Here is a 109,433-nt window from a genome sequence, read left to right as displayed (position 1 = left end):
GCTTAGTTTTCAAAGATCGTTTGCTTTTAATCAGCTATCCTTGTAAGGTATCAAGCGGCTTTTTAAAAGCCCTTGCTGAAACAAGGAAATGAAAGTATAGTCATAGAAAGCTTAAGGTTTGCTTAAAACTATAAAAATTTTTGACAGAGCAAGTTAAAATTTTAAAATAATTGGGTTTTGAGAAATCTAAATACCGCCAAAAACACGCACGCATTCCCCATAAAACCACTACTATAAGCGCTAATTTATCTCCGTTTTCAAAAATCACTCCATAGTAGAGCAAAAAATGAAATCATGGATTAGAAAAATCCGCTTAAGCTAACCCTTTTAAATTGGGTGCTTTTTTGTCCCCTTGGTGGGGGAAGCGCATTAGTTCTTCTTAAAGAGTTGGTCTTTAAATGGGTTGTTAAAAGGCTCGTTGGGGGAAAAGTTCTTTTTCTTGGAGGTGTACTGATTTTTTGGCAAGTTATCTACAATGTCAGCGACACTGCGTTCTCTCACATTGCAAGACTTCTTCAAGTCTGAAGGGACAGAATTGGGGCTTTCTTGAATGTTAGCAATGAAGACTTCAAAGCCTTTCTCCCAAGTGGCTTCTAACACAGGCACAAAATCGGTATCCCTGCTGAACAGCAAAATACACCCTCCTTGTTTGGTGCAATACAGCTTGGTAATATCGTGCGCCAACAGCGCATCAACTCGTTTTTGACGCAACTTTAAGTAAGGTATGAAAATCTTGGCTTCTAGACCATTATAGACTTCTTTGTCTTCGAACTTATATACGAATTTGAACTTTACCCGCCCGACTCGTAATTTCACTTGATTTTGTTGGGCGATCGCATGGTTGAAAGATTGGATAATCCCTGATTTATTCACTCTTTCCTCATAATCTTTAGGATTCTTCTCTTTATACTCCTCAAGTTCTTCGTTTTTATTGCCCTTGATTCTAGGTTCAACTTCTGTGAAAGGCTCAGATACATAAAAATAGATCCGCTTCAATTCCTCTTCAGGCTCCAAAAACGAACGGATTAGTGCTAAGAGTTGATCGGGATTGTTGAAATTAAAATTAGGCTCTTTTAAACGCTCATTCGTTTCTTGGATTGCTTTCAAATCGGCGAGAAGATTTTCCCAATCCACAAAAATCGTGGTTTCAGTTTTTTCCATGCTTTCTCCCAAAATATGAATTTTGCCATAAGGGTTGAGTATAGCATGGGGATTTAAACATGCCTTGTTTAAATAGAATAAAGATTCTGTTCTCATCTAATACAGACACTCAAAACCTTTTTAAATTTGACAACCAACGCCCCATTAGAGCCAAAAATTCAGTTTAACAGATAGAAAGTAGAGAAAAAAGTTATTGAAATTCTGCCTTGAAAAAAAACGAACGCTAAAGCAAAGTTTTAAAAAAGTTGGTAATAAAAGCTAAAAAGAAAAACTATTCTTAAAAGAAAGGGTTAAAAACTCACTCTAACCCTTAAAAACCAGAAATGTCTTCCTAATTAGTCTTTTTAAAAAAGAATCTTAACAGAAATTAATGGCGGACTTCTTTAATCCTTGCTGCCTTACCTCTCCTATCGCGCAAATAGTAGAGCTTCGCGCGGCGCACCCTGCCCACACGCAACACCTCAACGCTCGCCAAACTTTCGCTATAAAAAGGGAAAATTTTCTCCACGCCAATATTGTTAGCCCCTATTTTACGCACGCAAAAAGTTTTATCCACGCCATTGCCTCTAATCGCAATGCACACGCCTTCAAAATACTGAGTTCGTGTTTTTTCGCCTTCTTTAATGGTGATACCCAATCTCAAAGTATCGCCAGCTTTAAATGTTGGCATGCTCTTGTCTTTTAATTGAGCGTCTTCAAACTGCTGAATGTAGCGGTTTTTCATGTGTTTTCCTTAATGTCAATTTCATGATTTGTGCTGTTTGAATAAATCAAGGCGGTAAAATTTTGTCCTTAATTTTGACAAATCAAGTTTTAGTTGCTTGATTTTAGCATGATTTCCTTTAGAATATTCTAAAGGTGCAGGGATTTTATTGATTTCTTTGGATTTAAAAACAGCGTTAGCGAAATTAGGGGCCTCCAAATAATCATTTTCAAAACTCTCATTTTCTAAAGATTGGGCGTTACCCAAAACCCCTTGAATGTGGCGAGCGATACTATCTATCAAGCACAACGCCCCAAGCTCGCCCCCTGTTAAAATAAAATCGCCTATACAAAAAACCTCATCAGCACCCAATTCAATAGAGCGTTCATCAAAGCCCTCATAACGCCCGCACACCAAAACGACATGCTTTTTTTGAGCCAAACGCATCGCGTCTATTTGCTTGAAAGGCTTGCCTACCGCGCTTAAAAAAATCGTGTGTTTAGGGTTTTTAACAGAATGGAGCGCGTTTTCTATCATCTCTGGGTCTAAAATCTGCCCCGCACCCCCACCAATGAGCGTGTGATCCGCTTTTTGATATTTATTAGCGCTAAAATCTCTAAGGTTTAACACTTCTAATTCAAAAAGATTTTTTTCTAACGCTCTTTTTAAAATAGAATCTTCAAAATAAGGCAAGATGAGCTGCGGGAAAAGGGTTAAAACGCTGAATTTCACTCAACTATTCTCTAAAAGCGTTTTGGCGTTATGGGTGGTTATTTTTTTGTCTTGCAAAAGGATTTCTTGGATATAAAAATCCCTATAAGGGATTAAAAAAATCTTAGCCAAACCTTTTCCAACCAAGTTAAGAGTGGTTTCAACCATGAAATAATCTATTTGAGAAATCCTTTGGATTTCTATGACTTTTCCTAAAATCTCGTTTTTTTCCACCACGCTAAGCCCTATCAAATCGCAATAAAAAAACTCGCCCTCTTTTAAAACGCAAAGTTTCTTGCTCTCTTCTTCACTCATAAAAAGCCCTAAATTAGTCAGCTCTTTGGCCTTTTCAGGCGTGTGGATAGTTTCTAAAAACAACAAATTTTTGGCATGTTCATAAGAATGGATTGTATATTCTTTAAAAGAAAAAGCACAAGAGAAAGCGTTGGTTGGAGCGACGCTCACCTTAACGCCTTTTTTTAAGCACTCCGGGAAATCGCTCTCTAAATGAAGCTTTAACCCCCCATTAAGCCCCACGCTTTTACCAATCCTACCCACTAAAAGCATGAAAAAAATTCAAGGCGTTTGATCGCCTAAAGCATGGGGATTTTTATCACCATTTTTATCATTACTCGCAAAAACAACGATTTTATAAGAAAACCCATCTTTGGCTTTCACACCAGAAACGAACGCCTTAATCGCGCTCACCATTTTGCCCTCTTTGCCAATCACATGCCCCATGTCTGATGGGTGGGTATAAATAGTGATTTGTTTGACTTTATCTTCTAAAAGCGTGTACTCCACGCTCAAAGCTTGCGGAAAAGAAACAACCTTTTTTAAATATTTTTCTAAAAAAGTTGCCACGCAATACGAATAGTCCTTACATTCAGCTTGAGAAAAAGGCGTGTTCAAAGGATCTGATTCGCGCATTTAGCCTCACAAAACCTTAGGCTTTTTGAGAAAGTTTTTCCACCCTCTCGCTCATTTTAGCCCCCACGCCTTTCCAGTAATTCAAGCGCTCCTTATCAATTTTAATATCTTTAGGCTCGCTTAAAGGGTTGTAATACCCAATGGATTCAATCCAACCTCCATCCCTTCTTTTCCTAGAATCGGTTACCACCACTCTGTAAAAAGGCTTTTTCTTTCTCCCGATGCGAGTGAGTCTAATGACTGTCATTACAAAAATCTCCTAAAATATTCGTATTAAATTTGAGATTATACAACAAAAGCGCCTAAAACATGCTTAAAAATCAGCGTATTTTAGGAGGTGTTTGATTTTTAGCCTGACTCATGAGATTCATCAAATCGCTAATGCCCTTTTTATTCGTTAAGCGTTTCGCCATTTTGCTCGCTTGATCAAAGCGTTTGATGATGCGATTGATTTCAGACACTTCTAAGCCGCTCCCTAAGGCGATCCTTTTTCTTCGGCTGCCGTTTAAAATCTCGGGGTTTTCTTGCTCTTTTTTAGTCATGGAATTGACCATAGCCTTGATTTTTTTCACTTCTAAAGAGCTTTCTAAATCCGTGTCTTTCAATGCGTTTGCCATATTCCCTAAACCTGGAATCATAGAGATTAGAGAACTCATAGAGCCTAATTTTTTCACTTTTTCAATTTGGTTTAAAAAATCGTTGAAAGTGAATTGCCCTTTTTTGAGTTTTTTGCTCAAATCTTTGGCTTCATTAGGGTTTAAAACGCTGGCGGTTTTTTCAGCGAGCGAGACAATATCTCCAGCCCCCATCAAACGCCCCACAATCCTTTCAGGCACAAACACATCTAAATCAGGGATTTTTTCCCCGCTCCCAATAAAACGCAAGGGCAAGCCTAATTGATAAGTGATACCTAAAGCGATGCCCCCTTTAGAATCGCTATCAAATTTGCTTAAAACCACCCCGCTCACGCCTATTTCTTCATTAAAGGTGTTCGCGCTTTTGACCCCATCTTGCCCGCTCAATGCGTCTGCGACATACAGCACCTCATGGGGGTTTAAGACTTCTTTAACTTCTTTTAATTCTTGCATAAGCTCTTTATCAATGGCTAAACGCCCTGCGCTATCCACGAGTAAAACATCAAATTGCGCTTCTTTAGCCCTTTTTAAAGCGTTGTTGGCGATTTCTTTCACGCTTTTATTTTCTTCGTAAAAAACTTCCACGCCCACTTGTTCGCCCAAAACCTTTAATTGCTCCACTGCCGCTAAGCGTTGCAAATCGCATGCGCATAAAAGCACCTTTTTATTTTTGGTTTTTAAATAATGAGCGAGTTTAGCGGTGGTGGTTGTCTTACCGCTCCCTTGCAAACCCGCCATTAAAACCACCGTGGGGGGCGTTTGAGCGAAAGTGAAACCACTGCTCCCTTTAGCGCTTAAGATTTCTAACAAACTCTTTTCTAAAGCGTCTAAAAATTGCTGCTTACCAATGCCGCTAAGTTTAGTTTGACTTTCCACTTTTTTGAGCAATTCTCTAGCGACTTTATGATGCACATCATTTTTTAAAAGCGTTTTTTTCAATTCATCTAACGCTCTGTCTAGCGCTTTTTCATCATCTTGAAAGCGGATTTTATTGAGCGCGTTCTTAAACCCATCGCTTAATGCTTGAAACATTTTCTATCCTTTGATTATGGTTGTTCTAACAAATCCAATTCTTGTTGGATCTTACCCTCTTTTTCTAAAAGCGTTTTTAAACTCTCTTTGGCTTTTTCTAGCACGCTTTTAGGCGCGTTTTTGACAAAATTTTCATTGTGCAAATTGAGTTTTAGCTTTTCTTTTTCCAGTTTTTCTAGCTGCTTTTTTAAACGAGCAACAAGCGGGCTTAAATCAAGATTTTCTAAATCCGCATAAGTTTGGCAAAATTCCCCCACATCGCTCACGCTTTTTAAAGGCTTATAAGTTATCACGCTGACTTTTTCTAACCTCGCTAATTTTTGGGCGTAAGTTTGCAAACGCTCTGTATTTTCTATGGCTTCCCTTAATCCCACGCTCGCTTCTTTTAAAACAATCGGTGGGGTTTCTAGCATGATTTTCAAACGCCTTAAAGACACGATGCAATCTTTGATCACTTCAAATTCATGCTCTAGTTTTTCATCTCGCGCCAAATCTTTAGGGTAAGGCATGACCATAATGGAGCATGTATTTTCTAGTTCCGTGTTACTGAGCTTGTGGTATAAAGACTCGCTGATAAAGGGCATGAAAGGGTGCAAGAGTTTTAAAGCCTCTTTTAACACGCTCCCTAATTCGTCTATCGCTTCATTTTCCACTTTAGAAAATTCAATGAACCAATCGCAAAATTCCCCCCACAAAAAGCGGTATAACAAAGTCGTGGCGTCATTAAAACGATAATTATCTAAAGCGTTACGAACCTCTTTAGTAACAAGATTCAAGCGCGATTTCGCATAACGCCCCAAAGCCGTTTGGTATTCATCCAAACGCTCTTTATCTTTGAAAGATTCTTGTTTGAGCTTCAAATAACTCACCGCATTGAAAATCTTGTTGGCGAAATTCTTATTATTTTCTAAATGCGTAGTGGAAAGCTTAATGTCCCTACCCGTAGCGCACAAATTGGCTAAAGTGAAACGCAGGCTATCCGCGCCGTATTTTTCTATCATTTCTAAAGGATCTATCACATTACCTTTAGATTTGCTCATTTTTTCGCCCTTTTCGTCCCTAACCAAGGCGTGCAAGTAAATGTCTTTAAAGGGCAATTCGCCTAAAAGCGATTCGCTGCAAAAGAGCATCCTAGCCACCCAAAAAAAGAGGATGTCAAACCCGGTAATGAGCGTGGTGTTAGGGTAGAAATCTTTCAAATCGTTTTCATTAAACAAATCGCTTTTTTCTTGCCCCCACCCCAAAGTAGAGAACGCCCATAGCCCTGAACTAAACCATGTGTCTAGCACATCTTTATCCTGCTCTAGTTTTTCACTCTTACAAGTAGGGCAACTTAAAGGGGTATCAAGGCTCACAAACTGGTGGTTATTCTCGCAAGTAAACACCGGTATTTGATGCCCCCAAAACAATTGCCTGCTAATACACCAAGGGCGTAATTCCCTCATCCAAGCGTTATAATTATTGATCCAATTAGAGGGGTAGAATCGCGCTAAACCTTGTTGGATTTTTTCAATGGAACTTTGAGCGATTTCAGGCTTGACAAACCATTGTTTAGACACATAAGGCTCTACCACATTATGACAACGATAGCAATGCCCCACTTGATGCGTGTGCTCTTCTATCTTTTCCAATAAGGCGTTTTCTTTTAATCTTTCTACGACCTTATCTCTAGCTTCTAATCGTTCTAAATTTTCAAACTCCCCGCAATGCGCGTTTAAAATCCCCTTTTCATCAAAGATTTTAATCGTTTCTAAATGGTGGCGTTTGCCCACTTCGTAATCGTTAAAATCATGCCCGGGGGTAACCTTCACACACCCTGTGCCAAACTCCATTTCCACATGTTCATCAGCGATAATAGGGATTGTGCGATTGATTAAAGGCAAGATTACTTGTTGCCCCACTAAATGCTTATACCTCTCATCATTAGGATTGACCATAAGCGCGCTATCGCCAAACAAAGTTTCAGGGCGTGTGGTAGCCACCACTAAATAATCTTTTTGATTTTCTAAATAATATCTAATATAATACAACGCCCCCTTACGCTCTTCATACTCCACTTCAATATCGCTCAATGCCCCATCTTTAGTGCACCAATTCACCATGTAATTATCTTGAACGATGAGGCCCTTTTCATACCATTTCAAAAACGCCAATTTAACCGCTCTTTGCAAGCCCTTATCCATCGTGAAACGAGTCCTAGAAAAGGCCGCGCTCACGCCTAAATGCTTCATTTGCTCTAAAATCGCTCCCCCACTCTTTTCTTTCCACTCCCACACTTTTTTAATGAACTCTTCACGCCCTAAATCTTCTTTTTTAATCCCTTGATTTAAAAGTTGCTTTTCTACAACATTTTGCGTCGCAATGCCGGCGTGATCAAGCCCTGGCTGATACAAAGTCTTATACCCATCCATGCGTTTATAACGCACTAAAATATCTTGCAAGCTTAAAGTTAAAGCATGCCCTATGTGTAAAATACCGGTCACATTAGGAGGGGGCATCATCAAGCAAAATCGCTTGCCTTTTTCTTGGATTTTTTCATTGCCATCAATTTCAAAATACCCCCTATGAGAGCAAATGTCATAAATCTTTTTTTCCATCTCTTGGGGCTGGTAAGTGGTGGGTTCTTGTTTCATTATTATTATTATCCTAAAATAGAGCGTTCTTTCAAAAATGGTTGGATTTGGAACGCCTTTTGCTTTTACGCTCTTAATTGTTGCGTATTTTTTTAAAATTATACAACAAAGCATTTAAATTAAAAAGGATAGTCTAGTGAATTACTTTTTAAAAGCCCCTATTTTAGGATTTGAGCATATCAATGAAGTGCGTTTGGAAAAAATTGATTCCTTATTCAGCCGATTGGTCAGTCAAACGAACTCGCCCATGGCGTTGGATATGGTCTTAGTGAATCCTTATTGTTTGAGGGAATACAGCTTTGTGATACCCAAATACATAGAATTACTGCTAGAATTAGATTCTCATTCCAAAGTTGAGGTGTATTGCGTGGTCGTGTTGCAAAAAAATTTAGAAGATTCTATGGTTAATTTCTTAGCCCCCTTAGTGTTTAATTCCAAAAATGGCTTTGGTGCTCAAGTGGCGCTTTCTATGATGGATTATCCGGATTTTGGCTTTAGGGATCCTTTAAAAAGCTTTGTGGTTAAAGAAAGAGAACGAGCTTAAGGGTTTTTAGCATGAAATTCGCTCTTACAGGGGGAGGCACAGGGGGGCATCTCTCTATCGCTAAAGCCTTAGCCATAGAATTAGAAAAGCAAGGCATAGAGACCATTTATCTAGGCTCCACTTATGGGCAAGATAGAGAATGGTTTGAAAATAGCCCCTTATTTAGCGAACGCTATTTTTTCAACACGCAAGGCGTGGTCAATAAAAGCTTCTTTAAAAAAATAGGCTCTTTATTCTTGCAAATTAAAGCGACTTTCAAAGCCAAAGAGATTCTAAAAAAACACCAGATCACGCACACCATTAGCGTGGGAGGTTTTAGCGCAGGGCCGGCGAGTTTTGCAAGCTTGCTCAATCACATACCCCTTTATATCCATGAGCAAAACGCCATTAAAGGCTCTCTTAATCGCTACCTTTCCCCTAAAGCTAAGGCGGTGTTTTCAAGCTACGCTTTTAAAGATAAGGGAAATCATGTTTTAACCTCCTATCCCGTGCAAAACGCTTTTTTTGATTTTGCTAGGACTCGAACTGAAATCAAGCATATTTTATTTTTAGGCGGTTCGCAAGGGGCAAAAGCGATCAATGAATTCGCTTTATTAAACGCTCCTAAACTCACCAAACAAGGGATTAAAATCACGCACATTTGCGGCCCCAATTCTTATGAACAAGTGCGTTTTTTTTATCAGGAATTAGGGCTGTTGGACAAGATAGAATTGTTCGCTTTCCACAACAATATTATAGAAGTCATGCATAGAGCGGATTTGTGTGTGAGCCGAGCGGGTGCTAGCAGCGTGTGGGAATTGTGCGCTAATGGCTTACCCACGATTTTTATCCCCTACCCTTTTGCGAGCAATAACCACCAGTATTACAATGTCTTAGAATTTGAAAAAGAAAACTTGTGCTATGTTGTGCCTCAAAATGAATTATTGCCTAAAAAACTCTTTGAAGTCATTAGAAAGCTCAACCAAAAAGACGATCAAGGCAATAAAAACCTAACCACTATCAGCAACAAATTGCAGCAAAAAATCGCTAAAGACGGCGCAAAAACCATTATTGAAACGATTTTGAACGCTTAAAATAGCCCATTTTAATCAACAATTAAGCGACTAACCATTAAACTTAAGCGATAAATAAGATAAATTTTAGGATAGCTCAAATCTTTATAAAAAGAAAAGGATAACCCCTTGCAAAACTTTGTTTTTAATAAAAAATGGCTTATCTATTCTAGCCTACTCCCCTTATTTTTTCTCAATCCCTTAGTGGCAGAAGATGACGGGTTTTTTATGGGGGTGAGTTATCAAACTTCTCTAGCCGTTCAAAGGGTAGATAACTCAGGGCTTAACGCTAGTCAAGACGCATCCACTTATATCCGCCAAAACGCTATCGCTCTAGAATCTGCGGCGGTGCCTTTAGCCTATTATTTAGAAGCGATGGGTCAACAAACTAGGGTTTTAATGCAAATGCTCTGCCCTGATCCTTCTAAAAGATGTTTGCTCTATGCGGGGGGTTATCAACAAAACGCCCAAAATGGCGATACAGGCAACAACCCCCCAAGAGGCAATGTCAATGCCACCTTTGATATGCAATCTTTAGTCAATAATTTAAACAAGCTCACCCAACTCATCGGCGAGACTTTAATCCGTAACCCTGAAAATCTTTCTAACGCCAAAGTCTTTAATGTCAAATTTGGCAATCAAAGCACTGTTATTGCATTGCCTGAAGGCCTAGCCAATGTCATGAACGCTTTAAACGATGATATTACCAACGCTTTAACCACGCTCTGGTATAACCAAACCTTAACGAATAAATCCTTTAGCACCCCTAGCGGCAGCTCTGTAAATTTTAGCCCTGAAGTCTTGCAACACCTTTTACAAGACGGCTTAGCCACAGCAAGCAACAATCAAACCATTTGCAGCACTCAAAACCAATGCACCGCTACCAATGAAGCTAAATCTATCGCTCAAAACGCCCAAAACATCTTCCAGGCTTTAATGCAAGCAGGGATTTTAGGAGGCTTAGCCAATGAAAAGCAATTTGGCTTCACTTACAACAAAGCCCCTAATGGCAGCGATTCCCAACAAGGCTACCAAAGCTTTAGCGGTCCGGGTTATTACACCAAAAACGGCACTAATGGCACGCAAGCGCCCTTAAAAAACTTACCCGCTGGAGCGACAATTGGATCAGGCGATGGCCAATACACCTACCACCCTAGCTCAGCAGTCTATTATTTAGCCGATAGCATCATCGCTAATGGCATTACCGCTTCCATGATTTTTTCAGGCATGCAAAATTTCGCCAACAAGGTCGCTAAACTGACAGGCACTTCAAGCTATAGCCAGATGCAAGATGCGATCAACTATGGGGAAAGCTTGCTTAGTAACACCGTAGCGTATGGGGATTTTATCACCAATTGGGTCGCTCCCTATTTGGATTTAAATAACAAAGGTTTGAATTTCTTGCCTAACTATGGGGGGCAATTGAATGGCACTAATAGTCAAACCCCACAAAATACTTTAACCCCACAACAAGCCCAACAAGAACAAAAAGTGATCATCAACCAACTAGAGCAAGCCACAAACGCCCCCACCCCCGCGCAAATAGACAGGATCTTAGCCAACCCCTATTCCCCCACGGCAAAAACTTTAATGGCTTATGGGCTTTATCGCTCTAAAGCAGTGATTGGTGGGGTGATTGATGAAATGCAAACTAAAGTGAATCAAGTCTATCAAATGGGCTTTGCTAGGAATTTTTTAGAGCATAACTCTAATTCTAATAACATGAACGGCTTTGGCGTGAAAATAGGCTATAAGCAATTCTTTGGCAAAAAGCGCATGTTTGGGCTTAGGTATTATGGCTTTTATGATTTTGGTTACGCTCAATTTGGCGCAGAATCTTCTTTAGTGAAAGCCACCCTCTCTAGCTATGGCGCAGGCACAGACTTTCTTTATAATGTTTTCACGAGAAAAAGGGGGACTGAAGCGATAGATATAGGTTTTTTTGCCGGCATCCAACTGGCAGGGCAAACCTGGAAAACGAATTTTTTAGATCAAGTGGATGGCAACCATCTTAAGCCTAAGGACACTTCTTTCCAGTTCCTTTTTGATTTAGGCATAAGGACTAATTTTTCTAAAATCCAAAATCAAAGAAGATCTCGTTTTTCTCAAGGGGTAGAATTTGGCCTTAAAATACCGGTGCTTTATCACACCTATTACCAATCAGAGGGCGTTACAGCGAAGTATAGAAGAGCCTTTAGTTTTTATGTGGGCTACAACATAGGCTTTTGATTAAACAAAATAAGGGAAAAATATGATAAAAAAAGCTAGAAAATTCATACCACTCTTTTTAATTGGCTCTCTCTTAGCCGAAGACAATGGCTGGTATATGTCTGTAGGCTATCAAATCGGTGGCACGCAACAATTCATCAATAACAAACAACTCTTAGCAAATGAAAACATCATCAACAGCGTAACCCAAAGCGCGATCAATATTGCAGGGCCTACTACCGGTTTAATCACTTTAAGCTCTCAAAGCGTTATTGACGCTTTAGGCTATGGCGTGAGTAACACCGTGGACAACCAATTAGAGGGCATTTCTAATATCCTAAATCAAATTGGCAAAAGGAAAGACTTTTATTCTAGCCGTCAAATCTCTAGCATTTCCCAGCAAATCATAGGGCTTAAAGGAAGCTCTGATCCCTTAAAAGCCCATTCTTCACAAATCACAGCCAAACTCCTTTCCAACACCCAAAGCGCATTTGATGAAGGCATCGTGCTAAGCACTAGCATCATTAGCTCTATCAATAGCCTTAATCCCAGCAACAACACCAAAGAAGTCAAAGCCCAACTCCAAAACACCGCGCAATCCATGACAGAATTATTGCAACAAATTGAACACAGCATCACTAAAACCACTAGCACCACTTACGCGCAATCCTTGCTCTCCAATCTAACCGATGCGGTGAACGCTTCTAGCAACAATACCGCTTATGTGAGCGCTCTTGTTAACGCTTTAAACACTTTAGGGGTGGGGGTTTTCCCCACCACAACCTCAACGCATGTGGTGTTAAACCCACCGGGACAAGTCGTATTCTATCCAACTAATTCCCTTTTAGGCTCCACTTCTTCAAACAGCAACAACCAACAACAATACAACAACACCCTTTTAATGAACACCTTACAAGGGGAATTAAGCGCTAATAATCAAAATAACCCCAATGGTTGCACCAATCAAGTCCAGTGTTTGGAGCAATTCATCCAAAATTTAGCCCCTTTAGCCGCAACCCCCACTTCAAATAACCAAGCCAACCAACAAGTCCAAGCCATCGCTCAAAAGCTTCAAAGCGTGGCTATCAACGCTTTAGACAACAATGCGATCAACAACACCACCTATAATTTAAACAACTTGCACAACGCTTTGAATTTCCAAGCCTATGAAAGCACGATAGAACAATACAATAACGCTTTAAAGCAAATTTCTTGGATCAGTTTTAGCGAGCCTAAAAACTTGCTCAAAAACACTTCTAATAACTACCAAATCGGCACTGTAACCAACGCTCAAGGGCAAAATATCAGCGCCTATGATTGCATGACTGCTACCGGAAGCCTTTCTAGCGATGCTTCTAGCGGGATTTCATGCTCAGCCACAAGCTCCACAAGCTCCACAAATGGCTCTACAAACAGCTTTGACAATTCTTTAGTCGCTACCTCCAAAGTCCAAACCATCAACGGCAAAGAGCAGATCGGCGTGAATTCTTTTAACTTGGTTTCTCAAGTGTGGAGCGTTTATAATTCTTTAAAAACTTCAGAAGAAAATTTGCAAAAAAACGCCAAGATCTTATGCGCTAATGGATCATCATCTGGGACAAACTCATGCGGCAACTCTGGGGGTTTGAGCATCAGCGGGAACGCCCAATTGCAAAACATTTTAAGCTCTAATGGGACTACCGCTCAAGCTAAAAGCGACGCTCCCAAACTGAAAGCGATGGTGGTTGTGAATAATGAAGAAGAAGCTAAAACGACTAATTTAGCCCAAAGCAGTGGGGCGAGCAATCAATCTCCTAACAGCACGGTGATGGGAGCTTTAAACACCGTGTTGCAAAATGTCAATAATTTCCAGCAAAGCATTCAAAGCGCTTTTCAAAGCCAAAGCAGTAATATCCAAGCTTGGGCGAATGCGATTTACAACACTAATGGGAGTCAGTCGCAAGAGATGACACCTAACAATAACCAAGATTTACGCATCCAATTGAGAGCGAATTTCTACCAGCTCATCAATACGATTGACCAACAAACGCCCACTTCAATGCAAGCCATGATCAATCAAAGCCAACAAACCCAGCAAACAAGCGGAGCAACCAACAATAATAACGCATGCGCGAGCGGAACGAATGGGAGTGGTGGCAACTGGTGCTATCAGCAGTGGTCCGATTCTAAGGCTTATTACAGCGGGTTACAAAGCGCTTTAGGGTATCAAACACAAGCAACAACTCAAAGCGGGAGCAGTGGTGGGAACAGCATCACCTACAATGTCCAACAAATCACGCTCACTAGCGGTGGTTTGCTCAATCAAATCATCACAAATCTTAAGAGCGTTAATGGTAATGGTGGAAATAATGGGGGAAGCAGTGGAGGCGGGAATGGCACCAGTCAAATCAACACAGCCTACCAGATGCTCACAGACGCCAGCGATGGGAAGTTGGGAACTTATAATAGTAGCGGTAATAGTGGCAGTAACAACGGCTATCAAACATGCACCAATGGAAGCAATGGAGGCAGTGGGAGCAATTGCTACACCCCCAACAAACAAAGCGCCACCACCGCAACCACCGCAACCACCACAACCGACAGCAATTTACAAAAAGTCTATAATGACGCCCAAAAAATAGCCAACATTATCGCTAGTTCAGGGAATAATAAAGGCGTTGAAAACGGCTTAAAACAATTCTTTGAAGCGTTAAAAAATAATAGTAGCAGTCTCAGTAATTTATGTAATGGTAGTAATGGTAGTAGCGGTGCTAGTTCTACTTGCTCCGGTGGGCTTATCAATCTCTTAGGGGCAATCCCTATGAATGGGGTGAGCGATACGAATAATTTAATCCATTTGCTCACTGAATTTATCAAAACCGCCGGGTTTATCCAAAATAATGATAGTAATGTATCTTCTAGTCTTACAAGCGCTTTTCAAGCGATTACGAGCGCTATTTCTCAAGGGTTTCAAGCCTTACAAAACGACATTAGCCCTAACGCGATTTTAACCTTGCTCCAAGAAATCACTTCTAACACCACCACCATTCAGTCGTTCTCGCAAACCTTACGGCAGCTTTTAGGGGATAAAACCTTCTTTATGGTGCAACAAAAACTCATTGATGCGATGATTAACGCCAGAAATCAGGTCCAAAACGCGCAAAACCAAGCCAATAACTACGGCTCCCAACCCGTTTTAAGCCAGTATGCGGCCGCTAAAAGCACCCAACACGGCATGAGCAACGGCTTAGGGGTTGGCATAGGCTATAAATACTTCTTTGGTAAAGCGAGAAAATTAGGCCTTAGGCATTATTTTTTCTTTGATTACGGCTTTAGTGAAATCGGTGTGGCCAATCAAAGCGTGAAAGCGAATATCTTTGCTTATGGGGTAGGCACGGATTTTTTATGGAATTTATTCAGGAGGACTTACAACACTAAAGCGTTGAATTTTGGGCTATTTGCTGGGGTCCAACTAGGCGGCGCAACCTGGCTTAGCTCTTTAAGGCAACAAATCATTGACAATTGGGGGAACGCTAATGACATCCATTCAACGAATTTTCAAGTGGCGCTGAATTTTGGGGTGCGCACCAACTTCGCAGAGTTCAAGCGTTTTGCTAAGAAATTCCACAATCAAGGGGTTATCAGCCAAAAGAGCGTGGAATTTGGGATTAAAGTGCCTCTCATCAATCAAGCGTATTTGAATAGCGCCGGGGCTGATGTGAGCTACAGGAGGCTTTATACTTTCTATATCAATTACATCATGGGGTTTTAAAAAAAGGGTGTGTCATGGAAATCTTACAATTCATCGGCTATGGGAATATGGCTCAAGCGATTTTAGAAGGCTCTCATGAAATTTTATCCAAGCGTTTTATTTTAGAGATCACTGGAAGAAACCCTGAAAAAATCGCCCCCTTTTTACAAGAAAAAAACATTCAAGCCCAAATCGTGCCTTACAAAGACGCTATTGATATACACCAAAAATTCGTGTTTTTATTGTTTAAGCCTTATAACCTTAAGGATTTTAATTATCAAGGGCAAGCCAAAAGCGTTTTGAGCGCTTTAGCCGGCGTAAATTTTGAAGCTTTAAGCAATGCGATTAATTCTTTACATTACTTAAAATGCATGCCCAACATTGCGAGCAAATTCGCCCTTTCTTCTACAGCGGTGTGCGAAAAATCACCCATGCCCTTAATAAGCCAAAAGGCTTTGAATATTATTGAGAGTTTTGGGAATTGCGTGCGAGTGAGCCATGAAGAGTTGGTGGATGCCAGTATAGCGACCAATGGGAGCGCGCTCGCGTTTTTAAGCTTGGTAGCGAGCGGTTTGAAAGATGCCGGTATTAGAGAGGGCTTGAACGCTAGAGATTCTTTAGAATTGGTAAAAATGAGTTTTAAAGGCTTTGCCAAGCTGTTAGAAAAAGAACGCCCTGAGGTGATTATAGAGCAAATTTGCACCCCTAAAGGCGCAACGATTGAAGGCTTGAGCGTTTTAGAAAAAAAGGGGGTTAGGGGAGCGTTCATCAAAGCATGTCATGAAAGCGTGAAAAAAATGCGCCCCCTAAAGAATTGCGCCCCTAAAAACCCCTAAAAATAAGCGCGATGCATTTAGACAGGCAGAGTTTAGAAAAAGCCAAGCATTTGATCCAAAGCGGTCTGATTGACACCATAGAAGTAGGCACGATCAAGGGCTTGCAAGAAATCCATCGGTTTTTGTTTGAAGGGTTGTATGAATTTGCCGGGAAAATCAGGGATAAAAATATTTCGAATTTCAGGTTCGCTAATTGCTTGTATTTGGATTTGATTTTACCCAGAATTGAAAGCATGCCGCAAAGCAATTTCAATCAAATCATAGAAAAATATGTGGAAATGAATATCGCTCACCCTTTTTTAAAAGGGTAATGGCAGAGCGACTAGAATATGGCTTGATTTGTTGCTTAAAAAGGAATTGAAAAAAATCGTGCTTTGGGAAAGGATTGATAAAGCCGCTTATTTGAGTGCAATGGAAAGGAGTCCTGTGAATGATTTGGAAATCAAAACGCTTTTAAAAAAGCATTTGAGTTCTAATATCAACGATCCCTTAACTTTCATTAAAGGCATCACGCAGTCGTATTATTATGAAGGGCTTTGAAAAAATACTAAAATCATTTTTTATAATCCAATACGAAAGAGTTTGACGCTAGTCAAGAGATAGTTTTTTATAATGCGATCTTAAGGGATTAGTGGGATTTAGTTGGGGGGTTTCAGGAGGAAATGTTTTACCTCCTATCCCCCCTTTACTATAAAATAAAATTTAAAATATAAGACAAAATAATTAAAGCCCCATTTTAAAAGAAATTAAAAGCTTTATTTGTCAGTATTAGAGCAGATTTAAAACTAATCTTGCGCCCGTTCAATCAAACCCAAAGGCAAGTCAAAAGCTTTAATGAGTTCGCCCTCTTTTTGGCGTTGTTCGCCCTTATCCTTTTCATGGTCATAGCCCAACAAGTGCAACACCCCATGAATGAATAAAAGAGCGATCTCATTTTCTAAGCTATGCCCTAATTTCAGGGCGTTTTCTTGAGCTAATGGCGCATTAATCACCACGCTCCCTAAAGGGGTGTGAGGGATCGCTTCTAAAGGGAAACTCAAAACATCAGTAGCGTAATCGCAGTTCCTTAAATCCCTATTGATTTCTCGCATGGTTTCATCGCTCACTAAAACAAGTTCAATGATTTGAGTGGGGGCTAAAAAATTTGCGATTTTTTCTAATAACAAAAAGTCCGATTCTAGTAGGGTTTGGTTGTCTATTTCTAGCATTAAAAATATAAAAAGAAGTTTAAAAAAAGCCCTAAAATCTAGGGCTTTAAAGACTAAGCGAAAGAACCTTTAATTTCTGCTACCCATTTTGAAATTCGTCCGTCTGTCAAATCGTCTTGATTGTCTTCATCAATCACTAGACCCACGAATTTACCGCCTTCTACCGCTTTAGAAGCTTCAAAATGATAACCATCAGTGGGAGTTTGCCCTACCACTTTACCGGCTTTCGCTTTTTCATAAATGTGGAAAATGCCTTCTGCGAAAGTTTCGCTGTAAGTGTCTTGATCGCCCAAGCCTACAAGCCCAATGGTTTTATTCGCAAAATCGCTCGCTTCTAGCGTGCCTAAAAAGTCTTCCCAATCTGTTTGCAAATCGCCCGCACCGGCTGTTGGAGCGACTAGAATAACCTTTGTAAAGCTATTGAATTGCTCTTTAGAAGCTTTAGCCACATCAATCACTTCGGCATTACCAATAGCCTTGCTGATTTTTTCGGCAATGGCTTCAGCGTTCCCGCTGTCTGTCCCAAAAAAGATACCAATTTTTCCCATATTCCAATCCTTGTGTTTAAAGATATTAACGCACCCGCTTTATGCGAATGCTTGTGGGCGTAGTTTAGCGCATTTAATTAGAAATCTTGCTTAAAAACCCATTTTGCGCGAATATCGTTTCAATAAAAACCATATTAAAAGCGCGATAAGAACAAAACTTATCACAAAAAACGAAGTGTAATGAGAAAGCCTTTCATACAGCGTTTTCACCCAATCGCTCGCTTGAAAAGAAACGCTCCCCACGATTAACGCCCACAAAAAACTGGATAAAACATTAAGCCATAAAAATCTTTTTAAAGGGTATTTGCTAAAACCAATTGCCAAAGGCACAACGCTTTTAATCCCATACAAATATTTATTGACAAAAATCATTAAAAAAGCGTAGCGTTTCACCCACAAACTCGCTAAAGCAAGCTTTCTTCGGTGCTTATGGAAATACTTTAAAAACTCTCTTTTTTGATAGCGGGCAAAGACTACAAGAACCCCACTCCCTATTAAATTCCCTAAAAAAGCGACAAGAATCGTTATTTTTATATCCAAAGCGTGCGTGGTAGCGCTCAAAACAGAAGCGATGACAATCCCCACATACCCACCCCCTAAAGAATATAAAAACAAAATAAGATAACCCCACTCCTTAAAACCCTCTTGAAAACGCAACAACGCTTCTTGCATAAAAACCCTCTTTTTAATTTTCTCATTTTCATGTTATCCAAATTTATTCAACCAAATGAGCGTTGTTAGTGATTTAAACGCTATCTTTTAGTATAATGGTAGGGTTATCCTAATAACCTAAAAGATAGAGATGAATACAGAAATTTTAACCATCATGTTAGTTGTCTCAGTGCTTATGGGATTGGTAGGCTTGATAGCGTTTTTATGGGGGGTTAAAAGCGGTCAGTTTGACGATGAAAAACGCATGCTTGAAAGCGTGTTGTATGATAGCGCGAGCGATTTGAACGAAGCGATTTTACAAGAAAAACGCCAAAAGAATTAAAAAATAAAAATAAAAAGGATAGAAAATGAGTCAAGAAATTTTAGATGTGTTGATAGTGGGCGCAGGGCCTGGGGGCATTGCCACAGCGATAGAATGCGAAATAGCCGGCGTTAAAAAAGTGCTTTTATGCGAAAAAACCGAAAGCCATTCAGGCATGTTGGAAAAGTTTTATAAAGCCGGTAAAAGGATTGATAAAGATTATAAAAAGCAAGTCGTAGAGCTTAAAGGGCATATCCCTTTTAAAGACAGCTTTAAAGAAGAGACTTTAGAGAATTTCACTAACCTTTTAAAGGAGCATCACATCACGCCAAGCTATAAAACCGATATTGAGAGCGTGAAAAAAGAGGGCGAATACTTTAAAATCACCACCACTTCTAATACAACCTATCATGCTAAATTCGTGGTGGTTGCGATCGGGAAAATGGGCCAGCCAAACCGCCCTACTGCTTATAAAATCCCTGTTGCGCTCTCCAAACAAGTGGTTTTTAGCATCAATGATTGTAAGGAAAATGAAAAAACCCTTGTGATCGGCGGAGGCAACTCAGCGGTGGAATACGCCATTGCTTTGTGTAAAACCACCCCAACCACTCTCAATTACCGCAAGAAAGAATTCAGCCGTATCAATGAAGACAACGCTAAAAACTTGCAAGAAGTCCTAGACAACAACACGCTTAAAAGCAAGCTTGGAGTGGATATTGAAAGCCTAGAAGAAGATGGCACTCAAATCAAAGTTAACTTCACCGATAACACGAACGAGAGTTTTGATCGCTTGCTGTATGCGATCGGCGGCTCTACGCCTTTAGAGTTTTTTAAACGCTGCTCTTTAGAGTTAGATCCTAGCACGAATATCCCTGTGGTGAAGGAGAATTTAGAGAGCAACAATATCCCTAATTTGTTCATCGTGGGCGATATTTTATTCAAATCAGGAGCGAGCATCGCTACCGCGCTAAATCATGGCTATGATGTCGCTTTAGAAATCGCTAAAAGGTTGTGCTCTTAGAGCCGCTCACTCATCAAACGGCTTAGCCTTATACAAAAAGAAAAAGAGGATTAGAAGCGTTAAGGCAAAATGCATGGTGATGATAGTTAGGGGTGAAAAGTAACGCAGTTCCAAACTGCTGAGCGATAAAACTAGCACAGAAACCACACGCACACAGCTTGATAAAAGCGATGAGAGCGATGAAATGTTGTTTTTAGAAACGAATTTGGAGAATTGATACCCCAAGCAATAACTCATGTAAGTGAAAAACGCCACCATGAGTGCATACACCCCTATGAAACAATAAGGGATATTGCTAAGCAATAAGGGGCTAACGCTTAGTAACACCACAAGCAAACTCAAGGCGATTTTTTGGCTGTAATTTTTGGCTTTTAAAAAATGAATGAGGATAGAAATCACTTGAAAAGCGATATAAAACATAAAAAGGTATTGCTCTTTAACGCCTTGTTTTAAAAAATACGCTTGCCACATTTGAAAATGGCTCATAAAAAAGATAGGCGTAATCAAATGCCCCACTAACAAAATTTTAAGCTTGGGGTTATCCTTAAGCTCTTTAAGACTGCCTTTAACTTGCTCTTTAAGGAGTTTCAGGCTTTTTTGGCTTTTAAAATCCGCTTGATTCTCTTTAAAATAAAACATAATCGTTAGCACGCAAAGCATGATTAAAAAAATCCCCACGATATACAACATCGCATGGATTTTGAGATACAAAAACGATCCCAAAGAACTCCCTATAATCATGCCTAAATAAGTGATTTGATTGTTTTTGGCTAAAAACTTGGACAAATCTTTTTTATTTTCTTTAATGTCTGTGATGAGTGAAGCTTCAATCGTGCCGCTAGAGCATGCGCTATACAAACCATACAACCCCCACGCTAAAAGCATGAGGATAAAGCTATCAAAGAAAAGCACAAACGAAAAACTAGCGATTAAAAAGGCATTAGAAACCAAAAATAAATTCTTCCGGCTCATCAAATCCGCTAAAACACCGCTCGGGTATTCAGCCACCAGCACGCAAAAGCTAAAAAAGGTTTGCACGAGCAAGATTTCACTCAAACTAAGCCCTTTAGAAAGCAACAAGGGGGTTAAAATCGCATGGGGCAAGCTTTGAGCGATGATTAAGAGAAAATTCGCCCCATAGTAAGCTAAAATGTTTTTTCTTAACATTTGAAAATTATAATTAAAACTAGCTTATAATACAGCGTTATATCTTTTATTTAAGGGGTATTGATGCTAACCCAATTAAAAACTTATCCAAAATTACTCAAACATTATGAAGAAATCAAAGAAGTGCACATGCACGATTGGTTTTCTAAAGACAAAGAGCGAGCGAGCCGTTATTTCGTGCAATTGGAAAGCTTGAGCTTGGACTATTCCAAAAACCGCTTGAACGATACCACTTTAAAGCTTCTTTTTGAATTAGCGAACGACTGCTCTTTAGAAGAAAAGATTGAAGCGATGTTTAAGGGCGAAAAAATCAACACCACCGAAAAAAGGGCCGTTTTACACACCGCCTTAAGAAGTTTGAATGACGCAGAAATCTTGCTAGACAACATGGAAGTGTTAAAAAGCGTGAGAAGCGTTTTAAAACGCATGCGAGCCTTTAGCGATAGCGTGAGAAGCGGTAAAAGATTGGGCTATACTAATCAAGTGATCACTGATATTGTCAATATCGGTATTGGGGGGTCAGATTTGGGCGCTTTAATGGTTTGCACCGCCTTAAAACGCTACGGTCATCCGAGATTAAAAATGCATTTTGTGTCTAATGTGGATGGCACGCAGATTTTAGACGTTTTGGAAAAAATCAATCCGGCCAGCACGCTTTTTATCGTGGCTTCCAAGACTTTTTCCACTCAAGAAACCTTAACCAACGCCCTAACCGCTAGAAAATGGTTTGTAGAAAGGAGCGGCGATGAAAAGCATATCGCTAAGCACTTTGTAGCGGTATCCACCAACAAAGAAGCCGTGCAACAATTTGGCATTGACGAGCATAACATGTTTGAATTTTGGGATTTTGTAGGGGGGCGTTATAGCTTGTGGTCGGCCATTGGCTTATCCATTATGATCTATTTAGGGAAGAAAAATTTTAACGCTCTTTTGAAAGGGGCGTATTTGATGGATGAGCATTTTAGAAACACCCCTTTTGAAAGCAATTTGCCCGTTTTAATGGGATTAATCGGCGTGTGGTATATCAATTTTTTTCAATCCAAAAGCCACTTGATCGCTCCTTATGATCAGTATTTAAGGCATTTCCCTAAATTCATCCAGCAATTGGATATGGAAAGCAATGGCAAACGCATCAGCAAAAAAGGCGAAATCATCCCCTATGACACCTGCCCTGTTGTTTGGGGCGATATGGGCATTAACGCTCAGCACGCCTTTTTCCAGCTCTTGCATCAAGGCACGCATTTAATCCCCATTGATTTTATCGCCTCTTTGGATAAAAAACCTAACGCTAAAGGCCATCATGAGATTTTATTCAGCAATGTTTTAGCGCAAGCGCAAGCCTTCATGAAAGGCAAAAGCTATGAAGAAGCGCTTGGGGAATTGCTTTCTAAAGGCTTAGACAAAGATGAAGCCAAAGACTTAGCCCACCATAGGGTGTTTTTTGGCAACCGCCCCTCTAATATCCTTTTATTAGAAAAGATTTCACCAAGCAATATTGGGGCATTGGTGGCTCTTTATGAGCATAAGGTCTTTGTGCAAGGGGTTATTTGGGATATTAACAGCTTTGATCAATGGGGCGTGGAGCTTGGGAAAGAATTAGCCGTGCCGATTTTACAAGAATTAGAAGGGCATAAAAGCAACGCTTATTTTGACAGCTCCACTAAACACTTAATAGAATTGTATAAGAATTACAACCAATAGGCTTTATCTTACAACAAGATAAAACCTAAAAACAATAAAGCAAAGCTTAACCCCATTCTCAAGCGCTCCATTCAAAATAATCCGTTAATCATAACGGATTTTATCGCCATATATTAGCCATTTGAATTTAAAGAGAGTAAATTTTCCACAAATTGATCGTTTTTAGCCTTTAAAAGCTTGACTTTCTCATCATACGCATTATTTTACATATTATAATTATTTCAAAGCTAAGAATAATAAAAATCAAAGAATAGATTTATCTTTAAAAGCATTTGCATTTATCAATCTCATTTTAGGAGGCATGCATGAAAAAGGCAAGTCAGGTTTTATTCTTTGGAGCGTTTTTAAGCTCTTCGTTGCAAGGTTTTGAAGCTAAGCTCAACGGCTTTGTGGATCAATCCAGCACTATCGGTTTTAACCAGCATAAAATCAATAAAGAAAGAGGCATCTACCCTATGCAGCAATTCGCAACGATTGCGGGCTATTTAGGGCTTGGTTTTAGCCTGTTACCCAAAAAGGTTTCAGACCATGTTCTAAAAGGCAAAATAGGGGGCATGGTGGGATCTATTTTTTATGACGGCACGAAGAAGTTTGAAGACGGATCTGTGGCTTACAACCTCTTTGGTTATTATGATGGGTTCATGGGGGGCTATACGAATATCTTACAGACCGATAGCCTTGAGACACAGAACATGAAACACAACAAAAATGTCCGCAACTATGTCTTTAGCGATGCGTATTTAGAATACGCCTATAAGAATTATTTTGAAATAAAAGCCGGACGCTATCTCTCCACTATGCCTTATAAAAGCGGTCAAACGCAAGGCTTTCAAGTTTCTGGGCAATACAAGCATGCGCGCTTGACTTGGTTTAGCTCATGGGGTAGGGCGTTCGCTTACGGTTCGTTTTTGATGGATTGGTTTGCCGCACGGACCACTTATAGCGGAGGCTTTACCAAAAACGATAAGGGAGGTTATGATAGCCATGGGCGAAAGGTGCTTTATGGCACGCATGCGGTGCAACTCACCTATAAACCTCATCGTTTTCTCATAGAAGGCTTTTATTACCTTTCGCCTCAAATCTTTAACGCTCCAGGCGTTAAGATTGGTTGGGACTCTAACCCCAATTTTAGCGGCACAGGCTTTCGCTCTGATACGGCTGTCATAGGGTTTTTCCCCATTTACTACCCTTGGATGATCGTTAAATCCAATGGAAGCCCAGTCTATAAATACGACACGCCTGCCACTCAAAACGGGCAAAACCTCATTATCCGCCAACGCTTTGACATCAACAATTACAATGTTTCCATCGCCTTTTATAAAGTCTTTCAAAACGCTAATGGTTGGATAGGCAACATGGGGAATCCAAGCGGTGTGATCATGGGGAGTAACAGCGTCTATGCGGGTTTTACAGGCACAGCCCTTAAAAGAGACGCCGCTACCATTTTCCTTTCTTGTGGCGGCACTCATTTTGCCAAAAAATTCACATGGAAATTCGCCACGCAATACTCCAATTCAGTAGTTTCTTGGGAAGCGAGAGCGATGATCTCTTTAGGCTATAAATTCAATGAATATTTGAGCGGTAGCGTGGATCTTGCATATTATGGCGTGCATACCAACAAAGGCTTTAAACCGGGTGAAAACGGGCCTGTGCCTAAAAACTTCCCAGCCCTTTATTCTGACAGGAGCGCGTTATACACGGCTCTAGTAGCATCTTTTTGATGCTACCCTATGATTATGGTAGGCGTCTTTTTGATACTATGATCACAAAATATAGTAGGCATCATTTTGATGCTGTCTCCTACGATATGATAGGCGTTTTTTAACGCTGTTTTTCTAATCTCTATATGTAAAATTTCTTTTCAAGCAAAGCCCTCTTTTAAATCATACCCATTAAGTAAAATATCCATTATCTTCATCATCTTTAAAATTGAGCTTTTAAAAAAGCAAGCGATAGCTTTTTAAAAACTAAAACAGAAATCCCAAATGCCTTTAGTGTTTGCACACTTCACGAACAGGGTCAAACTTTTTTTATGGATTTAAATTTTATGGATTTAAAGGGGGCTAAAACCCCTTTTTTATTCAAGCGGCTTTGATATAGGGCGTTTCAGCTAGCGGTGGGTAAATTTGATTTTTAAAATAAGCGTTTGAGCAAATCCTAACGCTCACGATCAGCACTAATAACGCTACAAGCATGAAAAACACGCACAAAATCGCATCAATCGCATGGTTAAGAAAGGATTTTTGGAGGGTTTTGAGCGCTTTTTCATCGGTAGTGAGCGCGATTTTTTCTTTGATGATTTGCATTTGCGCCACATGCGAAACGTTATTAAGCACGCTATCATCACTCTTTGGCATCACCTTTAAAATACCGCTATAAAAAGTGATTGCTAAAATCAAAGCTGCCGGCAAGGCGCTTACCATTGCCCCCTTAAAACGCCCCATTTTAAACAACACCACCGTAACCAACAACAACGCCATGCCCGCTAACATCTGGTTACTCACGCCAAATAAAGGCCATAGCGTATAAATCCCCCCTTTAGGATCGATCGTGCCTTGATACAAGAAATACCCCCACCCTACCACGCACAAAAGAGTGGCAAAAATCCCAGCCTTATAGGAACTAAGATTACCCAAAGGTTTATAAACATTACCGAGCAAATCCTGAATCATGAAACGAGCGGTTCGTGTGCCAGCATCCACAGCGGTTAAAATAAACAAAGCTTCAAACAAAATCGCAAAATGGTACCAAAACGCCATCACGCTTGGATCCCCTAAAATGTGATACACGATCATCGCTAAACCGATCGCAAAAGTGGGCGCCCCACCGGTGCGGCTCAAAATGGAGCTTTCGCCGATGTTTTTGGTCATCTCACGGATTTCTTCAGCGCTGATATTAAACCCCCATGAGCTAATCACCGAAGCCGCATCAGCTATATCTTTACCGATGCTCACTTCTGGGGAATTGATAGCGAAATAAAGCCCTGGGTGTAAAATCCCCGCACACACCAACGCCATAAGAGCCACAACGCTCTCCATCACCATAGAGCCATAGCCCACTAGCCTGGCGTCGCTTTCTTTAGCGAGCATTTTAGGGGTCGTGCCTGAAGAAATTAAAGCATGAAAGCCGCTAATCGTCCCACAAGCCACCGTGATAAACAAGAAAGGGAACACGCTTCCTGCAAACACAGGCCCACTGCCATCTACAAAGGGCGTGATTTTAGGGATTTGTAAGGGCGGAGCGACAAAAATAATGGCCACAACCAACACCCCTATAACGCCAATTTTTAAAAAAGTGCTTAAATAATCTCGTGGAGCGAGTAAAAACCATACCGGCAAAATAGAAGCCACAAAACCATAACCCATGATCATCCACGCTAAAGAGCCGGCTTCAAAAGTAAAAATTGACGCTAGTTTGGGATCTAAAGAAATATATTTGCCCGCATAAATCGCTATAATCAACAAAATAAAGCCGATAACAGAAACTTCTAAAATCTTATGTGGCCTGAAAAACCGCATGTAAAGCCCCATAAGGATCGCAATGGGAATAGTCATTGCGATCGTAAAAAAGCCCCAAGGCGAATGCGCTAAAGCCTTCACCACCACCATCGCTAAAATCGCAATGATAATGAGCATGATCCCTAAAATGCCAAGACTTGCGATCATACCTACAAATTTACCCATTTCAAGCTTGATCATTTCGCCTAAAGACTTGCCATCGCGTCTAATGGAAGCAAAAAGCACCACAAAATCATGCACGCAACCCCCTAGAACCGAGCCTATCAAAATCCATAAGATAGAGGGCAAGTAACCCATTTGAGCGGCTAGTATCGGTCCTACTAAAGGGCCAGCCCCAGCAATAGCGGCGAAATGATGCCCAAAGGTGATCGCTTTATCGGTTGGCACAAAATCCTTGCCGTCATTCCTTATACATGCGGGCGTGGCTCTGTTATCGTCTAACTTTAACACTCTATAAGCGATAAAATGGCTATAAAAACGATAGCCTATGCTATAAATGCAAGCGCTCGCTACTACAAGCCATAGCGTGTTAATGCTCTCGCCCTTGTGTAAGGCTAACACCCCTAAACAGATCGCCCCTAAAATAGCTACAAAAACCCAAGCCAAAGAAACTAAACTTTTTTGCATGTCCTCTCCATTTAATGATTATTTAATCATTGTTGTTAATTTCAGCCAGTTTTTTTATTATAATCCAAATTTTCTTTGAATAGTGGCAAAATAGCTCATAAACTTCCCGCATAAAGGCTTGGGTTTTCCAAACTTCTAACAATTAGGGTGAGTAAGAGCTGTTTTTAAACATGGTGCTTTAAAGCGTCATTAATTTTAAGGTATAGCGTTATGGCATTAGATTGGGATTTTATGTTTCACTCCATCCCTGCGTTTTTTAAGGGATTAGAACTCACGCTTTATATTTCTTTCTTTGGGATTTTGCTCTCTCTTTTGGTGGGGTTTTTGTGCGCGATCATTTTGTATTTTAAAACGCGCTTTATCTCTCCTGTTGTCTATATCTATGGCGAAATCGCTAGGAACACGCCCCTACTCATCCAACTTTTCTTTTTGTATTACGGGTTGAATGAAATCGGTTTGAGCGCTTTAGAATGCGCGATTTTAGCGTTAGGGTTTTTGGGTGGGGGGTATATGAGTCAAAGTTTTTTGCTTGGGTTTAAGAGCTTGGCTTCCATTCAAAGAGAAAGCGCTTTGAGTTTAGGGTTTAGCCCTTTGAAGATGATGTATTATATTATTCTGCCTCAAAGCTTAAGCGTTTCTATGCCTTCTATAGGGGCGAATGTGATTTTTTTACTCAAAGAAACTTCGGTGGTGGGCGCGATAGCCCTAACCGATATTATGTTTGTGGCGAAAGATTTTATTGGCATTTATTACAAAACGACTGAAAGCCTTTTGATGTTAAGCCTCACTTATTTGATCGCTTTACTCCCTTTAAGCGTTTTGTTTGTGATCTTAGAGCGTTTTTTTAAAAAGAAAGTGGCTTAAAATGGGAGTTTTGTTAGAATTAGACAACCTCAAGCGTTTGTTAGAAGGGTTTGAAACCACTCTTTTGATCGCTCTTAGCTCTGCGGTTATTTCAATCATTGTTGGAATGCTTTTAGGGAGTTTGATGGCGTTTGGCTCTAAAATAATGGTTTTAGCGTGTCGTGTGTATTTAGAAAGCATTCGCATCATCCCGCTTTTAGCATGGCTTTTTATTGTGTATTTTGGGTTAGCGAGCTTGTTTGATTTGCACATTAGCGCGGTTTTGGCGAGCGTTATTGTTTTTAGCTTGTGGGGGGGCGCTGAAATGATGGATTTGACTAGAGGGGTTTTAACTTCCGTGAGCAAACACCAAGTAGAAAGCGCTCTAGCCTTAGGCTTAGATTCAAAAAAGGTGATTTTTAATATTATTTTCCCTCAAAGCTTTTTGTCTTTATTGCCCTCAAGCCTTAATTTGTTCACGCGCATGATTAAAACCACGGCTTTAGTCTCTCTCATTGGAGCGATTGATTTGCTAAAAGTGGGCCAGCAAATCATAGAGCTTAACCTCTTACGCATGCCTAATGCAAGCTTTGTGGTTTATGGCGTTATCTTAATGTTTTATTTTAGTTTATGCTATAGTTTGAGCCTGTATAGTTCCTATTTAGAAAAAAAATTCCAATACATTAGAGGGTAAAATGAGCGTGATTTTAGAAACCAAAGGGTTAAAAAAAACCTATCAAAACCATTTGGTTTTAGACGGCATCAATTTCACTTTGAATAAGGGTGAAGTGGCAGTGATTTTAGGGCCTAGCGGGTGCGGGAAAAGCACTTTTTTAAAATGTTTAAACGGGCTTGAAAAGATTGATGGAGGTGAAATTCTTTTTGAAAACACTAACCTTAATACGCCAACCACTAACTGGAATCAAATGCGCCAAAAAATAGGCATGGTGTTTCAAAATTATGAATTGTTCCCGCATTTAAATGTGTTAGATAATATCTTACTCGCCCCCTTAAAAGTGCAAAAACGATCCAAAGATGAGGTCATTTCTCAAGCCGTAGAGCTTTTAAAGCGAGTGGGTTTGGAGCATAAACAACAAGCTTACCCTAAAGAATTGAGCGGTGGGCAAAAACAACGAGTAGCGATCGTGCGCTCTTTATGCATGCGACCCAAAATCATGCTTTTTGATGAAGTAACCGCCTCATTAGACCCTGAAATGGTTAAAGAAGTTTTAGAAGTGATTTTAGAACTAGCCACAACGGGCATGAGCATGGTGATTGTAACGCATGAAATGAAATTCGCGCAAAAAATCGCTCATAAAATCGTGTTTTTTGATAGCGGTAAAATCGCTGAAGAAAACAGCGCTAAAGAATTTTTTAACCATCCGAAATCTCAAAGAGCGCAAAAATTTTTAGAAACTTTCCATTTTTTAGGGAGCTGTTAAATAAAGTTTGCTAAAAAGATAGTTTTAATTTTAAAAAAAGGTGGTTTTATGAAAACAAACGGGCTTTTTAAAATGTGGGGGCTATTTTTAGTTTTAATCGCTTTAGTCTTTAGCGCATGCTCTGATAGCCATAAAGAAAAGAAAGACGCTTTAGAAGTCATTAAACAAAGGGGGGTTTTAAAGGTGGGGGTTTTTAGCGATAAGCCTCCTTTTGGCTCTGTGGATTCTAAAGGGAACTATCAAGGCTATGATGTGGTCATCGCTAAACGCATGGCCCTTGATTTATTGGGCGATGAAAATAAGATAGAGTTTATCCCTGTAGAAGCCTCAGCTAGGGTGGAATTTTTAAAAGCCAATAAAGTGGATATTATCATGGCTAATTTCACGCACACCAAAGAAAGAGAAAAAGTCGTGGATTTCGCTAATCCGTATATGAAAGTCGCTTTGGGGGTGATTTCTAAAGATGGGGTCATTAAAGATATAGAAGAGTTGAAAGATAAAGAGTTGATTGTGAATAAAGGCACGACAGCGGATTTTTATTTCACTAAAAATTACCCCAATATCAAACTTTTGAAATTTGAGCAAAACACAGAGACTTTTTTAGCCCTTTTAAACAATAAGGCTACCGCTCTAGCCCATGACAACACTTTGTTGCTCGCTTGGGCGAAACAACACCCTGAATTTAAATTAGGCATTACAAGCCTTGGCGATAAGGATGTGATCGCTCCAGCGATTAAAAAGGGTAACCCTAAGCTTTTAGAATGGTTGAACAACGAAATTGATTCCCTCATTTCTAGCGACTTTTTAAAAGAAGCTTACAAGGAGACTTTAGAGCCTGTTTATGGCGATGGAATCAAACCGGAAGAAATTATTTTTGAATGATTTCTTTAGGCTTTGATTTCTTGACAAGGTGCGTTTTTGTTGTTAAATTAGCAATTTTGTGATCTTTTTGTTTTTCATTTTGGGATATATTTGTTTGATTTTACATTGAAAGGATTTGTTGATGAGTTATTTTTATAAGCGTTGTTTGAAATTTTCGTTGGTTGGGTTGCTAGGGCTTTTGAGCGTTCAGCTTGACGCTAGGAGTTTTGTTGATGGGGATTTAGACATTCAAAAATTCAGTTATGAAGATTCTCTGCTTAAAAAGGGAGATCCTAATGGCGTGCATAAGGTTCAGGTGCGAAATTATAATGGCAAAATGCAAGAAGCTGAGATCCATTCAGAAATACGCATTGCGGTTAAACCGGGGGTTAAAAAAGAAGTTAAAAAAGGCAAAATTTATAGCGCTCAAATCAATGACGGCATGTGCTATGCTTTTAGAATGCTCCAAACCGGCGATAATACCACAGGCCTTGATTCTAAAGAGTTCCCCAAGCAAAGCCGTGAAAAAAAGGGCCAAGTGATCACTTTAATCGGTCAAAATGAAGTGCCTTATCTTATTTTAGAGACGGATTGTCAAGTGGGTGATATTGCAAAGATCTCTTTGGTGGGTAATTTTGATGGCACCGGGTTTCTTACGGAATATAAATTCAAAGGCGCTAAACCCATTTACTAGTCTTTATTCTTCGCTTCATTCTTAAAATCTCTTAATCTTTTGTAATTAGGAGATTTTTCTTATTCGTTGCGGATATTTTTGATCGCATCTTAAAAAATTTTAAAAACCCTGTTTGTGTTTTTACCTCAAGCGTTAAAAAAAGCTCTGTCCTCATCAAATACTGACAAATAAAACCTTATTTAATTTGGAATTTTTTAAATTTTTAAAACAAGCTAAAAAAAAGAAAATAAAAGAGAAACCCCCCCCTTTTTTTTTAGGAGTTTTCTTCTTGCTTATACCCTTTAAGCGCAAAGAAGAGGATATAAAAATAGCACAATAACGGCACACCATAAGCGTAGAGCAAATTTGATTCGGTTGCTGTGAGCATGTCTGTAACCGCACCTTGAATGGGGGGGATTAACGCCCCTCCTACAATCGCCATGCTAATCACCCCAGAAGCCTTAGAAGTGAGATGCCCTAAATTGAGCGTAGCCAAAGAAAAGATGGTAGGGAACATGATAGAGTTGAAAAAGCCCACAAAAGTCAGAGCGAATAAAGCGATCTTGCCTCCAATGAGAATAGCCAAAGCGATAAGCACGATAGAGCTTAAGGCGTTGAAAGCCAGGTATTTATTAGGAGCGATTTTATTCATCAAAACACTGCCTAAGAAACGGCCCACCATCGCACCGCCCCAATAATACACCAAGTAATGCGCACTTGATTGAGGGTCTAAATTCAAAAGCTTTTCAAAGCTTAGCACCAAGAATGAGCCAATCGCCACTTCTCCCCCCACATAGAAAAAGATCCCTAAAGCCCCAAAAACAAAGTGTTTGTGCGAAAACAGGCTTTTTTGCGTCGTTTCTTTAGGCATTTCTTTTTCCACATCAGGCAATTTCAAAAGATACATGATGAGCGCTAAAAGAAGCGAAAACACCGCCAAGCCCAAATAAGGCATTTGAACGCTTTTAGCGTCCGCTAACTTATCTATCAAACTTGCATTATCGCCCATTTTAGTCGTGCTAAAAATCAACAAGCTCCCAAAAATAGGCCCTAAAGTCGTGCCAAGCGAATTGAACGCCTGGACTAAAACCAGGTTTCTGGCTTCTTTACCTTTAGAAAGCAAGGTTACAAAGGGATTACCGGCAGTCTGTAAGCACACAATCCCGCTCGCTAAAATAAACAACGCTCCTAAAAAAAACCCATAGGAACCAAAATGCGCCGCCGGATAAAACAACGCGCACCCGCTCGCTGTGATCACAAAACCAAGCACCACGCCAAAAGGGTAGCCGATTTTACTGATCACATTCCCAAAAACTCCTCCCATGATGAAATACGCCCCAAAAAAGCAAAATTGAATGAGTGAAGCTTCAAAATAGGTCAAGTCAAAAATGGGCTTTAAGTGTGGTATTAAAATGTCGTTTAAAACCGTGATAAAACCCATTAGAAAGAATAGCGCTGTCAAACTCCCCAGCGCCAGAGTGTTAGAAGTTTTTTGCATACCTTCTCCTTTTTTATTGAGTTGATATAATAATAATGATATTACAATTATTTTAAGATAATAATCTGTCTAAATAAAGAAAAAGAGGCATGAAATGGGTAAAAAATGCAAAGCCCCTTAAAAAGAGCTTAACGAAAGATAAATACAGAAACAGAAATGATGCAGAGAATGATGATGCCCGAATTGAGCGCTTTGAAGTCTTTTTGAACTAATTTGATGATACTATAAGACAAAAAGCCAAAGGCTAAGCCATCGGCAATGGAGAAGGTTAAGGGCATCATCACCACGGTTAAAAAAGTGGAAACGCTAATGGCCATGTCTTTAAAATTCACCCCCTCTAACACGCTAAACATCAAAACCCCTACTACCACTAGCACCGGATAAATCGCATTGCTGGGAATGGCTTTTAAAAGAGGCAAGCAAAAGAGCGTTAAAACAAAAAATAATCCGGTAAAAACCGCTGTCAGCCCTGTGCGGCCCCCCTCTTCAACCCCACTCGCGCTCTCTATAAAAGCCGTCGTGGTAGAAACGCCCACCACCGCGCTCCCTAAAGAAGCCACCGCATCCGCTTCCAAAGTCTTTTCCAATTCCTTGTTTTTTTCTTCATCATTGAAAAAATCAGTCTTGTGGCCAATCCCTGCAAGCGTGCCTAAAGAATCAAACAAATCGGTTACAAAAAAAGTGATGATAACCGGCACTAACGCTAAAGTGAAAGCCCCACTCGCATCAAAAAAAATGCCCTTAAAGTCTAATTGAAAGGCGATAGGGCCAATGCTAGCGGGCATGGAAAAAAACTCGCTAGGGTAAGGGGCTAGCTTTAAAACCCATGCGAGAATGGAAGTGATTAAGACCGCTATAATGAAAGAACCCCTGATTTTGAGCGTGTAGAGCGCGAAAGTTAGAATGATTCCCACAACCCCCAATAACACATGCGGATCGCCAAAATCGCCTAAGGTTACAAGCGTAGCCTTATGGGTAACGACGATATGCATTTCTTTAAGGCCAATAAATGCGATAAAAGCCCCTATCCCCGCGCTCACCGCACGCCTTAAATCGCTAGGAATGCTTCGCATGACCCAACTTCTAAATTTAGTGAAAGACAAAATCACAAAAATCGCTCCAGAGAGCGCTACGATGCCTAAAGCGCTCTGCCAAGGGAGTTTTAGCCCTTGAACCAACCCAAAGCTAAAATAAGCTGACAACCCTAAGCCCACGCTCATGGCTATGGGGGTGTTTGCCCACAATCCGTTAAACACGCTTGATAAGATAGTGATAATGGCCGTTGCGCTCAAAAGGGCTTCATAAGGCATGTTGGCTTGAGAAAGGATAAGAGCGTTTAGCGGCACGATGTAAATCATGGTGATAAAAGTCGTTAAACCCGCTCTAAACTCGGTGGCAACGTTCGTGTTGTGTTCTTTAAGCTTGAAAAACCCCATGTTAGATAACTCCTTACTATTTGGTATAGATTAATTTAATAAGGGGCTTTGGGGTTATGCTAGCACTATTTTATTTTAAATTGCCTTAAGATGCTTGATTGTGTTGTTTCAATCAAGAGAAGTGAGTAAAAAACCCTTTTTTTTAAAAACTCCGCTAAAAAATAATCGTTTTAACGAAAATCGCAAAAAAGCTCATCTTGTAAGGTAATTTCACTCTTTAATGGTTTTTGAGGGAGCGTTTTTTTAAATTTGAAAAGATTGTTGCAAAACAAACGCCCCATAAGAGCGATTATGGGGGTAAATTCTAAAAAGGAGTTTGCCATGGAAAATTAAAAATGGCAAAAACATTATACCTTAAAATTTCATTTTTGGGTTTAATGATTGTTTTTTGAAAATTTTTAGCTTTAGAGGTTTTTTTAGAAGTTTAACCCCCCTTTTAAAAAGAGAGTTTTTAATAAGCAAACACATAATTGAGATACACGCTATAGAGTCTTCGGTATTCCAATTTAGTTCCCAAGTAAGAATAGTAATTCGTGTTAATGGTAGGGATTTTCACGCCCAATTCCATGCCATGTTGAGCCGCATGATGGCTATCTTTTTTCTTAGGCCTAGCGAGATTGGTTCTCAAGCCCAAATTGAATAAAAATTGGAAGTTAGCCGTATTCACTTTAGCGCTATAGACATTGCTGATGGTTTTTAAATTCACGAATTGAGAATTAAGCCACGAAGTCCCTGCTAAGGCGATTCCTCCAAAAAGCCCCACTGAAATCTGGTTATTCTTGCCTAAAAAGTTGGTGTTTTTATCATTGATGAAATTAAACAATAAATCGCTGCCCACCCCATAAGTCCACACATCAGAAGCCGAGTTAAAGAAGTTGGATTTGATATAGGCGTGGTTGTAGTCAAAAAAGCCGTAATACCTTAACCCCCATCTTTTCTTTTCTCCAAAAAATTGCTTGTAACCCACTTGCACCCCAAGGCCGTTCATAGCCCCGTTATTGCTTAAAGAAGCGATCATGCCCATATTCCTAAAAGGGTTGTTGCCAAGTTCTTGAATAAGGGTGTTGGCTAGGCTTTGCGCTTGATTGATTTGAGGCGTTTGGTTGTTAAAATCAGCGGCACTTGTTTTTAATGAAGACAGAGTTTCTTCCACGCCAGCACACCCGTTCCCCCAATTGTTCTTTTGATTTTGCATTGTCATATTCGCACTGCTTATAGCGCTCGCATCGCATTTCCCTATGTAGTCTTTAAGATGGCCTGAAGAAAGTTTGTTAAAATCGCTCTCCACTTGATTGGCTAGTTTTAAAATTTCTGTTTGAGATTGCGCGTTTTTGAGCATTTTTTGAGCTAAAGCCGTAAGACTGCTAGGAGAGTTAAGGTTGAAATTATTGGGTTGTGTGATATTTTTTGGTTGGTTGGCGCTGAGTTGTTGGGTTTCTTGAACGATTTTTTGTGCATTATTAATCATGTCTGAAGCGGCACTAAACTCCGCACCAAAAGTCTCGCATGAATTTTTGCCGCCACCGGCTGTTTGCCATAAAGGGGTGTTTGTAGCGGCTCCGTTACTATTTCCACTACTAGATTTCGCTATCAACATGGGGCAATAATCTTTAAGGGTATTGACAATCGTTTGCGCTTGAGTCAAAAGATTTTGCGCATCATTAGTCGTATCAATAACAGAAGTTGTCGTTTTAGTTTGATTATTTTGTTGATACTTTGATGTGGTTACATGCGCTTTTAACTTTTCCCCTTTGCTATTTAAAGGAGCAAGCCCGGCTTGTTTTAAAGCTTTTGAAAGAATCTGATAGGCTTCATGGATATCTTCGTATTGCTTGATGGATAGAGAAACACCCTTATCTGCTTTTAGCGTATTAGTGCCATTTGAACTATGAGTGCCATCACTATTTGTGCTCCCACCGCAATTGATTGTAGTGCCGTTGCCATTCTCATCGGTGTAGTGGAAATTTTTTTGATTGTTTTCGCCTGGACTTTTGGTATAGCCTCCGCATATGACCGCATAACCCATGCTATTCCATAGCCCTAACACCGATCTCAACGCTAAAAGCGTGGCTTGATAGGCAGGGGAATTGGTTGTCCCACCGGCTAAAGTTTTTGCGCGTTCGTTCAAATTATTGACCGCTTGGTTGATTGCTTGCGCGCTTGTCTTTGAGCCAGCGCCACTATTGGCTAAAAGCTTGCTTAATTTTTCATAAGTGTCTGAAAGCTTTTGGATCTTGTCGGCGTTTTTCACTTTTTGAACCGCTTCACCGATTTGATAGCCCACGCTTAAAAAAACGCCGTTGTCTTCAGCGTGCAGTAATGATGCCGCAAGAGTTAGAGAAAGCAGAATCGTTTTTTTCGTTTTTTTCATAAAATGTTCCTTAAAGTAATGTTTTATTGCAAAAAATGTATCAAAATGAGAATTTATTTACAATGCGTTTAATTTTACCACAAATTTATTGGATTTCAAAAAAAGTTTTAGGGTGTTTTGATGTACTCAATCAAGCTTTTAAGAGTGTTTAATTTAATTGGGATTTGGTTTTAGAAAGATTGTTGTAAAATAAACACCCCCATAAGTGCAATTATGGGGATAATTTTTAATGGGAGTTTGCCATGAAAACAGAAAATGGTAAAAACTCTTGGAAAACATTATACCTTGAAATTTCGTTTTTGGGGTGTAAAGTTGTTGTTTTATTGAAGCGGTAGTTTTGTCAAACGAAGTTTCTGTAAAACGATAGCTTTAGTTTTTCCAAAGTTCCCTTAAGGCTTTTAGCTTTAAGGGTTTTCCTTTAAATTTTATCCTTAACTTATGGGGGCAACAAAAAAGGCTAACTCATCATCTCTAAAGCCAGAATTATCATGTTATCAAAGCTTTCTATTCTTTCTTTAGGGCTTAAGGCTTCTTTAATTTATTTTAAAGGTTTTCCTTTAAAGCTTACCCTTAACTTATGGGGTTATAAAAACTCTTTTAAATTAGCCCTAATATTCTTTTTAGCACTCTTTGCTCGGAATACTAGATTTTAAAAAACTCCGCCAAAAAACGATAGATTTTTTTATAAAAGAAAATCAAAAGCTTATTTCTTAAAAAATAGAAAATAAACGCTAATGAAATTATAAAGGTGGATATGATATAATGGATTTAGGAAACGCCAATAAAATTAAAAAGGTTCAAAAATAGTGTTATCTCTCCCTTTGATAGAAAAACGCCCTTTTTTAAATCACGAACGCATCAAATTACATAGTTTTTCGCAAATTAAAGCGTATTTTGACACACTCAATTTTGACACAAGTCATTTTGTTAATTCTAATGATATTTGCACCCCATTAGATTGTGTGAAAGAAATGATAGACACTATCCCAAGCGATTTTTTTAAACAAGAACATTTAAAAATTTTAGATTGCTGTTGTGGGAATGGGAATTTTTTTGCTTATTTAGAGACTAAGACTTCTTTAAGCAATCTGTATTTTAATGAGATTAACCCTAAACGCATTGAGCATGTTAAAAAATATTTTGGGAACAATATCCATTTAAGCTGTAAGGATTTTTTAAAATTTGATAGCGCTACGCTTTATGACTTAATCGTGGCTAATCCGCCTTTTGCTAAATTTAATGCACTAGGTCGCACTTCTAAAAATCATAATCTGGCAAGAGACTTTATTAAAAAAGCCTTAGAGCTTACAAAAAATGGGGGTTATATTTTATTTATTGTGCCTAATCACTGGATGAGTTTTTCAGATAGGAATGTTTTACCCAACTTACTCTCACAATATCAATTTATCCATCTTAATATTGGCGGAGCTAAAAAATACTTTAAAAAAGTCGGATCATCTTTCACTTGGTTTTTATTACAAAAAATCCCTAATCAAAAAAGTTTTAGCGTAGAAAATCATTACACCTTAAAAGACAAACAAAGAGTATCTCTTAAAACTCGTTTGAATTTTATTCCCTTGTATTTGAATGAATTAGTTTGTAACATTTTAGATAAAACGATCAATAATACTCATCTACCTACCTACAAAATAGAAACGACAAGCTTTCTACACAGGACAACCAAGAAAGAATTTTTATCGCCCATTCAAAATAAGGACTACCCTTATAAGATTATCCATACCCCTAGTCAAGTCGTATATAGTAAAATCCCTCACAAATATCAAGAAGGCTATAAAGTCTTTTTATCTTTGACTAATCAATACAGCACATTTATTGATAATTGCGGCATGACACAAAGCATTGCGTTTGTGCGTTGCAAAAACTACGAAGAGGCCTTAAAAATTAAAACCGAATTAGATAATGAAATTTATTTATTTCTTAATAATCTCACTCGTTATGGAAATTTTAATAACATTAGAGTGTTACAGCATTTACCTTTATTGGAAAGTATTGTTCTAAACAAGCAAGAATTAGAATTTATCCAAAAATTTAATGGGGCGTATTATGGCAAAAAGAAAGAGCGATATAATTTTAAAGAGTGTTGATGATTTAAAAGATGAAATTGATTATAAGGACTTTGAATACAAAGAGTATTTTAATTTATTATGCGAATTAGTCCCTAATAATAGTTTGGAAAAATTAGAAATCAACGCCATTGATGAAAAGAATATGAAAAACGAAGGACTTGTATATGTGTTTGTTATTCAAGGTAAAATTTTTAAAATCGGTCATAGCATTACGCCCATCACGAAGCGAGTACAATCTTATAATTGCGGCAAAGTAGAATATCGTAAAAATGGCACTTGCTCCACAACAAATTATTTTGTATTGCAATCGCTCTTAAAGATTAATAAAATCGTACAAGTGTATGCATTTTTTCCAGAACAACCTACCTATACCCTATTTGGTAAAACTTACCAAGATAGTTTTTCAACTTCTAAAAGGGCTGAGAATGTGATTTTAGAAAATTTTATTAAAAATCATAAGAAAAAACCTATCGGATGCACACAGACTTAAAAAGAATATTTTTTATACATTACATATGTTTTTTAAAGTATGGTCAAAAATAATCTCCACACTAAAGCTATAATATAAAGAGCTAAATTTGATGATTTTACTCAGTAGAGCGAATGAGTTTTTGCTCTTTAAACTTATTTTCAATCGTCATTGTGTCATCATCTCCAAAGCCAAAATTATCATGTTATCAAAGCTCTCTATTCTTTCTTTAGGGCTTAAGGCTTCTTTAGTGATTAAGTGATCCGAAACCGAGCATAAGCATAAAGCCTTAGCGTTCAATTCCATCGCCGTGGCGTATAACCCTGCCGCTTCCATTTCAATAGCTAAGTGGTTGTATTGGGCCATTAAATCAAAGGCATGCGTTTCAAAAGAATAGAAAAAATCGCTTGAAAAAACATTGCCCACTTTCAAATCAATGCCCAAACGCTTTGCTGTTTGATACGCTCTTAAACTCAATTCAAAATCAGGCGTTGCGCTCAAATCGTGGTTCAAAAAACGCACCCGATTGGTTTTAGAATCCGTTGAAGCCCCCATCGCCATGACAATGTCTTTCAGACCAACTTTTGGGCTAATCGCCCCGCAAGTGCCAATCCTTAAAAGCTCTTTAACCTGATAGGTTTTAATGAGTTCGGTTACATAAATCGTGCATGACGCAATGCCCATGCCATGCCCCATTAAAGAAATCCCCTTACCCTTATACTTCCCGCTAAAGCCTAGCATGTTGCGCACATTCGTGATCTCTTTGGCGTCTTGTAAAAATTTTTTCGCAATGTAGCTCACCCTTAAGGGATCGCCGCATAAAAGGCATTGAGAATAAAAATCGCCGATTTTAGCGTTGATGTGAGGGGTCATGGTTGTCCTTTAAATTTTAGTAAGTTTTTGCCATAATCTAGGGGGCTTAATCCCAAAAAGTGAGCGATACTTTGCCCAATATCCGCAAACGACTCGCTCTTGCCTAAAAAGGCTGGTTGTAAATCTTTATGATAGAACAAAACAGGAATGTATTCTCGTGTGTGATCGGTGCCTTTAAAGCTGGGATCGCACCCATGATCGGCGCAAAGAATGAGCAAATCGTTTTTCCTTAAATTTTCTAAAACCTCTTTTAAGCGTGCATCAAAATACTCTAAAGCGTTAGCATACCCGCTAATATCGCGCCTATGCCCATAATCGCTATCAAAATGCACAAAATTCGTAAAAATCAAGCTGTTGTTTGGGGCGTTTTTGACTCGCTCTAAAGTAACATCGCATAATTCCATTAAACTACCGGCTTTGAACTTTTGGGTGATCCCCACATGAGCGTAAATATCAGCGATTTTTCCAATGCTAATGACTTCGCCCTGCTTTTCTTCAATGAATGTTTCAAAAAGCAATTTTTTATGGGGCTTTATCGCATAGTCTTTGCGATTAGCGGTGCGCTTGAAATCCTCTCTATTGGCGCCAATAAAGGGGCGTGCGATCACTCTGGCGATCTTTAAAGGCTCTAAAATTTTAAACGCTTCTTCACAAAGGGCGTATAAATTATCCAGCCCAAACCTTTCTTCATGCGCAGCGATTTGAAACACCGAATCCGCTGAAGTGTAAAAAATGGGGTATAAAGTTTCTAAATGCTTTTCGCCTAAATCTTTAATGATTTCTGTCCCTGATGCGTGGCAATTCCCTAAATAGCCCTTAATCTTAGTTTTATGCATGATTTCATCTAAAATTTCTTTAGGAAACGAATGGGTTTTATCTTTAAAATACCCCCATTCAAAAAGAACGGGCGCGCCCATCATCTCCCAATGCCCAGAAATCGTATCCTTAGCGCTAGAAAGTTCTTGCGCGTAAGCGTAAGCCCCTATTAAATTAGGTTGGGATTGAAAGCCTAAGGGCAATTCATTTGCAGCTTTTAAAGTGCTCAACCCTAAACCCAAACTCTCTAAATAAGGCAGTTTCAAAGCCCCATTGCGATCGTTAGAATCAGCTAGGTTATTGAAACAAGCCTTAGCGATATTGCCTAAAGTGTTCGCCCCCAAATCGCCAAAATCTTTAGCGTCTTCACTAGCCCCTATACCAAAAGAATCCAATAATAAGATCACCACTCTTTTTTGCATGTTTTGTCCTTTTAATGAGCGTTTAGTCCTATGAATAGCCCAGCGATAGTCGCGCTCATGAAATTAGAAAGCGTGCCTACAAGCACCGCTTTTAAAGCAAGCCTTATAATGAGATCTTTCTTTTTAGGCACTAAACTGCCAAGCCCCCCAATGAGCATGGCGACTGAACTTAAGTTAGCAAACCCGCACAACGCAAAAGTGATGATCGCTTTAGTTTTCTCGCTCAAGATTAAAGGAGGGTTATCGCCCAAATAAGGCAATAACTGCATATAGCCCACAAATTCATTGAGCGCGATTTTAATGCCTATGATTTCTCCGGCAATCCCAGCCTGGCTCCACGGAATGCCTAACATAAAGGCTAAGGGTTTTAAGAGTGTGCCTAAAATCAACCCTAAAGACAAATGCTCCATGCCTAAAAACCCCCCTACAACCCCTAAAATCCCGTTAATGAGCGCGAGCATTCCCACAAAGGCTAAAAGCATCGCTCCCACATGCAAGGCTAAATTTAGCCCTGTACTTGCCCCATTAGCGATAGCTTCTATGGCATTGACATGCTTTTCTACAGAAACATCTGCATGGCTAGAAATGGTTTCGTTTTGCGGGTAAATGATTTTAGCGAACAACAAACCCCCAGGAGCGGACATAAACGAAGCAGCGATCAAATAAGGCAAAGGAATGCCCATGCTCGCATACCCGGCTAACACAGGCCCCGCAACGCTAGCCATGCCCACGCACATGACCGCAAAAATCTCTGAATCGCTCATGCTTTTCAAATAAGGCTTAATAACTAAGGGCGCTTCGGTGTGCGCTACAAAAATATTAGCCGCTGCGCTCATGCTTTCTGCTTTAGAAGTGCCTAAGCATTTTTGCAACGCCCCGCCGATGAGGTTGATGACTAAAGGCATGATTTTTAAATAATATAGAAGTGAAATCAAGCTAGCAAAAAAGATAATGATCGCTAAAACATTGATCGCAAAGATAAAGCCTCCTATCCCTTGATCGCCCTTAGCGTTTGGAGCGAGATTGCCAAATAAAAAACGCACCCCCTCATAGCCGTAACCAATCACGCTTTGTATGCCGCTAGCTAAACCCTGCAGTATTTCTCTGCCCAAAGGCACATATAAAGCCAACGCCCCTAAAGTCACTTGAATCACAAAGGCGCTGACAATCGTGCGATAATTTATAGCCCTTTTATTGCTAGAAAACACCCAAGCAATAAGAAAAAGCACCGCCATCCCTACAACACTTAAAAGAGAGCTAAAAATCATCGTCAAATCCCTAATGTTAAGAAATTAAAAGATGCAACGCTATTGTAGTTTAGGTTTGCTAAAAAAAAGATTAAACGAAAATTAAATGAAGATTAAATCAAATCATGGTGTCAAGAGGGGGACTTGAACCCCCGACCTCCGGCTTATGAGACCAGCGCTCTAAACCAGCTGAGCTACCTTGACACAAGCAAAATATAAAGCAAAAAAATAAAGAATAAGATTATACAAAAAATTTTCTTAAAAATCCATTAAAATTAAACTTTTATTATCAATCCTACTTTCCTAAATTAATGATAAAAATTAGAGATTTTCTTGTAAAATACCACGCATGTTTAAGAAAATTTTTCCATTAGCGTTAGTGTCGTCGTTGCGGTTTTTAGGGCTTTTTATTGTTTTGCCTGTCATCAGTTTGTATGCGGATAGTTTCCATTCAAGCAGTCCCTTGCTCATAGGTTTGGCTGTGGGTGGGGCGTATCTCACGCAAATCATTTTTCAAACCCCCATGGGTATTCTTAGCGATAAAATCGGCCGTAAAGTGGTCGTTATGGTGTGCTTGTTATTGTTTTTAATTGGCTCGTTAGTGTGCTTTGTGGCGAACGATATTATCACGCTCGTTATCGGGCGCTTCATTCAAGGCATGGGGGCTTTAGGGGGGGTCGTTAGCGCGATGGTGGCGGATGAGGTGAAAGAAGAAGAGCGCACCAAAGCGATGGCGATCATGGGGGCGTTTATTTTCATTAGCTTTACCATAAGCATGGCGATAGGCCCTGGGATTGTGGCGTTTTTTGGGGGGGCAAAATGGCTCTTCTTGCTCACGGCGATCTTAACTTTATTGAGTTTGTTGATGCTTTTAAAAGTTAAAGACGCTCCTAAAATTTCTTACCAAATCAAAAACATCAAAGCTTACCAACCCAACTCTAAAGCCTTGTATCTTTTATACATAAGCTCTTTTTTTGAAAAAGCGTTCATGACGCTTATTTTTGTGCTGATCCCTTTAGCCTTAGTGAATGAATTTCATAAAGATGAAAGTTTTTTAATCTTGGTGTATGTGCCTGGAGCCTTATTAGGGGTTTTAAGCATGGGAGTAGCGAGCGTTATGGCTGAAAAATACAATAAGCCTAAAGGGGTGATGCTTTCTGGCGTGTTGTTGTTTATTATGAGTTATTTGTGCTTGTTTTTAGCGGACTCTAGCTTTTTGGGTAAATATTTATGGCTCTTTATTCTTGGGGTGGCGTTTTTCTTTATTGGTTTTGCCACCTTAGAGCCTATCATGCAATCTTTAGCGTCTAAATTCGCTAGAGCAAACGAAAAAGGCAAGGTTTTAGGGCAATTCACTACTTTTGGCTATTTAGGGAGCTTTGTTGGGGGCGTGAGCGGGGGGTTGAGCTACCATCATTTAGGCGTTTCTAACACAAGCTTAATCGTTGTAGCTTTAGGGCTTATTTGGGGACTATCGCTCTTTTTACTCCATAACCCTTCCAAGCAAAAAAATGTCTATTTCCCCTTAGACGCTTATAATGAGGAACAATTTGAAACTTTAGGGGACAAAATCATTGAATGGTATGTCAATATTAGCGAAGAAATCATTATTGTGAAATATAATTCCGATCACATTAGCGAAGAAGAAATCATTCGCTTAGCGCGAAACTTTAGAAAATAAAATAATCAAGGATCAAAAATGGCCTATGAAATTTCCAAAAAAGTCTTGCACATTGTAGGCAAGACAAACGCCACTTACAAACTCATAGAAGAAGGCGATAAAATCTTATTAGGGTTGAGTGGGGGCAAGGATTCTATCATGCTCGCTTGCATCTTAGCCAGGATGCAAAAACATGCCCCTTTCAAATTTGATTTTAAAGCGGTTACCGTGCATTATGGCTTGGGCGAAAATTTGAAATGGTTGAGCGATTTGTGCCAAGAGCAAGGCATTGAGCATGAGATCATTTACACCCAAATCGCTGCCACGATCAACGAAAAACGCCGTGAAAAAAGCTCGTTTTGTTCGTTTTGCTCTCGTTTGAGGAGGGGGACTTTGTATTCTAAAGCTTTAGAAGAAGGCTATAATAAAGTCGCTATCGCACACCATTTAGACGATGCGGTGGAGAGCTTTTTTATGAATTTCACTTATAACGGGAGTTTGAGGAGCATGCCCCCCATTTATAGGGCTGAAAACGGCTTATTGGTGATCCGCCCTTTGATTAAGGTTCGAGAAGCCAGTAGTATCCATTTTGTCACTTCTCAAAATATCCCGGTTGCTCCTGATTGCAATTGCCCAGCCAAGCAGCCCACCTCTGATAAGCCTCCTATCGCGCGATTAGCCACTAAAAATTTCTTAAAAGAAATGCAAAACTTGCACCCTCGTTTCTTTGACAGCTTAGAAAATGCGTTTAATAACGTTCAAGCGAGCAGCTTTAGCGACGCTAGATATTTAGACGCTTAAGCTTTCATTTAAGCTTTTTTGTTGAGTATTTTGATCGCAATCGTGAATAATACCCCTTCAAAAATAGCCGCCATGAGCAATGCGTAGTAGGTGTTTTGCGAGATCGCTTGCGCTTTTAAACCCACTGCGGCGGTGGTTACTAAAAAAGTTAAAGGCATAGAAGCCCCTAAAGCGAATGAAAATAAATGCTTAGCTTCTTTAAAGTATTTGCGCCACAATAAGGTTGAAGTGATCAAGTGCAAACTCAACATCGCTATGACAATCAGTATCCCTTGAAGGATCAAATGCGGGTTTAAAAACACTAATTTTAAGTCTAAAGTAGAGCCTACATGGATAAAAAACAAAGGCACAAAAAACCCAAAACCCACATCATTGAGCTTGTGGATCAGCTCTGATTTGTGAGGGAAAAAAGTAGAAACGACTAACCCCGCCAAAAACGCCCCCAAAACCATTTCTATTTTGAGCCACACCACGATCGCAACCAAGGAAAAAAAGAGCATGAGCGAAAAACGCACATCTTGGTTAAACTGACTGCTTTTAGGCATCACAAAAAGCTTTAAATGCGGGAACCACCAAAACAAAGTCTTAAAGATTTGAAACGCCACGATAATTAAAATTAAAAAAACAATGAGAATGCCTAAATCTTTAATCAATTCCATGCCCAAACCATGCGAATACACCCCATCCACGACCACCAAACCAAAAATGCTTAACAATTCCCCAATAACGCCCACTTTCAAAACCAGATCAAGCCACAAAATCTCTTTACGATAATCTTTGACTAAAGTCATGATCATGCCCAAACTGATAATAGGGAAAATCACCATAAAAATAGGCTCTAAATTAAGGCTAAAAGTAAGGATGAACGAAAGCGTGTATAAAATCAACAGGTAAGCAAAAATGCGTTTTAAAAGAGAAACCCCTAATTTTTTAAACAAATAAATCTCCACTTCCAAACCGCATAAAAACATTAAAAATAAAAAGCCAATTTCAGACATGATTTCAAAGCCCTTAGTAGGCTCAATAAAACCCACATACGCCCCAACAGACCCAAATAAAATCTCCACGACCGTGATAGGCAAACGAGAGATTCTAGACATATAGGGAGCTATTACGATTAAAAGCATAATGAGCGCGAAAGTGAAAAATTCTGCATGCATGTCTTAATTTTACCTTATTTATTGGTTAAGTTTTCAAAGCGATAGGGTTTTTCTCTTTATAAATGGTAAAAACCCCTTTTTTGATTTCATAATAAGTTACCCCTAACGCTACTAAAAACGCTAAAAATTGCGCGATAGGGTAAGTTACCCAAATGCCATTAATCCCATAGAAATGGCTTAAAATCGGCAATAGGACAATAATAAACCCCAGCGTGTGCGAAAGGGTGATGATAAACGAACTTTTAGTGCGCTGAATGGATTGGAAAAACACTGCGCACAACAAAGTCATGCCTAAAAAAACATAGCCGATGTAGTAAATATTCATCGCTCTTTTAGTCTCTTGCATAAAAAGGGGATCTTGTTCGCTTGGCTGCAAATAAAGCTTGATTAAAAATTCATCTAAGAAATAATAAGTGCCATAGAAAACAACCCCTATACAAAACGCTACTTTCAAACCAAAGACAAACACGGCTCTCACGCGCTCTAAATTTCTAGCCCCATAGCTAAAGCTCGCAATCGGTTGGATGCCTTGAGAAATCGCAAACAAAGTCGTAAAAAAGATAATCGCATTATACATAACGATCCCATACATGCTCACAAACCTTTCCCCAGCCGTGTGCATGATAGCGGTATTAAACAATAAAATCATAATAGAAGCGCTAAATTCCGCCGTGCTTTGAGGCACACCGCTTTTAGCTGAAGAAATGACCGAAGACAAAGAAAATCGTTTGATGAAATACAACTGCCCTTTTTTGCGCCAAAAATGCTGCATTAAGACTAAAACCCCTATCGCATGCCCTATCACGGTGGCTATCGCGCTGCCTTGAACCCCCACTTCCAAAACAAAAATAAACCAATAGTTGAAAAAGATATTCGCTAACGAGCCAATCAGCATCGCCACCATCGCTAAAACGGGCCGTTTGTCATTCACCACAAAGACATCCGCTAAAGGGTGCAAAACCATAAAAACAGAGCCCATTAAAATGATTTCAATATAGCGTTTAGACATGCTCAATAAAGCGTCATTACTCCCAAAAAAACGCGCGATAGTTTCGCTAAAAGGTAGTAGCACCATGCTCAAAATAAAGGCGCTTATAGCGACAAAATAAAACACGCTGCTAAACACAAGCCTAGCCCTATGGGTTTTATTTTGACCCAAAAAATACCCCACAATACTCGCTGCCCCAAAACCAAAAAGCAATTCATACGCAATGAGCCCTGGAAAAATAGGCCATGCGATATTGACCGCAGCGATAGCTTCTTTACCCAGTTTCTTACCCACAAACATGCCATCTATCATAGAGTAAGTGGAAAGTGAGATCATAGAAAAAGCTAAAGGGATAAAATAATAAAAAAAGAGCTTCCTAATAGAATCTTTATGCAAATCAATCTTTTTTTTGAGCATTTAAAACACACCGCTTAAAATTTATGACAAATTCTTTTATTTTAACATAAAAAGAGAGGCAATCTACCCATTCGCACAATTGGATTTAAGCAACACCATTAAAGTTTAAAAAATGGTTTTTAGCGCAAAAAGGATTTTCCTTTATTGGGTTAATCCTTTTAACGCCCTTTAAGTTTTTTTAAACTTTATCGTAATGAATCTAAGCCAAAAGAGCGCCAACAAACCTAAAGCCCCACCCACAAAGCCAATATACCCTAGCCCTAATTGGTGGATCACAATACTGCCAAACAGCGCTCCTGATCCAATCCCCACATTATAGCTCCCCGAAAAAATCGCACTCGCGACATCCGTAGCATCTGGGGCGAGCTGCAACACCCTCATTTGCAACGCAATAGTGAGTGAAGTGATCCCTATTCCCCACAAGAAAATTTGCAAAAAGATCACCCACTCTAAGTTTTTAAACACAAAAAGCAAGAGTTGCGGGCAAATGACTAAAACCATTGCAAAAGCGATAAATTTTCTTGAGTTTTTCGCATACAAACGGCCGAATAAAAAACTCCCTGCCACGCCCGCTAACCCAAACACAAACAGCATTAGCGTCGTAATGTCAGGAGAAAATTGGCTGATTTGAATGATAAAAGGCTCAATATAGCTATAAGTGGTGAAATGCCCAGAGATAACCATGATCACAAGCAAATAAATCCCCATTAACAGCGGGCGTTTCATTAATATAGGGACACTTGCGAGCGTGCCGGCGTTTCTACTCGGCAAAGGCGGGAGCAATTTCCACATAAGCAACGCTATAAGAGTCGCAACGCCCCCAATCACACCAAAAGTGGATCGCCAATCCAGGATTTGCCCAATGATCCTCCCAAGCGGTAACCCCAAAATCATCGCTAACGAACTCCCTAACGCCAATAACCCTAAAGCTTGTTGTTTTTTATTTCTTGGTGCGACACGAATGACTAAAGAAGCCGTGATGGACCAAAAAATAGAGTGGGCAAAAGCGATACCCATACGAGAAATGAGAAGCACCCAAAAATTCCACGCTAGCGCTGAAAGGATATGACTAGCAATAAAAAGGGCAAAAAGAAAGAGCAGTAAGCGTTTCCTTTCAATCTTAGCGCTAAGTAGCATCAAGGGCAATGAGCCAAGAGACACCACCCACGCATAAGCAGTGATCATAAGCCCCACTGTCGCGCTCTCCATTTCAAAACTTTTTGCAATGTCTGTTAAGAGCGCGACAGGGACAAACTCCGTGGTGTTAAAAATAAACGCCGAAAGCGAGAACACAAAAACCCGCATTAAGGCGAATCTTTGATACGATTGTTTGGTTATCATCATTTAAATCTTAAGGGGTTAAATTTTATTCAATTTGAAAACCTAGAGTATAAGACAAAAATTTTAACCGCTTGTAAATTAGGGGCTGATTGAAACAAATATTTCGCTCCATAGGCACATTAATCCAAGGGAGTTGTTACCATATAAAACAGAATTTAAAATCATTTTCAACTTTTAACCAATCTGTTTTTTGTAACTGCGGTCATTGTTTATTAAGCGCTAAAATTAAGCTATTGCCTTTTTAATAATTTTAGAATTTTAGAATAAAGGATAATTAGAATGAAAAAAACTTTTTTGATCGCTTTAGCGTTAGCCGCTTCTCTTATAGGCGCTGAAAACACCAAATGGGATTATAAAAATAAAGAAAACGGCCCGCACCGCTGGGACAAATTGCACAAAGATTTTGAAGTGTGCAAAAGCGGTAAAAGCCAATCGCCCATCAACATTGAGCATTACTACCACACGCAAGATAAAACCGATTTGCAATTCAAATACGCTGCTTCCAAACCTAAAGCGGTCTTTTTCACCCACCACACTTTAAAAGCTTCGTTTGAGCCGACTAACCACATCAATTATAGAGGGCATGATTATGTGCTGGATAATGTGCATTTCCACGCCCCTATGGAGTTTTTAATCAATAATAAAACCAGGCCTTTGAGCGCGCATTTCGTGCATAAAGACGCTAAAGGGCGCTTATTAGTCTTAGCGATAGGTTTTGAAGAAGGGAAAGAAAACCCCAACCTTGATCCTATTTTAGAAGGCATTCAAAAGAAACAAGGTTTTAAGGAGGTGGCTTTAGACACTTTCTTACCCAAAACTATCAATTACTACCATTTTAACGGCTCTCTCACCGCTCCTCCTTGCACAGAAGGGGTGGCATGGTTTGTCATAGAAGAGCCTTTGGAAGTCTCTGCCAAACAATTGGCTGAAATCAAAAAACGCATGAAAAATTCGCCCAACCAACGCCCCGTCCAGCCTGACTACAACACCGTGATCATTAAAAGCTCAGCTGAGACCCGCTAAAGACCCACTAAAATAAAAACCCTCTCTTTTTAAAGAGAGGGATATAAAAATCATTCTTCATGAAACACCGCATAAAAATTGCAACCGCTTGTATTTTGTGAAACGCTCAAACGCTAAAAACGATTTTATGGTGTTTTCTTATGCCTACATCCTTTTACTATAACCATAACCCGCTTTTTCTACTTTCTTTTCAGTATTAGCCGCTACTTCTATTTCTTTATTAATATCGGCAACGATGTTTTGAATGATTGAAAAGCTTTGAGAGGTTGAAAGGTGGGCTTGTGAGTCTGGTTTTAAACTCCTCATTTCAAGCATTTTAGCTTGAGCTTTAGAGCGTATTTTTAAATTTTCTTTTTGCCATTCTTCTGTAGCGTTAAAATCTCTAGGATCTAATTCTAAATAAGCGATAGAACTTGGTTTATAAAAATCCACTTGTTTAGCGATAGCTTTTTGTGAATAGGGCAGAGATTCTAACTCTTTTTGCAAATAAGCTATAAGCTCTTGCGCTTTTGATCCTCTTTGAGAGCGGGGTTGTTTAGAGTTTGGAAGGTGTTTTGGCTGGATAGGGGTTTGATTGGTTTTTGTGGGTTTAGGGGTTTTGCATTCAGCTTCTACTTCTATACCAATACCAGCCTTAATTCCTGCTTTTTTAATAAAGAATTGATTATGTTTTTCTTGGCAATTTTGTTCTGCGTATTTAATAAAATCTTTCTGTTCTTTAACCAAATCTTTCTGTTCTTTAACCAAATCTTTCTGTTCTTTAACCAAATCTTTCTGTTCTTTAACCAAATCTTTTTGCGTATTGCTTGTCTTTTGTTTTTCTTGTTCTACTTTTATTTGGTTATTAGTCTCTATATTGCTTGTCTTTTGTTGTTCTTGTTCCAGTTCTATCCCACTCTTGTTTGCTCTATCCCTAGCATTTTCAGCTTCCTTTTGAGTTTCAGCCACTTCCTTTTTGGATTGATCATCAGCAAAACACACATTCATAAGCATGGCTGTTAAAGCTGTTACACCTATTGCTGAATTAAACCATGAGTTAGGATGCGTTTTTAAATAATCATCCGCAGTCTTAACATTCCCGCATATCCAATTGCTTTTTTTAATTTGTTTTTTTATCGAGTCTTTTATCGCTTCCCAAAAAGCAATCCCCATTATAGACATTCCCACATTCTTAAAAACTTTCTTTTCTTTTGCCGTTTTTCCTAACTTCATCATCATTGTTGCAAGCATTACTAAAACCCTTATAATAGGCATTTAAATCCTTTCAAAAAACAATCTCACCTTTCAAAATCTTATTATTGTAGTGTATATAGCCATATTTAATCGTTATTAAACAATTGGTTTGAAAAATTGTGAGGGTCAATCCAATCAGATTTTTCTAATCCATTCCAACAAAACTTGATACAAGTTTCCCTTATACCTTAAACTCACACCCTTTTAAATGGAATAATAGGCAATAACTCGCTAGCTAAACATTCACTCTCTGCTTGAGTATAAGCCTTTATCATTCCTTTTGACCTACCAAATATTAGCATTTCTCTCAATCAAGCCTTGAGAAATTCAATTACACCCTTGTTTAACATCGCAAGCCTAGTAACTTAAAGCTCTTTTTGAGAGATTGGGCTAGATTGATCCTTATCCTTAATTCAAGTGCATGCGCATTCATCTTTGTTATCTTTGAATAAACTCAAGCGTTCTTAATGTAATGCATGGCGATTTTGAGCGCGTTGGTGGCTGCCCCCACTCTTAATTGATCCGCCACGCAAAAGCCATGCAAAGTTTTTTTGTCAAACAAATCCTTCCTCAAGCGCCCTATAAAAGTGGTATCCGTGTGGCTCGCTTTTAAGGGCGTGGGGTAGAGATTGCGGCTAGGATCATCGCAAACAACCACGCTAGGGGCGTTTCTTAAAACTTCATAGACTTCTTTGAGATCGAATTCTTTTTCAAAAGCGATACTCAAACTCTCGCTATGGCTCCTCAATACCGGCACGCGCACGCAAGTCGCGCTGATAGGGAAATCCACGCCCATGATTTTATGGGTTTCATGCACCATTTTCAGCTCTTCTTTCGTGTAGCCATTCTCCTTAAAAACATCAATATGAGCGATCGCATTGAAAGCGATCGGATAAGCGAAAGCCCCGGCTTGCAAAACCTGGTTTAAATCAATAGCGGGGTCTTTTTCCAAATATTCTAATGCGGTTTTTAGCTCATTTTTCAAACTCTCTATGCCCTTATTCCCTGCCCCACTCACGGCTTGATAAGTGCTAACAATCACGCTTTTTATCTTAAAATGGAGATGCAAGGGGTTTAAGATTTGCGTCATTTGAATGGTGGAGCAATTAGGGTTAGCGATGATATTTAAGGGAGCGTTAAAAATTTCTTTAGCGTTGATTTCAGGAACGACCAAAGGCACATCTTTATGCAATCTAAAAAAGCTCGTGTTATCAACCACTAAGGCCGTTTTTGCAGCGCTTGTGGCAAATTCTTCGCTCACGCTCCCCCCAGCGCTAAAAAAAACGATATCTATTCTTTCTTTTTCAAAAACTTCGTGCGTGGTTTCTAAAATTTCATAGTCTTTATTAAAAGCTTTAATCTTTTTACCAGCACTCCTAGCGCTAGCGAGCGGGACAAATTTTTTAATCGGGAAAGAAGAATTTTCTAAACCTTTAATCAGCTCTTGCCCTACTGCCCCACTAGCCCCAACAATAGCGGCATTATAAGTCTTCATCGTTTTCTCCAATGATTTCAAGGGCTTTTAAAAAACTCAAGCAATTCAACTGCATGCCTAAATGCATGTTTTTTAAGCTTAAGGTTTCGCTTTTAAATTCTTCTTCGCCAATGATAGCCACAAACTCATGCCCCTTGTGGTTAGCGTAAGAAAAGGGTTTTTTGATTTTTTGAGCTTCTGGATAGACTTCGCTAAAAATACCGCTTTGCCTTAAAGACTCCGCTAAGCGGTTGGCGTAAGAAAAATACTCTTCATGCATGCAAGCGATTAAGACTTTAGCTTGGGTGGAGCGCTCGTCTAATAATTGCATTTCACTCAAAGCCACAATCAATCTATCAATCCCAATAGAAGCCCCCACTCCTTGTAAATTCTCTTTAGAAAAATTTTTAGTCAAATGATCATAACGCCCCCCTGAACACACGCTCCCTAAAGACTTCATGTCATTAAGCGTGGTTTCATACACAATCCCTGTATAATACCCTAACCCCCTAGCGATAGAAAAATCAATTTTATACAGGTTTTGAGAAATTTGCAAATCCCCTAGCAACTGGTATAGCCTTTCTAAATCCTGTATACCCTTTTTTAGATTCTCATTATAGTCTTTCAAATAAGCAATTTTTTCAAAAAATTCCGCATGGCTTAAATCGTTCTGTTTGATTTGAACCATTTCTAAAAGCTCTTTAATGGTGTTTGGATCCAAATCGCACTCTTTTTTTAATTCTTCTTCAACCCCATTCAAGCCAATTTTTTCCAATTTATCCACAATGCGCAGCACTTCATTCACTTGAGCAATGCCAAAATATTCGCATATGCCGTTCAAAATTTTCCTGTGGTTGATAGAGACGCAAAAATCTTCTAAATCCAAAGCTTTTAAAGAAGCGATAATCACTTGAATGATCTCAGCATCGCACACCAAACTCTCGCTCCCTATAAAATCAAAATCGCATTGCGTGAATTCCCTGTAACGCCCTTTTTGTGCCCTTTCACCCCTAAAAACATTGCCTATGGCGTAGCGTTTAAAGGGCATGCCTAATATTTGGTGGTGTAAAGAGACAAAACGGGCTAACGGCACGGTCAAATCAAACCTTAAAGCCACATCCCTATCCCCATGGTCTTTAAAGCGATAAATTTCTTTTTGAATATCGCTGCTCGCATCAGGCAATAACGTTTGAGCGTATTCCAAATGAGGGGTTTCAATCGGCACAAAACCAAAACTTTGAAACACGACTGAAACTTTCGCAAGCAACTGGGCTTTTTGTATCGCATCTTTAGGCAAGCGGTCTTTAAACCCGCTCAACACTTTAGGGGTAATCATTCCATTTCCTTGTATTTGTATGCTAAAATTTTAGCTTAAAATCTTTAAAAAAGGGCTATTGATGAGCGTAAATGCACCCAAACGCATGCGTATTTTATTGCGTTTGCCTAATTGGTTAGGCGATGGGGTGATGGCAAGCTCGCTTTTTTACACCCTTAAACACCACTACCCTAACGTGCATTTTATCTTAGTGGGTCCACAAATCACTTGCGAACTTTTCAAAAAAGATGAAAAAATAGAAGCCGTTTTTATAGATGACACCAAAAAATCCTTTTTCAGGCTGCTAGCCACTCACAAACTCGCTCAAAAAATAGGGCGTTGCGATATAGCGATCACTTTAAACAACCATTTTTATTCCGCTTTTTTGCTTTATGCGACAAAAACGCCCGTTCGCATCGGTTTTGCTCAATTTTTTCGTTCTTTGTTTCTCAGCCATGCGGTAACTACTGCCCCTAAAGAGTATCATCAAGTGGAAAAGTATTGCTTTTTATTTTCGCAATTTTTAAAAAAAGAATTGGATCAAAAAAGCGTTTTACCCTTAAAACTAGCCTTTGACCTCCCCATTCACACCCCAAACACCCCTAAAAAAATTGGCTTTAACCCTAGCGCAAGCTATGGGAGCGCTAAAAGATGGCCAGCTTCTTATTACGCTGAAGTTGCGGCTGCTTTGTTGGAAAAAGGGTATGAAATTTATTTTTTTGGGGCTAAAGAAGACGCTATCGTTTCTGAAGAGATTTTAAAATCCGTTAAAAGCTTATTGAAAAACCCCTTATTATCCCGTAACGCTTACAATCTGTGCGGGAAAACAAGCATTGAAGAATTGATACAACGCATCGCAATTTTAGATTTATTCATCACTAACGATAGCGGCCCTATGCATGTGGCTGCTAGCACGAAAACCCCCTTAATCGCTCTTTTTGGCCCCACTGATGAAAAAGAGACTCGCCCCTATAAAGCTCAAAAAACGATTGTGTTGAACCACCATTTAAGCTGTTCGCCTTGCAAGAAACGAGTTTGCCCTTTAAAGGATGAAAAAAACCATTTGTGCATGAAATCTATCACGCCCCTTGAAGTCTTAGAAGCCGCTCACGTTCTTTTAGAAAAGCCTTAAACACCCTCCATGGGCTTTTTTTAAAAACGCAACCACATTGATAAAACTCTGTATATAAAAGATTTAAAAAGCAGAATTGATAAAGCAGTTTAAAGAAAGCGTTTTGAAAACGCTTTCTTTGGAGACAAAGCCATTAGACCACTGAGTTTTTAGGTTTTTTAGCGTCTTTTTTATCTTTGTGAGCCACTAATTGAGAGCTTAACTCAGGTTTTTTAGCGTCTTTTTTATCTTTGTGAGCCACTAATTGAGAGCTTAACTCAGGTTTTTTAGCGTCTTTTTTATCTTTGTGAGCCACTAATTGAGAGCTTAACTCAGGTTTTTTAGCGTCTTTTTTATCTTTGTGAGCCACTAATTGAGAGCTTAACTCAGGTTTTTTAGCGTCTTTTTTATCTTTGTGAGCCACTAATTGAGAGCTTAACTCAGGTTTTTTAGCGTCTTTTTTATCTTTGTGAGCGTATGCAGAACTCACTGCCAAAACTGATAATAAAACACCTGTCAAGATTTGCTTTTTCATACGAAACTCCTTGTGATGATCTTAAAAGCGAGAGAATTATATTTCTCAAAAGTAAACGAATAGAAACCAATCAAATTTTTGATTGGTTTGGTGGTTTTGCTACCTTAAAAAAACTATCAATACAAAAAACTTGATAAATTATCTTTGGTTTTAGAAAGTTGACAAAAATTAAGATCTTCGGTTATACTGAAAAAACAATATGAAATCAAGGAGTTTGTATGCAACAGCGTCATTTAGGCCCTTTAAAAGTGGGTGCGTTAGCTCTAGGGTGCATGGGCATGACTTATGGGTATGGGGAAGTCCATGATAAAAAGCAGATGGTTAAACTTATCCATAAGGCTTTGGAATTGGGTATTAACTTTTTTGACACTGCAGAGGCTTATGGGGAAGATAATGAAAAGCTTTTAGGCGAAGCGATCAAGCCTTTTAAAGACAAGGTTGTGGTAGCGAGCAAGTTTGGGATTTACTACGCAGATCCTAATGACAAATACGCAACCATGTTTTTAGACTCCAGTCCTAACCGCATTAAGAGCGCCATTGAAGGGAGTTTGAAACGCTTAAAAGTAGAATGCATTGATTTATACTACCAACACCGCATGGATACTAACACGCCCATAGAAGAAGTGGCAGAAGTTATGCAAGCTCTTATTAAAGAAGGAAAAATTAAAGCTTGGGGGATGAGTGAGGCAGGGTTATCTAGCATCCAAAAAGCCCATCAAATTTGCCCTTTAAGCGCGTTGCAGAGCGAATATTCCTTGTGGTGGCGCGAACCTGAAAAAGAGATTTTAGGTTTTTTAGAAAAAGAAAAAATTGGCTTTGTCGCTTTTTCGCCTTTGGGTAAGGGGTTTTTAGGCGCGAAATTTGAAAAAAATGCCACCTTCGCTAGTGAGGATTTTAGAAGCGTTTCTCCTAGGTTTAATCAAGAAAATCTAGCCAAAAATTATATCTTGGTGGAATTAATCCAAGATCATGCACACGCTAAAGGCGTTACACCAGCCCAACTGGCTCTCTCATGGATTTTGCACACGCAAAAAATCATTGTCCCTCTCTTTGGCACCACCAAAGAATCCAGGCTCATAGAAAATATAGGGGCTTTGCAGGTTTCTTGGAGTCAAAAAGAATTGGAGATTTTCCAAAAAGAATTGACTGCAATCAAAATAGAAGGGGCCCGCTACCCTGAAAGAATCAATGAAATGGTGAATCGATAAAAGTATTGGGTATTTATAATTGAATTGGCTCTTTTAAAAGAGATTGAGCGTTATTTTCTGTTTGTCAGTGTGTTTTTATCCCCCTGACAAACTTTTTAAGGCGTTTTAACAAGGCTTTGTTTTAATAAAAAATTGATTATAAAAATTTGAAAAATACCAAAAAGCGTTTTTTGAGATTGAATACAAAAGAGCTTGTTGTTAGTCAAGCGGAATTTCTTGTAATGCGGTCTTATAGTGTAAGAGTTATTTCAAAATACCCCCTATCCCTTAAAAAATAAGTCTTAAATAAACTTAAGAAAATGAACTTTACCATAAAATAAAGCAACCAAAACCCCATTTTTAAAAAATTAAAAAATTTTAGTTACCCCTATTTGACAAGAGAGCCAAAAATCAATTTCATAGGCAAACTAAAAATGAAAAAAGATAGCTAAAGAGATAAAAAGGGAGAATAAACCCACTCAAAAAGTCTTTTTAAACCCAAAAGAGAAAAAGTTTAAACAGCGCCTATAACACCCCCTAAAATAAGAGAGCGTTATTACAAAATCAACCTTTGCGTTTTTCTACAATTTCCTTAGCGATATTGCTAGGCACTTCGCCATAATGATCAAACTCCATGGAGTAAGTCCCACGCCCTTGAGTCGCTGATCGCAAATCCGTAGAATAGCCAAACATTTCCACCAACGGCACAAAAGCATTCACGATTTTCAAGCCTAATCTATCGTCCATAGAATTGATTTGCCCTCTTCTTCTGTTTAAATCGCCAATCACATCGCCCATGTATTCTTCAGGGACTTCCACTTCCACTTTCATCATAGGCTCTAATAAAACCGGGTTAGCCGCACGACTCGCTTCTTTAAACGCCATAGATCCAGCGATTTTAAACGCCATTTCCGAAGAATCCACATCATGGTAGCTCCCATCATAAAGGGTAACTTTAAAATCCACCACCGGATAGCCCGCCAAAACGCCATTTTGCATCGCTTCTTGGATACCCTTATCCACCGCAGGGATATATTCTTTAGGGATCACGCCCCCAGAAATTTCATTCACAAATTCATACCCACTGCCAGGCTCTTTAGGTTCAAGCTTGATAAACACATGCCCGTATTGCCCACGACCACCGCTTTGCTTAGCGTATTTATGCTCTTTGCTCACGCTTGAGCGGATAGTCTCTCTAAAGGCGACTTGCGACTGACCGATTTCAGTTTCCACCTTAAATTCTCTCTTCAATCTATCCACGATGATTTCTAGATGCAATTCACCCATGCCACCAATGAGGGTTTGCCCAGTTTCTTCTTGAGTCATCACCCTAAAGCTTGGATCCTCTTCAGCGAGCTTGCCTAACGCTACACCCATTTTTTCCTGGTCTGCTTTCGTTTTAGGCTCCACAGCGATGTGAATGACCGGCTCAGGAAATTCCATCCTTTCTAAAACTACCGCATTCTTTTCATCGCAAAGCGTGTCCCCGGTTAGCGTGTCTTTCAAGCCCACAAACGCGCAAATCTCACCCGCATAAACTTCTTTAATGTCTTCTCTCTTGTTGGAGTGCATTTTAAGGAGTCTTCCCACGCGCTCTTTTTTGTCTTTGGTGGAGTTATACACATAGCTACCGGACTCTAGCTTGCCGCGATACACGCGCACAAAAGTGAGTTGGCCCACAAAAGGATCCGTCATGATTTTAAACGCCAAGCCGGCAAACTCGCCATCATCGCTGGATTTCACAAAAACTTCTTCTTCGCTCTTTGGATCAATCCCCTTAATATCCACAACCTCTGTGGGCGCTGGCAAGTAATCAATGACCGCATCTAATAAAGTCTGCACGCCTTTATTTTTAAAAGAAGAACCACAAAGCATGGGGACAAGGCTCATGTTCAAACAACCTGTTTTAATGCCTTTTTTGATCTCTTCAACGCTTAATTCCTCACCGCCTAAATACTTTTCCATTAAGGCTTCATCTTGCTCAGCTACGGCTTCTACAAGTTTTTCTCGGTATTGTTTAGCCTTTTCTAACAAATCGCTAGGGATTTCTTCCACATCGTATTTGGCTCCCATGGTTTCATTATTCCAAACGATCGCTTTCATTTGGATTAAATCAATCACGCCAATGAAAGTGTCTTCAGCCCCAATAGGGATATTAATAGGCACAGGATTAGCTTTCAAGCGTTGTTTGATCTGGTTTTCCACACTATAGAAATTCGCCCCAATCCTATCCATTTTATTGACAAAAACAATCCTAGGCACGCCGTATTTGTTCGCTTGACGCCACACGGTCTCGCTTTGAGGCTGAACGCCCCCCACCGAGCAAAACACCGAAACCGCACCATCCAGCACGCGCATGGATCGTTCCACTTCAATAGTGAAATCCACATGCCCTGGGGTGTCAATCAAATTGATTTGGTGATCCTTCCAAAAACAAGTCGTTGCCGCAGAAGTGATAGTGATCCCTCTTTCTTTTTCTTGCTCCATCCAATCCATTGTCGCCGCACCGTCATGCACTTCGCCAATCTTATGGCTCACGCCTGTATAGAATAAAATCCTTTCAGAAGTGGTGGTTTTCCCGGCATCAATGTGAGCAGCGATACCAATATTCCTGATCCTATTTAATGGGGTTTTTCTAGCCATTCTAACTCCAATTACCAGCGGTAGTGCGCGAACGCTTTATTCGCTTCTGCCATTTTATGCACATCTTCTTTTTTCTTAAAAGCCGCACCCTTATCGCTAGCCGCATCCATAAGCTCGTTAGCCAGTCTATCCACCATCATTCTTTCATTGCGTTTTCTAGTGGCTTCTAAAATCCAACGGATAGATAGCGACTGCTGGCGGCTTGCCCTCACTTCTACCGGCACTTGATAGGTAGCCCCACCCACTCTTCTGCTGCGCACTTCCACTAAAGGACGCACTCTTTCTAGGGCTTTTTCAAACACTTCAATCCCTTTTTCACCGCTCTTTTCTTCAATCTTATTAAAAGCTTTGTAGATGATTTTTTCCGCTACGCTTTTCTTGCCGTCGAACATCATCTTGTTGATAAACTTGGTAACCACTTTGTTCCCATAAACAGGATCGCCCAAAACCTCCCTAACGGGTGCTTTTCTTCTTCTCATGTTTTTGTTTTCCTCTTATTTTTTCTTGTTGTCTGTTGCTTTCTTGTCGGTTGCTTTAGCTTTTTTAGTCCCATATTTAGAGCGTGAAACCGTTCTTTTATTGACCCCTGCAGTGTCTAAAGCGCCACGAACAATGTGGTATTTCACACCGGGTAAATCCTTAACCCTACCCCCACGCACTAACACAATGGAGTGTTCTTGCAAGTTATGCCCTTCACCAGGGATGTAACTGATCACTTCAAATTTACTGGTCAAACGGACCTTAGCGACCTTTCTTAAAGCCGAGTTAGGCTTTTTAGGGGTAGTCGTATAAACCCTAGTACAAACCCCTCTCCTTTGAGGGCATTCCACTAATGCAGGTGATTTCGTTTTTTTAACCACCTTTTTCCTTTCTTTTCTAATCAACTGATTGATAGTAGGCACTATTTTTCCTTATTCTAAAAATTTAAAACTAAAAGTTCCCCCATTTTACCCTAATTTTTCTTTTAAAAATCTTAACCGATTTTTTATATCAAAATTTAGGGCCATCTTCAAGCGCTCTCAGCACGATTTTTTTATTCTTATACATGCCTGTTCCCACAGGGATCATCCTCCCCAACACCACATTTTCTTTCAAGTCTTCTAAAAAGTCTTTTTTCATAGCGATACTGGCTTCTGTTAAAACTTTAGTCGTTTCTTGGAAAGAGGCCGCTGAAATGATGCTATCGCTCCCAATAGCCGCTCTAGTGATCCCTAAAAGCACCGGTTCAGCAATCGCCGGCTCGCCTTTTAAAGCGATCACACGAGCGTTTTCTTCTTTGAAGAGTTTTTTACTGACTAAATCCCCTTCAATAAACTTGCTATCCCCGCTGTCTAAAATGCGCACTTGCCTTAGCATTTGAGAGACAATGATTTCAATGTGCTTGTCCGCAATGCTTACCCCCTGCCTGCGATACACTTGCTGGACTTCGCTCACAATGTATTTATAAAGCTCTTTTTCGCCGCTGATCCTTAAAATATCATGGCTTGAAACTACTCCATCCGTCATCGCCTCTCCCGCATGCACAAATTCATCAGCATGCACTAGAATTTGCTTGCCTTTATCCACAAAATAATCCATGGAACGGCCATCTTTAGAAGTTACGATGATGTGTTCTTTATTGCGAATGGGTTTGCCAAAACTCACTATCCCATCCACTTCAGAAAGGATCGCCACATCTTTAGGCTTGGGTTTTCTCGCTTCAAACAATTCCGAAACCCTTGGGAGACCCCCAGTAATATCCCTGGATTTAACGGTCGCTTTAGGGATTTTCGCTAACACTTCAGCTTGCTCCACGCTAGAGCCATCGCTAATAGCGATAGAAGTTTTTGGCTCTAGGAAATAATGCATCTCTTCGCCATTAGCCCCTTCTAAAAACAAGCTTGGTTTGTATCCGCTTGGAATGTAATCATTCACCACTAAACTGGTGATACCGGTATTTTCGTCTTCTTTTTCAGCGACTGTAACCCCTGCGATAATATCCACAAAACTCACCTTACCTTTAAAGTCCGCAATGATAGGGGTGTTGTAAGGATCCCATGTGGCAATCGTTTTGAAAGTGTTAGTCGTGGGTTTAGAAATCACGCTATTAGCGCTCACTTCACTATTATCATCAATCAAGATCTCAGAACCCCTAGCGATATAATGGCGAGCGGCTTCCCTATCATTATCATCAGCTATCACCGCAAACAAGCCTTTTTCGCTCACCATATCGCCCTTTTTGATCCCATGGGTGCGCTCTAAATGGTTAGCCTCTAAAACATAGTATTTGATTGCGCCTTTTTCTTTGGCATACACATCTTGCGCAATAGGGTCATTATCCTTGACTAGCAATTCGCTCGCGTAAGGGATGCGATTAGGCACATTCCAGCCCTCTTGGATAATATCAGCGATACTTCCTCCCTTATGCACCTTATGCCCGCTAGCATAAGGCAAATACACTTTCCCCTCAATCTTACCGCCAACGCCGGCTAATTCGCTCGGCTTGACAATATCGCTTCTTCTTAAAACGAACTTAGCTTCTTGCTCGCCATTTTTCACGCTCACAACGACTTCTTCATAGACCGTTTCAATGCGTAATTCCCCATCAAAAGGCGCTTTAATCTTAGGCTCTACCACTAAAATAGAAGCGTTACGGCGGTTAGCGATAATGTTTTTACCCTCTTTGTTCGTGTAAGTCCTAAGATTATAAAAACGCACAAAACCTTCTTTGCTCGCTACAATTTCGCGCTCATCCTGACTCCTGCTCGCTGTCCCGCCCACATGGAAAGTCCTTAAGGTGAGCTGCGTTCCAGGCTCCCCAATAGATTGCGCGGCTACCACGCCCACCGCCTCACCTGGATAACTCATCTTGCCTTCGCCTAAATTCAAGCCATAACATTTCGCGCACACGCCCTTTGGCGCCTTACAAGTTACTGGGGTGCGGATTGTAATGGATTTAATCCCGGCTTCAACCACCTTTTTAGCGCCCTCTTCATCAATCAAAGTGTCCGCATAAAGCAAGATTTCATTCGTAATGGGATCGATCACATCTTCTAATAAAACGCGCCCAAAAATACGCTCTTCTAAAGGCTCAATCAGCTCACTCCCCACCGCAATATCCGTGATTTCAATCCCTTCATGCGTGCCGCAATCATCAGACACCACCTTGACATTTTGCGAAACGTCAATGAGTTTTCTTGTCAAATACCCCGCATTGGCGGTTTTTAATGCTGTATCTGCTAAGCCCTTTCTAGCGCCATGCGTGGAGTTAAAGTATTCTAAGACATTCAACCCCTCTTTAAAGTTAGAAATAATAGGCGTTTCAATGATGCTGCCGTCCGGCTTTGTCATAAGACCCCTCATCGCTGAAAGCTGACGGATTTGCGCCGCGCTCCCCCTTGCGCCGCTATCCGCCATCATATAAATAGAGTTAAAGCCCTCTTTATCTTGTGCGATAGCGGTCATCATTTCTTTACTCATTCTGTCATTGACTTCAGTCCAAGTGTCAATGATTTTATTATAACGCTCTTGGTCAGTGAGCAACCCTTGATCGTATTGTTGCTGGATTTTTTTAACCTCTACTTTGGCTTTTTCCACCATTTTTTGCTTGTCTTTTGGCGTGATAATATCCTCCATAGAGATAGAAATACCAGCCTTAGTCGCATACCTAAAGCCAAGCGTTTTTAAATTATCCAAAAAGGTCGCGGTAATGCCGATACCGCCGACTTTATGCACATAATCCACAAGCACGCCAATATCCTTTTTCTTCATGGGTCTGTTCCATAAATCCGTAGGGATAAAATCAGGCAAAATGGACTTGATGATCATACGCCCTGCGCTCGTAGCGATAATATTCCCTTGATCTAAAACCCTAATCTTTGCGTGGATGTCTAATTCTTTCGTGTCAATGGCGGTGATGATTTCATTCACGCTAGAAAAAAGCTTATGCTCGCCCTTGACCCCACTCTTTTCTAAAGAAAGATAATAAAGCCCTAAAACCATATCCTGGCTAGGAATGGCTACGGCTTTACCGCTAGCGGGTAAAAGGATATTCATAGAGCTTAGCATGAGCACCTTGCATTCAGCGATCGCTTCCTGGCTTAAAGGCACATGCACCGCCATTTGATCCCCGTCAAAATCGGCGTTGAACGCTGAACACACTAACGGGTGCAATTGGATCGCTTTGCCGTCAATCAGCTTTGGATGGAACGCTTGAATGGATTGCTTGTGCAAGGTAGGGGCGCGGTTGAGTAACACCGGATACCCCTCTGTGATTTCTTGCAAGCACTCCCACACTTCATTGCTCTTTTGCTCAATCATGCGTTTAGCTTGTTTGAGCGTGGTGGCATAGCCTCTCTCTTCAAGCTTGGATAACAGATGCGGTTTGAAGAGTTCTAACGCCATGTTTTTAGGCAACCCGCATTCATCCATTTTAAGATTAGGCCCAACCACAATCACGCTTCTGCCTGAAAAATCCACGCGCTTACCTAAAAGGTTTTGCCTGAAACGCCCTTGCTTGCCTTTAATGATCTCGCTGAGCGATTTTAAAGGGCGTTTGTTAGCCCCTTTAACCGCATTGGTGCTGCGGCCGTTATCAAAAAGCACATCCACGGCTTCTTGCAACATCCTTTTTTCATTGCGCACAATGATTTCTGGTGCCCCAAGCTCCATTAGGCGTTTCAAGCGTTGGTTACGATTGATGACACGACGATACAATTCATTCACATCGCTGACTGCAAACTTCCCACCATCTAGCGCGACTAAAGGCCTTAAATCCGGTGGCAATACCGGTAAAACCGTGAGCATCATCCATTCAGGCCTGTTACCGGAATTTAAAAAGCTTTCTACCACTTTCAAACGCTTAATGAGTTTTTTCTTTTTCGCATCCGAATTAGTGTCTTTCACTTCTTCTTTCAAACTCTGCAATAAGGTGATCAAATCAATTTCTTCTAACAAATCCTTGATCGCTTCACCACCCATTTGCGCTACAAAGCCCCTGTCTTCGTATCTTCGTGAGATATTTTGATACTGCTCTTCATTCAAAATATCGTATTTCATCACAAGCTTAGTGCCTTCATTGTCATAAGCGGCTTCGCCTGGTTCTTTAACGATATAAGCTTCATAATACAACACGCGCTCTAAATCTTTCATCTTAACGCCTAAAAGCGTGCCGATACGGCTAGGTAAGGAATTGACATACCAGATGTGCGCTACAGGAGTGGCCAATTCAATATGCCCCATTCTAAAACGCCTGACTTTGGAGTGCGTGATCGCCACGCCGCATTTTTCGCATGTGCCAATGTCTTTGAAGCGAGGCTTTTTGTATTTACCGCACAAGCATTCATAATCTTTAGTAGGACCAAAGATTTTCATGCAAAACAAGCCGTCTCGTTCGGGTTTTAAGGTGCGATAATTGATCGTTTCTGGCTTTTTAACTTCCCCATAGCTCCAAGAATGGATTTTTTCAGGGCTGGCTAGAGTGAGCTGGAAAGAGCTAAAGTCTTTAGGCCTGTCATCTTCTTTGATCATAATGGGTTTAGGCGCTCCATCCTCATCCACATCGTCCCCAAAAATATTAATATCTAAAGCGAGCGATTGCAATTCTTTAGTCAAAACATAGAAAGTCTCAGGGATTTCACTCTCGCCCACTTGCTCACCTTTAGCGATAGCCCTATAAGCGTTCTCTCTGCCTCTAATATCATCGGATTTAATGGTAAGCATTTCTTTTAGAGTGTGCGCTGCGCCATAAGCTTCCAAGGCCCACACTTCCATTTCCCCAAACCTTTGACCCCCAAAGAGCGCTTTACCCCCAACAGGTTGGTGCGTTACTAGGCTATAAGGGCCTGTGCTTCTGGCATGGACTTTTTCATCCACTAAGTGGTGGAGCTTGATCATATACATATAGCCCACATTCACGCGCTCCCTCATTTTTTCGCCTGTGCGCCCATCATACAGATCCATTTTGCCATCCATAGCGATCTTGGCTAATTCAAACAGCTTGTAAAATTTTTCTTGCGAGATGCCTTCAAACACAGGGATAGCCATCTTAACGCCCTTGCTCCAATCTTTGGCGTATTCCAAAAGCTCTTCATCAGAGCAATTCTCAAGAACATGGATTGTCAAGGGGTCTTTTTCATTAATGGCGTTAGCGATTTCTAGCATTTTAGCGCGCAATTCTTTGGCAAAATCTTTGGTTTTATCCTCTAGCATGCTAGCGATTTGTTTCCCAAACTCTTTCCCCACTAAGCCTAAATGCATTTCTAAAATCTGCCCGATGTTCATGCGGCTTGGCACGCCTAAAGGGTTTAAGACAATATCCACAGGCTCGCCATCAGCGGTATAAGGCATATCTGCAACCGGCACGATATTAGACACAATCCCTTTATTCCCATGCCTTCCTGCCATTTTATCGCCCACTTTAAGCTTTCGTTTTGTAGCGATATAGAGCTTGACTTTTTTGATCACGCCATTAGGCAAAATATCATCTTTTTCTAAAATAGAGAGCTTTTCTTCATGCTCTTCGCCTAAAACTTTCTTTTGCTCTAAGAAATTGTTTTTAGTGATTTCATAGTGGTTTTGCACTTCTTTAGAATACTTTTTGACTAAACTGGCCAAAGTGAAGCGGTTGATTGAAGCGATTTCTTCTTTAGGGATTTGATCGCCTTCTTTATAATCCTTACCATTATGGCTAAAAGGCTCTTCTAAAATCGCTTGAGAAAGGAGCAAGCTAACGCGCAACAATTCTTCTCTATTGAGCATGGTCAAGCGGTCAAAATGCTCCATATCAAGCTTGGCTTTTTCTTCTTCATACGCGCTCAAAACCCGCGCATCCTTCTCATAGCCTTTTTTAGTGAAGACTTTTACATCAATCACCGTGCCTTCCAAACTGGGGGGGCAATACAAACTCTTATTGACCACATGCCCGGCTTTATCCCCAAAAATAGCCCTTAAGAGCCGTTCTTCAGGCGTGCTTTTAATCTCGCCTTTAGGAGAAGTCTTGCCCACTAAAATCATGCCAGCGCTCACATAAGTGCCGACTTTAACGATCCCGCTTTCATCAAGATGAGCGAGCGCTTCTTCTTTCACATCAGGAATATCAGCGGTAAATTCTTCCACGCCATGCTTAAGCTCCCTAGCGTCCACTTCTTTTTCATAAATGTGCGTGGAAGTGAAAATATCATCTTTAGTGATGCGCTCACTCACCACGATCGCGTCTTCAAAATTGTAGCCATTCCAAGGCATGAACGCCACGCGCACATTTTTCCCTAACGCTAACTCGCCTCTGTCCATGCTAGGACCATCAGCGATGATTTGCCCGGCTTCCACTTTATCGCCCACTTTAACGATAGGGACTTGATTGAAACTGGTGTTTTGGTTGGTGCGTAAGTTTTTTTGCAAAGAATACGCATCAATATAGGCCTCTTCTTTGCCTTCGCCTAAAATGTAAATGTTTTTAGAATCAATTTTTTCTACAACGCCTGCACGATTGGCTTTGATCGCTCCCCAAGAATCCCTAGCGATAATTTTTTCAATCCCTGTGCCTACAATGGGAGCGTCGCTTCTTAACAAAGGCACGGCTTGGCGCTGCATGTTAGTCCCCATTAAGGCGCGGTTGGCGTCATCATGCTCTAAGAAAGGAATGAGCGATGCGGCGACCCCTACAAGCATGCTAGAGCTTAAATCCATTAAGGTTACTTTGCTTTTTTCGTTTAAAACGATTTCGCCTTCCACGCGCGTTTCAATCAAATCGCCCAAAATATTACCCTCTTCATCAATAAGGGTGCTTGCGGGAGCGATGATGTGGCTGTCTTCTTGAATAGCGGTCAAATAAATCGTCTCACCCACTACCTTGCCATCCACAACCTTTTTATAAGGGGCTTCAATAAAGCCTAAATCATTCACTCTCGTGAAAGTGGAAAGGGTGTTGATCAGACCGATATTTTGACCTTCTGGGGTCTCAATGGGACAAATTCGGCCATAATGCGTTGGGTGCACATCCCTGGCTTCAAACCCTACCCTGTCTTTGACTAACCCCCCTTCACCGAGCGCTGAAAGGCGGCGTTTGTGCGTAACTTCACTCAAGGGGTTGGTTTGATCCATGAATTGCGAGAGCTGGCCACCCATGAAAAATTCCATGATGGTGCTGGTGATCATTTTAGAATTGACCAAGTCATGGGGCATGAGCGAATCAAAAGCCCCGCTCATGGTAGTGAGCTTGTCTTTAATGGTCTTTTGCATTTTCACTAAGCCTGAATGCAATTCATTGGCCAATAATTCCCCAACGGCTCTGATCCTACGATTGCCTAAGTGATCCCTGTCATCAATCTTGCCCTGATTGTTTTTGATTTTCATGAGATATTTAACGGTGGTGATAATATCTTCATGCGTTAAAGTCGTGATGTAATCAGGCACATGCAAGCCTAACTTGTGATTCATTTTCATGCGCCCCACCATAGTCAAATCATAGCGTTCAGGGTCAAAGAAAAGTTTTTTGACAAATTGCTTAGCCACTTCAGTCGTAACAGGATCGCCTGGTTTCATAACCTTATGGATACGAATCGCCGCTAGAGCGTTTTCATCATCAATCTTTTCAGTTTGCTTGAGCAATTTCAAAGACTCATAATCGGCCAAAAAAGAATGGATAATGGAAGCGTCATGCCCTAACGCTAGATCGTTAATGATCACAAATTCTTGCACGCCTAAATCGTGGATTTTTTCCAATCTGTTTTTATCTAGCTGAGTGAGCATGTCCAATATGACTTCTTTCCCCACCATAACAGGCTCAGCTAAATGACGATTGATTAAAATATCCATAGGGTATTCCACCCATTCTAAATGGTTTTCTTTAAGCTCTTTAATCTTTCTTGAAGTGAGCTTTTTTCCTGCTAAAAGAATAATCTTGCCTTGAGGATCTTTCAAGTCAAATTCCATTCTTTGATTGGCGTCTAATGAAGCAAACGGGATCAAATATTTATCACTTTCATAACGCACTTTAACAAGCGGGTAGAACATTTTGATGATGTCTTGTTTTTGATAATCCATTGCCCTGAATAAAATGGTAACAGGCACTTTACGGCGTTTATTGATACGAGCGTATAAAACATCTTTAGAATCGTATTCAAAATACAGCCACGAACCCCTATCAGGGATGATTTGCCCTGTGTAAATGAGCTTGTTTAAAGAAGTGCTAGACTCCTCTTCTTTAAAAATCACACCGGGGCTTCTGTGGAGCTGATTGACGACCACGCGCTCCACCCCATTGATAATAAATGAAGTGCGTTCTGTCATCAAAGGGATCTCACGAATGAAAATGCTTTGTTCTTTAATATCCTTAATGCCGTTCTTTTCGCCACTTTTGGTATCTTTTTCCCACAAGATCAAGCGCACTTTAATTTTGAGAGGGATAGAGTAGGTAATGCCCCTCTCCATCGCTTCTCTAACGGTGTATTTAGACTTGCCAAATTCGCAACCCGCGTATTCTAAAGTGATGCGGTTATGCTCATCTTGGATAGGGAAAATGGATTTAAAAACCTTTTCAATCCCGCTCTCTTTACCCTCTTTAGAATACAAGAAAGAATCATAGCTGTCTCGTTGTAATAATAATAAATTAGGGACTTCTAAATCTGTTGGGGTTTTTGTAAAATCAGCTCTCAAGCGGTTTTTTAGGGGAATTTTTTTTGACATATTTCAAGCCTTTGATCAAAAATTTTGAGTTATTTAATGCATTAATTCAAGTAAGCATTGCAAAAGGATCTTTAAACTTTAGAACCATCCATGATAAAAATACCAAAAACCCACCTGCAATACTAACCACTTTAGGCCACACGCTCACAAACAAAATCATGGAGCAAAATCATCTGCCGCACTAGATCAGAGAAAGGCGCAAAGACCTTTCTGTTTTTAAGTCTTACTTGACTTCAACCTTAGCACCCACTTCTTCAAGTTTCTTCTTGATGGTTTCAGCTTCTTCTTTATTCACGCCCTCTTTAAGCACATGAGGGGTTTTTTCGGTAGCGTCTTTAGCTTCTTTCAAGCCAAGTCCAGTAATTTCACGAACCACTTTAATCACCTTGATTTTTTCAGCGCCACTATCAGCCAAAATCACATTAAATTCGGTTTTTTCTTCGCTCTCAGCCGCTGCACCGCCAGCTACAGCCGCACCCGCTATGACCGTTGGAGTCGCGCTCACGCCAAATTTTTCCTCAAACATTTTAACCAATTCAGCAAGCTCTAAAACGCTCAATGAACCAATATACTCTAACACTTCTTCTTTTGAAATTGCCATAATCCAATCCTTCAAATTTTTTTAATTAAAGCCATCATAGGCTCTTAGTTTTCTTCTTTCGCTTTACGCAAATTGTCTAAACCGGTCACAAAATAACGCGCCGGAGCCGTCCAAACAGAAAGCAACATTCCCATAAGCTCTTCTTTGCTTGGGAGTTTTGAAACCGCTTCCACATGAGCTACGCTAACGCTTTCTTTATCAAACAAGCCCGCTTTCAACACAAAGTGATCTTTATGCTCTTTTTGGAAATCAAACACGAGTTTAGAGAGAGCGATTTGATCACCGCCCCACAAAAACACATTGGTTTCTTTCAAATCCAAATCAGAATAGCCGGCCTCTTTCATGGCAATATGAGCGAGCGTGTTCTTAATCACTTGCACTTTAATGCCTTGAATGCGAGCCTTATTCCTTAAAGCTTCCAACTTTTTCACGCTAAGACCCTTATAATCGCAAATTAAAAGGGCTTTGGCATTTACAAATTGCGACTTTAAGTTAGCGACTAGCCCTACTTTATGCTGCCTTTGATATTGTTTTTGCATCTTTTCCTCCTTTCTAGACTAGACCTCTGCAAGATTATCTTTTTAAAAAAGAAATTTTAAGCTTTTTAGCTCTTACGATCTTCAGCCTAAGATTAAAAACTCCTAACGCTATTTAATATCCATCAATTCTTGTGCGTCCAAACTCACTGAAGGCGACATGGTGAGCGAGAGAGCGGCGTTTCTAATATACTTGCCTTTCGCGCTACTGGGTTTTAGGCGGTTGATCGTTTTAACCAACTCAAGCATGTTTTCTTTGATTTTTTCTTCAGGAAAACTCGCTTTGCCAATAGGGGCATGAACATTGCCCTTTTTATCCACCCTGAAATTCACTTGACCGCTTTTAGCGTTAGTAACCGCTTTAGCAATATCCATCGTAACGGTTCCGGTTTTAGGGTTTGGCATCAAACCCTTAGGGCCTAAAATCCTACCCACTTTACCGACAACCGCCATCATATCAGGCGTTGCGATCACCATGTCAAAATCAATACGACCGTTTTTGATTTCTTCAGCCAAATCGTCTCCGCCAACGACATCAGCCCCAGCGTTCTTGGCTTCATCTTGCTTAATGTCTTTTGCAAAAACGGCCACTCTTACTTTTTTACCCGTCCCATGAGGAAGCACCACCGCACCGCGCACCATTTGATCCGCATGCCTTGGATCAACCCCTAGTCTCAACGCCACTTCCACGGTTTCATCAAATTTCGCTGAAGCGAGAGATTTAACCACCTCTACGCCATGTTCTACGCCATACACTTTATCGTTTTGAATTTTAGAAAAAAGTTTTTCCAATCTTTTAAATACTTTTTTTGCCACGATTCTAATCCTTAAAAATTTCTTTCAATTCCAACAAAACCCAATCAATCCACAACTTCTACGCCCATGCTCCTAGCGCTGCCCATAACGATTTTTTTGGCCGCTTCCATGGTGCTTGTGTTTAAATCTTCCATTTTCAATTGCGCGATCTCTTCCACTTGCTTGTGGGTGAGCTTTGCAATCTTATTCTTAAGCGGGTTGTCAGAACCTTTTTCAACCCCAGAAGCTTTTTTGATCAAATCTGTTACCGGAGGCTTTTTAGTGATAAAGGTGAAACTCTTATCTTGATAAACCGTGATAATGACTGGGATATTAAAACTCCCCATGTCTTTAGTTCTCTCGTTAAAAGCCTTACAAAATTCCATGATATTAACCCCTCTTTGACCCAATGCTGGCCCTACGGGAGGTGAAGGGTTTGCCTTACCGGCAGGGATTTGAAGTTTGATTTCTCCGACTACTTTTTTAGCCATGTTTTCTCCTTAAAAAGTTATATAATTTTTTCCACTTGCGAATGCAAAATCTCTATTGGAGTGTTCCTGCCAAAAATAGAAACATTGAGCTTGAGCTTGCGGTGTTCCACATCATACTCTTCCACCGTAGCGGTAAAGTTCGCAAAAGGGCCTTCCACCACGCGTACCACTTCGCCTTGCTCAAAAAAGATTTTGGGCTTGGGGGCTGCTCGGTTATTCATTTTTTCTAAAATATGCCCAATATCCGCTTCACTCAATGGGGTTGGCTTTTTATTTTCTCCAATAAAACGGCTCACTCTTGGCAAAGATTGTATCTTATGCCACAAAACCGTATCCAAATCCACCTTAATAAAAACATACCCAGGATAAAGGCTTCGTTCCGTTACTTTCGTCTTGCTTTTTTTAGAAACCTCTATAATATCTTCAGTAGGCACAATGATCTCTTGTATCCTATCTCTTATATTATGATCGTTCGCTAGATTCTCAATCGCTTTCTTAACGGACTGCTCGCTCCCTGAATAAGTTTGTATGGCATACCAATCCATCATTATTCTCCTTCTCTAAAGCCACCAACCTATAGAACACTAGAGACAAAAGCCCCCAGAGAAAAATCCAACAAAGCTAAAAACAGCGTGATAGCACTCACCACCACCAAAACAGAAACAAGCGCGTTGCGTATCTGCTCTTTAATAGGAAATATCACCTTAGAAAGCTCTTCTCTAGCTAATTTATATTGCATGAGCCATTTATCCATAGTTTCTTTTCGCCCTCACTTAAACTTAATACATTTATACATTAAAAGAATTTTCAATTTTATCCAAAATAGCTTAAACTAAAATTAAAAAATTCAAAAAACAATCCAATTGAAACAAAAATTTGATAGAATAAATTAGTAGATGGCAGGCCAGGAGGGACTCGAACCCCCAACAACCGGTTTTGGAGACCGACGCTCTACCATTGGAGCTACTGACCTAACCTCCCCTCCTTTTAAATTGCAACACAAAAGAAAGAGCTAGCTCTTCAATTTGATTTCTTTATGAAGAGTGTGCTTGTTTTCCCTTGGGCAGAACTTCTTAAGCTCCAGTTTTTCAGTGTTAGTTTTAGCGTTCTTGGTTGTGCTGTAATTGATGTCTTCACAATCAGAACACTTCAACCCTATTTTAACTTTCATGATAACCCTTTATTAGCGACCTTTATGGTAACTTTTTTACTTCCATATGAGTAAGATTATTCAATAATATTACTCACAACACCAGCACCAACGGTCCTACCGCCTTCACGAATCGCAAATTTAGTTCCCAACTCTAACGCAACAGGGCTAATCAATTCTACAGTGATTTTCACATTATCGCCAGGCATAACCATTTCTACGCCTTCAGGAAGGGTGATAGAGCCAGTCACATCAGTCGTGCGCACATAGAATTGCGGGCGGTAGTTGGTGAAGAATGGAGTGTGTCTTCCGCCTTCTTCTTTAGAAAGGACATAAATTTCTCCCTCAAATTTCTTGTGCGGAGTGATAGAACCTGGTTTGCATAGAACCATACCGCGTTCTACTTCTTCTTTTTTAGTTCCTCTTAAAAGCACGCCCACATTATCGCCGGCTTCACCTTTTTCCAACTCTTTCCTAAACATTTCTACACCGGTTACAGTCGTTTTTTGTGTAGGTCTGATACCAACGATTTCCACTTCATCGCCTACTTTCACCACGCCTCTTTCAATCCTACCTGTAACCACAGTCCCTCTACCCGCAATAGAGAACACATCTTCAACCGGCATCAAGAAAGTTTTTTCAGTGTCTCTTTCTGGAGTAGGGATATAGGCATCCACTTCAGCCATAAGTTTAAGCACTTTTTCACCCCATTCACCCACATTACCAGCCTTTGCTTCTTCTAAAGCTCTCAAAGCTGAACCCGCTATGATAGGAGTGTCATCGCCAGGGAATTCATACGCACTCAACAACTCGCGTACTTCCATTTCTACAAGTTCCAACAATTCTTGGTCATCTACCATGTCTTGTTTATTTAAGAAAACAACAATGTGAGGCACGCCTACTTGACGAGACAATAAGATATGCTCTCTGGTTTGAGGCATAGGGCCATCAGCTGCAGAAACAACCAAAATCGCTCCGTCCATTTGTGCCGCACCGGTGATCATGTTTTTTACATAGTCAGCATGTCCTGGGCAATCCACATGCGCATAGTGTCTGTTTTCAGTTTCATATTCAATGTGAGAAGTAGCGATAGTGATCCCTCTTTCTTTTTCTTCAGGGGCGTTATCAATATTATCATAGTCTTTCATTTCTGCAAGACCTTTCAAAGAAAGCACCGCTGAAATCGCTGCACTCAAAGTCGTTTTACCATGGTCTACATGCCCAATGGTTCCAATATTAACATGCGGCTTAGTTCTATTAAACTTTTCTTTTGCCATTTGTATTTCTCCTTAATTTTATTGAAATGGATTTTAGAATTATACTAAACAAAATCCTAAGTATTCCTAAATGCTACCACAAAATTTAAGACATTTTTGTCTTATCGCCATTCAAGAGATTATAAACTGGAGCCTATAAGCGGAATTGAACCGCCGACCTCTTCCTTACCAAGGAAGTGCTCTGCCTCTGAGCTATATAGGCGTCTCAAAAACTAAAATGTTATCCTAAAAATGGAGCGGGAAACGGGACTCGAACCCGCGACCCTCAGCTTGGAAGGCTGATGCTCTAGCCAACTGAGCTATTCCCGCATTCTATAAAACAAAATGGTGGTGAGACGTGGATTCGAACCACGGAAGACATAGTCAGCAGATTTACAGTCTGCCCTCGTTGGCCACTTGAGTATCTCACCAAAAACTTTACAAAATAACATTTTAACTGGAGCTGGCTAAGGGACTTGAACCCCCGACCTGCTGCTTACAAGGCAGCTGCTCTACCAACTGAGCTAAGCCAGCAACTAAAATAATCAAAGACTTGGGATTATAGCAGTTTTATACTTGACTTGTCAAGAAAGGATGACAGAAAGCTAAATTATTCGTATGGCACAGAGCATGGTTAAAATTTAGCTATAATCTAGCTCAATTTGGCTTAACACAGCTCAAGTTTATTATATATAAAAGAATCTATGGACACTTAAATTATGGCGAAAAAAAAACATAAAATTTCTACTTTAAAATACTTTTTACGCTCTTTAAAGCAAATCTACATGCTCATCACTTTCAAGGAAAAAATGGTTTTTTTCCTGCTTGTGCTGATGGCGGTTTTTTCTTCTTTTGTGGAAGTGATGTCTCTAACTCTCCTAATGCCTTTTATCACTCTCGCTTCCGATCCTAGCAGAGCTTTAGACGATAAAGATTGGAAAATGGTCTATGATTTTTTCCATTTTTCATCTCCCGTTCGCCTGATGTATTTCTTTAGTTTTTGCTTGGTGGGGATTTATTTGTTCAGGATGTTTTATGGGGTGTCTTTCACTTATTTGAAAGGGCGTTTTTCCAATAAAAAAGCTTATCAAATCAAGCAACAACTTTTTTTACAGCACATTAAAAGCAACTACCTCTCCCACCTTAACCACAACTTGGATTCTTTAAGAGACATTATCAATAATAAAGCGGATGGCATGTTTATGAGCTTTAACGCTTTTTTGAATCTGCTCACTGAATTAACCGTGATCGTTTTTTTCTATTCCACGCTACTAATCACTAACTGGAAGATAACGCTTGTATTCACTCTAATCATCTCTATACAAATTTTTATTATCACTAAAAAAATCACCGTTCTTATTCAAAAAAAGGGCGAGATAGCGGCAAAATCTAGGGCGCAAACGCTTAAGGTTTTTTCAAAATTTTTCAGCAATTTCAAAATCACTAAACTCAAAGACAACCACGAAGAAGCCCACAAGCTTTTTGGAGAAAATAGCCGTAAAGCCCATGACACCGAGATTATTTATTCTACTTTGCAAGTGGTCCCCAGGTATTCATTAGAAACGGTGGGCTTTAGCTTGTTGATTTTAGCGGTCGCTTACATTTTATTCAAATACGGCGAAGCTAAAATGGTGCTCCCTACCATTTCTATGTATGCTCTAGCGCTTTATCGCACGCTCCCTTCTGTTACTGGCGTTTTGAATCAATATAATGAAATCGCTTACAACCAGCTTGCGACCAACATTGTGTTTAAAAGCCTTACTAAAACCATCGTTGAAGAGGATTTAGTCCCTTTAGACTTTAATAAAAAAATCACTCTCCAAAACATTTCGTTCGCTTATAAGTCAAAACACCCGGTTTTAAAGAATTTTAACCTCACCATTCAAAAAGGTCAAAAAGTCGCTCTCATAGGCCATAGCGGGTGCGGAAAATCCACGCTGGCGGATATTATTATGGGGCTTACCTACCCTAAAAGTGGGGAAATTTTTATTGATAACACCCTTTTAACCAACGAAAACAGGCGCTCATGGCGTAAAAAAATAGGCTATATCCCCCAAAATATTTACCTTTTTGATGGCACTGTGGGGGATAATATCGCTTTTGGGAGCGCTATAGATGAAAAACGCTTGATTAAGGTGTGCAAAATGGCTCATATTTATGATTTTTTATGCGAGCATGAGAGCCTTAAAACCCAAGTGGGCGAAGGGGGTGCTAAGCTTAGTGGCGGGCAAAAACAACGCATAGGCATCGCAAGAGCCTTATACGATAACCCTGAAATTTTGGTTTTAGATGAAGCCACTTCAGCCCTAGACAATGAAACCGAGAGTAAAATCATGGATGAAATCTATCAAATCGCTAAAAATAAAACCCTAATCGTTATCGCCCACCGCTTAAGCACGATCGAACGCTGTGAAGTCATCATTGACATGAGCCAACACAAAGACAATCTCGGCTAAAGCTGGCTTCACTCTTTTGCGAAGTTTTGTAAATCAAACCCCTTAAAGCTCTCCAAATACTTCCCTTGATAGCCGTTTTGGCCCACTAAATTTTTCAAAACCTTGCTGTTGTAACCCAAAAACGCCACTTTATTAGCCTTAGCGCTTTCATAGTCATTGACGCTATCGCCTATCATTAGCATGCGGCTTGGGTTATAGGCATATTTTTGAATGATATTAGCGATGATTTTAGGTTTATTGGGAGGACTCCCTTCAACGCTCTTAAAATACTTAGTAATCCCTAAAAACTCGCACAACACTTGCAATTCGCTATGCAAGGCCGCTGAAGCGATATGGAAAATATAATTTTGATAATGCTCATCAATAAACGCCATCACTTCGCTATTCAAATGCCCCTTATCAAAAAGCTTCTGCTCTATGATAGCGCCAAATTCTAAGGCTAATTTATCCACTTTTTCTTGAGCGATAGAAGTTTTTAAAATCTCGTTATAAAAATATTGGATTTTTTCATTCCTTGAAATCCCCCCACTTTGATAGTGATAAACTTCAAATTGTTTCAAACCCTCTTTACTATCGTTGCCATGCTTTTGAAACAACGCCTTAAACCCTTCATTTTTTAAATGCATGCTGTCAAAAATCACGCCATCAAAATCCCATAGAACCACTTCAAACGCCATGATTTCCCCTTTTTTATAGGCTTATTTTGGTTTCATTTTACCTTATTTAAGCGGTATTTAAGCGATTATTTTTATCATTATTGGAGTATCTTGGATTGGTTTTAATCAAATACCGCCCACTAAAGCCTCATTTAAAACTCTAACGCTCTTTAGACTTTTAACTTAAAGCTCGTTTTTAAAGGTTGGGTTGTTTTGACTCTTATTTGATAAGAATATGCAAACACTCTTTGGTGTGCGCGGCTTTGTGGGCGCGTTTGTTATCCGCTTTAAAACGCATGTAAGTTTTGGTAATTAGGGAGTAAGCGCCGTATTTTTTTAAGATATTTTTAATCTCTGTCTCACTCATAAGCCCTTCATTGTTATAACTTAAAAAGATATATTTGAATCGCGCTTTTTTGATCAAGTTTTCAAAAGCGTTTAAGATTTTAGCGCGAGAGCAAAAAGAGGATTTCTGGTAACTGGGCAAGCCGGTTTTGCCTTTTGGAGTAAAGGGCATATAAGCAGCAATCGTGTTCAATAAATGGTAATTCGCCCCGTATTGCCTCGCATTATAAGGGGGGTCTAAATACAAAATATCCCCTGAAATCTTTCCAATCAAATCATTAGAATCCTGCTGATACACTTCATTAGCGTTTAAACTCACATCAAAATGAGCGCCTTTTAAGATGAGTTCTTTTTGAGCACTTTTTTTAAGGCGTTTTAAAAAAGCCCCATAAACTGAAGCGGTGTTAGCCACCTTGTCTGCGCTCTCCAATAACGATGCGAGCAAAAAATAATACGCGCAATTATCAATGTTTTGAGAAAGCTTAAGCTCTTCAATTTTTAGACGCACCGCATCAATTTTTTGAGCGTTTGTTTCGCTAAAATACTGCCTTGAACTCCCCCCTAAAGAATAATGCGAATGGATAAAGCCCTTTTTTAAAGCAACGCTATTGAGCCCATTAATAAGCTCTTCTTGATTAGGGATTTCTTGAATGTTGCCAATATAATTTTGATTCAAAACAAAGCTATAATATTCCAAGTCATTAGCGATGATTTTATGGACAGCCTTTTTAAACGCGCGCCCCACAATGCCCGTCCCAGCGAACAGATCACAAAAAATCGCGCCAGAGAGATCATTACCCACAACCGCATGGATATTTTCCTTAATAAAAGGAATGAGCTTGTATTTAGAGCCGATGTAGTTCATTAATCTGTGTTTGTATGCTTCTTTAAATGGTATGGCTATTATTAAAGTTAAATTTTATGTATTGTAACATAACTTGATTATGAATAAGTCCTAACCCCCACGATTAAAATAATCTTAAAACCAACTAATCAATCCTATGTGAAACAATGATCGTTTTTTTAATACCGCACGCTCTACCAATCGCTTCATTAAAACAACGAGACAACCCCTCTATTGCCAATAAAGACTTTTTCTATCGCAACTGCTCATTAAAATACCGCCAGAAAAACAGCGACATCCCCCACTAGCTGAATGCACCAAAGCTTTTGTCGCTATTACCCTATTTTCTAGTAGGTCCTTTTATAAATACCATTCTTATATTCTTCCACTTTACCCTTTGATGTGGTTACAGCCACTACACCACCTGAAACTTGCACATTAATAGCGTTACTACCATAAGTTCTCTTATAGATACCATTCTCAAATTCTTCTACCTTACCATTTGCAGTAACAGCAGCAACAATATGCCTATCAGTATCTGCAGCTACGATATTACTACCATAAGTTCTCTTATAGATACCATTCTCATATTCCTGTATTTTGCCATTAACGACTTTAATTACAATCGCCATTATAAATCTCCTAAAATATAAATTGTGATATACCCAACGTCAAACTATCAGTCTAGTCTATAGTCTAACTAACAAATAAACCTTATTTGAGTATTTGAGTATTTGAGTATTTGAGTATTTGAGTATTTGAGTATTTGAGTATTTGAGTATTTGAGTATTTGAGTATTTGAGTATTTGAGTATTTGAGTATTTGAGTATTTTATCACAAAATCCCTAAAGAATAGCTTAACAATAAACCCGCTTAACTCTCATAAAATCAGTCTCATTAATCAATTTACCTCAAAATAACCCGCATCGTGCAAATTAGCTCAACCGCTTGTCTAGAATTAACGATCTTTTGTGATGGTTTTAGCTTTAGCACCTACAGCCGTAGAACCCGTGGGTAAATCTGAAAGCACCACCGCATTAGCCCCAATCCTCACATCATCGCCCACGCAAATCGCGCCCAAGACCTTAGCCCCTGCCCCCACTACCACTCGGTTGCCTAAGGTAGGGTGGCGCTTGCCCTTGAACTTGCCCGTACCCCCTAGAGTTACACCATGATAAATGGTAACATCATCTCCAATCTCTGTGGTCTCGCCAATCACCACACCCATGCCATGATCAATAAAAAGCCCTCTCCCGATCTTAGCGCCCGGATGGATTTCTATCCCAGTGATAAAACGCGCTAACTGAGAAAGCGCGCGCGCAATGAAGTAAAACCTCCGCTTGTGCAACGCATGCGCTAGGCGGTAACAAAGTAGCGCATGAATGCCCGGATAAAGCAAGAGCACCTCCCACTTATTCCTAGCTGCCGGGTCTTCTTGCAAGACACGCTCCAAGCTATAAGACAGATCTAGCATGACAGAGTCTCCGGTTAAAATATATTTGGATCAACATGACTTGAGCAGATTTTTCTTATCCATTCCAATAAAACTTGATGCAAATTTTTCTTGTCATTATACCTAAACTCACACTCCTTTTAATGGAGTAAAATCAATAGAATAAAACGCTCTCTCTTTTAATTCTTTTAAATTCTCTTAAACAACCCTTTAAAAAAGGCTTAAAAAAACCCGCTAATCCACATTAATTTGGCATTTATTTGGGATAAAACTATTTTAAACGAAAAAATTTTAAACGAAAAAGATAAAAAGCAGATTGAAAAAAATTACTAGTAGTGGTGCCGAAGGTCGGACTCGAACCGACACGGGATTGCTCCCACCAGATTTTGAGTCTAGCGTGTCTACCAATTCCACCACTTCGGCGTTATAGAGCAAAGAGTGAGATTATACCCACTTATTCCTTAAAGAAACTTAATGGTGCACTGGGCGAGACTCGAACTCGCACGAGATTGCTCCCACCACCCCCTCAAGATGGCGTGTCTACCAATTCCACCACCAGTGCTAAAAATTTAAAACAGATATTATAGCTAAATCATGCTTTTTAAGCAATAATTTAGCTTATCAAAAAACCCTTAACTTAAGAATGGGTTACTATAAATAGCGATAATAGCAAACACTAGAGTATAAATCACTTGCGCTTCAATCATCGCCATGGCTACGAACATGGTTGTGAGCAATTTACCGCCCACTCCTGGGTTTCTCGCTGTGCCTGTAATGGTTGCTGCGGCCGCATTCCCCATACCGATCGCCCCACCAAAAGCGGCAATCCCTAAACCAATCATCGCCCCTAAGATAGAATAAGATTTAATCATATCCATCCCACCCATTCCACCATCATGAGCGAAAGCAACGCCCGCTAAAGCCAGAAAAAATAACGCTAAAAATTTCATTTTCGCACTCCGTTTCAAAAATTAGGCTTGATTTTCATTTCGAATCGTTCCTCTACTTTCAAAAATACAAGCAAGGATTTATTTTAATCTAAATTTGCTTAAAATCTCTTTTAAAAATGCTTTTTAAAAATTTTAAGCCAAATCCAAAGCGATTTTACCCTTATTAAAACTAATCACCCTACACCTGATACTATCGCCTTCTTTTAAAACCACTTGACACCTGTCCATGTTTTGTTTTCTTAACAAGCCTTCGCCCCCCTTAGGCAAGCTTAAAAACGCCCCAAAATCCACGATTCGTTTCACTTGAGCTTCTAATATCTCATCAATAGCGTATTGCTCCAATTCTTGATCTAAAGAATGCAAATAGTTTAAAATAAATTCTTTAGTTTTCAAAACGCGCTCTTTATTCCCCATGATTTTCACTTCACCGCTCGGTTTATTCAAATCAATCTTAACCTCAAACCTTTCTACTATCTCTTTAATCACGCGCCCCCCTTGACCGATAATTTCTACAATTTTATCGGGCGCGACATTAAAAATCTCCGTTGTGGGCAAGTTAGAAAAATTGATCACAATCTTTTCTTTCGCTTCATGCATGATTTTTAAAATATGTTTCCGCGCTTCTTTGGCTTGGAGTAAGGCTTGGTATAAAACTTCTAATCTAATACCGCTCATTTTGGTATCCATTTGCATAGCCGTAATGCCTTCTAAATTCCCGGCAATCTTAAAATCCATATCGCCTTCGGCGTCTTCTAAGCCGCTAATATCGCTTAAAATAGCGTGATCTTGCCCTTCGCTCACCATGCCCATAGCTACCCCAGCGACTAAATCATAAATTTCCACACCGCTTGCATAAAGGGCTAAAGACCCTGCGCACACGCTCGCCATTGAGCTTGAACCATTGCTTTCTAAAATCTCAGAAACCAATCGTATCACCTGCTCTTTATTTTTAATGCTCGTTTCTAAGGCTCTTTTAGCCAAATTCCCATGCCCTAATTCGCGCCTTGAAGTCGCGCCAATAGAACTCGCTTCGCCCACGCAAAAAGGAGGGAAATTATAATGGAACATGAAGCGCTCTTTGATAGGGGCTTTATGCTCCAAATTCTCATGGGTTTGAGCGTCATTATCCGTGCCTAAAACCCCTACCACTAAGCTTTGAGTTTGCCCCCTAGTGAATAAAATGGAGCTGTGTGCCATAGGGAGCAAATCGCTCTCTATCAAAATGGGTCGCACTTCTTCTAACGCGCGCTTATCTGGGCGGATTTTATCTTGAATAATCATGCGCCTTATCTCAGTTTTTTTCACTTTTTCTAAAGACAATTCAATTTCTTCTAAACTGAATTCTGAGTGGGCTTCGCTGATTTTTTTAGCAATTTCATGGAAAACATTTTCTCGCTCGCTCAAAGCAGAACTTTCAATGCCTTTAATGATTTCATCAAAATACTGATTTGTTAATAAATCTAACAGCCTTTCATTGAATATTATTCCTTGGCTTTCTTTAAAAAGCAGCTCGTTTTGGTGGGGCGTGAAAACCTCTTCATAAAGCGTGCAAGTTTCTTTCAAACTTTTTTGAGCCAACTCTAAAGCTTTTAACATTAAAGGCTCTTCTAAAGCGTTTAATTTTTGCCCCAAAGAGCGCATTTCTATCATGTTCAAACTCTCTTTTGTGCCGGACACAAACAGATCCAAACTGGATTGATTCAAAAGGCTTGCGCTAGGGTTAATAATAAATTCGTTATCCACCCTAGCGATCCTGCAAGCGCTCACGCTTTTAATAGGAGCGATATGGGCCAAAAAGAGAGCGGCTGAAGCGGCGTTTAAAGCAGAAACTTGCAAATCGTTTTCAATATCATGGCTTAAAACCATTAAAGTGATTTGCGTAGGGTAGCGGTAATCTTTAGGGAATAAAGGGCGTAAGGTCCTATCTATAAGCCTAGAGGTTAAGATTTCAAAATCTTGCGCTCTGCCTTCTCTTTTAACAAAACCGCCAGGAATCTTTCCGGCTGCATACGATTTTTCTAAAAACTGCACCACTAAAGGCAAAAAATCTTCACTCACAGGCTCTCTTTCTACGCACACGCTCGCTAAAATGATGGTTTTTCCTAATCGGTATAAAAGAGAGCTGGTGGCTTGTTTGGCCACTTGTTTGAGAGCGAATTCTTCGGTTTTGTTACTGGAATTGATGGTGATAAAATCCATATTTAATGTTCCTTTTTTAAATTAGGTGCGTTGTTAGCGCCCAAGTATTTTTCAATTTCTTCATTGCTTAATCGCTTGAGTTCTTTATAATGGTGTTCCACAGAGACAAAACATTCAGGGCGGTACACGCTAATCACCCCATCGCACAAACTTTCTAAGCCTTGAGCGACATTTTGCGCGACAATGGGGGTTAAAATATAAATGTCTTGGCATTCTTTTTTCAAGCAAGTTTGCACGCCTAACCCTGCTCTAAACCCGGTTTCAATCCCCCTATCTACGATAAAAATATTTTTATCTTTCAAGCTTTTGATCGCATTGCCTTTGCGATACTGATAGATGTGGGACAAAATGTCTTCTTCATAAGCTCGCTTGGCTTCCCCATAAACATAGTCTAAAGTGATGTCAAAGGAATTAATCAAGCTTTCATGCATCACTATATCCATGCTTTCACTCACTAAAGCGATCTCGCATTTTGAGTTTAAAGGGGCTAGGATAGGCTCTAAAAAAAGTATATCATAAGTCGCCCCAAATTTTTGCGCTAAAGCGTTAGCTAAATACAAGGCGTTAAAACTCAAAGCGAGCATGATGGAATCTTTTAAATCAATGTGGCACGTGTGGATTTCATTAATCAATTTGTTTAAAGCGTCTTCTTCATTAACAAAACGCATGCCCTCAATATCGGTGATATGGCTAAAGTCCGTATTCAAATCTATTCCTTTTTTACTTACGCTGTAAAGAGCGGTAAGTTACATTGGTTTTAGTGATCGGTGAAAAGTCTAATTCTAGCTTAACATAGTTATTTTCAAACACTCTTATAGGTTGGTTGGGATCGCCGGTGAGGATAGGGCGTCGTTGGTTGACGAATTGAAAGCCAATCCCAAAACAACGGATTTTTTTATAAATCCCTACATTCCAATTCAAAACCACATTGTTTCTAATATCATAACCCACATCCGCGCTCATGGAAAAATACCCAAAATCGTTGCTAAAACCCGCCTTTAAATAATCCGCAGGATTTTCTACAATGCTATTAATCCCACTGCTGAAATTGTTTTTTAAAAAATAAGAGAGGTTAAAGCTTAAAAATTTGCGTTGGTAATTGGCGTTCACAGAGATTTCTTCTAAGCGGTTTTGATAAAACGAATAAAAGACATTCCCAAAAATGTTCAATCCCGTTAAGGGCGAAAACCCGATCTTGCTCTCTAATGGCATTTTAAAGGGCGAAACTTTATCGTCAAGATTGATGAGTTGCGATATTTTAAAATACAACAACTCTTGCCCCCCTAAGCCATAAAGGTATTGCGTTAGGGTTAAATTCACCGTTTTATTGCTCGCATCGCTGGGTAAAATGCTGCTAGGATTCCACACGGAGTCATACAAACGCCCTTGATAATCGTAATCTCTCAATAAAGGCGAAGTGTAGCTGTTTAAAGCTTGCGCGCTTAAAGCATACATGTTTTGAGAAAATAAGCCATTCTTAAAGGTGTAATAAGGGATGTTGAAAATCGCTTCCAGTTGGATCGTGTGGAAAAGCTTGTTGTATTCTCTAGCCAAATCCGTATTGACATACATGGAAAAATTTGAAGACACAAAGTTCCCAAATTCTCTTGATTCATTAGGGATCGTAGGCACGAAGGAATTTTTAGATTGCATTAAAGCCACATTAGATAGTTGGAGATCATTCCAAAGCCCTAAAGACAAATACTTTTTAAACAAAGAAAATTGCAAACCCACCGGCACATTCAAAGCGTTTTGCACATAGCCATAGCCGATCTCTCTCGCGGTGTTTCTAAACTGATAATCCACTGAATACAATAAATTCCTAAAATACAAAGAATTTAAATATTTATGGTATTGCAAATTAGGGACAGATTGGAAAGTGCGGTTGTTATTGATTTTATTCAGGTTTAAAAAATACTTGATATTCAAGCCGTAATAATTGTTTTCAGTTTGCAAATAGTAATTCGCCCTAGACATGTGCGTGGCATCTGTGATACGCTTATTGACCTTTTCAAAACGCACATAATCCAAATCGTTCATGTATAAAAAGTCAATGTAATGCCCGTTGTCAATATTAGACTTAAGATGAAAGTATTTTTGTAAAGTGTCCCTACTAGAGCTTAAAAATTCAAACCCGTAGATATTTTGATTCCTCAAATCATAGCGTTTGACGTATTGGGTGTAATTCCTAAAATAGCGCGCGTTGAATAAAAACCTGTCGTCTTTAGAGTTGATGTAGCGTGCTTCAAAATTCAAGCCAAAACCCCTTTTATAGCGGATTTGTGGGGTAAAGGTCATATCCCATGAGTTTTTGGGGGCTAAATAAAAGGGTTGCAAATAAATAAAGCCGTCTAAATTGGAAGTGCCAAACTCAGGGTATAAAAACCCGGTAGTTCTTTTATTGCTCGTGGACATGAAAATGTAGGGCAAATACAATATAGGAATATCACCGACATAGATCTTAGGATTCCACATAGACAAATGCGATTTTTGCATATTAAATGAGCCTGAAGTCGCATTGACATGCCAAATGGGGTTATCAATGCTGCACCCTGAAGCGCTCATGTTTTTAACCTTATATTTTTGATCCTTCCCGCTAGCAATATCCGCGCTCACCCAAATCCCGCTCACGCTGTCTTGGACATAAAAGGGGAAAATGATTTCATATTTTTCATTCAAGCTCAATTTCACGTAATCGGTTTTAACGAGCAAACCCTCGCCCCTATAAACCTTGATATTGCCTTCTAATAACGCTTCTTTAGTTTTGGTGTCATAACGCACCTTGTCCGCTAGAATATACACATCATAATTCAATAAGATCGCATTCCCTGAGGCGGTTATCACATTGTCTTTAGCGCTCACTTTATCCGCAAGGATTTCAAAAATCTTATGGTTTTGTTTGTCAAATCGTTGCATAGCGATTTCTTTAGCGTCTAATGTGCTCAACAAAAAAAAGACCGCCAAATACAACCAATAAATCATGATTAAAACAACACCAAAAGACTTTTGCTTTTTTCTTCATGCCACGCCCTATGATAGGGGTTTTTAAATACTACAAACCATAAAAAGGGGCATAGAAAAACCACGATCTTTAACCCTAAACGCTTCAATAAAATAGCCCTACCGGGGCAATCTGCTAAATAAATATCAATGATTTTAATCCTAAAAACCAGTTTAGCCAAACTCATCTTGCACAAACACACAAAAAAGATTTCATAAACGCCATACAAGATGATAAAACTCACTATAACAAACACGCTGTGATAAATGGGGTTAGCTAGCCAATATAAAGAATGCAAAAAGCGCACGCCCCTAAAAGATCGCTCAATAAAAACGCCACCAATAAACTATCGGTTAAAAACGCTAAGATGCGCCAATACAAGGGGCATAAACGCATTTTTTCACGCATAAGGAGTGTTTCTATGATTTCGGTTTCTTCTTTTTCTAAATTTGGAGAGCGCATTCAAAAACAAACAAGACAAACTCTTTGGTTTGTCTTAAACTTTAACCTTTAAGAATATTCTTTCAAATCTAACACCTTAAAACCAATATCCTTGCGATAAAACATGCCTTCAAAATGCACCTTTTGAGCGATTTCATAAGCATGGTTTCTGGCTTCTAATAAGGATTTTCCTCTGCCAATGGCAAAGATCACCCTCCCCCCACTGCTTTCAAACACGCCATTATCCTGCTCCACCTCCCCTAAAATCAAATGACCCTTTTTTTCATCAACCGGATCAATATAAAGGGTTTGCTTGGGCGAAGAGCTAGTGGGGTAATTCCTAGAAACAAGCGCCACACTCATCACAAATTCTTTAGAAAACACCAACTCAAGAGAATGCAATTCCCCTTTGGCTGTGGCTAAAAACAAATCTAAAAGCGAGCTTTCTAAAAGAGGTAAAATCGTCTGGCATTCAATATCTTTAAAACGCACGCTAAAATCCAATAAATACGGCTCTAAAACACCTTTTTCTTCTATGATTACAATTTCAGCGAGTAAAACCCCTTTAAAAGGCATGTTGTCAGCCTGAAGTTTCTCTAAAGTGGGTTTAAAGATATGATTTTTTATTTTCTCTTCTAATTCATTAGAGAAAAAGTTTGCAGGAGCGATGGCCCCCATACCCCCTGTATTGACCCCATTATCCCCCTCTAATAAGCGTTTGTAGTTTTGGCAAAAGGGCAACAAGATAAAATCATCATTGGCTATGAGCGCTGTAACTGAAAGCTCAAACCCCTCTAAAAAAGGCTCTATGATCACAGGCTCATTGCTTTGTTTTAAAGCGTCTTCAAGGATTTTTAGCGCTTCTTCTTGATGATGGACAATGCTTGTGTTTTTATTCAACGCCTTAATCACTAAGGGGAAAGAAGCGTTTTGAATGTAACTCAAAGCTTCTTTTAAGTCGTTTGTTTCAAAGTAAGACGCGCTTTTGATACCGCATTCTTTAACAAAAGCTTTCATGTAGCTTTTGGAAGCCTCTAATTTCGCCGCTTCTTTAGAAGCCCCAAACACTAAAATCCCCGCTTTTTCTAGCATCTCTGTAAGCCCTAAAATCAAAGGCTCTTCTTCTGAAATGATGGCTAAATGGATCTGTTTTTTCAGGGCTAATTCCACGATATGCTCGTAATGTTCGCATTCCAGATTTTCGCCTAAATCTTGAGTGCCACCATTACCCAAACAAAAATACAAAGCATTCACTCGCTCATCTTGCTGAAGCCTTTGAGCCAAAGCATACTCTCGCCCCTTATTCCCCACAATTAAAACATTATAGTTGTTGTTATCTTTCATGTCTTCCCTAAAATGTGGTTGTTTTTAAACCCAGATGACCGCTACTTTTACATGCGCATAAGTTCAACAAACCTACACTAATAAGGCTAGGAGGATTTTCTTAGGGGCAGATTTAAAAAATGCCATCACACAAAAACCACTACCTTAGCCTAACTTATTTTTTCAACGAACTTGCCATCAATAAGAAACACGAATCATCCAGGCGATTCTTACAATTATACTTAAATTTTAAAGAAATTCCATGCAAAAATATTCCAACAATCTGTGATAGTTTTAATTGGCGTTTAGGCGTTTTAAGAGAAACTGACTGATTTATTTCAACCTTTCTTTATACGCTACCTCCAAACTGCTATACCCTTTTTTCAATTCCCCCACACTCCCAAAAGCCACTACTTTAGCTTCTTTTAAAAAAATCGCGCTGTCTAAATACTTTTCCACATCCACCACCAAATGCGTAGAGACTAATAAGCTTGCGTTTTGGCTAAACTCCTTAGCGATTAATTCAAAAATCTCTTCTCTTGCAATAGGGTCAATCCCAGCCACCGGCTCATCAAAAAGATACAAAGAAGCGTTTCGTGATAGGGTTAAAATCAGCTGCAATTTTTCCCTCATGCCTTTTGAAAGGGCTTTGAACTCTCTTTTTAAAGGCACGCTGAAGCGTTTTAGTAAATTTAGGGCTTTTGATTCATCAAAATCGCTAAAAAAATCCTTGTAAAAAGCGATCGCTTTTAAAGGCGTTAATTTAGGATCTAAAAAATCGCCATCGCTTAAAAACGCCACGCTTTTTTTCGTCTCTATGCCGATCTTTTGGTTTAAAATTTTCACTTCCCCTTGATAGTTCAAATTCAATCCGGCTAAAATTTTTAACAAAGTGGTTTTACCCGCTCCATTAGGCCCTAAAAGCCCTATAAATTGCTGTTTGGGTAGTTTCAAACTGATATTGTCTAGCGCTTTTAAACTCCCATAGGTTTTAGTCAAATTCTCTATTTCTACTAGCATTTTAATTCCCCAAATTTGCGCACCCTTTTGTAAAAATCGCTAATGATGTTTTCTAAATCTTTAGGGGTGAAATCAGGCCATAAAATCGGCGTGAAAAACAATTCCGCATAGCTAGACTGCCACAATAAGAAATTAGACAGGCGCATTTCCCCCCCTGTCCGCAACAACAAATCCACTTCCGGCAAATCATGCGTGTCTAAACGATGAGAAATTTCATTTTCTAGGCTTTCTATACTATTGATATGGCTAGGCGGGCTTTCTAATAAGCTTTTAAACGCCCTTGAAAGTTCGTTTTTAGATCCGTAATTAAGGGCTAAAACTTGCGTAAAATCCTTAAAATGCCTGGTATCGTTTTCAAGCCGTAAGATCGTGCCTCTCAATTCTTTAGAAAAGCCCTCTAAATCCCCTATCGCCCTGAAGCGTATGTTATTATCCAAGTAAGTGGATCGCTCATCTTTAAGGTATTTTTTAAGCATTTTCATCAAAAAATCCACTTCACTTTTGGGGCGTTTCCAATTTTCCGTAGAAAAAGCGTATAAAGTCAAGCATTCTAATTTATGGTTAGCGCACCAGATCGTAATGTCTTTAAGAGTTTTTACGCCTTTTTTATGCCCATAAGCCCTAGCTTTATTCTTTAATTTAGCCCACCTGCCATTACCATCCATAATAATGGCAAGATGTTTGAGAGTGTTAACCAATGCCTTTACCCTTTAAAGAAAGTCCTTAATTATACACCATTAAAGCGTGCAAGCATCCACTAAATAAGCGATATGCTGCCAAGCGAATTGGGTTTTTTCACTCAAACCGATTTCGCAAGTGCTAGAAGTGGAAAAACCCCTTTTAAGATCATAGGATTGGTAAAACGCTTGAAAGCCGTTTAAAGCGCTCTCGTTCAATTCAGGGGTAAAAAAGCCCTTATTCCCCGCAAAACCGCAACAACCCGTCTCTTTATGGATAACAATCTCGCCCAAAGTGCATTTTTTAGCCAAATTGAATAACAACTCTTCTTTATTCTCTAACTTTAAAGCGCACATCGTGTATAACCCTATGTCTTCGTTAATGGGGTTGAATTTTAATTTTGGGCTTAGAACTTCTTCAATATAGACGCTCAAATCATAGACTTTCAAATCCTTATAAGCTTTCATTTGCTTGAAAAAATGCGTCGAACAAGCGCTATGGTCTAAAACAATGGGGATTTTGCCCTCATCGCTTAATTGTAAAAAAATCGCGTGGTTTTTTTCATTGTTTTGCTTGGTTAAGTCGGTGTAATTGATGAAGGCTTTCCCGCAACAAAGCGCGTTTAATTCGTTAGGATACACCACAGAAACTTTGGCTTTTTGGCATAAGGATTCAAACACTTCTTGAATGCATCTTTTATCCGCCATTTTGGTTGATGGAGCGAACGAGCGGTTGATGCAGGTGCTGAAATAAATGACTTTTTCTCCACCCTTAAGCGTTTTATTTTCTAAAGGATAGGCGTTGCTTTTGGGCATGTAATGAAAGGCTTTAGGGAAGGGCTTGATGAATTTTTTAATCCCTTTAGTCAGGCTCACTAAGTTGTGAGGGCCTATGAGATTTTGAACTAAGCGAGCACTTTTTAAAGAAAAACGAGCCATGCTTGTGGTTGTTTGCATGTGATTAAGGATCTTTGAAGCGATCTTCTCGCCTTTAGGGTTCTTTTGATAATGGTTTAAAGCGATGCTCCCGGTATCAATTTCTAAAGGGCATAAGGTGGAGCACATATGGCACACTGCGCAAGTGGCGTGCGCTAAATATTCAGACTCTTTTAAAAGCTCATCTAATAAAACTTGATCTTCATTATGACCATGACTCACCCTTTCTTTTAAGCGTTCTATCTCTCTGTGGATAACGATTCGTTGTCGTGGCGTTAAAGATAAATCTTTACTAGGGCAAATCCTTTCACAAAACCCGCATTCCATGCACATGTCCAAATGCTCTTCAATAGGGTAAATGCTCTTTAAATTTTTAGTGTGGATTTCTTTATCGTTTGTGATGATCACATCAGGGTTTAAAAGGCCGTTAGGATCAAACAATTCTTTGATTTGCTTGTGGATTTTGTAGGCTTTTTCTCCCCACTCCATTTCCACAAAGGGGGCTACCATTCTGCCTGTGCCATGCTCGGCTTTAATAGAGCCAGAGCTTTTGCTCACCATTAAAAACATCTCAAAAACTAAATTTTCAAACGCTTTTCTTTCAGCTTCATTTTCTAAAATCGGCGTAACGACAAAGTGCAGATTCCCGCTTAACGCATGCCCAAAAATAATGCCATTATCCTTAAAGCCATGTTTTTTTAAAAGCCCCTCAATCGCTTTTGCCCCTTCTACAAAATCCTCTTTGCTGAAGCACACGTCTTCAATGATCACAGAGCTTTGGCTTTTTCTTTTTGACGCTGCGATAGGGAAAATGCCTTTTCTGATCTTCCACCACGATTGATAAGTATCAGGATCACTGCTGATTTGAGAATCTAAAACGACCGGTATCGCATTCAAGGCGTTTAAAATCGTTTGCATGTTGTTTTCTAAAATTAAAGGATCATCGCTTTCGCTTTGAATGAGTAAGCATGCGTTAGGCTCTTTGATTTCTAAAATCACGCTAGGCATGCCCTCTAAATTTTTCACGCTTTTTAAGGACGCATAATCCATAAGCTCTGCTGAAGAAATCATTTCAGGTTGTTTGGCTTTTAAGGCGGCTAAAATTTGAGCGGCTTTGGCGCATTGCTCTAAATTTTCATAAAACAATAACGCGCAAGTTTTATAAGCGTAGTCTTTCACACATTCTAATCCCACGCTTGAAATAAAGCCTAAAGTCCCCTCAGAGCCTATGAATAAATGGCTGATGATTTCAATCGGATCTTCAAAATCAATGAGAGCGTTTAAGCTATAGCCGGTGGTGTTTTTGATCTCGTATTTTTTCTTAATTAAAGCATGCAATTCTTCATCTTTTAAGATCTCTTTTCTTAAATTCAAAACCCCTTCAATCAAATCTTTGTGCGCGTTTTTGAAACTCTCAATACTCTTTTGATTGGCTGTGTCTAAAAGCGTGCCATCAGCTAAAATGACTCTTAAGGATTTTAGGGTTTTATAGCTGTTTTGCTCCACCCCGCAACACATCCCGCTAGCGTTATTAGCGACAATCCCCCCTATCATAGCGGTGTTTATCGTAGCGGGATCCGGGCCTATTTTTTTATGGTAAGGTTTTAATAAAGCGTTCGCATGGCTTCCTATGACTCCGCATGAGAGCTGAATGCTTTGAGCGTTGTCTAAAATTTGAGCGTCTTTGAAAAAATGCGCCACCACCACTAGCACCCCATCGCAGCTCGCCTGCCCTGATAAGGAACTCCCAGCCGCTCTAAAAGTCAATGTAACGCCATGCTTTTTGGCTAAAACACAAAGCTTTTGGACTTCTTCTTCATCCTTCACCCAAGCGACTATTTTAGGGATATAACGATAACATGACGCGTCAATGCCATAAGCCAAACGGCGTAAATAATCCTTAAAGATCCGATCGTTTAAAAACCCGCTCGCTTCGGTAAAAAAAGCATGATAATTTTCTTCCATACACACTCCTTAAACATTCCTATTTATCAAATCATTGTAACATAACCTTACTTTAAAAATTAAGGATAAACATGCTTGAAGATTATGCGATCAGTTTGGAAGAAGTCAATTTCAATGATTTTATCGTCGTGGATGTACGCGAATTGGACGAATATGAAGAACTGCATTTGCCTAACGCTACGCTCATTAGCGTCAATGACCAAGAAAAGCTCGCTGATTTTTTATCTAAGCACAAAGATAAAAAAGTGTTGCTCCATTGCAGGGCTGGCCGCAGGGCTTTAGATGCGGCTAAAAGCATGCATGAATTAGGCTATACGCCCTATTATTTAGAGGGCAATGTCTATGATTTTGAAAAATACGGCTTTAGAATGGTCTATGATGACACTTCTTTGAGCGGCAAAAAAAACTAGGCATGAGGGAGATTGTATGGGTGCATTCTCAAAGAATCGCCCCTTATAAGACTCTCATCTTAAATGAATTGCGCTACTATCCTTTAGAATTGGATCTAACCCCTTTTAACGCCCTGATTTTCACTTCTAAAAATGCGGTGTTTTCCTTGCTAGGAACCCTAAACAACAGCCCCAAACTCAAAATTTTACAAAACATTCCTGCTTACGCTTTGAGCGAACCCACCGCAAAAACTCTACAAGATCACCATTTTAAAGTCGCCTTTATAGGGGAAAAAGCCCATGGCAAAGAGTTTGCCAAAGAAATCCTTCCTTTATTGGAAAAAAAAAGCGTTTTGTATCTCAGGGCAAAAGAAATTGCCTCTCCTTTAGACACCATTCTTTTAGAGCATGGCATTAATCTTAAACAAGCCGTTGTTTATGAAAACAAGCTCAAACATTTGACTTTAAGCGAACAAAACGCCCTAAAACCCCAAGAAAAGAGCGTTCTTATTTTCACCGCCATAAGCCATGCAAAAGCTTTTTTACACTATTTTGAATTTTTAAAAAGTTACACCGCCATAAGCATTGGCAACACGACCGCTTCTTATTTAAAAGAGAAAGGCATTCAAAGCTATATAGCTCAAAAGCCCTCCTTAGAAGCGTGTTTAGAACTGGCTTTAAATTTGAGGGTTAAGGAATATTAAAAATATCTTATTATAATGCTCTCTATTGATTTTTAAAGGATGATGCATGAATCTTGTCTTTTTATGGGCCGCTTTAGGAGGGGCTATAGGGAGTTCGTTAAGGTATTTTGTGGGCAAAATAATGCCCAGTAAATTTTTAACGTTTGAAAGTTTCCCTTTAGGGACTTTTAGCGTGAATCTCATAGGGTGTTTTGTCATCGGCTTTATGGGGCATTTGGCCGCCAAAAAAGTTTTTGGCGATGATTTTGGGATTTTCTTTGTAACCGGAGTTTTAGGGGGTTTTACGACCTTTTCTTCTTATGGGCTAGACACTTTAAAACTCTTGCAAAAATCCCAATACCTTGAAGCCATTTCTTATGTTTTAGGCACTAACCTTTTAGGGCTTATTGGGGTGGCCATTGGGTGGTTTTTGGCTAAAAATTTTATAGGCGTTAATTAAAAAACGCTTTCTAGCATTTTTTAATTATTATCATACTCCATTGAAGCAGAGCCTACAATCACAACAGCCACAAAGCCATTTCATCGGCCATGAAAAAATCGCTCGCTATCAATCGGTTATTTTTAATGAAAGCCTTGTTCTCTTCAATCAAAAGCTTTACTTTATTTCCATCTAACAAACCAAGCTCAACCCCCAGCTCACACCTCAAGCCTAAAAGCAGCTTTTCTAAGTGCTTGTCTTGTTTATTAAGCGTCTCAACTTGGCGTTTTAGGGGGTCTTTAATGTAGTTTTCTATGAGTTTTTTCGCATAAAAGCGCTCATTCGCCACGCAGCCCACAGCCCCAGCCCCACACCCTAAATAATCTTTAGCCCCCCAGTAAGCCAAATTATGTTTGACTTGGTAATTTCTAGCGTAATTAGACACTTCGTATTGCTTGAAAGAAAAGCTCTCTAAAACCTCTTTTACCACATTGTCAAAATCCACGCTTGAGGGTTTTTTGGCGTTTTTTTCTAAATTCGTGTTTTTTTCAATGCTCAAAGCGTAAGCGCTCAAATGATTGATGGGGAGTTCTTTAGCGAGTTTCAATTCTTCTTTTAAAGAGTTTTCATTGTCTAATGGAGTGTTATAAATCAAATCAATGCTGATATTTTCAATCCCACTTTTAAAAATAATTTCTATCACAGGAGCGATATTTTTGGAATGCTGGCGCTCTAAAAACAATAATTTATCCTCCCTAAAACTTTGCACCCCTAAACTCAAGCGGTTGATCCCTAAATCTTTTAAGCCTTGACACCAAGCTTTAGAAATCAATTCAGGGTTAGCTTCAGTGGTGATCTCACATTCCATGCTCAAGCTCGCATGTTGGTGAATGCTTTCAAAAATCCTTTCAAAAGCCTTCACGCTTAAAGTATTGGGCGTGCCGCCGCCAATAAAAACGCTTTCAATTGGTTCGTCAGTTTGGCTTAACGCATGCTTTAAATCCAGGCACAACGCTTGAATGTATTCTTCTTTTAACGCATGCTTATTTTCATAGGAATTGAAAGCGCAATAACCGCATTTATTTTCACAAAAGGGGATATGAATGTATAAAATCATATTTATTTCTCCCATTTTCATTTCATTTTTAAGCAAAGCTTAAACTTGTAATTGTATCATTTTAAGATCATTTTGATAAGTAGAGGAGACAAACGATGAAAAAGGTTATTGTGGCTTTAGGCGTTTTAGCGTTCGCAAACACCTTAATGGCAACCGATGTTAAAGCTCTTGTAAAAGGTTGTGCCGCTTGCCATGGGGTTAAGTTTGAAAAGAAGGCTTTAGGCAAAAGCAAAATCGTCAACATGATGAGTGAAGCGGAAATTGAAAAAGATCTTATGGATTTTAAAAGCGGTGCTAATAAGAATCCTGTCATGACCGCGCAGGCTAAAAAATTAAGCGATGAAGACATCAAAGCTTTAGCCAAATACATCCCCACTCTCAAATAAACCCTCTCAGTTTTAATAGCGCTATTTGGGTGCTATTAAAACGAGTTTCAAGCCCTTTTTTCTTAATTTTTGATTTTAATGGCATTCTTAACCCTACTTAAAGCCAGCATACACTATAATATCATCTTAATCAAACAAGAAAGAGCTAAAATAAAGACCTATGCTACATAAAAAATATCGTCCTAATGTTGCGGCCATTATCATGTCGCCAGACTACCCTAACACATGCGAAGTTTTTATCGCTGAGCGCATAGATATTGAAGGGGCGTGGCAGTTCCCTCAAGGGGGCATTGATGAGGGAGAGACCCCATTAGAAGCGCTTTATAGGGAATTATTAGAAGAAATCGGCACGAATGAAATAGAGATTTTGGCGCAATACCCCAGATGGATCGCCTATGATTTCCCAAGCAACATGGAGCATAAATTCTATTCATTTGATGGGCAAAAGCAACGCTATTTTTTAGTGCGCCTAAAGCATGCGAATAACATTGATTTGAACAAACACACGCCAGAATTTAGGGCTTATCAATTCATCCATCTTAAGGATTTGCTTAAAAAAATCGTCCCTTTCAAACGCCAAGTGTACCGCCAAGTCATCGCTTATTTTAGAAAAGAGGGGTATTTGGTGTGTTAATCGTTCAAAAATACGGCGGCACGAGCATGGGTAGCATAGAAAGGATCCACAATGTCGCCCAAAGGGTTTTAGAAAGCGTTAAATTAGGGCATCAAGTCGTGGTGGTGGTTTCGGCGATGAGCGGCGAAACGGATCGGCTTTTAGAATTTGGCAAGAATTTTAGCCATAACCCTAACAAGCGAGAAATGGACAGGATCGTCAGCACGGGGGAATGGATTTCAAGTGCGGCTTTGAGCATGGCGTTAGAGAGGTATGGGCATAGGGCCATTTCATTGAGCGGGAAAGAAGCGGGTATTTTAACCAGCTCGCATTTTCAAAACGCTGTGATCCAATCCATTGACACTAAACGCATCACAGAGCTTTTAGAAAAAAACTACATTGTGGTGATCGCTGGGTTTCAAGGCGCTGATATTCAAGGCGAAACAACGACTTTAGGGCGTGGGGGGAGCGATTTGAGTGCGGTCGCTTTGGCCGGGGCTTTAAAAGCACATTTGTGTGAAATCTATACGGATGTGGATGGCGTTTATACCACCGATCCGCGCATTGAAGAAAAGGCTCAAAAAATCGTGCAAATCAGCTATGATGAAATGCTTGAATTGGCTTCTATGGGGGCTAAAGTGTTATTAAACCGCTCGGTAGAATTAGCCAAAAAACTCAGCGTGAAATTAGTGACTCGCAATTCGTTTAACCATAGCGAAGGCACGCTCATTGTCGCTGAAAAAGACTTTAAAGGAGAACGCATGGAAACCCCTATAGTGAGTGGGATCGCATTGGATAAGAATCAGGCTCGTGTGAGCATGGAGGGCGTGGAAGATCGGCCTGGCATTGCCGCTGAAATCTTTGGCACTTTAGCGGAGTATCGCATTAATGTGGATATGATAGTCCAAACGATTGGCAGAGACGGCAAAACCGATTTGGATTTTACGATCGTTAAAACCCAAATAGAAGAAACCAAGCAGGCCTTAAAGCCTTTTTTAGCGCAAATGGATTCCATTGATTATGATGAAAATATCGCTAAAGTTTCCATAGTGGGCGTGGGCATGAAGTCGCATTCTGGGGTAGCGAGCATCGCTTTTAAAGCCCTAGCCAAAGACAACATTAATATCATGATGATTTCTACAAGCGAGATTAAAATTTCGGTTTTGATTGACATTAAATACGCTGAATTAGCGGTTAGAACTTTGCATGCGGTGTATCAATTAGATCAATGAAAAATTTCTACGACTGGATCAAGGAATTTGTGCGCGATCAAGGGGAGCTTATCGCCCAACAAAGCGGGTGGTTGGAATTAGAGCGATCAAGTTATGCAAAACTCATCGCGCAAACCATTTCGCATGTGCTTAATGGCGGATCGCTGTTAGTGAGTGCGGATTCTTCTAGGAGCTGGTTTTTAAACTACATTCTTTCTAACTTAAACCCTAAAGATTTAAAAGAGCGCCCCTTATTGTCCGTTATTAATTTTAACGCTTCTTCTTTCTACCCCAAAAACGATGCGAATCTCTCTCTAGCCACCATAGAGATGACTTATCAAAACCCCATGTTTTGGCATGTTGGGAAAATTGAAAATGAAGGCTTAAAAACCTTACTATTGAGTAAAATCCCTAGTTTTTTATGGCTTTTTGAAGAGCTTAAAGAAGATTGCTTGCTTTTAAAAGAGCATGATAGTTTGCTAGATTATAAATTATTGCAACTCTTCAAACTCTTTGAAAACGCGCTTTTTAGCGCGCTATACAATAAGGTTACTCTGTGAAAAACTCCAACCGCCTTATTTATACGGACAATCTTGAAGAGAGCCTAGAAGAGGCCGCAAGCCTTTTTAAAAATCATATTAAATTCTACACGGAGATTATTGAAAAAGACAAAAAGGTGATCAAAACTTTTAACAAGGATTTTAAAATTGAGCATGCCAAAGAAGTGATTTCAAAGGCCCATCTCAAACACAGCGAACTGAACGCCTTTTTAATCGCTGCACCCAGCTATGGCGTAGAAGCCCAAAACGCGCTTTTAAAAATCTTAGAAGAACCCCCAAATAACGTTTGTTTTATCATGTTCGCTAAAAGCCCAAACCATGTGTTAGCCACCATTAAATCCCGCCTAATCAAAGAAGACAAACGCCAAAAAATCCCCCTAAAACCTTTGGATTTGGATTTATCTAGGCTGGATCTGAAAGACATTTATGCGTTTTTAAAAAATTTAGACAAAGAAAATTTTGATTCCAGAGAAAATCAGAGGGAAAGGATTGAAAGCTTATTAGAGAGTATTCACAGACACCAAATCTATTTGAGCGAGCAAGAATTGCAAGCCTTTGATTTAGCGATCAAGGCTAACAGCTCTTATTACAAGCTCAGCTATAATCTTTTACCCCTGCTTTTAAGCCTTTTATCCAAAAAGAAAACGCCATGATTGTAAAACGCCTTAACCCTGATGCGCTCAAAAACGCTTTACAAAAAATAGGCCCAGAAAAGATCGCGCAAAACCATATGCGCCAAAAAGGCGTTAGCTTTGTTTTTGAAATCCAACACCTGCCCTTAAGCGCTGCACTCATTTTAAAGCAAGAGGCTATCAGCGTTGGGGGCGATTTTGCCACGCCAAGAGATTGTATTTTAGCTAAAGAGCCTTTTTATGATGGGGTGCTGATTGTGAGCGCTAAGCAATTAGAACGCCTTATTGTTAAGTGCCATTCCCAACCCTTTGGGCTTAAACATTTAGCACAAGAATTAAAAAGCCATCTCAAAGCCCCCAAGCCTAACGCCCCACAGATCATGGCAATCTTGAATCTCACGCCGGATAGCTTCTATGAAAAGAGCCGGTTTAGTAGCAAAAAAGCGCTTGAAGAAATCTATCAATGGCTAGAAAAGGGTATCAAACTCATTGATATAGGCGCAGCCAGTTCAAGACCGCAGAGTGAAATCATTGATCCAAAAGTAGAGCAAGAGCGCTTGAAAGAAGTTTTATTAGAAATCAAATCCCAAAAACTCTACCAGTGTGCCCATTTTAGCATAGACACCTACCATGCCAAAACGGCCCAAATGGCTTTGGAACATTATTTTTCTATCCTTAATGACGTGAGCGGTTTTAATAGCGCTGCAATGCTAGAAGTCGCACGAGATTACAAGCCCACTTGCGTTTTAATGCACGCTCAAAAAACCCCCAAAGACATGCAAGAAAATGTCTTTTACCACAATCTGTTTGATGAAATGGATCGATTCTTTAAGGAAAAACTAGAGGTTTTAGAAAAATACGCGCTTCAAGATATTATTTTAGATATTGGGTTTGGATTCGCTAAATTAAAAGAGCATAATTTGGCCTTAATCAAGCATTTAAGCCATTTTCTTAAGTTCAAAAAACCCTTATTGGTGGGAGCGAGCCGTAAAAACACGATCGGGCTTATCACCGGGCGTGAAGTTCAAAACCGGCTCGCTGGCACTTTGAGTTTGCATTTAATGGCGCTGCAAAATGGAGCGAGTATTTTAAGAGCGCATGATATTGATGAACATATAGATTTAATCAAAGTGTTTAAGAGTTTGGAAGAAACGGATTGAACCCAAATTTTTAGCTTTATCCCACTAGGCGTTGGCTATCATCAAAACGCTCAAAAGCGTTTTTGATGATTAATACCCCACTTAACCCTAACGCTTAAAGAACCACATCCATAGACGAAGGGTTGTTGTAAGCGTTTTGGTAGCGTTGCAAAAAAGCGTTATGGTTGGTAGCGTTAAAGGTTTGTAGGGCTTTTTTGTGCAAGCCATTCACCGGTTGTTTGGGGGCGTTTTCCACTTCTTTAGAGAATTTCCCGTTATAAAAATCCGTCAAACTATAGAGCGACTGAGCGGCAAGGCGTTTTTGGCTCTCATCCATTCCGGCCGTAGCCCTTAAAAAAGCCTCATACTCTCTATCACTCATCAATTCTAACACCAAAAAGCCGTAAGTCTCTCGCTTGTCAGGGTTAAAAGGGAGGTTTTCTGTTGGAGCGTCCTTTTTTTCTCGCTCTATTTTTTCTGCACCTTCAATAGGAGCTAGGTCTTCTTTAGGAGCGCTTTTAGCGTTTAAAAGCCCATAGAGGTTAGAATCAAACTGATTGATAGAAGAAACAGCCATGTGAATTTCCTAAAATTGGATTTTACGCTAATGTTAAGCAAAATTCATTCCCTAATGAGACTAAAAAATTTAAAAAGCTTAAAAGAGTTTTCTAATGGTGGCATTCAAACCCTTTAAAAAGGGTCTAGGAGTTTATTTTCAAAAAGGATTCGTGTTTTTATGTTTTCATATTTCTATAAGGAGTTTGAAATGCTGAAGCTTCTAGAATAATTCTAGACAAAACAAAAGGTAAAACTCCTAGAACATTGTTATAGCATGATTTTACCAATCAATGCAACTTTTATGCTTTTAGAGCTTAAAAACTTTAAGTCTTAATTAGAGATTTTAGGTTAAACTACCCTAAAAATCTTTAATCTAATGAGCAAAAAGCATGCGTAATACCATTTTATTTGGCGTTTCAATGATACTCTTGGCGAATTTATGCTTTGGGATCATGAGCGCGTTTGTTAAAATCACAGCGGATTATTTTTCCCCTATGGAGAATGTGTTTTACCGCTCCATTACCATGACGCTTTTACTCTTACTTATTTACCCTTTCAAACCCTACCGCTTGAAAAGTTACAAACAAGGCGGTTTTAAAAAACTCGCTTTTAGGGTCGTTGTAGGGGGCTTAGCCATGCTAGCGTTTTTTTATAATATTGAAAAAATTTCGCTCGCTACAGCGACGGCTTTCTCGCAATGCGCACCCATTTATACGGTGCTTCTTTCCCCTTTTCTTTTGAAAGAAAAACTCAAAAGAAGCACGTTAATTTCTGCATGCATTGGGCTAGTGGGGGTGGTGCTGATTTCCGATCCTAGCGTGGAAAATGTGGGGCCGGTTGAAATTATTATGGGCATATTGAGCGGGATCTTTGTGTCTTTAGCGTATATCACTTTAAGGGATTTGAGGGAATATTACGACAAGCAAGCCGTGATTTTAGCGTTCGCCTTTGGCATGAGCCTTCTTGGGTTAGTGGGCATGTTCATTGATATTCCTTTTTTATCCACAGGCATTCATATTCCTAGAAAAGAAGACATTTTGTGGATCTCTTTAATAGGGATTAGCGGGACTTTAGGGCAGTATTTCTTAACCTATGCTTACATGAACGCTCCTGCTGGGATCATTGCCCCCATTGAATACACCCGCATTGTTTGGGGGCTGTTGTTTGGGCTGTATTTAGGCGATAAATTCTTGGATCTTAAAAGCTCTTTAGGGGTGGCTTTGATCTTGTGTTCAGGCTTACTCATTGCCTTGCCCGCTCTTTTAAAAGAATTAAAAAATTTTAAGTCATGCAACTAAGCCCCTTACAAAGCGCTCTGTTATATTTCCGCTACTTTATTTATCCAGAGAAAAAAACAAGGAGCTTTGATTTAAGCGATTTAGTCTTTATCATCATGGTTTTTTTAGCCCTAGCTTTGGGGCTGTTGATGAGCGAAGAAATTTCTATCAGCTACAATGAAGCGAAGGACTTTTTTTATGGCGATGCGTGGTTTGTCAAAATCGCTCAAAAAAGCACCGCCATTTTAGGCCAAAACGATTTGGCTTTAAGATTGCCTTTTTTGATCGCTCATCTCATTAACATGTTTTTATTTTATTTGATAGGGCGAAAGATTTTAAAAAAACCTAAAGACGCCCTTTATGTGGTATTGACTTACGCTTTATTGCCTGGGGTGAATCTCTTTGCGATTTTACTGGCTAAAAGCGTGCTGGTGTTAAGCCTTGGGCTTTTGGTCAGCTATTTGCATATCAAAACCCAAAAAATCCCTTATTTGATCCTTAGCGCTTGCGCGTTTTTAGACGGCGCGTTCATCCCGCTTTTACTAGGGGTTTTTGCCTACGCTTTAAGAAAACGCTATTTTAAGAGCGCGATCTTTACTTTGGTGGTTTTAATTGTGAATACCGCTCTTTTTAGCGGGAGTTTCAATAAGGGCTTGCCTAGCGGGTATTTTATAGACACATGCTTAGAGCTCATGCTCTTATACTCGCCCTTATTGTTCCTCTACTACCCTTATACGCTCTATAAAGCCCTTTTGGATAAAAAGCCATCGTTACTAGCCTTTATGAGCGCGAGCGGTTGGCTTTTCCCTTTGCTTTTGAGCATGCGCCAAGAGATAGATTTAAGAACTTTCGCCCCCTTAGCCTTAATCGGTTTGCCCTTGTTTGTTAAAAGCGTTTTAAATAGCCTTAGGGTGCGTTTAAAGGAATTTAGGGGGCAGTATTATTTGCGCGTTTTCAGTTTGTATCTTTTAATGCTCACTGAAACGCTTTTTTTATGGGGGAGTAAAATTTCTGGTGCTAATGAAAAGTTATTAAACCGGCATTTCTTAGCTAAAGAAGTCGCTACAGCCTTGCAATTAAGGGGCATCCATCAAATCCGCACTAACGATAAACAACTCGCTTTAAGGCTCCAATTCTATGGCATTAAAGAAGGGGGGAGGTTAAGACTGATTAACACTAAGATTTCTAAAAAACGCCCTGATATTACAATCATCTACGCTGATAAAATTCTACAATCCTATAGTTTGGTGCACCATTAAATTGATTCTTTAAAAAGCGTTTTATCTAAAAAACGATAAAATACACTCTAAAAATAAATAAAATACGCGAGAAAAATCATGAGACTCAAACTAACCCATATAAACCATATAAGCCATAAGATTGCCAACGACTTTATCCATTCAAAACTATTAGAATTAAAAGCCCCTAGAGAATTATTGTGCGAATTGATAGAAGGGATTTTGGAAAAAAGCGTTAAAAAAGAAAACGCCATTGATGAGCAAGCCAGAGAGCTTTTAGAAGAAAACACCGATGAAATAGAATTCATGCGGATGGATGAAAGGCAGCTTTTTTGGATGATTAAAAGACAGATCGCTCAAAAAGAGGGATTCCATTTGTTTTGGGAAGAAAGGTGCAACGATTTGTCGCACCAGATTTTGAATAAAATCTTAGATGAAGATTTGATCATGTTTAGCGTTTCAGAGAATTTGATAAGAAACTTGATTTACAAATCCATTGACACCTATTCTAAAGCGTATGAAAGCATTGAAAATGAAGTGCATGAAAAAATCAAGCATTACAAACGCAAACTCCCCGTAGGGAGCGATGAATACGAGTTGGTGTTTGAAAGACTCTATGAAGAAGAATTAAGGCGCAAAGGCTTTTTATAATGGTCTCTCTTTATTTAGAAAACGGGCTTTTTTTACAGGCTCAAAGTTTTGGGGCTAGCGGCACGCAAGTGGGCGAGCTTGTTTTTAACACTTCTATGAGTGGCTATCAAGAAGTCATCAGCGACCCTAGCTATAAGGGGCAATTTGTGGTTTTTAGCATGCCTGAAATTGGGGTTGTGGGCGCTAATCCTAAAGATGATGAATCCTTTTTTTCATGCGCAGGGGTTTTAGCGCGCCATTACAACGAATTTTTTTCTAATTCAAGGGCGGATTCTAGCTTGAGCGTTTATTTAAAAAAGCGTGGCGTTTTAGGGATTTGTGGCGTTGATACCAGGAGTTTGATCAAAACCTTACGCCATCATGGGTGCTTGATGATGGTCGCTTCCACGATCGAGCATGACAAAAACAAGCTTGAAAAAATTTTAAAAAACGCCCCTAAAATTTCTCACTCCCCCTTAGTGTCTAGCGTTTCCACGCCAAAAATAATCACGCACCAACGCGCTACTTTTGATTTCAAAACCCTAGATTACAAGCCTTTTGATGAAAAAACCTCTCATAAAATTATCGCTGTGCTAGACTTTGGGGCTAAGGGCAATATTTTAAACGAGATTCAAAATGTGGGGTTAAAAGCCCTTATTTACCCGCACCACACTAAAGCTAGCGAACTGATTAAAGCCTATGAAAAAAAAGAAATTAGCGGGATTTTTCTCTCTAACGGGCCGGGCGATCCTTTGAGCTTGCAGCAAGAAATTGGCGAAATCAAACAACTCATTGACGCTAAAATCCCCATGTTTGGCATTTGCTTAGGGCATCAATTGCTCTCTATCGCGCAAGGCTACCCTACTTACAAGCTCAAATTCGGCCATCATGGGAGCAACCACCCCGTTAAAAACCTAAAAACAAACGCCGTGGAAATCACCGCGCAAAACCACAACTATTGCGTCCCTGAAGAAATTGAAGAAATCGCTGTTATCACGCACCGCAATCTTTTTGACAACACCATTGAGGGCGTGCGTTATAAAAACGCTCCCATTATCTCTGTCCAGCACCACCCAGAAAGCAGTCCCGGCCCCAAAGAGAGCCACTATATTTTTAAGGAATTTGTGGAATTGTTAAAGGGTTTTTAGGGGTTTTTAAAGCAGCACCCATAGAGGTTGAAAAGTGCTTTAAAAATAGATTTAAATCTTTTTATCAAAAAATCTCATATTTACTCTAAATTAGTTCTCTTGCAATAGTATTCTCTCGCAATAACTATTATTGTTATTGCGACAAAACTTTTTAGAAGGAGTTATTATGGGAAGTATCGGTAGTATGGGCAAACCTATTGAAGGGTTTTTAGTGGCAGCCATTCAGTTTCCTGTGCCCATTGTCAACAGCCGTAAGGATATTGATCACAATATTGAAAGCATTATTAGAACCTTGCATGCGACTAAAGCGGGGTATCCAGGAGTGGAGCTTATCATTTTCCCTGAGTATAGCACGCAAGGTTTGAATACCGCTAAGTGGCTTAGTGAAGAGTTTTTATTAGATGTCCCGGGTAAAGAGACGGAAGCTTACGCTCAAGCGTGTAAAGAGGCGAAAGTTTATGGTGTTTTTTCAATCATGGAACGCAATCCTGATTCTAACAAAAACCCCTACAACACCGCTATTATCATTGATCCGCAAGGTAAAATCATTTTAAAATACCGCAAGCTATTCCCATGGAATCCCATTGAACCATGGTATCCTGGGGATTTAGGAATGCCTGTGTGCGAGGGGCCGGGCGGATCAAAGTTAGCCGTGTGCATTTGCCATGACGGCATGATTCCAGAGCTCGCTAGAGAAGCAGCCTATAAAGGGTGCAATGTGTATATCCGCATTTCAGGCTATAGCACTCAAGTCAATGATCAATGGATTTTGACCAACCGCTCCAACGCATGGCACAATTTGATGTATACCGTGAGCGTGAATTTAGCCGGCTATGATAATGTCTTTTACTACTTTGGTGAAGGGCAAATCTGTAACTTTGATGGCACGACTCTCGTTCAAGGGCACCGCAACCCTTGGGAGATTGTAACCGGGGAAATCTATCCTAAAATGGCAGATAACGCCCGCTTAAGCTGGGGCTTAGAAAACAACATTTACAACCTAGGCCATAGAGGGTATGTGGCTAAACCGGGCGGAGAACATGACGCAGGCTTAACCTACATCAAAGACTTAGCCGCCGGTAAATACAAATTGCCTTGGGAAGATCACATGAAAATCAAAGACGGCTCTATTTATGGCTACCCTACCACCGGTGGGCGTTTTGGGAAATAATCCCTAACCTTATATTTTTGCTAGAACCTGTTTTTAAAGGTTCTAGTTTCTCCCCTATTTTAATTTTTTCAATTAATTTTTACGAATAGTCTTCTATCGCAGAGCATGTAAGAAAACCCATAATAAGCGTAAGCCCCCATAAAGCGATATAACCTATGCAAAACCATGTTATTTTTGATAAAGACCACCACCCCATTGCGGCTGATAGAGCGTTAAAATCTGTAATAATGCCATAGCCACAATAGATCATTCCCGCTAAACATGCCAATTTAAGAGCATGGTAGTAAGCGCTAATCCCAAAACCACCATCAAGATTGATAAAAGAATACGAAACCAAGACCCCATGACAACTCCTTAAACATCAAATGCTAGAGTATATCGTTTTTTTTGTTTGTCAAGGGGGCTAGCTAGAAAGTAGTATTATTGAGTGTTTTAAAATAAAAGGATAGCGTTTATAACGATGAAAGTTTAGCCCCTAATTGTAGCACCCCTAACAAGCCTTCCACATTCAGCCCCAACCCCACGCTCAAATTCTTGCTTGAGCTTTTAATATAAGGCTTATGAAAGTCCTCTAAACGCACACAGCCCGCGCTTTCTTGCCACAAACCGCTCTCTAAGTATTTTTCTATTTCGCTGCAATCAAACGCCTTTAAACGCGCTCTAAAAACCGATAGATCCAGCCATTCTAGTTTAGGAAAAATCAATGCCGAGCAGGTTAAAACCTCTATTTCATTGCCATTTTGGCGTTTTAAAAATTCAAGGGCTTCTCGCTTGCTTTGAGCCTTTCGTTGCATGCGATTATTCACGCTCACCACGCTATCAGCAACCACGATAGCGCAATGGTTTGTGAGTAATTTTTTAGCCTTTTCTAATTTCCCCTTGCACGCCAAATAAACAAACTCCCTAGGGTCTGTGGTTTTTAGGCTTTCTTCATCAAAATCTAGTGCTTTTTGTGTGAATTTAATCCCATGCTCTTTTAAAAGATTCGCCCTAGCGCTGGATTGAGAGCCTAAAATAAGCTCCATGCTATCCCTCTAAAGCTTTAAGGGCGGTATTTTTCGCTAAATTGAGCGCGGTTGGTAAATTTTCAATATCCTTGCCCCCAGCGCTCGCAAAATCATCTCTCCCGCCCCCTTTGCCCCCTAAAATTTGCGCCACTTCATTAGCCCATGCGTTCGCTTTTATGGGGGCATTTTTCACCCCGCATGCGAGAGTTATGCGCTCATTTTCTTTTTTAAACACCATAGCGAGCAGTTTTTCATGCTTACTTTTCAACCGGTCAATCATTTCTTTAATGTCGCCATTTTCCACGACGCCCACCACCAAATTCACGCCATGGATTTTTTCAACCGGTAAATCCATAGAAACGGGAGCTTTTTGGCTGTTTTTCACGCTCTCTTTAAGCTTGTTAATGCCGGCGATCACATCGTTATTTTTCAATAAAGTCTTAGCGTTTTTAAGCTCTTTACTTTCTTCTTTAGCCAATTGGTAAAAGGCTTTCCCGCACACCGCTTCAATGCGTCTGACCCCACTACTCACCCCGCTCTCTTTTACAATCCTAAACCCCCCAATAAGCCCGGTATTTTCCACATGAATGCCCCCACACAATTCAATGGACGCTTCTTTAAAGCTCACCACCCGCACATTTTCAGCGTATTTTTCACTAAATAACGCTAACGCTCCCTTATCCTTGGCTTGGTTTAAGTGCATATGCTCCACCTGGCTTTTTAAGTGCTTGAAAATTTGAGCGTTGACTAGATCTTCTACTTTTTCTAACTCTTCATCATTGAGCGCTTTAGCATGCGAGAAATCAAAGCGCAATCGTTTGGATTCCACTAAACTCCCTGCTTGACTCACATGCGAGCCTAAAACTTCTCTTAAAGCGCTTTGCAATAAATGCGTCGCGCTATGGTGTTTGGCGATTTCTAAGCGCTCATCGCTCACTTGCGCGATCACTTGATCGCCTTTTTTTAGTGCTTTTTTGATTTCAAGAAGCGAAAAATTAAGCCCAAAAAAGTTTTTTGTATCTAACACCAAAGCCGCTTCTTCATTGTCTTTTAAAAGCGTGCCCTTATCGCCTATAGCCCCCCCACCTTCTGCGTAAAAAGGGGTTTTTTCTAATAAGACCCAGACTTCTTGGTTAGGATTTGCCTCTGCTATTTCTTTAAAACCGCTATCAAAAAACCCTAAAACTTTAGCAGAACATTCTGTCGTTTCATACCCCACAAATTCATTAGGCGCATAAGCGTTTAAAATAGCGCTAAAATCAGCGTTATTTTGTTTACCTTTCCATGAAGCTTTAGAGCGCTTCACTTGCTCTTGCATGCAATTTTCAAAGCCTTGCATGTCCACGCACGCCCCATGACTTCTTAGCATGTCGTTTGTTAAATCCAAAGGAAAACCAAAAGTGTCATAAAGCTTGAAAGCGATCTTGCCATCAAAGATTTTATTTTCATTCAAATGCGTTAAAGACAAGTTAAACAATTCCATGCCAGATTCCAAAGTCTCTAAAAAGCGCTCTTCTTCTTCAAAACATTCTTTTACCACCATTTCTTTAGATTCTTTCAAATACGCATGCGCGTTAGAAAATTGCTCGCACACCACGCCCACGACTTTGTATAAAAACGCTTCTTTTAAGCCCATTAAATACCCATGCCTTAAGGCTCGCCTTAAAATGCGCCTTAGAACATAGCCACGGCCTTCCTTATTGAAATGCACCCCTTGAGCGAGCAAGAACGCTACCGCTCTTGCATGATCGGCCACTACCCTAAAGCTTGGCTGGAACTCGCTCGCATAATCCAAACCTGTAAGCTCGCTGATTTCTCCCATTAAGGGTGCAAATAATGAAGAATCAAAATTATTGAGCTTATGTTCTAATAGCGCTTGCACCCTTTCTAATCCCATGCCTGTATCAATGCTGGGCTTTGGTAAGGGGGATAAAACGCCATCATTAGAGCGTTCGTATTGCATGAACACCAGATTCCAAATTTCTAAAAACCTATCGCCCTCGCCCCCAAAATAATCCTCGCTCCCCTTAAAGTGTTTTTCGCCCTGATCAATATAAATTTCACTGCAAGGCCCGCAAGGCCCGCTATCGCCCATTTGCCAGAAATTATCTTTATCGCCCATTTTTTTAATCCTGTCAAAAGGCACAAACTTTTCCCATAGTTTAACGGCTTCATCGTCTTTTTCATGCACGCTGATATACAAATCTTTAGGCTTAAACCCTAAATTCTTGGTTACAAATTCCCACGCAAACAAGATCGCTTCTTCTTTGAAATAATCCCCAAAAGAGAAATTCCCTAGCATTTCAAAAAGCGTGTGGTGTCTTGCGGTATAACCGACATTTTCTAAATCGTTATGCTTGCCGCCTGCACGCATGCACAATTGCGAACTTGCCGCTCTAGGAACGCTAGGGCGCGGCACCATCCCGGTAAAAATATCTTTAAATTGCACCATGCCAGCATTGGTAAAAAGCAAGGTGGCATCATTAGGCACTAAAGGCATGCTGGGATAAATGGCATGCCCTTTATTTTGAAAAAATTGTAAAAATTCGTTGCGAATATCCATGGGTATTCCTTTTTGTCGTTTTATCGCGCATTTTAAGGCTATTTTATAGCTCTTTTAAGTTGTTTTTTTAAAAAGATAGTTTATTATACTTTAAACATCCAAAATTAAAGGAGAAAACCATGTTCCATGAATTTAGAGACGAAATCAGCGTGTTAAAAGCGAATAATCCGCATTTTGATAAGATTTTTGAGAAACACAACCAGCTTGATGACGACATCAAAACCGCTGAGCAACAAAACGCTAGCGACGCTGAAATCAGCCACATGAAAAAACAAAAATTAAAATTAAAAGATGAAATCCACGGCATGATCATAGAGTATAGAGAAAAGCAAAAATCCGATCATGTTTAAGATTTAATCATCTTTGTCAAAACACGCTAAAACGCTTTTTAAAAAGGGTATTTTGGCTTGTCGCTTGGTTAGCACTTATTAGTTAGACTTGACACCTTGATTTTAGGTTAAAGCGTTAGGTTGCTTTCAGCTTTATTCCCACTATAAGCTTTATTAATATTTTAATGTTCTTTACATTTTTAAAAAATGGGTTTTTAAAACTTTAGTTTTATCGTTTTAGATCTCATTTTATAATAAAAATCATTTTATTGAGTTTTGTTTTATTTTCTTGAGAATATTAGGAAGTATTTTGGAATAACTATCCCCCTTTTAACCCCACTAAACCCCCCTAAAAAAGCGCTTTTTTAAGAGATTATCGCTTGAATTAGTATCAAGTTTTCCACTAACCAATACAAAAACGCTAAAAAGGATTTTTCATCAAACCCCCCCCAAAAAAAGAGAATTTTAAAAAAGAAAGACTTTAAAAAAGGGAGTTCAAAAAAAGAAAGGGTTCAAAAAAAGAAAGGGTTCAAAAAAAAGAAACCCCCAAACAAAGGCTTCAAAACAAAAACCCCCTAAAAAGAAAGAGGGTTCAAAAAGAGAGTTTCACAAAGGGTTTAACGCAAGCTTTTAATACGCAAACACATAGTTGAGATACACGCTATAGAGTCTGCGGTATTGGAGTTGAGTGCCTAGCAAAGAATAGTAATTCGTGTTGATC

General features: G+C 39.7%; 94 protein-coding genes, 8 tRNA genes and 3 pseudogenes. 39 read left to right on the top strand and 66 right to left on the bottom strand.

Features of this window, described 5'->3' with window-relative positions; translation table 11 throughout:
- Nucleotides 1-369: 369 nt before the first annotated feature.
- From EAL04_RS03590 to valS, 8 genes are all read right to left on the bottom strand, one after another.
- Nucleotides 370-1,161 (bottom strand): NYN domain-containing protein, encoded by a 792-nt coding sequence (locus tag EAL04_RS03590; RefSeq protein WP_120973321.1) that lies wholly within the window; start codon nucleotides 1,159-1,161, stop codon nucleotides 370-372.
- Between the two features lie 367 nt (nucleotides 1,162-1,528).
- Nucleotides 1,529-1,885, bottom strand: a complete 357-nt coding sequence (gene rplS / locus EAL04_RS03580) for a 50S ribosomal protein L19 (protein WP_000797689.1) — start codon at nucleotides 1,883-1,885, stop codon at nucleotides 1,529-1,531.
- 21 nt (nucleotides 1,886-1,906) lie between these two features.
- On the bottom strand, nucleotides 1,907-2,596 hold the full coding sequence (gene trmD / locus EAL04_RS03575; RefSeq protein WP_120973319.1) for a tRNA (guanosine(37)-N1)-methyltransferase TrmD: 690 nt from the start codon (nucleotides 2,594-2,596) through the stop codon (nucleotides 1,907-1,909).
- On the bottom strand, nucleotides 2,597-3,142 hold the full coding sequence (rimM, locus tag EAL04_RS03570) for a ribosome maturation factor RimM (RefSeq protein ID WP_162982477.1): 546 nt from the start codon (nucleotides 3,140-3,142) through the stop codon (nucleotides 2,597-2,599).
- A 9-nt stretch (nucleotides 3,143-3,151) separates the two neighbouring features.
- Nucleotides 3,152-3,505 (bottom strand): KH domain-containing protein, encoded by a 354-nt coding sequence (locus tag EAL04_RS03565; RefSeq protein WP_001209246.1) that lies wholly within the window; start codon nucleotides 3,503-3,505, stop codon nucleotides 3,152-3,154.
- 16 nt (nucleotides 3,506-3,521) lie between these two features.
- On the bottom strand, nucleotides 3,522-3,752 hold the full coding sequence (rpsP, locus tag EAL04_RS03560) for a 30S ribosomal protein S16 (RefSeq protein WP_000216125.1): 231 nt from the start codon (nucleotides 3,750-3,752) through the stop codon (nucleotides 3,522-3,524).
- 73 nt (nucleotides 3,753-3,825) lie between these two features.
- Complete coding sequence (gene ffh, locus EAL04_RS03555; protein ID WP_120973315.1) at nucleotides 3,826-5,172, bottom strand: signal recognition particle protein; 1,347 nt, start codon at nucleotides 5,170-5,172, stop codon at nucleotides 3,826-3,828.
- A gap of 14 nt (nucleotides 5,173-5,186) precedes the next feature.
- Nucleotides 5,187-7,805 carry a valine--tRNA ligase gene (gene valS / locus EAL04_RS03550; protein ID WP_162982476.1) on the bottom strand — a complete coding sequence of 873 codons (2,619 nt, stop codon included), beginning with the start codon at nucleotides 7,803-7,805 and terminating at the stop codon, nucleotides 5,187-5,189.
- Between the two features lie 136 nt (nucleotides 7,806-7,941).
- On the opposite strand from valS, the gene fliW reads away from it, so the two are divergent.
- The 6 genes and pseudogenes from fliW (at nucleotide 7,942) to fic (ending at nucleotide 16,715) form a co-directional block, all read left to right on the top strand.
- On the top strand, nucleotides 7,942-8,349 hold the full coding sequence (fliW, locus tag EAL04_RS03545; RefSeq protein ID WP_001105859.1) for a flagellar assembly protein FliW: 408 nt from the start codon (nucleotides 7,942-7,944) through the stop codon (nucleotides 8,347-8,349).
- A gap of 11 nt (nucleotides 8,350-8,360) precedes the next feature.
- On the top strand, nucleotides 8,361-9,422 hold the full coding sequence (murG, locus tag EAL04_RS03540; RefSeq protein ID WP_120973311.1) for an undecaprenyldiphospho-muramoylpentapeptide beta-N-acetylglucosaminyltransferase: 1,062 nt from the start codon (nucleotides 8,361-8,363) through the stop codon (nucleotides 9,420-9,422).
- Between the two features lie 108 nt (nucleotides 9,423-9,530).
- Nucleotides 9,531-11,630: a Hop family outer membrane protein HopI gene (gene hopI / locus EAL04_RS03535; RefSeq protein ID WP_120973309.1), complete on the top strand. Its 2,100-nt coding sequence runs from the start codon at nucleotides 9,531-9,533 to the stop codon at nucleotides 11,628-11,630.
- A 22-nt stretch (nucleotides 11,631-11,652) separates the two neighbouring features.
- The gene (gene hopL, locus EAL04_RS03530) at nucleotides 11,653-15,360 is read left to right on the top strand and encodes a Hop family outer membrane protein HopL (RefSeq protein WP_120973307.1); all 3,708 of its coding nucleotides are present in this window, start codon (nucleotides 11,653-11,655) and stop codon (nucleotides 15,358-15,360) included.
- A 14-nt stretch (nucleotides 15,361-15,374) separates the two neighbouring features.
- Complete coding sequence (gene proC, locus EAL04_RS03525) at nucleotides 15,375-16,175, top strand: pyrroline-5-carboxylate reductase (RefSeq protein WP_120973306.1); 801 nt, start codon at nucleotides 15,375-15,377, stop codon at nucleotides 16,173-16,175.
- An 11-nt stretch (nucleotides 16,176-16,186) separates the two neighbouring features.
- A pseudogene (gene fic, locus EAL04_RS03520) lies at nucleotides 16,187-16,715 on the top strand (protein adenylyltransferase Fic).
- A gap of 245 nt (nucleotides 16,716-16,960) precedes the next feature.
- On the opposite strand, the gene ybeY reads toward fic, so the two are convergent.
- The 3 genes from ybeY to EAL04_RS03505 form a co-directional block, all read right to left on the bottom strand.
- A complete protein-coding gene (ybeY, locus tag EAL04_RS03515; RefSeq protein ID WP_120973304.1) occupies nucleotides 16,961-17,383 on the bottom strand; it encodes an rRNA maturation RNase YbeY in 423 nt (140 codons plus the stop codon).
- A 53-nt stretch (nucleotides 17,384-17,436) separates the two neighbouring features.
- Nucleotides 17,437-17,931, bottom strand: a complete 495-nt coding sequence (locus tag EAL04_RS03510) for a flavodoxin (RefSeq protein ID WP_001962940.1) — start codon at nucleotides 17,929-17,931, stop codon at nucleotides 17,437-17,439.
- A gap of 90 nt (nucleotides 17,932-18,021) precedes the next feature.
- On the bottom strand, nucleotides 18,022-18,603 hold the full coding sequence (locus tag EAL04_RS03505) for a DedA family protein (RefSeq protein ID WP_120973302.1): 582 nt from the start codon (nucleotides 18,601-18,603) through the stop codon (nucleotides 18,022-18,024).
- A gap of 130 nt (nucleotides 18,604-18,733) precedes the next feature.
- On the opposite strand from EAL04_RS03505, the gene ccoS reads away from it, so the two are divergent.
- Nucleotides 18,734-18,925: a cbb3-type cytochrome oxidase assembly protein CcoS gene (gene ccoS / locus EAL04_RS03500; RefSeq protein ID WP_001090949.1), complete on the top strand. Its 192-nt coding sequence runs from the start codon at nucleotides 18,734-18,736 to the stop codon at nucleotides 18,923-18,925.
- A 25-nt stretch (nucleotides 18,926-18,950) separates the two neighbouring features.
- Nucleotides 18,951-19,925 (top strand): NAD(P)-binding domain-containing protein, encoded by a 975-nt coding sequence (locus tag EAL04_RS03495; protein ID WP_120973300.1) that lies wholly within the window; start codon nucleotides 18,951-18,953, stop codon nucleotides 19,923-19,925.
- 6 nt (nucleotides 19,926-19,931) lie between these two features.
- Here the strand turns inward: EAL04_RS03495 and EAL04_RS03490 are convergent, their stop codons facing one another.
- Nucleotides 19,932-21,092: an HP1165 family MFS efflux transporter gene (locus EAL04_RS03490; RefSeq protein WP_120973298.1), complete on the bottom strand. Its 1,161-nt coding sequence runs from the start codon at nucleotides 21,090-21,092 to the stop codon at nucleotides 19,932-19,934.
- Between the two features lie 63 nt (nucleotides 21,093-21,155).
- On the opposite strand from EAL04_RS03490, the gene pgi reads away from it, so the two are divergent.
- Nucleotides 21,156-22,793 carry a glucose-6-phosphate isomerase gene (gene pgi / locus EAL04_RS03485; RefSeq protein ID WP_120973296.1) on the top strand — a complete coding sequence of 546 codons (1,638 nt, stop codon included), beginning with the start codon at nucleotides 21,156-21,158 and terminating at the stop codon, nucleotides 22,791-22,793.
- Between the two features lie 305 nt (nucleotides 22,794-23,098).
- Nucleotides 23,099-24,514 carry an outer membrane beta-barrel protein HofH gene (gene hofH, locus EAL04_RS03480; protein ID WP_120973294.1) on the top strand — a complete coding sequence of 472 codons (1,416 nt, stop codon included), beginning with the start codon at nucleotides 23,099-23,101 and terminating at the stop codon, nucleotides 24,512-24,514.
- Nucleotides 24,515-24,874: 360 nt separating this feature from the next.
- Here hofH and EAL04_RS03475 read toward each other — a convergent pair whose 3' ends face one another.
- Complete coding sequence (locus EAL04_RS03475) at nucleotides 24,875-26,938, bottom strand: carbon starvation CstA family protein (protein WP_120973292.1); 2,064 nt, start codon at nucleotides 26,936-26,938, stop codon at nucleotides 24,875-24,877.
- Nucleotides 26,939-27,148: 210 nt separating this feature from the next.
- Here EAL04_RS03475 and EAL04_RS03470 point away from each other — a divergent pair, with 210 nt between their 5' ends.
- The 5 genes from EAL04_RS03470 (at nucleotide 27,149) to EAL04_RS03450 (ending at nucleotide 30,778) form a co-directional block, all read left to right on the top strand.
- Complete coding sequence (locus EAL04_RS03470; protein WP_120851710.1) at nucleotides 27,149-27,802, top strand: amino acid ABC transporter permease; 654 nt, start codon at nucleotides 27,149-27,151, stop codon at nucleotides 27,800-27,802.
- A gap of 1 nt (nucleotide 27,803) precedes the next feature.
- Nucleotides 27,804-28,475, top strand: coding sequence for an amino acid ABC transporter permease (locus EAL04_RS03465; protein ID WP_120973290.1), 672 nt, complete (start codon nucleotides 27,804-27,806; stop codon nucleotides 28,473-28,475).
- A gap of 1 nt (nucleotide 28,476) precedes the next feature.
- Nucleotides 28,477-29,223: an amino acid ABC transporter ATP-binding protein gene (locus EAL04_RS03460; RefSeq protein WP_000111347.1), complete on the top strand. Its 747-nt coding sequence runs from the start codon at nucleotides 28,477-28,479 to the stop codon at nucleotides 29,221-29,223.
- 48 nt (nucleotides 29,224-29,271) lie between these two features.
- Nucleotides 29,272-30,105, top strand: a complete 834-nt coding sequence (locus EAL04_RS03455) for a transporter substrate-binding domain-containing protein (RefSeq protein WP_120973288.1) — start codon at nucleotides 29,272-29,274, stop codon at nucleotides 30,103-30,105.
- A gap of 121 nt (nucleotides 30,106-30,226) precedes the next feature.
- A complete protein-coding gene (locus EAL04_RS03450; protein ID WP_120973286.1) occupies nucleotides 30,227-30,778 on the top strand; it encodes a hypothetical protein in 552 nt (183 codons plus the stop codon).
- Between the two features lie 253 nt (nucleotides 30,779-31,031).
- Here the strand turns inward: EAL04_RS03450 and EAL04_RS03445 are convergent, their stop codons facing one another.
- The 4 genes and pseudogenes from EAL04_RS03445 to deoD (EAL04_RS03425) form a co-directional block, all read right to left on the bottom strand.
- The gene (locus tag EAL04_RS03445) at nucleotides 31,032-32,255 is read right to left on the bottom strand and encodes a sugar MFS transporter (protein WP_001174138.1); all 1,224 of its coding nucleotides are present in this window, start codon (nucleotides 32,253-32,255) and stop codon (nucleotides 31,032-31,034) included.
- A 128-nt stretch (nucleotides 32,256-32,383) separates the two neighbouring features.
- Nucleotides 32,384-33,691: an NCS2 family permease gene (locus tag EAL04_RS03440; RefSeq protein WP_000505500.1), complete on the bottom strand. Its 1,308-nt coding sequence runs from the start codon at nucleotides 33,689-33,691 to the stop codon at nucleotides 32,384-32,386.
- A gap of 451 nt (nucleotides 33,692-34,142) precedes the next feature.
- The gene (hopQ, locus tag EAL04_RS03435; RefSeq protein WP_120973284.1) at nucleotides 34,143-36,062 is read right to left on the bottom strand and encodes a Hop family adhesin HopQ; all 1,920 of its coding nucleotides are present in this window, start codon (nucleotides 36,060-36,062) and stop codon (nucleotides 34,143-34,145) included.
- A 457-nt stretch (nucleotides 36,063-36,519) separates the two neighbouring features.
- Nucleotides 36,520-36,597, bottom strand: a pseudogene (gene deoD, locus EAL04_RS03425) (purine-nucleoside phosphorylase); the annotation flags it as partial.
- A 271-nt stretch (nucleotides 36,598-36,868) separates the two neighbouring features.
- Between deoD (EAL04_RS03425) and EAL04_RS03420 the strand changes: the two are divergent.
- A complete protein-coding gene (locus EAL04_RS03420) occupies nucleotides 36,869-38,167 on the top strand; it encodes an Eco57I restriction-modification methylase domain-containing protein (RefSeq protein WP_120973282.1) in 1,299 nt (432 codons plus the stop codon).
- On the top strand, nucleotides 38,127-38,639 hold the full coding sequence (locus EAL04_RS03415; protein WP_108356104.1) for a GIY-YIG nuclease family protein: 513 nt from the start codon (nucleotides 38,127-38,129) through the stop codon (nucleotides 38,637-38,639). The genes EAL04_RS03420 and EAL04_RS03415 overlap by 41 nt, the downstream gene beginning before the upstream one ends.
- Before the next feature lie 147 nt (nucleotides 38,640-38,786).
- Here EAL04_RS03415 and deoD (EAL04_RS03410) read toward each other — a convergent pair whose 3' ends face one another.
- The 4 genes from deoD (EAL04_RS03410) to EAL04_RS03395 form a co-directional block, all read right to left on the bottom strand.
- On the bottom strand, nucleotides 38,787-39,491 hold the full coding sequence (gene deoD / locus EAL04_RS03410; protein ID WP_120973280.1) for a purine-nucleoside phosphorylase: 705 nt from the start codon (nucleotides 39,489-39,491) through the stop codon (nucleotides 38,787-38,789).
- The gene (locus EAL04_RS03405) at nucleotides 39,488-40,729 is read right to left on the bottom strand and encodes a phosphopentomutase (RefSeq protein ID WP_120973278.1); all 1,242 of its coding nucleotides are present in this window, start codon (nucleotides 40,727-40,729) and stop codon (nucleotides 39,488-39,490) included. The genes deoD (EAL04_RS03410) and EAL04_RS03405 overlap by 4 nt, the downstream gene beginning before the upstream one ends.
- Before the next feature lie 11 nt (nucleotides 40,730-40,740).
- Nucleotides 40,741-41,997, bottom strand: a complete 1,257-nt coding sequence (locus EAL04_RS03400; protein WP_120973276.1) for a NupC/NupG family nucleoside CNT transporter — start codon at nucleotides 41,995-41,997, stop codon at nucleotides 40,741-40,743.
- Between the two features lie 105 nt (nucleotides 41,998-42,102).
- Nucleotides 42,103-42,180: transfer RNA gene (locus EAL04_RS03395), tRNA-Met, on the bottom strand.
- Between the two features lie 184 nt (nucleotides 42,181-42,364).
- On the opposite strand from EAL04_RS03395, the gene EAL04_RS03390 reads away from it, so the two are divergent.
- Both EAL04_RS03390 and EAL04_RS03385 read left to right on the top strand, forming a co-directional pair.
- Entirely contained in the window at nucleotides 42,365-43,657 is a 1,293-nt protein-coding gene (locus EAL04_RS03390) for an MFS transporter (RefSeq protein WP_341352199.1), read from the top strand.
- 18 nt (nucleotides 43,658-43,675) lie between these two features.
- The gene (locus EAL04_RS03385; protein WP_078258349.1) at nucleotides 43,676-44,437 is read left to right on the top strand and encodes a tRNA 2-thiocytidine biosynthesis TtcA family protein; all 762 of its coding nucleotides are present in this window, start codon (nucleotides 43,676-43,678) and stop codon (nucleotides 44,435-44,437) included.
- A gap of 8 nt (nucleotides 44,438-44,445) precedes the next feature.
- On the opposite strand, the gene EAL04_RS03380 is transcribed toward EAL04_RS03385, so the two are convergent.
- The 3 genes from EAL04_RS03380 to EAL04_RS03370 all read right to left on the bottom strand — a co-directional run bounded on the left by EAL04_RS03380 (nucleotide 44,446) and on the right by EAL04_RS03370 (nucleotide 48,346).
- Entirely contained in the window at nucleotides 44,446-45,597 is a 1,152-nt protein-coding gene (locus tag EAL04_RS03380; protein ID WP_000542831.1) for a cation:proton antiporter, read from the bottom strand.
- A 25-nt stretch (nucleotides 45,598-45,622) separates the two neighbouring features.
- A complete protein-coding gene (locus tag EAL04_RS03375) occupies nucleotides 45,623-47,002 on the bottom strand; it encodes an HP1184 family multidrug efflux MATE transporter (protein WP_120973271.1) in 1,380 nt (459 codons plus the stop codon).
- Between the two features lie 168 nt (nucleotides 47,003-47,170).
- Nucleotides 47,171-48,346, bottom strand: coding sequence for a sugar transporter (locus tag EAL04_RS03370; protein WP_120973269.1), 1,176 nt, complete (start codon nucleotides 48,344-48,346; stop codon nucleotides 47,171-47,173).
- A 276-nt stretch (nucleotides 48,347-48,622) separates the two neighbouring features.
- Between EAL04_RS03370 and EAL04_RS03365 the strand changes: the two genes are divergently transcribed.
- Complete coding sequence (locus EAL04_RS03365) at nucleotides 48,623-49,366, top strand: carbonic anhydrase (RefSeq protein WP_120973267.1); 744 nt, start codon at nucleotides 48,623-48,625, stop codon at nucleotides 49,364-49,366.
- Nucleotides 49,367-49,510: 144 nt separating this feature from the next.
- Here the strand turns inward: EAL04_RS03365 and EAL04_RS03360 are convergent, their stop codons facing one another.
- From EAL04_RS03360 to hisS, 3 genes are all read right to left on the bottom strand, one after another.
- Nucleotides 49,511-50,620, bottom strand: a complete 1,110-nt coding sequence (locus EAL04_RS03360) for a DUF874 family protein (protein ID WP_120973265.1) — start codon at nucleotides 50,618-50,620, stop codon at nucleotides 49,511-49,513.
- Nucleotides 50,621-51,053: 433 nt separating this feature from the next.
- Entirely contained in the window at nucleotides 51,054-52,094 is a 1,041-nt protein-coding gene (asd, locus tag EAL04_RS03355; RefSeq protein ID WP_120973263.1) for an aspartate-semialdehyde dehydrogenase, read from the bottom strand.
- Nucleotides 52,081-53,409, bottom strand: coding sequence for a histidine--tRNA ligase (gene hisS, locus EAL04_RS03350; protein ID WP_120973261.1), 1,329 nt, complete (start codon nucleotides 53,407-53,409; stop codon nucleotides 52,081-52,083). The genes asd and hisS overlap by 14 nt, the downstream gene beginning before the upstream one ends.
- Nucleotides 53,410-53,470: 61 nt before the next feature.
- On the opposite strand from hisS, the gene waaF reads away from it, so the two are divergent.
- A complete protein-coding gene (gene waaF / locus EAL04_RS03345) occupies nucleotides 53,471-54,520 on the top strand; it encodes a lipopolysaccharide heptosyltransferase II (protein WP_120973259.1) in 1,050 nt (349 codons plus the stop codon).
- Between the two features lie 133 nt (nucleotides 54,521-54,653).
- Here waaF and EAL04_RS03340 read toward each other — a convergent pair whose 3' ends face one another.
- Nucleotides 54,654-55,034: a hypothetical protein gene (locus tag EAL04_RS03340; RefSeq protein ID WP_001920034.1), complete on the bottom strand. Its 381-nt coding sequence runs from the start codon at nucleotides 55,032-55,034 to the stop codon at nucleotides 54,654-54,656.
- Nucleotides 55,035-55,252: 218 nt separating this feature from the next.
- Here EAL04_RS03340 and EAL04_RS03335 point away from each other — a divergent pair, with 218 nt between their 5' ends.
- Nucleotides 55,253-56,242 carry an aldo/keto reductase gene (locus EAL04_RS03335; RefSeq protein ID WP_108253072.1) on the top strand — a complete coding sequence of 330 codons (990 nt, stop codon included), beginning with the start codon at nucleotides 55,253-55,255 and terminating at the stop codon, nucleotides 56,240-56,242.
- A 543-nt stretch (nucleotides 56,243-56,785) separates the two neighbouring features.
- Here EAL04_RS03335 and fusA read toward each other — a convergent pair.
- From fusA to EAL04_RS03245, 17 genes are all read right to left on the bottom strand, one after another.
- Nucleotides 56,786-58,864: an elongation factor G gene (fusA, locus tag EAL04_RS03330; RefSeq protein ID WP_120973257.1), complete on the bottom strand. Its 2,079-nt coding sequence runs from the start codon at nucleotides 58,862-58,864 to the stop codon at nucleotides 56,786-56,788.
- 11 nt (nucleotides 58,865-58,875) lie between these two features.
- Nucleotides 58,876-59,343: a 30S ribosomal protein S7 gene (gene rpsG, locus EAL04_RS03325; RefSeq protein ID WP_001254357.1), complete on the bottom strand. Its 468-nt coding sequence runs from the start codon at nucleotides 59,341-59,343 to the stop codon at nucleotides 58,876-58,878.
- A 15-nt stretch (nucleotides 59,344-59,358) separates the two neighbouring features.
- Entirely contained in the window at nucleotides 59,359-59,766 is a 408-nt protein-coding gene (gene rpsL, locus EAL04_RS03320) for a 30S ribosomal protein S12 (protein WP_001142321.1), read from the bottom strand.
- Between the two features lie 88 nt (nucleotides 59,767-59,854).
- Complete coding sequence (locus tag EAL04_RS03315; RefSeq protein ID WP_120973255.1) at nucleotides 59,855-68,527, bottom strand: DNA-directed RNA polymerase subunit beta/beta'; 8,673 nt, start codon at nucleotides 68,525-68,527, stop codon at nucleotides 59,855-59,857.
- A gap of 223 nt (nucleotides 68,528-68,750) precedes the next feature.
- On the bottom strand, nucleotides 68,751-69,128 hold the full coding sequence (gene rplL, locus EAL04_RS03305) for a 50S ribosomal protein L7/L12 (RefSeq protein WP_033599383.1): 378 nt from the start codon (nucleotides 69,126-69,128) through the stop codon (nucleotides 68,751-68,753).
- A 44-nt stretch (nucleotides 69,129-69,172) separates the two neighbouring features.
- The gene (rplJ, locus tag EAL04_RS03300; protein ID WP_120973253.1) at nucleotides 69,173-69,667 is read right to left on the bottom strand and encodes a 50S ribosomal protein L10; all 495 of its coding nucleotides are present in this window, start codon (nucleotides 69,665-69,667) and stop codon (nucleotides 69,173-69,175) included.
- 108 nt (nucleotides 69,668-69,775) lie between these two features.
- Entirely contained in the window at nucleotides 69,776-70,480 is a 705-nt protein-coding gene (gene rplA, locus EAL04_RS03295; protein WP_001085859.1) for a 50S ribosomal protein L1, read from the bottom strand.
- A 44-nt stretch (nucleotides 70,481-70,524) separates the two neighbouring features.
- Complete coding sequence (gene rplK / locus EAL04_RS03290; protein WP_001085997.1) at nucleotides 70,525-70,950, bottom strand: 50S ribosomal protein L11; 426 nt, start codon at nucleotides 70,948-70,950, stop codon at nucleotides 70,525-70,527.
- A gap of 17 nt (nucleotides 70,951-70,967) precedes the next feature.
- Complete coding sequence (gene nusG / locus EAL04_RS03285) at nucleotides 70,968-71,495, bottom strand: transcription termination/antitermination protein NusG (protein WP_001846772.1); 528 nt, start codon at nucleotides 71,493-71,495, stop codon at nucleotides 70,968-70,970.
- Nucleotides 71,496-71,524: 29 nt separating this feature from the next.
- Entirely contained in the window at nucleotides 71,525-71,704 is a 180-nt protein-coding gene (gene secE / locus EAL04_RS03280; RefSeq protein ID WP_000362125.1) for a preprotein translocase subunit SecE, read from the bottom strand.
- Between the two features lie 143 nt (nucleotides 71,705-71,847).
- Nucleotides 71,848-71,923: transfer RNA gene (locus EAL04_RS03275), tRNA-Trp, on the bottom strand.
- A gap of 39 nt (nucleotides 71,924-71,962) precedes the next feature.
- Entirely contained in the window at nucleotides 71,963-72,121 is a 159-nt protein-coding gene (rpmG, locus tag EAL04_RS03270; protein WP_000865159.1) for a 50S ribosomal protein L33, read from the bottom strand.
- A 56-nt stretch (nucleotides 72,122-72,177) separates the two neighbouring features.
- Entirely contained in the window at nucleotides 72,178-73,377 is a 1,200-nt protein-coding gene (gene tuf, locus EAL04_RS03265) for an elongation factor Tu (RefSeq protein WP_001040574.1), read from the bottom strand.
- 127 nt (nucleotides 73,378-73,504) lie between these two features.
- A tRNA-Thr gene (locus EAL04_RS03260) sits at nucleotides 73,505-73,579 on the bottom strand.
- Between the two features lie 30 nt (nucleotides 73,580-73,609).
- Nucleotides 73,610-73,686: transfer RNA gene (locus EAL04_RS03255), tRNA-Gly, on the bottom strand.
- A 16-nt stretch (nucleotides 73,687-73,702) separates the two neighbouring features.
- Nucleotides 73,703-73,787, bottom strand: a tRNA-Tyr gene (locus EAL04_RS03250).
- A gap of 27 nt (nucleotides 73,788-73,814) precedes the next feature.
- Nucleotides 73,815-73,890 (bottom strand) — tRNA-Thr (locus tag EAL04_RS03245).
- A 185-nt stretch (nucleotides 73,891-74,075) separates the two neighbouring features.
- On the opposite strand from EAL04_RS03245, the gene EAL04_RS03240 reads away from it, so the two are divergent.
- Nucleotides 74,076-75,812, top strand: a complete 1,737-nt coding sequence (locus EAL04_RS03240; RefSeq protein ID WP_120973251.1) for an ABC transporter ATP-binding protein/permease — start codon at nucleotides 74,076-74,078, stop codon at nucleotides 75,810-75,812.
- Between the two features lie 8 nt (nucleotides 75,813-75,820).
- On the opposite strand, the gene EAL04_RS03235 is transcribed toward EAL04_RS03240, so the two are convergent.
- Both EAL04_RS03235 and EAL04_RS03230 read right to left on the bottom strand, forming a co-directional pair.
- Nucleotides 75,821-76,489, bottom strand: a complete 669-nt coding sequence (locus EAL04_RS03235; RefSeq protein ID WP_120973249.1) for an HAD family hydrolase — start codon at nucleotides 76,487-76,489, stop codon at nucleotides 75,821-75,823.
- A 199-nt stretch (nucleotides 76,490-76,688) separates the two neighbouring features.
- Nucleotides 76,689-77,678, bottom strand: a complete 990-nt coding sequence (locus EAL04_RS03230; RefSeq protein WP_120973247.1) for a DNA adenine methylase — start codon at nucleotides 77,676-77,678, stop codon at nucleotides 76,689-76,691.
- 146 nt (nucleotides 77,679-77,824) lie between these two features.
- On the opposite strand from EAL04_RS03230, the gene EAL04_RS07900 reads away from it, so the two are divergent.
- Nucleotides 77,825-77,965: a hypothetical protein gene (locus EAL04_RS07900; protein ID WP_162982475.1), complete on the top strand. Its 141-nt coding sequence runs from the start codon at nucleotides 77,825-77,827 to the stop codon at nucleotides 77,963-77,965.
- Nucleotides 77,966-78,004: 39 nt separating this feature from the next.
- Here EAL04_RS07900 and EAL04_RS03225 read toward each other — a convergent pair whose 3' ends face one another.
- The 13 genes and pseudogenes from EAL04_RS03225 to EAL04_RS03160 form a co-directional block, all read right to left on the bottom strand.
- Nucleotides 78,005-78,289, bottom strand: coding sequence for an IceA2 protein (locus tag EAL04_RS03225; protein WP_120973245.1), 285 nt, complete (start codon nucleotides 78,287-78,289; stop codon nucleotides 78,005-78,007).
- Nucleotides 78,290-78,615: 326 nt separating this feature from the next.
- On the bottom strand, nucleotides 78,616-79,131 hold the full coding sequence (gene cysE / locus EAL04_RS03220) for a serine O-acetyltransferase (RefSeq protein WP_000886349.1): 516 nt from the start codon (nucleotides 79,129-79,131) through the stop codon (nucleotides 78,616-78,618).
- Nucleotides 79,132-79,446: 315 nt separating this feature from the next.
- Nucleotides 79,447-79,533, bottom strand: a tRNA-Leu gene (locus EAL04_RS03215).
- Between the two features lie 52 nt (nucleotides 79,534-79,585).
- Nucleotides 79,586-79,672, bottom strand: a tRNA-Leu gene (locus EAL04_RS03210).
- Nucleotides 79,673-79,742: 70 nt separating this feature from the next.
- Entirely contained in the window at nucleotides 79,743-80,060 is a 318-nt protein-coding gene (locus EAL04_RS03205) for a F0F1 ATP synthase subunit C (protein WP_000669961.1), read from the bottom strand.
- Nucleotides 80,061-80,192: 132 nt separating this feature from the next.
- Nucleotides 80,193-82,259 (bottom strand): polyribonucleotide nucleotidyltransferase, encoded by a 2,067-nt coding sequence (locus EAL04_RS03200; RefSeq protein WP_120973243.1) that lies wholly within the window; start codon nucleotides 82,257-82,259, stop codon nucleotides 80,193-80,195.
- A gap of 2 nt (nucleotides 82,260-82,261) precedes the next feature.
- Entirely contained in the window at nucleotides 82,262-82,966 is a 705-nt protein-coding gene (locus EAL04_RS03195) for a phosphoribosyltransferase (RefSeq protein ID WP_162982474.1), read from the bottom strand.
- A gap of 13 nt (nucleotides 82,967-82,979) precedes the next feature.
- Nucleotides 82,980-85,241 (bottom strand): LPS-assembly protein LptD, encoded by a 2,262-nt coding sequence (locus tag EAL04_RS03190; RefSeq protein ID WP_120973242.1) that lies wholly within the window; start codon nucleotides 85,239-85,241, stop codon nucleotides 82,980-82,982.
- A gap of 2 nt (nucleotides 85,242-85,243) precedes the next feature.
- Nucleotides 85,244-85,722: pseudogene (locus tag EAL04_RS03185) on the bottom strand (RDD family protein).
- A gap of 48 nt (nucleotides 85,723-85,770) precedes the next feature.
- Nucleotides 85,771-87,045 (bottom strand): phosphoribosylamine--glycine ligase, encoded by a 1,275-nt coding sequence (gene purD, locus EAL04_RS03180; RefSeq protein WP_120973240.1) that lies wholly within the window; start codon nucleotides 87,043-87,045, stop codon nucleotides 85,771-85,773.
- A 312-nt stretch (nucleotides 87,046-87,357) separates the two neighbouring features.
- Complete coding sequence (locus EAL04_RS03170) at nucleotides 87,358-88,044, bottom strand: ABC transporter ATP-binding protein (protein WP_120973235.1); 687 nt, start codon at nucleotides 88,042-88,044, stop codon at nucleotides 87,358-87,360.
- Complete coding sequence (locus tag EAL04_RS03165; RefSeq protein ID WP_120973233.1) at nucleotides 88,038-88,742, bottom strand: di-trans,poly-cis-decaprenylcistransferase; 705 nt, start codon at nucleotides 88,740-88,742, stop codon at nucleotides 88,038-88,040. The genes EAL04_RS03170 and EAL04_RS03165 overlap by 7 nt, the downstream gene beginning before the upstream one ends.
- Nucleotides 88,743-88,781: 39 nt before the next feature.
- The gene (locus EAL04_RS03160; RefSeq protein ID WP_162982473.1) at nucleotides 88,782-91,622 is read right to left on the bottom strand and encodes an FAD-binding and (Fe-S)-binding domain-containing protein; all 2,841 of its coding nucleotides are present in this window, start codon (nucleotides 91,620-91,622) and stop codon (nucleotides 88,782-88,784) included.
- A gap of 71 nt (nucleotides 91,623-91,693) precedes the next feature.
- On the opposite strand from EAL04_RS03160, the gene EAL04_RS03155 reads away from it, so the two are divergent.
- The 3 genes from EAL04_RS03155 to crcB are packed head-to-tail and all read left to right on the top strand — an operon-like array spanning nucleotide 91,694 to nucleotide 93,154.
- Entirely contained in the window at nucleotides 91,694-92,032 is a 339-nt protein-coding gene (locus EAL04_RS03155; protein ID WP_000888814.1) for a rhodanese-like domain-containing protein, read from the top strand.
- Between the two features lie 2 nt (nucleotides 92,033-92,034).
- Nucleotides 92,035-92,715 (top strand): uroporphyrinogen-III synthase, encoded by a 681-nt coding sequence (locus EAL04_RS03150; RefSeq protein WP_120973229.1) that lies wholly within the window; start codon nucleotides 92,035-92,037, stop codon nucleotides 92,713-92,715.
- Nucleotides 92,716-92,761: 46 nt separating this feature from the next.
- Nucleotides 92,762-93,154 carry a fluoride efflux transporter CrcB gene (gene crcB / locus EAL04_RS03145; protein WP_108255399.1) on the top strand — a complete coding sequence of 131 codons (393 nt, stop codon included), beginning with the start codon at nucleotides 92,762-92,764 and terminating at the stop codon, nucleotides 93,152-93,154.
- A gap of 58 nt (nucleotides 93,155-93,212) precedes the next feature.
- Here crcB and hemW read toward each other — a convergent pair whose 3' ends face one another.
- Nucleotides 93,213-94,250, bottom strand: coding sequence for a radical SAM family heme chaperone HemW (gene hemW / locus EAL04_RS03140; protein WP_162982478.1), 1,038 nt, complete (start codon nucleotides 94,248-94,250; stop codon nucleotides 93,213-93,215).
- 95 nt (nucleotides 94,251-94,345) lie between these two features.
- Between hemW and EAL04_RS03135 the strand changes: the two genes are divergently transcribed.
- The 6 genes from EAL04_RS03135 to folP all read left to right on the top strand — a co-directional run bounded on the left by EAL04_RS03135 (nucleotide 94,346) and on the right by folP (nucleotide 98,812).
- A complete protein-coding gene (locus tag EAL04_RS03135) occupies nucleotides 94,346-94,636 on the top strand; it encodes a c-type cytochrome (protein ID WP_120973227.1) in 291 nt (96 codons plus the stop codon).
- 160 nt (nucleotides 94,637-94,796) lie between these two features.
- Nucleotides 94,797-95,270 (top strand): RNA pyrophosphohydrolase, encoded by a 474-nt coding sequence (locus tag EAL04_RS03130; protein WP_002208374.1) that lies wholly within the window; start codon nucleotides 94,797-94,799, stop codon nucleotides 95,268-95,270.
- Nucleotides 95,264-96,481 (top strand): aspartate kinase, encoded by a 1,218-nt coding sequence (locus tag EAL04_RS03125; protein WP_120973225.1) that lies wholly within the window; start codon nucleotides 95,264-95,266, stop codon nucleotides 96,479-96,481. Before EAL04_RS03130 ends, EAL04_RS03125 begins: the two co-directional genes overlap by 7 nt.
- Nucleotides 96,478-97,020 (top strand): DNA replication regulator HobA, encoded by a 543-nt coding sequence (gene hobA / locus EAL04_RS03120; RefSeq protein ID WP_120973223.1) that lies wholly within the window; start codon nucleotides 96,478-96,480, stop codon nucleotides 97,018-97,020. The genes EAL04_RS03125 and hobA overlap by 4 nt, the downstream gene beginning before the upstream one ends.
- Nucleotides 97,017-97,673 carry a DNA polymerase III subunit delta' gene (locus EAL04_RS03115; protein ID WP_078215214.1) on the top strand — a complete coding sequence of 219 codons (657 nt, stop codon included), beginning with the start codon at nucleotides 97,017-97,019 and terminating at the stop codon, nucleotides 97,671-97,673. Before hobA ends, EAL04_RS03115 begins: the two co-directional genes overlap by 4 nt.
- Complete coding sequence (folP, locus tag EAL04_RS03110) at nucleotides 97,670-98,812, top strand: dihydropteroate synthase (RefSeq protein WP_120973221.1); 1,143 nt, start codon at nucleotides 97,670-97,672, stop codon at nucleotides 98,810-98,812. Before EAL04_RS03115 ends, folP begins: the two co-directional genes overlap by 4 nt.
- A gap of 94 nt (nucleotides 98,813-98,906) precedes the next feature.
- Here the strand turns inward: folP and EAL04_RS03105 are convergent, their stop codons facing one another.
- Nucleotides 98,907-99,368: an HP1233 family protein gene (locus tag EAL04_RS03105; protein WP_000301267.1), complete on the bottom strand. Its 462-nt coding sequence runs from the start codon at nucleotides 99,366-99,368 to the stop codon at nucleotides 98,907-98,909.
- A gap of 370 nt (nucleotides 99,369-99,738) precedes the next feature.
- On the opposite strand from EAL04_RS03105, the gene EAL04_RS03100 reads away from it, so the two are divergent.
- The 5 genes from EAL04_RS03100 to EAL04_RS03080 all read left to right on the top strand — a co-directional run bounded on the left by EAL04_RS03100 (nucleotide 99,739) and on the right by EAL04_RS03080 (nucleotide 104,813).
- Nucleotides 99,739-100,647, top strand: a complete 909-nt coding sequence (locus EAL04_RS03100; RefSeq protein WP_120973219.1) for a DMT family transporter — start codon at nucleotides 99,739-99,741, stop codon at nucleotides 100,645-100,647.
- Nucleotides 100,638-101,885 carry a glycosyltransferase family protein gene (locus EAL04_RS03095; protein WP_120973217.1) on the top strand — a complete coding sequence of 416 codons (1,248 nt, stop codon included), beginning with the start codon at nucleotides 100,638-100,640 and terminating at the stop codon, nucleotides 101,883-101,885. Before EAL04_RS03100 ends, EAL04_RS03095 begins: the two co-directional genes overlap by 10 nt.
- 78 nt (nucleotides 101,886-101,963) lie before the next feature.
- Nucleotides 101,964-102,515 (top strand): DUF507 family protein, encoded by a 552-nt coding sequence (locus EAL04_RS03090; RefSeq protein WP_001237418.1) that lies wholly within the window; start codon nucleotides 101,964-101,966, stop codon nucleotides 102,513-102,515.
- Nucleotides 102,515-103,642, top strand: a complete 1,128-nt coding sequence (carA, locus tag EAL04_RS03085; RefSeq protein WP_120973215.1) for a glutamine-hydrolyzing carbamoyl-phosphate synthase small subunit — start codon at nucleotides 102,515-102,517, stop codon at nucleotides 103,640-103,642. Before EAL04_RS03090 ends, carA begins: the two co-directional genes overlap by 1 nt.
- A 166-nt stretch (nucleotides 103,643-103,808) precedes the next feature.
- On the top strand, nucleotides 103,809-104,813 hold the full coding sequence (locus EAL04_RS03080; RefSeq protein ID WP_000534759.1) for a formamidase: 1,005 nt from the start codon (nucleotides 103,809-103,811) through the stop codon (nucleotides 104,811-104,813).
- Between the two features lie 79 nt (nucleotides 104,814-104,892).
- Here the strand turns inward: EAL04_RS03080 and EAL04_RS03075 are convergent, their stop codons facing one another.
- From EAL04_RS03075 to alaS, 3 genes are all read right to left on the bottom strand, one after another.
- Nucleotides 104,893-105,150 carry a hypothetical protein gene (locus tag EAL04_RS03075; RefSeq protein ID WP_120973213.1) on the bottom strand — a complete coding sequence of 86 codons (258 nt, stop codon included), beginning with the start codon at nucleotides 105,148-105,150 and terminating at the stop codon, nucleotides 104,893-104,895.
- 115 nt (nucleotides 105,151-105,265) lie between these two features.
- Nucleotides 105,266-105,838 carry a septum formation inhibitor Maf gene (gene maf, locus EAL04_RS03070; protein WP_120973211.1) on the bottom strand — a complete coding sequence of 191 codons (573 nt, stop codon included), beginning with the start codon at nucleotides 105,836-105,838 and terminating at the stop codon, nucleotides 105,266-105,268.
- 1 nt (nucleotide 105,839) lies between these two features.
- A complete protein-coding gene (alaS, locus tag EAL04_RS03065; RefSeq protein WP_120973209.1) occupies nucleotides 105,840-108,383 on the bottom strand; it encodes an alanine--tRNA ligase in 2,544 nt (847 codons plus the stop codon).
- Between the two features lie 119 nt (nucleotides 108,384-108,502).
- Here alaS and EAL04_RS03060 point away from each other — a divergent pair, with 119 nt between their 5' ends.
- Nucleotides 108,503-108,733: an HP1242/YdcH family protein gene (locus tag EAL04_RS03060; protein ID WP_000468320.1), complete on the top strand. Its 231-nt coding sequence runs from the start codon at nucleotides 108,503-108,505 to the stop codon at nucleotides 108,731-108,733.
- A gap of 609 nt (nucleotides 108,734-109,342) precedes the next feature.
- On the opposite strand, the gene EAL04_RS08285 is transcribed toward EAL04_RS03060, so the two are convergent.
- The coding region (locus EAL04_RS08285) for an outer membrane beta-barrel protein (RefSeq protein WP_033705251.1) at nucleotides 109,343-109,433 on the bottom strand (91 nt) is incomplete at its 5' end.

This window comes from Helicobacter pylori, assembly GCF_003638305.1.
GTDB classification, from domain to species: domain Bacteria; phylum Campylobacterota; class Campylobacteria; order Campylobacterales; family Helicobacteraceae; genus Helicobacter; species Helicobacter pylori_DJ.
Note: the sequence above shows the minus strand (reverse complement) of the source record. Positions and strands in the feature narration are given on the sequence as shown.

What these genes read in the sequence shown, in the direction of transcription:
- EAL04_RS03340 (WP_001920034.1), bottom strand. Translation starts at nt 55,034, where the DNA reads ATGAAAAAGCAAATCTTGACAGGTGTTTTATTATCAGTTTTGGCAGTG.
- maf (WP_120973211.1), bottom strand. Translation starts at nt 105,838, where the DNA reads ATGGAGCTTATTTTAGGCTCTCAATCCAGCGCTAGGGCGAATCTTTTA.
- EAL04_RS03465 (WP_120973290.1), top strand. Translation starts at nt 27,804, where the DNA reads ATGGGAGTTTTGTTAGAATTAGACAACCTCAAGCGTTTGTTAGAAGGG.
- EAL04_RS03230 (WP_120973247.1), bottom strand. Translation starts at nt 77,678, where the DNA reads ATGAACTACATCGGCTCTAAATACAAGCTCATTCCTTTTATTAAGGAA.
- ffh (WP_120973315.1), bottom strand. Translation starts at nt 5,172, where the DNA reads ATGTTTCAAGCATTAAGCGATGGGTTTAAGAACGCGCTCAATAAAATC.
- EAL04_RS03505 (WP_120973302.1), bottom strand. Translation starts at nt 18,603, where the DNA reads ATGCAAGAAGCGTTGTTGCGTTTTCAAGAGGGTTTTAAGGAGTGGGGT.
- EAL04_RS03375 (WP_120973271.1), bottom strand. Translation starts at nt 47,002, where the DNA reads ATGCTCAAAAAAAAGATTGATTTGCATAAAGATTCTATTAGGAAGCTC.
- EAL04_RS03090 (WP_001237418.1), top strand. Translation starts at nt 101,964, where the DNA reads ATGAGACTCAAACTAACCCATATAAACCATATAAGCCATAAGATTGCC.
- EAL04_RS03060 (WP_000468320.1), top strand. Translation starts at nt 108,503, where the DNA reads ATGTTCCATGAATTTAGAGACGAAATCAGCGTGTTAAAAGCGAATAAT.
- hemW (WP_162982478.1), bottom strand. Translation starts at nt 94,250, where the DNA reads ATGATTTTATACATTCATATCCCCTTTTGTGAAAATAAATGCGGTTAT.
- EAL04_RS03450 (WP_120973286.1), top strand. Translation starts at nt 30,227, where the DNA reads ATGAGTTATTTTTATAAGCGTTGTTTGAAATTTTCGTTGGTTGGGTTG.
- rpsG (WP_001254357.1), bottom strand. Translation starts at nt 59,343, where the DNA reads ATGAGAAGAAGAAAAGCACCCGTTAGGGAGGTTTTGGGCGATCCTGTT.
- EAL04_RS07900 (WP_162982475.1), top strand. Translation starts at nt 77,825, where the DNA reads ATGATCGTTTTTTTAATACCGCACGCTCTACCAATCGCTTCATTAAAA.
- rpsP (WP_000216125.1), bottom strand. Translation starts at nt 3,752, where the DNA reads ATGACAGTCATTAGACTCACTCGCATCGGGAGAAAGAAAAAGCCTTTT.
- EAL04_RS03370 (WP_120973269.1), bottom strand. Translation starts at nt 48,346, where the DNA reads ATGATGATAACCAAACAATCGTATCAAAGATTCGCCTTAATGCGGGTT.
- rplK (WP_001085997.1), bottom strand. Translation starts at nt 70,950, where the DNA reads ATGGCTAAAAAAGTAGTCGGAGAAATCAAACTTCAAATCCCTGCCGGT.
- EAL04_RS03150 (WP_120973229.1), top strand. Translation starts at nt 92,035, where the DNA reads ATGAGGGAGATTGTATGGGTGCATTCTCAAAGAATCGCCCCTTATAAG.
- tuf (WP_001040574.1), bottom strand. Translation starts at nt 73,377, where the DNA reads ATGGCAAAAGAAAAGTTTAATAGAACTAAGCCGCATGTTAATATTGGA.
- rimM (WP_162982477.1), bottom strand. Translation starts at nt 3,142, where the DNA reads ATGCTTTTAGTGGGTAGGATTGGTAAAAGCGTGGGGCTTAATGGGGGG.
- pgi (WP_120973296.1), top strand. Translation starts at nt 21,156, where the DNA reads ATGCTAACCCAATTAAAAACTTATCCAAAATTACTCAAACATTATGAA.
- EAL04_RS03460 (WP_000111347.1), top strand. Translation starts at nt 28,477, where the DNA reads ATGAGCGTGATTTTAGAAACCAAAGGGTTAAAAAAAACCTATCAAAAC.
- rplJ (WP_120973253.1), bottom strand. Translation starts at nt 69,667, where the DNA reads ATGCAAAAACAATATCAAAGGCAGCATAAAGTAGGGCTAGTCGCTAAC.
- EAL04_RS03130 (WP_002208374.1), top strand. Translation starts at nt 94,797, where the DNA reads ATGCTACATAAAAAATATCGTCCTAATGTTGCGGCCATTATCATGTCG.
- rplS (WP_000797689.1), bottom strand. Translation starts at nt 1,885, where the DNA reads ATGAAAAACCGCTACATTCAGCAGTTTGAAGACGCTCAATTAAAAGAC.
- EAL04_RS03240 (WP_120973251.1), top strand. Translation starts at nt 74,076, where the DNA reads ATGGCGAAAAAAAAACATAAAATTTCTACTTTAAAATACTTTTTACGC.
- EAL04_RS03200 (WP_120973243.1), bottom strand. Translation starts at nt 82,259, where the DNA reads ATGGATTTTATCACCATCAATTCCAGTAACAAAACCGAAGAATTCGCT.
- hopL (WP_120973307.1), top strand. Translation starts at nt 11,653, where the DNA reads ATGATAAAAAAAGCTAGAAAATTCATACCACTCTTTTTAATTGGCTCT.
- EAL04_RS03405 (WP_120973278.1), bottom strand. Translation starts at nt 40,729, where the DNA reads ATGCAAAAAAGAGTGGTGATCTTATTATTGGATTCTTTTGGTATAGGG.
- hisS (WP_120973261.1), bottom strand. Translation starts at nt 53,409, where the DNA reads ATGATTACCCCTAAAGTGTTGAGCGGGTTTAAAGACCGCTTGCCTAAA.
- EAL04_RS03095 (WP_120973217.1), top strand. Translation starts at nt 100,638, where the DNA reads ATGCAACTAAGCCCCTTACAAAGCGCTCTGTTATATTTCCGCTACTTT.
- EAL04_RS03135 (WP_120973227.1), top strand. Translation starts at nt 94,346, where the DNA reads ATGAAAAAGGTTATTGTGGCTTTAGGCGTTTTAGCGTTCGCAAACACC.
- hofH (WP_120973294.1), top strand. Translation starts at nt 23,099, where the DNA reads ATGAAAAAGGCAAGTCAGGTTTTATTCTTTGGAGCGTTTTTAAGCTCT.
- EAL04_RS03205 (WP_000669961.1), bottom strand. Translation starts at nt 80,060, where the DNA reads ATGAAATTTTTAGCGTTATTTTTTCTGGCTTTAGCGGGCGTTGCTTTC.
- hobA (WP_120973223.1), top strand. Translation starts at nt 96,478, where the DNA reads ATGAAAAATTTCTACGACTGGATCAAGGAATTTGTGCGCGATCAAGGG.
- EAL04_RS03315 (WP_120973255.1), bottom strand. Translation starts at nt 68,527, where the DNA reads ATGTCAAAAAAAATTCCCCTAAAAAACCGCTTGAGAGCTGATTTTACA.
- EAL04_RS03105 (WP_000301267.1), bottom strand. Translation starts at nt 99,368, where the DNA reads ATGGCTGTTTCTTCTATCAATCAGTTTGATTCTAACCTCTATGGGCTT.
- EAL04_RS03440 (WP_000505500.1), bottom strand. Translation starts at nt 33,691, where the DNA reads ATGGGGTTTTTCAAGCTTAAAGAACACAACACGAACGTTGCCACCGAG.
- EAL04_RS03190 (WP_120973242.1), bottom strand. Translation starts at nt 85,241, where the DNA reads ATGATTTATTGGTTGTATTTGGCGGTCTTTTTTTTGTTGAGCACATTA.
- carA (WP_120973215.1), top strand. Translation starts at nt 102,515, where the DNA reads ATGGTCTCTCTTTATTTAGAAAACGGGCTTTTTTTACAGGCTCAAAGT.
- EAL04_RS03235 (WP_120973249.1), bottom strand. Translation starts at nt 76,489, where the DNA reads ATGGCGTTTGAAGTGGTTCTATGGGATTTTGATGGCGTGATTTTTGAC.
- alaS (WP_120973209.1), bottom strand. Translation starts at nt 108,383, where the DNA reads ATGGATATTCGCAACGAATTTTTACAATTTTTTCAAAATAAAGGGCAT.
- EAL04_RS03360 (WP_120973265.1), bottom strand. Translation starts at nt 50,620, where the DNA reads ATGCCTATTATAAGGGTTTTAGTAATGCTTGCAACAATGATGATGAAG.
- hopQ (WP_120973284.1), bottom strand. Translation starts at nt 36,062, where the DNA reads ATGAAAAAAACGAAAAAAACGATTCTGCTTTCTCTAACTCTTGCGGCA.
- folP (WP_120973221.1), top strand. Translation starts at nt 97,670, where the DNA reads ATGATTGTAAAACGCCTTAACCCTGATGCGCTCAAAAACGCTTTACAA.
- proC (WP_120973306.1), top strand. Translation starts at nt 15,375, where the DNA reads ATGGAAATCTTACAATTCATCGGCTATGGGAATATGGCTCAAGCGATT.
- EAL04_RS03080 (WP_000534759.1), top strand. Translation starts at nt 103,809, where the DNA reads ATGGGAAGTATCGGTAGTATGGGCAAACCTATTGAAGGGTTTTTAGTG.
- EAL04_RS03160 (WP_162982473.1), bottom strand. Translation starts at nt 91,622, where the DNA reads ATGGAAGAAAATTATCATGCTTTTTTTACCGAAGCGAGCGGGTTTTTA.
- waaF (WP_120973259.1), top strand. Translation starts at nt 53,471, where the DNA reads ATGAGCGTAAATGCACCCAAACGCATGCGTATTTTATTGCGTTTGCCT.
- EAL04_RS03380 (WP_000542831.1), bottom strand. Translation starts at nt 45,597, where the DNA reads ATGCATGCAGAATTTTTCACTTTCGCGCTCATTATGCTTTTAATCGTA.
- secE (WP_000362125.1), bottom strand. Translation starts at nt 71,704, where the DNA reads ATGGATAAATGGCTCATGCAATATAAATTAGCTAGAGAAGAGCTTTCT.
- EAL04_RS03225 (WP_120973245.1), bottom strand. Translation starts at nt 78,289, where the DNA reads ATGGCGATTGTAATTAAAGTCGTTAATGGCAAAATACAGGAATATGAG.
- EAL04_RS03510 (WP_001962940.1), bottom strand. Translation starts at nt 17,931, where the DNA reads ATGGGAAAAATTGGTATCTTTTTTGGGACAGACAGCGGGAACGCTGAA.
- nusG (WP_001846772.1), bottom strand. Translation starts at nt 71,495, where the DNA reads ATGGATTGGTATGCCATACAAACTTATTCAGGGAGCGAGCAGTCCGTT.
- cysE (WP_000886349.1), bottom strand. Translation starts at nt 79,131, where the DNA reads ATGCTAGATCTGTCTTATAGCTTGGAGCGTGTCTTGCAAGAAGACCCG.
- EAL04_RS03490 (WP_120973298.1), bottom strand. Translation starts at nt 21,092, where the DNA reads ATGTTAAGAAAAAACATTTTAGCTTACTATGGGGCGAATTTTCTCTTA.
- purD (WP_120973240.1), bottom strand. Translation starts at nt 87,045, where the DNA reads ATGAAAGATAACAACAACTATAATGTTTTAATTGTGGGGAATAAGGGG.
- rpmG (WP_000865159.1), bottom strand. Translation starts at nt 72,121, where the DNA reads ATGAAAGTTAAAATAGGGTTGAAGTGTTCTGATTGTGAAGACATCAAT.
- EAL04_RS03385 (WP_078258349.1), top strand. Translation starts at nt 43,676, where the DNA reads ATGGCCTATGAAATTTCCAAAAAAGTCTTGCACATTGTAGGCAAGACA.
- EAL04_RS03495 (WP_120973300.1), top strand. Translation starts at nt 18,951, where the DNA reads ATGAGTCAAGAAATTTTAGATGTGTTGATAGTGGGCGCAGGGCCTGGG.
- ybeY (WP_120973304.1), bottom strand. Translation starts at nt 17,383, where the DNA reads ATGCTAGAAATAGACAACCAAACCCTACTAGAATCGGACTTTTTGTTA.
- fusA (WP_120973257.1), bottom strand. Translation starts at nt 58,864, where the DNA reads ATGGCTAGAAAAACCCCATTAAATAGGATCAGGAATATTGGTATCGCT.
- deoD (WP_120973280.1), bottom strand. Translation starts at nt 39,491, where the DNA reads ATGACCCCTCACATCAACGCTAAAATCGGCGATTTTTATTCTCAATGC.
- EAL04_RS03100 (WP_120973219.1), top strand. Translation starts at nt 99,739, where the DNA reads ATGCGTAATACCATTTTATTTGGCGTTTCAATGATACTCTTGGCGAAT.
- murG (WP_120973311.1), top strand. Translation starts at nt 8,361, where the DNA reads ATGAAATTCGCTCTTACAGGGGGAGGCACAGGGGGGCATCTCTCTATC.
- EAL04_RS03335 (WP_108253072.1), top strand. Translation starts at nt 55,253, where the DNA reads ATGCAACAGCGTCATTTAGGCCCTTTAAAAGTGGGTGCGTTAGCTCTA.
- EAL04_RS03455 (WP_120973288.1), top strand. Translation starts at nt 29,272, where the DNA reads ATGAAAACAAACGGGCTTTTTAAAATGTGGGGGCTATTTTTAGTTTTA.
- rplL (WP_033599383.1), bottom strand. Translation starts at nt 69,128, where the DNA reads ATGGCAATTTCAAAAGAAGAAGTGTTAGAGTATATTGGTTCATTGAGC.
- EAL04_RS03400 (WP_120973276.1), bottom strand. Translation starts at nt 41,997, where the DNA reads ATGATTTTTAGCTCTCTTTTAAGTGTTGTAGGGATGGCGGTGCTTTTT.
- EAL04_RS03590 (WP_120973321.1), bottom strand. Translation starts at nt 1,161, where the DNA reads ATGGAAAAAACTGAAACCACGATTTTTGTGGATTGGGAAAATCTTCTC.
- EAL04_RS03155 (WP_000888814.1), top strand. Translation starts at nt 91,694, where the DNA reads ATGCTTGAAGATTATGCGATCAGTTTGGAAGAAGTCAATTTCAATGAT.
- EAL04_RS03170 (WP_120973235.1), bottom strand. Translation starts at nt 88,044, where the DNA reads ATGCTAGTAGAAATAGAGAATTTGACTAAAACCTATGGGAGTTTAAAA.
- EAL04_RS03415 (WP_108356104.1), top strand. Translation starts at nt 38,127, where the DNA reads ATGGCAAAAAGAAAGAGCGATATAATTTTAAAGAGTGTTGATGATTTA.
- EAL04_RS03365 (WP_120973267.1), top strand. Translation starts at nt 48,623, where the DNA reads ATGAAAAAAACTTTTTTGATCGCTTTAGCGTTAGCCGCTTCTCTTATA.
- ccoS (WP_001090949.1), top strand. Translation starts at nt 18,734, where the DNA reads ATGAATACAGAAATTTTAACCATCATGTTAGTTGTCTCAGTGCTTATG.
- EAL04_RS03445 (WP_001174138.1), bottom strand. Translation starts at nt 32,255, where the DNA reads ATGCAAAAAACTTCTAACACTCTGGCGCTGGGGAGTTTGACAGCGCTA.
- EAL04_RS03565 (WP_001209246.1), bottom strand. Translation starts at nt 3,505, where the DNA reads ATGCGCGAATCAGATCCTTTGAACACGCCTTTTTCTCAAGCTGAATGT.
- valS (WP_162982476.1), bottom strand. Translation starts at nt 7,805, where the DNA reads ATGAAACAAGAACCCACCACTTACCAGCCCCAAGAGATGGAAAAAAAG.
- crcB (WP_108255399.1), top strand. Translation starts at nt 92,762, where the DNA reads ATGAATCTTGTCTTTTTATGGGCCGCTTTAGGAGGGGCTATAGGGAGT.
- EAL04_RS03475 (WP_120973292.1), bottom strand. Translation starts at nt 26,938, where the DNA reads ATGCAAAAAAGTTTAGTTTCTTTGGCTTGGGTTTTTGTAGCTATTTTA.
- asd (WP_120973263.1), bottom strand. Translation starts at nt 52,094, where the DNA reads ATGAAGACTTATAATGCCGCTATTGTTGGGGCTAGTGGGGCAGTAGGG.
- EAL04_RS03470 (WP_120851710.1), top strand. Translation starts at nt 27,149, where the DNA reads ATGGCATTAGATTGGGATTTTATGTTTCACTCCATCCCTGCGTTTTTT.